The sequence below is a fragment of the Pseudomonas sp. LW8 genome, from assembly GCF_041956865.1.
Lineage (GTDB): Bacteria > Pseudomonadota > Gammaproteobacteria > Pseudomonadales > Pseudomonadaceae > Aquipseudomonas > Aquipseudomonas siliginis.
On sequence record NZ_CP168138.1, the window covers coordinates 3,816,994 to 3,932,336 of the forward strand.

General features: G+C 59.9%; 91 protein-coding genes, 2 tRNA genes, 3 rRNA genes and 3 pseudogenes (2 of these 99 only partly in view). 52 read left to right on the top strand and 47 right to left on the bottom strand.

What is annotated here, in order from left to right:
• Window positions 1-259: the 3' portion of an SOS-induced cell division inhibitor SulA gene (sulA, locus tag AB9L16_RS17220; protein ID WP_041477346.1), read on the top strand. 215 nt of this gene lie to the left of the window's left edge; only the last 259 of its 474 coding nucleotides appear in the window; its start codon lies beyond the left edge, outside the window; it ends in the stop codon at window positions 257-259.
• A gap of 97 nt (window positions 260-356) precedes the next feature.
• Here sulA and AB9L16_RS17225 read toward each other — a convergent pair whose 3' ends face one another.
• The 7 genes from AB9L16_RS17225 to AB9L16_RS17255 all read right to left on the bottom strand — a co-directional run bounded on the left by AB9L16_RS17225 (window position 357) and on the right by AB9L16_RS17255 (window position 8,760).
• The gene (locus tag AB9L16_RS17225; protein WP_003226592.1) at window positions 357-590 is read right to left on the bottom strand and encodes a hypothetical protein; all 234 of its coding nucleotides are present in this window, start codon (window positions 588-590) and stop codon (window positions 357-359) included.
• A gap of 106 nt (window positions 591-696) precedes the next feature.
• The gene (locus AB9L16_RS17230; protein ID WP_041477347.1) at window positions 697-1,221 is read right to left on the bottom strand and encodes a DUF6586 family protein; all 525 of its coding nucleotides are present in this window, start codon (window positions 1,219-1,221) and stop codon (window positions 697-699) included.
• Window positions 1,222-1,365: 144 nt separating this feature from the next.
• The gene (gene topA / locus AB9L16_RS17235) at window positions 1,366-3,999 is read right to left on the bottom strand and encodes a type I DNA topoisomerase (RefSeq protein ID WP_041477349.1); all 2,634 of its coding nucleotides are present in this window, start codon (window positions 3,997-3,999) and stop codon (window positions 1,366-1,368) included.
• Window positions 4,000-4,113: 114 nt separating this feature from the next.
• Entirely contained in the window at window positions 4,114-4,350 is a 237-nt protein-coding gene (locus AB9L16_RS17240; protein ID WP_133340511.1) for a DUF1653 domain-containing protein, read from the bottom strand.
• Between the two features lie 93 nt (window positions 4,351-4,443).
• The gene (gene fadA, locus AB9L16_RS17245) at window positions 4,444-5,619 is read right to left on the bottom strand and encodes an acetyl-CoA C-acyltransferase FadA (protein ID WP_016775495.1); all 1,176 of its coding nucleotides are present in this window, start codon (window positions 5,617-5,619) and stop codon (window positions 4,444-4,446) included.
• A gap of 29 nt (window positions 5,620-5,648) precedes the next feature.
• Window positions 5,649-7,796 carry a fatty acid oxidation complex subunit alpha FadB gene (gene fadB, locus AB9L16_RS17250; RefSeq protein ID WP_024013640.1) on the bottom strand — a complete coding sequence of 716 codons (2,148 nt, stop codon included), beginning with the start codon at window positions 7,794-7,796 and terminating at the stop codon, window positions 5,649-5,651.
• Between the two features lie 526 nt (window positions 7,797-8,322).
• Window positions 8,323-8,760 (bottom strand): hypothetical protein, encoded by a 438-nt coding sequence (locus tag AB9L16_RS17255; protein ID WP_041477352.1) that lies wholly within the window; start codon window positions 8,758-8,760, stop codon window positions 8,323-8,325.
• 103 nt (window positions 8,761-8,863) lie between these two features.
• On the opposite strand from AB9L16_RS17255, the gene AB9L16_RS17260 reads away from it, so the two are divergent.
• Window positions 8,864-9,301 carry a universal stress protein gene (locus tag AB9L16_RS17260; RefSeq protein ID WP_016775498.1) on the top strand — a complete coding sequence of 146 codons (438 nt, stop codon included), beginning with the start codon at window positions 8,864-8,866 and terminating at the stop codon, window positions 9,299-9,301.
• A gap of 192 nt (window positions 9,302-9,493) precedes the next feature.
• On the opposite strand, the gene AB9L16_RS17265 is transcribed toward AB9L16_RS17260, so the two are convergent.
• Window positions 9,494-11,416 carry an ATP-binding cassette domain-containing protein gene (locus tag AB9L16_RS17265; protein ID WP_375122452.1) on the bottom strand — a complete coding sequence of 641 codons (1,923 nt, stop codon included), beginning with the start codon at window positions 11,414-11,416 and terminating at the stop codon, window positions 9,494-9,496.
• Between the two features lie 214 nt (window positions 11,417-11,630).
• Here AB9L16_RS17265 and AB9L16_RS17270 point away from each other — a divergent pair, with 214 nt between their 5' ends.
• Window positions 11,631-13,559, top strand: coding sequence for a transglycosylase SLT domain-containing protein (locus AB9L16_RS17270; protein WP_095182358.1), 1,929 nt, complete (start codon window positions 11,631-11,633; stop codon window positions 13,557-13,559).
• Between the two features lie 82 nt (window positions 13,560-13,641).
• Here the strand turns inward: AB9L16_RS17270 and AB9L16_RS17275 are convergent, their stop codons facing one another.
• Window positions 13,642-15,423: an ABC transporter transmembrane domain-containing protein gene (locus AB9L16_RS17275; protein ID WP_252876660.1), complete on the bottom strand. Its 1,782-nt coding sequence runs from the start codon at window positions 15,421-15,423 to the stop codon at window positions 13,642-13,644.
• 258 nt (window positions 15,424-15,681) lie between these two features.
• On the opposite strand from AB9L16_RS17275, the gene AB9L16_RS17280 reads away from it, so the two are divergent.
• Window positions 15,682-15,861 carry a PA1571 family protein gene (locus AB9L16_RS17280; RefSeq protein WP_024013646.1) on the top strand — a complete coding sequence of 60 codons (180 nt, stop codon included), beginning with the start codon at window positions 15,682-15,684 and terminating at the stop codon, window positions 15,859-15,861.
• Window positions 15,862-16,015: 154 nt separating this feature from the next.
• Here the strand turns inward: AB9L16_RS17280 and pdxB are convergent, their stop codons facing one another.
• Complete coding sequence (pdxB, locus tag AB9L16_RS17285) at window positions 16,016-17,161, bottom strand: 4-phosphoerythronate dehydrogenase PdxB (RefSeq protein WP_375122453.1); 1,146 nt, start codon at window positions 17,159-17,161, stop codon at window positions 16,016-16,018.
• A 160-nt stretch (window positions 17,162-17,321) separates the two neighbouring features.
• On the opposite strand from pdxB, the gene AB9L16_RS17290 reads away from it, so the two are divergent.
• A complete protein-coding gene (locus AB9L16_RS17290; protein WP_375122454.1) occupies window positions 17,322-18,731 on the top strand; it encodes an MATE family efflux transporter in 1,410 nt (469 codons plus the stop codon).
• 48 nt (window positions 18,732-18,779) lie between these two features.
• On the opposite strand, the gene tusA is transcribed toward AB9L16_RS17290, so the two are convergent.
• Together tusA and rlmM are read right to left on the bottom strand one after the other, a co-directional pair.
• Window positions 18,780-19,028 carry a sulfurtransferase TusA gene (gene tusA, locus AB9L16_RS17295; protein ID WP_016775503.1) on the bottom strand — a complete coding sequence of 83 codons (249 nt, stop codon included), beginning with the start codon at window positions 19,026-19,028 and terminating at the stop codon, window positions 18,780-18,782.
• A 162-nt stretch (window positions 19,029-19,190) separates the two neighbouring features.
• On the bottom strand, window positions 19,191-20,264 hold the full coding sequence (gene rlmM, locus AB9L16_RS17300) for a 23S rRNA (cytidine(2498)-2'-O)-methyltransferase RlmM (protein ID WP_041477361.1): 1,074 nt from the start codon (window positions 20,262-20,264) through the stop codon (window positions 19,191-19,193).
• Between the two features lie 222 nt (window positions 20,265-20,486).
• On the opposite strand from rlmM, the gene acnA reads away from it, so the two are divergent.
• A complete protein-coding gene (acnA, locus tag AB9L16_RS17305) occupies window positions 20,487-23,228 on the top strand; it encodes an aconitate hydratase AcnA (RefSeq protein WP_375122455.1) in 2,742 nt (913 codons plus the stop codon).
• A gap of 314 nt (window positions 23,229-23,542) precedes the next feature.
• On the opposite strand, the gene AB9L16_RS17310 is transcribed toward acnA, so the two are convergent.
• Window positions 23,543-24,031: an SRPBCC family protein gene (locus AB9L16_RS17310; RefSeq protein ID WP_016775506.1), complete on the bottom strand. Its 489-nt coding sequence runs from the start codon at window positions 24,029-24,031 to the stop codon at window positions 23,543-23,545.
• Window positions 24,032-24,207: 176 nt separating this feature from the next.
• On the opposite strand from AB9L16_RS17310, the gene AB9L16_RS17315 reads away from it, so the two are divergent.
• Window positions 24,208-25,122, top strand: a complete 915-nt coding sequence (locus AB9L16_RS17315) for an ADP-ribosylglycohydrolase family protein (RefSeq protein ID WP_252876662.1) — start codon at window positions 24,208-24,210, stop codon at window positions 25,120-25,122.
• A 40-nt stretch (window positions 25,123-25,162) separates the two neighbouring features.
• Window positions 25,163-25,567: a lysozyme inhibitor LprI family protein gene (locus AB9L16_RS17320; protein ID WP_252876663.1), complete on the top strand. Its 405-nt coding sequence runs from the start codon at window positions 25,163-25,165 to the stop codon at window positions 25,565-25,567.
• 44 nt (window positions 25,568-25,611) lie between these two features.
• On the opposite strand, the gene mrdA is transcribed toward AB9L16_RS17320, so the two are convergent.
• From mrdA to AB9L16_RS17350, 6 genes are all read right to left on the bottom strand, one after another.
• Complete coding sequence (gene mrdA, locus AB9L16_RS17325) at window positions 25,612-27,504, bottom strand: penicillin-binding protein 2 (RefSeq protein WP_041477368.1); 1,893 nt, start codon at window positions 27,502-27,504, stop codon at window positions 25,612-25,614.
• A gap of 191 nt (window positions 27,505-27,695) precedes the next feature.
• A 5S ribosomal RNA gene (gene rrf / locus AB9L16_RS17330) occupies window positions 27,696-27,811 on the bottom strand.
• 154 nt (window positions 27,812-27,965) lie between these two features.
• Window positions 27,966-30,859, bottom strand: a 23S ribosomal RNA gene (locus AB9L16_RS17335).
• 238 nt (window positions 30,860-31,097) lie between these two features.
• Window positions 31,098-31,173: transfer RNA gene (locus AB9L16_RS17340), tRNA-Ala, on the bottom strand.
• A 10-nt stretch (window positions 31,174-31,183) separates the two neighbouring features.
• Window positions 31,184-31,260, bottom strand: a tRNA-Ile gene (locus AB9L16_RS17345).
• A gap of 123 nt (window positions 31,261-31,383) precedes the next feature.
• A 16S ribosomal RNA gene (locus tag AB9L16_RS17350) occupies window positions 31,384-32,920 on the bottom strand.
• Together the 16S, 23S and 5S rRNA genes with 2 tRNA genes alongside form the textbook arrangement of a ribosomal RNA operon.
• A 666-nt stretch (window positions 32,921-33,586) precedes the next feature.
• On the opposite strand from AB9L16_RS17350, the gene rhtA reads away from it, so the two are divergent.
• Together rhtA and AB9L16_RS17360 are read left to right on the top strand one after the other, a co-directional pair.
• Window positions 33,587-34,474 carry a threonine/homoserine exporter RhtA gene (gene rhtA, locus AB9L16_RS17355; protein ID WP_375122456.1) on the top strand — a complete coding sequence of 296 codons (888 nt, stop codon included), beginning with the start codon at window positions 33,587-33,589 and terminating at the stop codon, window positions 34,472-34,474.
• 167 nt (window positions 34,475-34,641) lie between these two features.
• Window positions 34,642-34,923: a hypothetical protein gene (locus tag AB9L16_RS17360; RefSeq protein ID WP_095182157.1), complete on the top strand. Its 282-nt coding sequence runs from the start codon at window positions 34,642-34,644 to the stop codon at window positions 34,921-34,923.
• Here the strand turns inward: AB9L16_RS17360 and AB9L16_RS17365 are convergent, their stop codons facing one another.
• Window positions 34,924-35,493 carry a TetR/AcrR family transcriptional regulator gene (locus AB9L16_RS17365; protein WP_375122457.1) on the bottom strand — a complete coding sequence of 190 codons (570 nt, stop codon included), beginning with the start codon at window positions 35,491-35,493 and terminating at the stop codon, window positions 34,924-34,926.
• A gap of 91 nt (window positions 35,494-35,584) precedes the next feature.
• Here AB9L16_RS17365 and AB9L16_RS17370 point away from each other — a divergent pair, with 91 nt between their 5' ends.
• Together AB9L16_RS17370 and AB9L16_RS17375 are read left to right on the top strand one after the other, a co-directional pair.
• Complete coding sequence (locus tag AB9L16_RS17370) at window positions 35,585-36,313, top strand: SDR family oxidoreductase (RefSeq protein ID WP_252876665.1); 729 nt, start codon at window positions 35,585-35,587, stop codon at window positions 36,311-36,313.
• Window positions 36,314-36,354: 41 nt separating this feature from the next.
• Window positions 36,355-36,951, top strand: a complete 597-nt coding sequence (locus AB9L16_RS17375) for a 2-hydroxychromene-2-carboxylate isomerase (RefSeq protein ID WP_236168537.1) — start codon at window positions 36,355-36,357, stop codon at window positions 36,949-36,951.
• 44 nt (window positions 36,952-36,995) lie between these two features.
• On the opposite strand, the gene AB9L16_RS17380 is transcribed toward AB9L16_RS17375, so the two are convergent.
• The 5 genes from AB9L16_RS17380 to AB9L16_RS17400 all read right to left on the bottom strand — a co-directional run bounded on the left by AB9L16_RS17380 (window position 36,996) and on the right by AB9L16_RS17400 (window position 41,693).
• Entirely contained in the window at window positions 36,996-38,804 is a 1,809-nt protein-coding gene (locus AB9L16_RS17380) for an aminopeptidase P family protein (protein ID WP_150742476.1), read from the bottom strand.
• 68 nt (window positions 38,805-38,872) lie between these two features.
• Complete coding sequence (locus AB9L16_RS17385; RefSeq protein ID WP_375122458.1) at window positions 38,873-40,039, bottom strand: aminotransferase class V-fold PLP-dependent enzyme; 1,167 nt, start codon at window positions 40,037-40,039, stop codon at window positions 38,873-38,875.
• A 204-nt stretch (window positions 40,040-40,243) separates the two neighbouring features.
• Window positions 40,244-40,858 carry a LysE family translocator gene (locus AB9L16_RS17390; RefSeq protein WP_375122459.1) on the bottom strand — a complete coding sequence of 205 codons (615 nt, stop codon included), beginning with the start codon at window positions 40,856-40,858 and terminating at the stop codon, window positions 40,244-40,246.
• Between the two features lie 101 nt (window positions 40,859-40,959).
• On the bottom strand, window positions 40,960-41,229 hold the full coding sequence (locus AB9L16_RS17395; protein WP_375122460.1) for a hypothetical protein: 270 nt from the start codon (window positions 41,227-41,229) through the stop codon (window positions 40,960-40,962).
• A 101-nt stretch (window positions 41,230-41,330) separates the two neighbouring features.
• A complete protein-coding gene (locus AB9L16_RS17400; RefSeq protein ID WP_150638864.1) occupies window positions 41,331-41,693 on the bottom strand; it encodes an antibiotic biosynthesis monooxygenase in 363 nt (120 codons plus the stop codon).
• 93 nt (window positions 41,694-41,786) lie between these two features.
• Between AB9L16_RS17400 and soxR the strand changes: the two genes are divergently transcribed.
• The 10 genes from soxR (at window position 41,787) to AB9L16_RS17450 (ending at window position 49,289) form a co-directional block, all read left to right on the top strand.
• The gene (soxR, locus tag AB9L16_RS17405; RefSeq protein ID WP_150638863.1) at window positions 41,787-42,239 is read left to right on the top strand and encodes a redox-sensitive transcriptional activator SoxR; all 453 of its coding nucleotides are present in this window, start codon (window positions 41,787-41,789) and stop codon (window positions 42,237-42,239) included.
• Between the two features lie 112 nt (window positions 42,240-42,351).
• Entirely contained in the window at window positions 42,352-42,810 is a 459-nt protein-coding gene (locus AB9L16_RS17410) for a VOC family protein (RefSeq protein ID WP_375122461.1), read from the top strand.
• Window positions 42,811-43,025: 215 nt separating this feature from the next.
• Entirely contained in the window at window positions 43,026-44,225 is a 1,200-nt protein-coding gene (locus AB9L16_RS17415; protein WP_041478473.1) for a PepSY domain-containing protein, read from the top strand.
• Complete coding sequence (locus AB9L16_RS17420; RefSeq protein WP_064361579.1) at window positions 44,222-44,764, top strand: hypothetical protein; 543 nt, start codon at window positions 44,222-44,224, stop codon at window positions 44,762-44,764. Before AB9L16_RS17415 ends, AB9L16_RS17420 begins: the two co-directional genes overlap by 4 nt.
• Window positions 44,761-45,099, top strand: a complete 339-nt coding sequence (locus AB9L16_RS17425) for a hypothetical protein (RefSeq protein ID WP_064361226.1) — start codon at window positions 44,761-44,763, stop codon at window positions 45,097-45,099. Before AB9L16_RS17420 ends, AB9L16_RS17425 begins: the two co-directional genes overlap by 4 nt.
• Window positions 45,096-45,671 carry a DUF6162 family protein gene (locus AB9L16_RS17430; RefSeq protein WP_375122462.1) on the top strand — a complete coding sequence of 192 codons (576 nt, stop codon included), beginning with the start codon at window positions 45,096-45,098 and terminating at the stop codon, window positions 45,669-45,671. Before AB9L16_RS17425 ends, AB9L16_RS17430 begins: the two co-directional genes overlap by 4 nt.
• 35 nt (window positions 45,672-45,706) lie before the next feature.
• Complete coding sequence (locus AB9L16_RS17435; RefSeq protein ID WP_056788579.1) at window positions 45,707-46,636, top strand: metal ABC transporter substrate-binding protein; 930 nt, start codon at window positions 45,707-45,709, stop codon at window positions 46,634-46,636.
• Window positions 46,633-47,484 carry a metal ABC transporter ATP-binding protein gene (locus tag AB9L16_RS17440; protein ID WP_375122463.1) on the top strand — a complete coding sequence of 284 codons (852 nt, stop codon included), beginning with the start codon at window positions 46,633-46,635 and terminating at the stop codon, window positions 47,482-47,484. The genes AB9L16_RS17435 and AB9L16_RS17440 overlap by 4 nt, the downstream gene beginning before the upstream one ends.
• Entirely contained in the window at window positions 47,484-48,383 is a 900-nt protein-coding gene (locus tag AB9L16_RS17445) for a metal ABC transporter permease (protein WP_007917717.1), read from the top strand. Before AB9L16_RS17440 ends, AB9L16_RS17445 begins: the two co-directional genes overlap by 1 nt.
• A complete protein-coding gene (locus AB9L16_RS17450) occupies window positions 48,384-49,289 on the top strand; it encodes a metal ABC transporter substrate-binding protein (protein WP_375122464.1) in 906 nt (301 codons plus the stop codon).
• A 198-nt stretch (window positions 49,290-49,487) separates the two neighbouring features.
• On the opposite strand, the gene AB9L16_RS17455 is transcribed toward AB9L16_RS17450, so the two are convergent.
• The 3 genes from AB9L16_RS17455 to AB9L16_RS17465 form a co-directional block, all read right to left on the bottom strand.
• On the bottom strand, window positions 49,488-49,712 hold the full coding sequence (locus tag AB9L16_RS17455) for an MbtH family protein (protein ID WP_016770808.1): 225 nt from the start codon (window positions 49,710-49,712) through the stop codon (window positions 49,488-49,490).
• Between the two features lie 83 nt (window positions 49,713-49,795).
• On the bottom strand, window positions 49,796-51,208 hold the full coding sequence (locus AB9L16_RS17460) for an aspartate aminotransferase family protein (RefSeq protein ID WP_375122465.1): 1,413 nt from the start codon (window positions 51,206-51,208) through the stop codon (window positions 49,796-49,798).
• A 141-nt stretch (window positions 51,209-51,349) separates the two neighbouring features.
• On the bottom strand, window positions 51,350-51,835 hold the full coding sequence (locus tag AB9L16_RS17465; protein ID WP_375122466.1) for a GNAT family N-acetyltransferase: 486 nt from the start codon (window positions 51,833-51,835) through the stop codon (window positions 51,350-51,352).
• A gap of 110 nt (window positions 51,836-51,945) precedes the next feature.
• Between AB9L16_RS17465 and AB9L16_RS17470 the strand changes: the two are divergent.
• Window positions 51,946-52,035: pseudogene (locus AB9L16_RS17470) on the top strand (metal ABC transporter ATP-binding protein); the annotation flags it as partial.
• 16 nt (window positions 52,036-52,051) lie between these two features.
• Here AB9L16_RS17470 and AB9L16_RS17475 read toward each other — a convergent pair.
• Window positions 52,052-53,377 carry an ATP-binding protein gene (locus AB9L16_RS17475; RefSeq protein WP_095182170.1) on the bottom strand — a complete coding sequence of 442 codons (1,326 nt, stop codon included), beginning with the start codon at window positions 53,375-53,377 and terminating at the stop codon, window positions 52,052-52,054.
• Entirely contained in the window at window positions 53,374-54,054 is a 681-nt protein-coding gene (locus AB9L16_RS17480) for a response regulator (protein WP_039759813.1), read from the bottom strand. The genes AB9L16_RS17475 and AB9L16_RS17480 overlap by 4 nt, the downstream gene beginning before the upstream one ends.
• Before the next feature lie 155 nt (window positions 54,055-54,209).
• Between AB9L16_RS17480 and dsbD the strand changes: the two genes are divergently transcribed.
• The 3 genes from dsbD to dsbG are packed head-to-tail and all read left to right on the top strand — an operon-like array spanning window position 54,210 to window position 57,570.
• Complete coding sequence (dsbD, locus tag AB9L16_RS17485) at window positions 54,210-55,943, top strand: protein-disulfide reductase DsbD (RefSeq protein ID WP_375122467.1); 1,734 nt, start codon at window positions 54,210-54,212, stop codon at window positions 55,941-55,943.
• A complete protein-coding gene (locus AB9L16_RS17490) occupies window positions 55,943-56,824 on the top strand; it encodes a prolipoprotein diacylglyceryl transferase family protein (protein WP_375122468.1) in 882 nt (293 codons plus the stop codon). Before dsbD ends, AB9L16_RS17490 begins: the two co-directional genes overlap by 1 nt.
• Window positions 56,800-57,570, top strand: coding sequence for a thiol:disulfide interchange protein DsbG (gene dsbG, locus AB9L16_RS17495; RefSeq protein ID WP_110601469.1), 771 nt, complete (start codon window positions 56,800-56,802; stop codon window positions 57,568-57,570). The genes AB9L16_RS17490 and dsbG overlap by 25 nt, the downstream gene beginning before the upstream one ends.
• Window positions 57,571-57,600: 30 nt before the next feature.
• Here dsbG and AB9L16_RS17500 read toward each other — a convergent pair whose 3' ends face one another.
• The 3 genes from AB9L16_RS17500 to AB9L16_RS17510 form a co-directional block, all read right to left on the bottom strand.
• Entirely contained in the window at window positions 57,601-58,629 is a 1,029-nt protein-coding gene (locus AB9L16_RS17500) for a ParB/Srx family N-terminal domain-containing protein (protein WP_375122469.1), read from the bottom strand.
• 172 nt (window positions 58,630-58,801) lie between these two features.
• Window positions 58,802-59,614: an alpha/beta fold hydrolase gene (locus AB9L16_RS17505; protein WP_375122470.1), complete on the bottom strand. Its 813-nt coding sequence runs from the start codon at window positions 59,612-59,614 to the stop codon at window positions 58,802-58,804.
• A gap of 227 nt (window positions 59,615-59,841) precedes the next feature.
• Window positions 59,842-72,840, bottom strand: a complete 12,999-nt coding sequence (locus AB9L16_RS17510; protein ID WP_375122471.1) for a non-ribosomal peptide synthetase — start codon at window positions 72,838-72,840, stop codon at window positions 59,842-59,844.
• A 370-nt stretch (window positions 72,841-73,210) separates the two neighbouring features.
• Here AB9L16_RS17510 and AB9L16_RS17515 point away from each other — a divergent pair, with 370 nt between their 5' ends.
• The gene (locus AB9L16_RS17515; RefSeq protein WP_008088195.1) at window positions 73,211-73,765 is read left to right on the top strand and encodes an RNA polymerase factor sigma-70; all 555 of its coding nucleotides are present in this window, start codon (window positions 73,211-73,213) and stop codon (window positions 73,763-73,765) included.
• A gap of 136 nt (window positions 73,766-73,901) precedes the next feature.
• Here AB9L16_RS17515 and AB9L16_RS17520 read toward each other — a convergent pair whose 3' ends face one another.
• The 3 genes from AB9L16_RS17520 to AB9L16_RS17530 form a co-directional block, all read right to left on the bottom strand.
• Window positions 73,902-74,915, bottom strand: coding sequence for a GNAT family N-acetyltransferase (locus AB9L16_RS17520; RefSeq protein WP_258707012.1), 1,014 nt, complete (start codon window positions 74,913-74,915; stop codon window positions 73,902-73,904).
• Between the two features lie 85 nt (window positions 74,916-75,000).
• Window positions 75,001-75,798 carry an ABC transporter substrate-binding protein gene (locus AB9L16_RS17525; RefSeq protein ID WP_041478456.1) on the bottom strand — a complete coding sequence of 266 codons (798 nt, stop codon included), beginning with the start codon at window positions 75,796-75,798 and terminating at the stop codon, window positions 75,001-75,003.
• Between the two features lie 93 nt (window positions 75,799-75,891).
• Window positions 75,892-76,515, bottom strand: coding sequence for a TetR/AcrR family transcriptional regulator (locus AB9L16_RS17530; protein ID WP_375122472.1), 624 nt, complete (start codon window positions 76,513-76,515; stop codon window positions 75,892-75,894).
• A gap of 184 nt (window positions 76,516-76,699) precedes the next feature.
• Here AB9L16_RS17530 and AB9L16_RS17535 point away from each other — a divergent pair, with 184 nt between their 5' ends.
• The 9 genes and pseudogenes from AB9L16_RS17535 (at window position 76,700) to AB9L16_RS17575 (ending at window position 86,206) form a co-directional block, all read left to right on the top strand.
• On the top strand, window positions 76,700-78,484 hold the full coding sequence (locus AB9L16_RS17535; protein WP_375122473.1) for an acyclic terpene utilization AtuA family protein: 1,785 nt from the start codon (window positions 76,700-76,702) through the stop codon (window positions 78,482-78,484).
• A gap of 12 nt (window positions 78,485-78,496) precedes the next feature.
• Window positions 78,497-79,381, top strand: a complete 885-nt coding sequence (locus AB9L16_RS17540; protein WP_073472477.1) for an SDR family oxidoreductase — start codon at window positions 78,497-78,499, stop codon at window positions 79,379-79,381.
• A 3-nt stretch (window positions 79,382-79,384) separates the two neighbouring features.
• Window positions 79,385-81,001 (top strand): acyl-CoA carboxylase subunit beta, encoded by a 1,617-nt coding sequence (locus AB9L16_RS17545; protein ID WP_375122474.1) that lies wholly within the window; start codon window positions 79,385-79,387, stop codon window positions 80,999-81,001.
• A gap of 30 nt (window positions 81,002-81,031) precedes the next feature.
• Window positions 81,032-82,189, top strand: a complete 1,158-nt coding sequence (atuD, locus tag AB9L16_RS17550; protein WP_056788533.1) for a citronellyl-CoA dehydrogenase — start codon at window positions 81,032-81,034, stop codon at window positions 82,187-82,189.
• Complete coding sequence (locus AB9L16_RS17555; protein ID WP_375122475.1) at window positions 82,186-82,983, top strand: enoyl-CoA hydratase/isomerase family protein; 798 nt, start codon at window positions 82,186-82,188, stop codon at window positions 82,981-82,983. The genes atuD and AB9L16_RS17555 overlap by 4 nt, the downstream gene beginning before the upstream one ends.
• 292 nt (window positions 82,984-83,275) lie before the next feature.
• Window positions 83,276-84,791: pseudogene (locus tag AB9L16_RS17560) on the top strand (acetyl/propionyl/methylcrotonyl-CoA carboxylase subunit alpha); the annotation flags it as partial.
• A gap of 95 nt (window positions 84,792-84,886) precedes the next feature.
• Window positions 84,887-85,237: pseudogene (locus AB9L16_RS17565) on the top strand (acetyl-CoA carboxylase biotin carboxyl carrier protein subunit); the annotation flags it as partial.
• Window positions 85,238-85,307: 70 nt separating this feature from the next.
• On the top strand, window positions 85,308-85,850 hold the full coding sequence (locus tag AB9L16_RS17570; RefSeq protein WP_076563704.1) for an exonuclease domain-containing protein: 543 nt from the start codon (window positions 85,308-85,310) through the stop codon (window positions 85,848-85,850).
• A 71-nt stretch (window positions 85,851-85,921) separates the two neighbouring features.
• A complete protein-coding gene (locus AB9L16_RS17575; protein WP_122700117.1) occupies window positions 85,922-86,206 on the top strand; it encodes a pyrimidine/purine nucleoside phosphorylase in 285 nt (94 codons plus the stop codon).
• A 72-nt stretch (window positions 86,207-86,278) separates the two neighbouring features.
• Here the strand turns inward: AB9L16_RS17575 and AB9L16_RS17580 are convergent, their stop codons facing one another.
• On the bottom strand, window positions 86,279-87,085 hold the full coding sequence (locus AB9L16_RS17580) for an MOSC domain-containing protein (RefSeq protein ID WP_095182186.1): 807 nt from the start codon (window positions 87,083-87,085) through the stop codon (window positions 86,279-86,281).
• A 191-nt stretch (window positions 87,086-87,276) separates the two neighbouring features.
• Window positions 87,277-88,212: a chemotaxis protein CheV gene (locus AB9L16_RS17585; RefSeq protein WP_016770829.1), complete on the bottom strand. Its 936-nt coding sequence runs from the start codon at window positions 88,210-88,212 to the stop codon at window positions 87,277-87,279.
• A 454-nt stretch (window positions 88,213-88,666) separates the two neighbouring features.
• On the opposite strand from AB9L16_RS17585, the gene AB9L16_RS17590 reads away from it, so the two are divergent.
• The 3 genes from AB9L16_RS17590 to AB9L16_RS17600 all read left to right on the top strand — a co-directional run bounded on the left by AB9L16_RS17590 (window position 88,667) and on the right by AB9L16_RS17600 (window position 91,150).
• Window positions 88,667-89,137 carry a hypothetical protein gene (locus AB9L16_RS17590; protein ID WP_056788632.1) on the top strand — a complete coding sequence of 157 codons (471 nt, stop codon included), beginning with the start codon at window positions 88,667-88,669 and terminating at the stop codon, window positions 89,135-89,137.
• A gap of 463 nt (window positions 89,138-89,600) precedes the next feature.
• The gene (locus AB9L16_RS17595) at window positions 89,601-90,494 is read left to right on the top strand and encodes a sensor histidine kinase (RefSeq protein ID WP_024013690.1); all 894 of its coding nucleotides are present in this window, start codon (window positions 89,601-89,603) and stop codon (window positions 90,492-90,494) included.
• The gene (locus AB9L16_RS17600) at window positions 90,491-91,150 is read left to right on the top strand and encodes a response regulator transcription factor (RefSeq protein ID WP_056788523.1); all 660 of its coding nucleotides are present in this window, start codon (window positions 90,491-90,493) and stop codon (window positions 91,148-91,150) included. Before AB9L16_RS17595 ends, AB9L16_RS17600 begins: the two co-directional genes overlap by 4 nt.
• Here AB9L16_RS17600 and yegS read toward each other — a convergent pair.
• Window positions 91,134-92,051, bottom strand: coding sequence for a lipid kinase YegS (gene yegS / locus AB9L16_RS17605; protein ID WP_217851645.1), 918 nt, complete (start codon window positions 92,049-92,051; stop codon window positions 91,134-91,136). The genes AB9L16_RS17600 and yegS overlap by 17 nt on opposite strands.
• Window positions 92,052-92,366: 315 nt before the next feature.
• Here yegS and AB9L16_RS17610 point away from each other — a divergent pair, with 315 nt between their 5' ends.
• The gene (locus AB9L16_RS17610; protein WP_172834003.1) at window positions 92,367-92,675 is read left to right on the top strand and encodes a hypothetical protein; all 309 of its coding nucleotides are present in this window, start codon (window positions 92,367-92,369) and stop codon (window positions 92,673-92,675) included.
• A gap of 59 nt (window positions 92,676-92,734) precedes the next feature.
• On the opposite strand, the gene glp is transcribed toward AB9L16_RS17610, so the two are convergent.
• Entirely contained in the window at window positions 92,735-93,961 is a 1,227-nt protein-coding gene (glp, locus tag AB9L16_RS17615) for a gephyrin-like molybdotransferase Glp (RefSeq protein ID WP_375122476.1), read from the bottom strand.
• The gene (gene moaB, locus AB9L16_RS17620) at window positions 93,945-94,484 is read right to left on the bottom strand and encodes a molybdenum cofactor biosynthesis protein B (RefSeq protein WP_016770598.1); all 540 of its coding nucleotides are present in this window, start codon (window positions 94,482-94,484) and stop codon (window positions 93,945-93,947) included. Before moaB ends, glp begins: the two co-directional genes overlap by 17 nt.
• A gap of 81 nt (window positions 94,485-94,565) precedes the next feature.
• On the opposite strand from moaB, the gene mobA reads away from it, so the two are divergent.
• Both mobA and AB9L16_RS17630 read left to right on the top strand, forming a co-directional pair.
• Entirely contained in the window at window positions 94,566-95,168 is a 603-nt protein-coding gene (mobA, locus tag AB9L16_RS17625; protein WP_056788518.1) for a molybdenum cofactor guanylyltransferase MobA, read from the top strand.
• A 78-nt stretch (window positions 95,169-95,246) separates the two neighbouring features.
• Entirely contained in the window at window positions 95,247-95,468 is a 222-nt protein-coding gene (locus AB9L16_RS17630; protein ID WP_016770600.1) for a YgdI/YgdR family lipoprotein, read from the top strand.
• Window positions 95,469-95,550: 82 nt separating this feature from the next.
• On the opposite strand, the gene AB9L16_RS17635 is transcribed toward AB9L16_RS17630, so the two are convergent.
• The 3 genes from AB9L16_RS17635 to AB9L16_RS17645 all read right to left on the bottom strand — a co-directional run bounded on the left by AB9L16_RS17635 (window position 95,551) and on the right by AB9L16_RS17645 (window position 97,179).
• Entirely contained in the window at window positions 95,551-96,441 is an 891-nt protein-coding gene (locus AB9L16_RS17635; RefSeq protein ID WP_256809694.1) for a pseudouridine synthase, read from the bottom strand.
• A gap of 70 nt (window positions 96,442-96,511) precedes the next feature.
• On the bottom strand, window positions 96,512-96,829 hold the full coding sequence (locus AB9L16_RS17640) for a hypothetical protein (RefSeq protein ID WP_016770837.1): 318 nt from the start codon (window positions 96,827-96,829) through the stop codon (window positions 96,512-96,514).
• Between the two features lie 113 nt (window positions 96,830-96,942).
• Window positions 96,943-97,179: a glutaredoxin family protein gene (locus AB9L16_RS17645; protein WP_016770838.1), complete on the bottom strand. Its 237-nt coding sequence runs from the start codon at window positions 97,177-97,179 to the stop codon at window positions 96,943-96,945.
• Between the two features lie 198 nt (window positions 97,180-97,377).
• Between AB9L16_RS17645 and AB9L16_RS17650 the strand changes: the two genes are divergently transcribed.
• Window positions 97,378-99,090 carry a monovalent cation:proton antiporter-2 (CPA2) family protein gene (locus AB9L16_RS17650; RefSeq protein WP_095182190.1) on the top strand — a complete coding sequence of 571 codons (1,713 nt, stop codon included), beginning with the start codon at window positions 97,378-97,380 and terminating at the stop codon, window positions 99,088-99,090.
• Here AB9L16_RS17650 and AB9L16_RS17655 read toward each other — a convergent pair.
• Window positions 99,087-100,295: an ammonium transporter gene (locus AB9L16_RS17655; protein ID WP_041478438.1), complete on the bottom strand. Its 1,209-nt coding sequence runs from the start codon at window positions 100,293-100,295 to the stop codon at window positions 99,087-99,089. The two genes, AB9L16_RS17650 and AB9L16_RS17655, sit on opposite strands and share 4 nt — an antisense overlap.
• 300 nt (window positions 100,296-100,595) lie before the next feature.
• On the opposite strand from AB9L16_RS17655, the gene AB9L16_RS17660 reads away from it, so the two are divergent.
• The 8 genes from AB9L16_RS17660 (at window position 100,596) to AB9L16_RS17695 (ending at window position 111,971) form a co-directional block, all read left to right on the top strand.
• On the top strand, window positions 100,596-100,910 hold the full coding sequence (locus tag AB9L16_RS17660) for a YqjD family protein (protein ID WP_016770842.1): 315 nt from the start codon (window positions 100,596-100,598) through the stop codon (window positions 100,908-100,910).
• Window positions 100,911-100,912: 2 nt separating this feature from the next.
• Complete coding sequence (locus AB9L16_RS17665) at window positions 100,913-101,299, top strand: phage holin family protein (protein ID WP_008079909.1); 387 nt, start codon at window positions 100,913-100,915, stop codon at window positions 101,297-101,299.
• Window positions 101,296-101,634: a hypothetical protein gene (locus tag AB9L16_RS17670; RefSeq protein ID WP_016770844.1), complete on the top strand. Its 339-nt coding sequence runs from the start codon at window positions 101,296-101,298 to the stop codon at window positions 101,632-101,634. The genes AB9L16_RS17665 and AB9L16_RS17670 overlap by 4 nt, the downstream gene beginning before the upstream one ends.
• A 120-nt stretch (window positions 101,635-101,754) precedes the next feature.
• Complete coding sequence (locus AB9L16_RS17675; RefSeq protein ID WP_095182192.1) at window positions 101,755-102,918, top strand: EAL domain-containing protein; 1,164 nt, start codon at window positions 101,755-101,757, stop codon at window positions 102,916-102,918.
• A gap of 69 nt (window positions 102,919-102,987) precedes the next feature.
• The gene (locus tag AB9L16_RS17680; RefSeq protein WP_252868034.1) at window positions 102,988-104,316 is read left to right on the top strand and encodes a deoxyguanosinetriphosphate triphosphohydrolase; all 1,329 of its coding nucleotides are present in this window, start codon (window positions 102,988-102,990) and stop codon (window positions 104,314-104,316) included.
• A gap of 380 nt (window positions 104,317-104,696) precedes the next feature.
• Window positions 104,697-105,323 carry a response regulator transcription factor gene (locus AB9L16_RS17685; protein ID WP_041478434.1) on the top strand — a complete coding sequence of 209 codons (627 nt, stop codon included), beginning with the start codon at window positions 104,697-104,699 and terminating at the stop codon, window positions 105,321-105,323.
• A gap of 8 nt (window positions 105,324-105,331) precedes the next feature.
• Window positions 105,332-108,976 (top strand): transporter substrate-binding domain-containing protein, encoded by a 3,645-nt coding sequence (locus AB9L16_RS17690; protein ID WP_375122478.1) that lies wholly within the window; start codon window positions 105,332-105,334, stop codon window positions 108,974-108,976.
• Between the two features lie 49 nt (window positions 108,977-109,025).
• Window positions 109,026-111,971: an HD domain-containing phosphohydrolase gene (locus AB9L16_RS17695; protein ID WP_375122479.1), complete on the top strand. Its 2,946-nt coding sequence runs from the start codon at window positions 109,026-109,028 to the stop codon at window positions 111,969-111,971.
• On the opposite strand, the gene AB9L16_RS17700 is transcribed toward AB9L16_RS17695, so the two are convergent.
• Both AB9L16_RS17700 and AB9L16_RS17705 read right to left on the bottom strand, forming a co-directional pair.
• The gene (locus tag AB9L16_RS17700) at window positions 111,972-112,454 is read right to left on the bottom strand and encodes a GAF domain-containing protein (protein ID WP_016770850.1); all 483 of its coding nucleotides are present in this window, start codon (window positions 112,452-112,454) and stop codon (window positions 111,972-111,974) included.
• Entirely contained in the window at window positions 112,451-113,341 is an 891-nt protein-coding gene (locus AB9L16_RS17705) for an ATP-binding protein (protein ID WP_041478431.1), read from the bottom strand. Before AB9L16_RS17705 ends, AB9L16_RS17700 begins: the two co-directional genes overlap by 4 nt.
• Window positions 113,342-113,506: 165 nt before the next feature.
• On the opposite strand from AB9L16_RS17705, the gene AB9L16_RS17710 reads away from it, so the two are divergent.
• Window positions 113,507-115,343 carry the 5' portion of a response regulator gene (locus AB9L16_RS17710; protein ID WP_375122480.1) on the top strand. 485 nt of this gene lie beyond the right edge of the window, so 1,837 of the gene's 2,322 nt are visible here — the first part of the coding sequence; its start codon is at window positions 113,507-113,509; its stop codon lies beyond the right edge, outside the window.

Genomic DNA, 115,343 nt, shown 5'->3' on the forward strand with positions numbered 1-115,343 from the left:
CTGGCTGACGCTGATCGCCCCACCCGCCAGCCTGACGCAAACCTGGCTGCGCGATGCCGGCCTGAACCGCGAACGCATCCTGCTGCTGCAACCGCGTGGCACGCAGAGTGCTCAGCAACTGGCGTGCGAAGCGTTGCGACTGGGTCGCAGCCACACCGTGGTGACCTGGCTAAACCCGTTGAATGCCAATTCACGGCAACAACTGATCAGCGCCGCGCGCACGGGCGAAGCTCAGAGCCTGAACATTCGTTTGGGTTGATTGTTGAGTAATGCGCGCTGTGTGAAGCGCAGGGCTTCTCCAAGGACAGAGAAGCCGATCTGAAGCGCAAGCGACCGAGAAAAGGCCAAAGCGTGGATCAATGAAGAACCCGCGGCCCCTCTTCCTTATCAAACTCGCCTTCAACCATACGACCTGCCATCTGCACGCCGACGCTCAACATCGCTTTGGCAATTTCAACGTGCTGGCCTTGCAGGAACGCCTTGGCATCCTCGGAGAAATCCAGCGTCACCAGAGAACCTTCGTCCTCGGCCCTGCGCAGTTCGATTCGGCCGTCTGGTAACTCGACAATTTCTAGAAAGGACGTTGGCATATAAGTCTGTTCTCCACGAAAGGCAGCGATTATATAGACATCATTCGAGCTTCGCTCGGGATCTTGACCAGCAGCATGTTTCAGATTGCCACTGCGCCAAACTACCTCAGCACTCGTTCAAGCCTTCACGGAAACGCAGGGCCAGACCTTTAAGGTTCTGCCGCCAGCTCTCCAGCTCGTCTCGACTGAGCTCTTCTGGCGCCTCTTCTTCATCAAGATTAATCGCTTGGATCAGCGGCTGCGTCACGTCGCCTTTCGGCTTGCGTGGCGCCCTCGGTGGCTGAAACAGTGCTGCGTGCGCCGCCAGCAGTTTCGCCAGCCAGGTTTCCGGATTACCGGCCAGCTCGACCATTTCGGCCAACTCCGGAATGGCGATCGACTCCAGCACTTCGCGCTTCAACAACTCCTCTGCCCTCGGCGAATTGGCCTGCGGCAGACGATAAAAACCGGCGATCTCATGACACAAGCCCAGCAGTGCGCCGTAGAGGTGGAACAACGCCGACTCACGCCCGGCCTGGATCAGCGCCAGAGAATTCATCGCCCGCCCTTCTTCAGCACGAGCCAGAGCTTCGAGTGACAGGCCGGCGAAATAGATCTTCTGGTTGGTGCGGGTATAGAGTTCGTGGGCCATGACGGCAGCCTCCACAACGAAATAATTGCTTCACACAGGCCCGGCAGTGTCATGGATCAGCCGATGCCAGCGCAAGCAAAAAACAAAAAGGCCGCATGAAAACCCGAAGGGTTCATGCGGCCTTTTTGCTGTTCAGACTAGCGCTTACTCAGCCTTGGCCTTTGCGCTGCGCTTGTCTTCAACAGTCCACTTGCCACCGTCGTAATACGCTTTCCAGCCTGTCGGCTTGCCGTCGACTTCGGTCTGTACGTATTGCTCCTTGGTCTTGCGGCTGTAGCGGATGACCGCTGGCAGACCGTCAGGATCCTTTTGCGGAGCCTCGCACAGGAAGTGGTACTTCGGATCGATCTCGTCCTTGTGCGGCAGAATCTCGATCACCAGCGGAGCGCGAGTCTCGCGGTTTTTCGGGAACTGACTGGCGGCCAGGAACAGACCGGACGCACCATCGCGCAAGATGTAGGTGTCGTTGACCTTTTCGCATTTCAGCTCAGGCATCTTCACCGGATCCATCTTCGGCGGCGCCGCGTCACCGCTCTTCAGCAACTTGCGGGTGTTCTTGCACTCAGGGTTGGTGCAACCGAAGAACTTGCCGAAACGGCCGGTCTTGAGCTGCATTTCGCTGCCGCACTTGTCGCATTCCAGGCTCGGACCTTCGTAGCCCTTGATGCGATAGCTGCCCTCTTCAATTTCGTAACCAGCGCAATCCGGGTTGTTGCCGCAGATGTGCAACTTGCGCTTTTCGTCCAGCAGGTAGGCGTCCATCGCCGTGCTGCAGATCGGGCAGCGATGCTTGCCACGCAGTACCAGCGATTCCGATTCGCCCTCGTCGTCCGCTGCGATTTCATCGCCCGGCACCAGGTTGACGGTGGCCTTGCAGCGCTCTTTCGGCGGCAGGCTGTAGCCCGAACAGCCGAGGAACACGCCAGTCGATGCGGTACGAATCTGCATCGGACGACCGCAGGTGGTGCACGGAATGTCAGTCATGACCGGCTGGTTGGCGCGCATGCCGCTGTCCGGGTTTTCCGCTACTTCAAGTTTCTTCTTGAAGTCGCCGTAGAACTCGTCCAGCACGTTTTTCCAGTCGCGCTCGCCCTGCGCCACGTCATCGAGGTTCTCTTCCATGCCGGCGGTGAAGCCGTAGTCCATGAGATTGGAGAAGCTCTCGGACAGACGCTCGGTGACGATGTCGCCCATCTTTTCCGAGTAGAAACGACGGTTGTGCAGGGTCACATAACCGCGATCCTGAATGGTCGAAATGATCGCAGCGTAAGTCGAAGGACGACCGATGCCGCGTTTTTCCATCTCCTTGACCAGACTGGCTTCGGAATAACGCGCCGGTGGCTTGGTGAAATGCTGCGACGGGTCAAGCTTGATCAGCTTCATCACATCGCCCTGGGCCATGTCAGGCAGCACGTCGTCATCGCCAGGCTTGGCAATCTGCGGCATCACCCGGGTGTAACCGTCGAACTTGAGGATACGGCCCTTGGCACGCAGCTCGAAGTCGCCAGCGCCGACGCTGACGGTGGTCGACAGGTATTGCGCCGGCAGCATCTGGCAGGCTAGGAACTGGCGCCAGATCAGCTCGTACAGACGCTCGGCATCGCGCTCCATACCCGCCAGCTTGCTCGGCGTGGTATTGGCGTCGGACGGACGAATCGCTTCGTGAGCCTCTTGCGCGCCTTCCTTGCTGCTGTAGACGTTCGGCGTTTCCGGCAGGTATTTCTTGCCGAATTCGTCTTCGATGTAGGTGCGCGCCATCGCCACGGCGTCGGCCGAGAGATTGGTCGAGTCGGTACGCATGTAAGTGATGTAGCCGGCTTCGTAAAGACGCTGGGCCATCATCATGGTTTTCTTCACGCCGAAACCAAGGCGGTTGCTCGCAGCCTGCTGCAAGGTCGACGTGATGAACGGCGCCGACGGCTTGCTGCTGGTCGGTTTGTCTTCGCGCTTGACGATGCTGTAGCTGGAAGACTTGAGCTTCTCCAGCGCAGCCATGGCCTGGGCTTCGTTCAGCGGCTTGAAGGCTTCGCCTTTTTCGCGAGCCACTTCGAAACGCACGGTCGAGCCTTTGGTGGTGCCGAGATCAGCGTGCACTTCCCAGTATTCTTCGGGATTGAACGCACGGATTTCACGCTCACGCTCGACTACCAGCTTCACCGCAACCGATTGCACGCGACCGGCGGACAGACCACGGGCGATCTTGGCCCACAGCAGCGGCGAGACCATGTAGCCGACGACGCGGTCGAGGAAGCGACGCGCCTGCTGGGCGTTGACACGATCAATGTCCAGCTCGCCCGGCTCGGAGAAGGCTTCCTGGATCGCCTTCTTGGTGATTTCGTTGAACACCACGCGCTTGTAACGGCTGTCGTCACCACCGATGGCTTCGCGCAGGTGCCAGGCAATGGCTTCCCCCTCGCGATCCAAGTCGGTTGCGAGATAGATGGTGTCAGCATCCTTGGCGAGCCGGCGCAGCTCTTCGATGACCTTTTCTTTGCCCGGGAGGATCTCGTACTGGGCTTTCCAGCCGTGTTCGGGATCGACGCCCATGCGCGAGACCAGCTGCTTGCGCGCTTTCTCTTTCGGCGAGAGCACCGGACCTTCGCCCGCAGCAGCCTTGCCGCGCTTGGCGGCTGGCTCTTTGCTGGCGCTAGCCGAACCGCTGGTGGGCAGGTCTCGGATATGGCCGATACTCGACTTCACCACGTATTGGTTACCCAGATACTTGTTGATGGTCTTGGCCTTAGCCGGGGATTCCACAATGACCAGCGATTTGCCCATGGATCAGAAAATTCCTGAATTCTAGAAGTGAAAGGCGGTTGGCGCCTGACGCGGCACCGCTATATATAGTTGATACAAGGTGAGGTCAAGCGCAGGGTTGTCTGCGCAGTCGCCTCATGCCTTGTCAAAAAGGCTCGGTTCGGCTTGCACCAAAGCAAAGCGCGGCACCTGCTCGCCGTCAACCTCGACTGACTCGACGAACATGCTCAGCGGGCGCACCCAATAGCCGTAATCGCCATACAGGGCTTGGTAAAAGACCACTTCTTCTTCGGTTTCGGAATGCCGCGCAACACTGAATACACGGTATTGCGGACCTTTGTAATGTTGGTAGAGCCCAGGTTGTATCGGCATGCTTCGGCCCTCACTGAAATCTTTTCAAAAATAAATAAAAAACCCAAAAACAAAAACCGGGGCACTGGGCCCCGGCTTCCATCGACGAGACGCTTAAACGCGTTCGAAGACGGTGGAGATGCCTTGGCCGAGACCAATGCACATAGTGGCCACCCCGAAGGTGCCGCTATTCTGCTTCATCACGTTCAACAGGGTGCCGGAAATACGCGCACCGGAGCAACCGAACGGGTGACCCAGGGCGATCGCGCCGCCGTGCAGGTTAACCTTCTCGTTCATCTTGTCGAGCACTTTCAGATCTTTCAGCACTGGCAGAGCCTGTGCGGCGAAAGCTTCGTTGAGCTCGAAGAAGTCGATATCGTTGATGCCAAGGCCTGCGCGCTTCAGGGCTTTTTGTGTTGCCGGCACTGGACCATAGCCCATGATTGCCGGATCCACACCTGCCACTGCCATCGAACGGATCACCGCCATAGGCTGGATACCCAGGTCCTGTGCACGCTGCGCCGACATCACGATCATGCACGAAGCACCGTCAGTGATCTGCGACGAAGTACCAGCAGTCACGGTGCCGCCCTTCGGATTGAATGCCGGCTTGAGCGCCGCCAGACTTTCCAGGGTGGTTTCCGGACGAATGGTTTCGTCGTAGTCGTACAGTTTCAGGAAACCGTTCTCGTCGTAACCCTGCATCGGGATGATTTCGTCCTTGAACTTGCCTTCCACGGTTGCCTTGTGGGCCAACTGGTGGGAACGCACGCCAAAGGCATCCTGCTGCTCACGGGTGATGCCGTGCATCTTGCCGAGCATTTCCGCGGTCAGGCCCATCATGCCCGAGGCTTTCGCCGCATACAGCGACATGTGCGGGTTCGGATCGACACCGTGCATCATGCTCACGTGGCCCATGTGCTCGACGCCGCCGACCACGAACACGTCACCGTTGCCGGTCATGATCGCTTGCGCAGCAGTGTGCAGCGCGCTCATCGACGAACCGCACAGACGGCTGACGGTCTGGCCGGCCGAAGTGTGCGGAATCTGGGTCATCAGCGACGCCATGCGCGCGATGTTCCAGCCCTGCTCCAGGGTCTGGTTGACGCAGCCCCAGATCACGTCCTCGACTTCCGCCGGGTCGACCTTGCTGTTGCGTTCCAGCAGTTTGCTGATCAGGTGCGCCGACATGTCTTCAGCGCGGGTGTTGCGGTGCATGCCGCCCTTGGAGCGGCCCATCGGAGTACGACCGAAGTCGACAATCACGACGTCTCTAGGATTCAAGCTCATAAGTTCACTCTCACTCTAGTTGGGGGCGCTTAACCGAAGAAGCTCTGGCCGTTCTTGGCCATTTCGCGCAGCTTCGCGGTCGGGTGGTACAGCGCGCCCAAATCAGCGTACTGGTCAGCCAGGGCAACGAACTCGGCAACACCGATCGAATCGATGTAGCGCAGCGCACCGCCACGGAATGGAGGGAAACCGATACCGTAAACCAGACCCATGTCGGCTTCGGCGGCGGTTTCAACGATGCCGTCTTCCAGGCAGCGCACGGTTTCCAGGCACAGCGGGATCATCATCCAGTTGATGATGTCTTCGTCAGTGACTTCGCGCTGCTCGTAAACGATCGGCTTGAGCACTTCGAGTACCGACGGATCGGCGACTTTCTTCTGCTTGCCTTTCTTGTCGGCCTCGTAGGCGTAGAAGCCCTTGCCGTTCTTCTGGCCCAGGCGCTTGGCTTCGTACAGCACGTCGATGGCCGAACGACGGTCATCCTTCATGCGGTCCGGGAAACCTTCAGCCATGACGTCGCGACCGTGGTGACCGGTGTCGATGCCGACCACGTCCATCAGGTAAGCCGGGCCCATTGGCCAGCCGAATTTTTCCATCACTTTGTCGATGCGAACGAAGTCGACACCGGCGCTGACCAGCTTGGCGAAACCGCCGAAGTACGGGAACAGCACGCGGTTGACCAAAAAGCCCGGGCAGTCATTGACGACAATCGGGTTCTTGCCCATTTTCTTCGCGTAGGCAACGGTGGTGGCGATCGCCAGTTCACTGGACTTCTCGCCACGGATCACTTCCACCAGCGGCATCATGTGCACCGGGTTGAAGAAGTGCATGCCGACGAAGTTTTCCGGACGCTTGAGGGCCTTGGCCAGCAGGCTGATGGAAATGGTCGAGGTGTTGGACGCGAGGATGGTGTCCTCTTTGACCTTGTCTTCGACTTCAGCCAGTACCGCTTGCTTGACCTTCGGGTTTTCGACCACAGCTTCGACGACCAGATCGACGTGACCGAAGTCGCCGTAGGACAGGGTCGGACGAATGCCGTTGAGCACTTCAGCCATCTTCGCCGCGGTCATGCGACCCTTGTCAACGCGGCCGACCAGCAGCTTGGCGGCTTCGGCCAGACCCTGCTCGATACCGTGCTCGTTGATGTCCTTCATCAGGATCGGCGTGCCTTTGGAGGCCGACTGATAAGCGATACCGCCACCCATGATGCCGGCGCCGAGTACGGCAGCCTGCTTCACGTCCTTGGCGATTTCGTCATAGGCCTTGGCCTTTTTCTTCAATTCCTGATCGTTCAGGAACAGGCCGATCAGGCTCTGCGCAGCAGAGGTCTTGGCCAGCTTGACGAAGCCTGCAGCTTCCACTTCCAGTGCCTTGTCGCGACCGAAGTTCGCGGCTTTCTGGATGGTCTTGATCGCTTCAACCGGCGCCGGGTAGTTCGGGCCGGCCTGGCCAGCCACGAAACCTTTGGCGGTTTCGAAAGCCATCATTTGCTCAATGGCGTTCAACTTGAGTTTTTCAAGTTTCGGCTGACGCTTGGCTTTGTAATCGAACTCACCGGAGATGGCGCGCTTGATCAGTTCAAGGGCAGCTTCCTGCAGCTTCTCTGGAGCAACCACGGCGTCGACGGCGCTGACTTTCAGGGCGTCTTCAGGACGGTTTTCCTTGCCGGCGGCAATCCACTCGATGGCGTTGTCGACACCGATCAGGCGTGGCAGACGCACAGTACCGCCGAAGCCTGGGTAGATGCCCAGTTTGACTTCCGGCAGACCGATCTTTGCCTTGGTGGACATGACGCGATAGTCGGCCGCCAGGCACATTTCCAGACCGCCACCGAGGGCGATGCCGTTGATGGCCGCGACGGTCGGCACGTTGAGGTCTTCGAAATCGCTGAAGATCTTGTTGGCTTCGAGATTGCCTGCAACCAGCTCGGCATCCGGCAGCTTGAAGTTGTCGACAAATTCGGTGATGTCGGCGCCGACGATGAACACGTCCTTGCCGCTGCTGACGATCACGCCCTTGATCGAAGCATCTGCCTTGATGGTGTCTACGGCCTGACGCAGTTCGTTCAGGGTTAGACGGTTGAACTTGTTGACGGACTCACCCTTGAGGTCGAATTTCAATTCGACGATGCCACTTTCAAGAGCTTTAACCGTGATGGCTTTACCTTCGTAAATCATCAACTGATCTCCACGATATGGAAGCTGAACAGTACACGTCGGACGCAGGCTTATGGCTCAGAAGGACGCTTTGTTCGTCGATGCTGACACCTGTCCGCCTGGCACACCCGCCAACGCGATAGTCGGGATTCTGTAGGAGCAGTCTGTAAGACAAACGCTCAATTCATACGCCCGTTTGATTCGGGTACGTCACCTTCACGGAATTTCAGACAATTGTCAATCGCCCTAAATTCGGGCTGAAATGCGACTTTGCGGTCATTTCTGCACCATGATGAGCAGCAACACCCGTCTCGATGTTGAGCCATTCATAGAATCAATAGTTAGAAAAGTCGCCCTAATTTCCGCCGAGCCCTGTTCAGAAGGCTACGCTGGGTGGACTGCGAGGAAATTTGCCGAGGCGATCAAAGCGCCTGCCGCAAAAAAAGTTACCGGCCTGCCTGGCCAATCCGCCCGACGAATCATGTCGGGCTTTTTATTGCGCGTCTGCCGGACGTTTCACACCGTTGCAGTGAGAAAAGTCCGCGCATCACGCCAGTGCTTTCAGGGTCGCGTCGATATCCTGCAGAACCGTCGCCTCGCCCTTCTCGCCCCAGTACAAGGCGATCATCTGCTTGTCCGCTTCGATCTTGAAAACATTGCCCGGCAATTTTTCGAAATAATCGAGCAGGATCCGGTCATCGCAGACTTCTTGCCATTGATTGACCCACACGCCCGGGGTTTTCTGCCAATAGGTCCAGCACGCCGGTTGACTGCCACGCCGGGGTCGGTGGTACTGGGCGCAGGGATTCGGCGGCTCCGGCAGCAGCCAGTGCGGCCACTCCTGCGGCGCCAGCTGCATGGCCAGGCCGATGCGTCGCGCCTCCATGCGCAGGGCCATGCGCCCGCTCTGCGTTCGCGATGGGCGCAACCATGCCAGCGGACTTAAAACTACCAGCAGGATTGACACCACCAGCCAGACCGTCATATCTGTACTCCCGATTTTTGATGAGCCCATTGTGTCACTTGCGAACCAATGCGCTTGAAACCAGCCATACTTACCAATATCGAACCCTCAGGAGGAGCACCTCATGCCCTACCACCACATACTGGTCGCCGTAGATTTGACCGAAGAGTGCGACCCTGTGATCCACCGCGCCCGCGAGCTGTCGGTGAGCAACGCTGCCAAGTTGTCGCTGGTGCATATCGTTGAACCGATGGCCATGGCCTTCGGTGGCGACGTGCCAATGGACCTGTCACAACTGCAACAACAGCAGTTCGATCAGGCCAAGGAGCGTCTTGAAAAACTCAAATCGAAATACCCCGAGCTCGAAGGCGCCAATTGCCATCTGACCTACGGCCAGCCACGCCAGGAAATCCATCATTTCGCCAAGGAACAAGCGTGCGATCTGATCGTGGTCGGAAGCCATGGCCGTCATGGCTTGGCACTGCTGCTCGGCTCGACCGCGAATGACGTGCTGCACGGTGCGCCATGCGATGTGCTGGCGGTACACCTGGTCAAACGCTGATCTGTCTTGCTCTTTGTGGGAGCGAGCCTGCTCGCGAATACGTCGGCACATTCAATATGAGTGCCGCCTGACACACGGCTTTCGCGAGCAGGCTCGTTCCCACAGTTGACCTGCTCCAGCCTGTAGATCGCGTTACATATGAAAAGCCCGGCGCTCATCACTGAGCGCCGGGCTTTTTCACATCAGGAGCAATCAGGCATCCAGCTCGGCCCAACGCTCCACCAACGCATCCAGCTCGGCCTGCAATTGCTCCAGCGAAGCAATCACCTTGGCCGTTTCCGCCGGCGGACGCTTATAGAAACCGGCTTCAGCCATTTCCGCTTCAACCGCGGCGATTTGCTGCTCCTTGGCGTCGATGTCGCCCGGCAAGGCTTCCAGCTCACGCTGCAGCTTGTAGCTGAGTTTCTTCTTGGCAACCGGAGCGGCAGCCGCAGGCGCAGCCACCGGAGCCGGCTCAGCGCTAACCACCGCCGAGTTCAGGTCAGCCTTGCCCGACTTGCTTTCAGTCACGCCCAACAGACGCGGCGAACCGCCCTGACGGATCCAGTCCTGATAGCCGCCGACGTATTCACGAACCTTGCCTTCACCTTCGAAGACCAGGGTGCTGGTCACCACGTTATCGAGGAATGCCCGGTCGTGGCTGACCATCAGCACGGTGCCGTTGAAAGTCAGCAGCACTTCTTCGAGCAGCTCGAGAGTTTCCACATCGAGGTCGTTGGTCGGTTCGTCGAGCACCAGCAGGTTCGCCGGTTTGCTGAACAGCTTCGCCAGCAACAGACGCGCACGTTCACCACCCGACAACGCCTTGACCGGCGTGCGTGCACGCTGCGGGCTGAACAGGAAGTCGCCGAGATAGCTCAGCACGTGACGGCTCTGCCCGTCGATGTCGATGAAGTCGCGACCTTCGGCGACGTTGTCGATCACGGTTTTTTCCAGATCCAGCTGATGGCGCAACTGGTCGAAGTACGCCACGTCGATCCGGGTGCCCTCTTCCACTTTACCGCTGGTCGGTTGCAGACCGCTGAGCATCAGTTTCAACAGGGTGGTCTTGCCGGTACCGTTGGCGCCGAGCAGACCGATACGGTCGCCGCGCTGCAGGACCATGGAGAAATCCTTGATCAGGAACGGCCCGCCCGGATGCGCGAAGCTCACGTTCTCGAGGACCATCACCTGCTTGCCGGATTTGTCCGCGGTTTCCAGCTGGATGTTGGCCTTGCCGGTACGCTCGCGACGCTCACTGCGCTCAACGCGCAGGGCTTTCAGAGCGCGCACACGACCTTCGTTACGAGTGCGGCGGGCCTTGATGCCCTGACGGATCCACACCTCTTCCTGAGCCAGACGCTTGTCGAACAGCGCGTTGGCGGTTTCTTCAGCGGCCAGCGCAGCTTCTTTGTGCACGAGGAAACTGGCGTAGTCGCCGTTCCAGTCGATCAGCCCACCGCGATCCAGTTCGAGGATGCGCGTGGCGAGGTTTTGCAGGAAGGAACGGTCGTGCGTGATGAACAGCACGGCGCCCTGGAAATCTTTCAGCGCCTCTTCGAGCCAGGCAATCGCACCGATGTCCAGGTGGTTGGTCGGTTCGTCGAGCAGCAGCAGATCCGGTTCGGACACCAGCGCCTGCGCCAGCAGCACGCGACGACGCCAGCCGCCGGAGAGTTCGGCGAGAGTCTTGTCGGCCGGCAGTTGCAGACGGCTCAGGGTGCTGTCGACCAGCGTTTGAAGGCGCCAGCCATCACGGGCTTCGAGGTCGTGCTGAACGTGCATCAGCTTGTCCAGATCGGCGTCGGTGACGATGTTCTGGCTCAGGTGATGATATTCGGCGAGCAAGGCGCCAACACCATCGAGGCCTTCAGCCACCACGTCGAATACCGTCCGGTCGTCGGCAACTGGCAATTCTTGCGGCAATTCGCCGATTTTCAGACCGGGGGCACGCCACACCGAGCCGTCATCGGGCTTCTGGTCGCCCTTGACCAGTTTCATCATGCTGGACTTGCCAGTGCCATTGCGGCCGATGATGCACACCCGCTCACCACGGGCGATCTGCCAGGACACCTTGTCCAACAACGGCATAGCGCCGAACGCAAGGGACACATCGCTGAATTTGAGCAGGGTCATGAGCTTCTCCAAAAACCGGGCGCGCATTCTACCTGACTTGAGGCTTCAGCAGGCCGGCAATTTGTCTGTCGAAGCACTCTGCACGACTTTTGTTGCGAACTTGTGCAGCGAGGCTCGCAAAGCTTTCGCCGCTTGCTGGCAAAAGGCTAAGCTACAGTCAATTCAGTGCGGATTCCGATCGGCACTTGTCATGATTTCTCTGCCCGGATGTCTCATGCGCAGTCGCCTTTTCAGTGTTTTGTCCTGCTTGTTTCTTACCGCCGCTGCCGCTCAATCCGTCCAGGCGGTGGACTTGTCCACCCAACGCCAGTATTACGATGAAGCCAAGCGCGCCTTGGCCAAGGGTGATACCGGCCCGTATTTCCGTTACAGCCAGGCGCTGGCCGATTATCCGCTGGAACCGTACTTGGCCTACGACGAATTGACCGCGCGTCTGAAGACCGCGAGCAACGCAGAGATCGAGAAATTTCTCGCCGAGCACGGTGATCTGCCCCAGGCCAACTGGATGAAGCTGCGCTGGTTGCGCTGGCTCGCCGACCGTGGCGACTGGGCGACCTTCGTCAAATATTACGATCCGAAGCTGAATTTCACTGAGCTCGACTGCCTCAACGCGCAATACCAAATCAGCCACGACAAGAAGGCTGAAGGCTATGCGAACGCAGAAAAACTCTGGCTGACCGGCAAATCGCAACCCGCCGCCTGTGACGCGCTGTTCGGCATCTGGGCTGCCGACGGCCAGCTTACCGAGCAGAAACGTTGGGAGCGCACCAAACTTGCTGCGCAGGCACGCAACTATCCGCTGGCCAACAGCCTGATCAACGGCCTGACCACCCTCGCCCCGCGCGGTCGTTTGCTGGTCGACGTGGCGCAGAAACCCGAATTGCTCAATCAGCCGTCGCGCTTCACCCCGGCCGACGAGCCGATGTCAGACGTCGTCAGCCTCGGCTTGCGCCGCCTCGCTCGGCAGGATCCGGACAAGGCCATGGCTTTGCTCGACGGTTACGCCAGCAGCATGCATTTCTCTCGCGATGAGAAGGTCGCGATCGCTCGCGAGATCGGCCTGACCCTCGCGCGCCGCTTCGACAGCCGCGCGCTGGACGTGATGACCAAATACGATCCGGAGCTGCGCGACAACACCGTCTCGGAATGGCGCCTGCGCCTGCTGCTGCGTCTGGCACGCTGGAACGATGCCTACGAATTGACCAAACGTCTGCCGCAAGACCTGGCCACCACCAACCGTTGGCGCTATTGGCAGGCGCGCAGTCTGGAACTGGCCGAGCCACAAAACCCGCAAGCGCTGACCCTGTACAAGAATCTGGCGCGGGAACGAGACTTCTACGGCTTCCTCGCCGCAGACCGTTCACAGTCGCCTTACTCGCTGAACAACAAGCCGCTGGTGCTCAGCCAGGCGTTGATCAACAAGGTTCGTAACACCCCCGGCGTGCGGCGCGCGCTGGAGTTTCATGCACGCGGGCAGATCGTCGACGGGCGTCGCGAGTGGTATCACGTCAGCCGTCATTTCAACCGCGATGAAATGGTCGCCCAGGCCAAACTGGCCTACGACCTGAAATGGTACTTCCCGGCGATTCGCACCATCAGTCAGGCGCAGTACTGGGACGATCTGGACATCCGCTTCCCGATGGCTCACCGCGATACCCTCGTGCGTGAAGCCAAGGTTCGCGGCCTGCATTCGAGCTGGGTGTTCGCCATCACCCGACAGGAAAGCGCGTTCATGGACGACGCGCGCTCCGGCGTCGGCGCCAGCGGTCTGATGCAACTGATGCCAGCCACCGCCAAGGAAACCGCGCGCAAATTCAGCATCCCCCTGGCTTCGCCGCAGCAGGTGCTCAATCCAGACAAGAACATTCAGCTCGGCGCCGCTTACCTCAGCCAGGTGCACAGCCAGTTCAACGGCAACCGCGTGCTCGCCTCCGCCGCTTATAACGCCGGGCCAGGCCGCGTGCGTCAGTGGCTGCGCGGCGCTGATCACCTGAGTTTCGACGTCTGGGTGGAAAGCATCCCGTTCGACGAAACCCGTCAATACGTGCAGAACGTGTTGTCCTACTCGGTGATCTACGGGCAAAAACTCAACTCGCCGCAACCGCTGGTGGATTGGCATGAGCGGTATTTTGACGATCAGTAATCACCAGGCTGACGCCGAATCATGAAAAATGCCCGTATCGTGAGATGCGGGCATTTTTTTGGTCGGTTACTCGGTCGATTGCTCAGTCTGCTGTGACAGATCGACCATCATTGAACTGCAACGCCGCCAGCCGTGCGTACAGCGGATTGCTGGCGATCAACTCCTGATGTGTCCCCACCGCTACCAGCTTGCCTTGATCCATCACCGCAATCCGGTCAGCGTTCTTCACCGTGGCCAGCCTGTGAGCGATCACCAGCGTGGTGCGGTTTTCCATCAGCGTTGGCAGGGCCTGCTGGATCAGATGTTCGCTCTGTGCGTCGAGGGCGCTGGTGGCTTCGTCAAGGAGCAGGATCGGCGCGTCCACTAGCAAGGCGCGGGCAATGGCCAGACGTTGGCGCTGACCGCCGGACAACCCGAGGCCGCCATCTCCCAGATGAGTTTGATAGCCGTCCGGCATTTGTTCGATAAAGTCGTGGGCGTGGGCAATTCGCGCAGCTTCCTTGACCTGTTCAAGCGTGGCCGTCGGGCAGCCGTAGCGAATGTTGTCCTCCACGCTGCCGAAAAACAACGCGGGGGTTTGCGAGACCAGGGCGAAACAGCGGCGCAGATCCAGCGGGTCAAGGCTGGTCAGCGGCACGCCATCGAGGAAAATCTGCCCCTCGCGTGGATCGTAGAAGCGCAGCAACAAGTCGTAAACCGTGGACTTGCCCGCGCCCGACGGCCCCACCAATGCCAAGGTCTCACCCGCCCTCACCGTCAGATTCAAGCCATCGACGGCGTAGCTTTCCGGACGCGAGGGGTAGGAAAAGCGCACGTCGCGCAGCTCAAGTTCACCTTTGACTCGCGCTGGCAGAGTGACCAGTCCGGTCAACGGTGGCTGGATGATGTTTTCCGAACGCAGCAATTCTGCGATCCGCTCCGCTGCGCCAGCAGCGCGCTGCAGCTCGCCGATCACTTCGCTCAGCGTGCCGAACGCACTGCCGACAATCAGGCTGTAGAAAACGAACGCCGCCAGTTCCCCAGCCGAAATCCGCCCCGCCATCACATCCATGCCGCCGACCCACAACATCACCGCCACCGCGCCAAGCACCAGCACGATCACCAGAGTGATCAGCCACGCACGCTGGAAGATCCTCTTACGCGCGGTTTCGAACGCCTGCTCGACGGTAGAAGCGAAACGCTGCTCGTCCTGCACTTGATGGTTGTAGGCCTGCACGGTTTTGATCTGACCAAGGGTTTCCGACACATAGCTGCCAATGTCGGCGATGCGGTCCTGGCTCTGGCGCGACAGATTGCGCACGCGGCGGCCGAAAATCAGGATCGGCGCGATCACCAGCGGCAGTGCAATCACGACAATGCTGGTCAACTTCGGATTGGTGATGAACAGCAACACCACACCACCGATGACCATCAGCAGATTGCGCAGGAACAGCGAAAGCGACGAGCCGATCACCGATTGCAGCAGCGTGGTATCAGCGGTCAGACGCGACTGGATTTCCGAGCTGCGGTTGTCCTCATAAAAGCCTGGATGCAGATACACCAGGTGATTGAACACTTGGCGGCGAATGTCGGCGACCACGCGCTCGCCTATCCACGACACCAGATAGAAACGGGCAAAGGTGCCCAGCGCCAGTCCGAGCACCAGCAACATGAAAATCCCGATCGACTGATTCAGCAGATGCGGCGAACGGGTCATGAAACCCTGGTCTACCAACAACTTGATGCCCTGCCCCATCGACAAGGTGATGCCGGCGGTGACGATCAGCGCGAGCAGTGCGCCGAAGGCATGCCAGCGGTACGGCAGGAGAAAATGACTGGTCAGGCGCAGGGCGCGCCGGTGTCGGGAAGAAAACATGGAGATCATGGCGTTCACGTCTGCGCAGATGGATCGGGCCAGCCTACAGACTCAGATGGGGTGGAACTCTGTAAATCACAATGAGTCAGGTTAAATATGCCCGGGATGTCCGGATGCTAGAAACGATTGGTCTAAGGTTGCGGTTGAGACGAGCGGTCATTTCTGTTTGAGTAGAGATGCCGCCCGCCGACAGACCGCAGGGAGTTGTCACAGCCTGGTCACGTGGCGGTTTTAACTTAGGCACACAACCTGATGAGGAGACAGGCCATGTCCTTGCAACACAGCAGCGAAGACAAGATTGAAGTGATCCGCACCAAACCCGACCAGTCTCTGGGTTGCTCGATTATCGATGAGCAGGGCCGCGAAGTACCGATCACTGAAGACATGATCCAGGACGCATGCCGCGAACTGGAGAAGCGATTGGTCAAGCCTGCCGAACAAGAGTGATGTAGCCACCGTCTTCCTGACCCGGCCCTGATTGGCCGGGTTTTTTATGTCTGTAATTTAGCTGCGAATCGTGTAGGAGCTGCCGAAGGCTGCGATCTTTTGATCTTCAAAAAGCAAGATCGAGAGATCGCAGCCTCGTTTCACTCGACAGCTCCTACAGGACACGGGTCGCCCCCAGCGCCTCCACAATCTGCCGCAACAACGGCGACTCCCCTTCAATCCGCACCTTCAGCCCTTCGATCTCGCGTCGCACCGGATATTGCTTGCGCAACGCGTCAAACGCCGCGCGCTGCTCAGCGACATTTCCCACCAGGCTGCGGCGGAAATCCGCATCATCGCGGCGCGGGTCATACACGCCCCGGCACAACATCGCCAGCGCCCACGCCGGATCGCTGTCACCGTGCAGGGAAACTTCCGACAACCAGGTTGCTGGCAGCAGATCGCTGAGCTGGATAGCTGCAGGTTGGCCGCTGAAAGCGCAGTAGGCCTGATAAATCTGCGCGGTCCCGCGTTGCTTGCCATCGAGGCTGTAACCGGCAATATGTGGCGTGGCCAATACGCAGAGTTCGGCCAACGCAGGGTCGACTTCCGGCTCTTTTTCCCAGACGTCGAGCACCGCTTGCAGGTCCTCGCGCTCCAGCAGCACCTCACGCAGCGCTGCATTGTCCACTACAGGGCCACGCGCCGCGTTGATCAGCCATGCACCCTGCTTGAGTTGCTGCAAACGCTGTTGATCGAACAGGTGCCAGGTTGCAGAGTCGCCGCTGCGGGTCAATGGCGTATGCAGACTGATTACGTCGCACTGCTCGATGATCTGCTCAAGGCTGACATAATCGCCGCCCTCGGCAGCCTGACGCGGCGGATCGCAAACCTTGACGTTCCAGCCCAAGCCCTTGAGAACCTTGATCAAGCGCCCCCCCACTTCACCGGCGCCGACGACGCCGTAAGTACGCTGCGTCAGATCAACCCCTTCGATTTCGGCCAGTGTCATCAGACTGCCCAGCACGTAGTCGACAACACCACGAGCATTGCAACCCGGCGCGCTCGACCAGCAGATCCCGGCCTCGTTGAAGTAATCGAGATCCAGATGATCGGTGCCGATGGTGCAGGTGCCGACAAAGCGCACTTTGCTGCCTTCAAGCAGCGCGCGATTGACGTTGGTCACCGAACGCACCAGCAACACATCGGCCTGCTCAACCGTCGCGCGGTCAATGGAGCGGCCCGGCACTCGGCGGATGTCGCCGAAACCGGCAAAAAAAGCATCGAGCAGCGGGATATTTTCGTCGGCAACAATCAGCATGGCGGGCTCCTTGGGCGGATCGGCAGTTTAGGTGCTGACGCGTCGATCAGCCAGCAGGGTTTGCGCTTACAAATACGCAACAGAGGATATTTCCTGACCGAGGCGTCAGCGGCGTAGAATGCGCCGCTCTGCGCATCAATACTTTCTGGACGCTTTGCCTGTGAACCCTGTAACTGACCAACCTGTCGCCGTCTCGCTGAGCCGCCCTGCGCGGATTCGCCTGGAGTTGAAAAACCTGCTCGCCCTGGCCCTGCCGATCATCATCGCGCAACTGGCGACCACGGCCATGGGCTTCGTCGATGCGGTGATGGCCGGGCGCGTCGGCCCCAAGGACCTGGCGGCAGTGGCGCTGGGCAACTCGATCTGGGTTCCGGTGTTTCTATTGATGACCGGCACCCTGCTGGCCACCACACCAAAAGTCGCCCAGCGTTTCGGCGCCGGCAAGCACAGCGAAATTGGCCCGATTGTGCGTCAGGCGTTGTGGCTGGCATTGGTAGTCGGATTGATCGCCACCTCGATGCTGATCGCTGCCGAGCCGGTGCTGCACCTGATGAAGGTCGATCCCGAGCTGATCGGCCCGTGCATGCAATATCTGCACGGCATCGCCAGCGGCTTGCCGGCGGTGGCCTTCTATCACGTGCTGCGCTGCACCAGCGATGGCATCGGCCGCACCCGCCCGGCCATGGTGCTGGGCCTCTGCGGTCTGGCGCTGAACATCCCGCTGAACTACATCTTCATCTACGGCCACTTCGGCGTGCCGGCCATGGGCGGCGTCGGCTGCGGCTGGGCCACGGCAATCGTGATGTGGGTAATGGCGCTAGGCCTGGCCGGGTACGAACGCTGGGCACCGGCCTATCGCTCAAGCGAATTGTTCAGCCGCTTCGACTGGCCGCAGTGGGCGGTGATCAAACGTCTGCTGTCGATTGGTTTGCCGATCGGCATCGCGGTGTTTGCCGAGTCGAGTATTTTTGCCGTAATCGCCCTGCTGATCGGCAGCCTCGGCGCGACGGTGGTGGCCGGGCATCAGATCGCGCTGAACGTCAGCTCGCTGGTATTCATGATTCCCTATTCGCTGGGCATGGCGGTCACCGTGCGTGTCGGTCAGGCGCTTGGGCGCGAAGAACCGCGTGAAGCGCGCTTTGCCGCCGGAGTCGGCATGGGCACGGCGCTGGCCTACGCCTGCCTGTCGGCGAGCCTGATGCTGGCGCTGCGCGAGCCGATTGCGGCGATCTATACCGCTGATACAACGGTGATTCATATTGCGGCGATGCTGATTGTTTATTCGGCGCTGTTCCAGTTTTCAGATGCAATCCAGGTGACTGCGGCCGGTGCACTGCGTGGCTATCAGGACACTCGGGTGACGATGATCCTGACTCTCTTCGCCTACTGGGGCATCGGTCTGCCGGTCGGTTATGCGCTGGGCCTGACCGATTGGCTCGGCGAGCCACGCGGTCCGAGCGGTTTGTGGCAGGGTTTGATCGTAGGCTTAAGCTGCGCAGCGTTGATGCTGTCGATTCGTCTGACACGCAGTGCGCGCAAGCGGATTCGAATCAGTCGTTCGGCGGGTTGATCACCCATAAAAAAAGACCTGCATTTGCAGGTCTTTTTTTGCCCTGAGTCAGGACTTCTTGCGAATCCAGTACAGATAGGTGCCGGCCTCTTCGTGCTGGCTGACCAGCTCATGGTCAAGAAACACGCAGAACTTGGGGATATCGCGCTTGGTCGAGGGATCGGTGGCGATCACCTTGAGCAGGCCGCCGGGTACCAGATCGCGAATGTGCTGGTGCAACATCATCACCGGCTCCGGGCAATTGAGGCCGGTGGCGTCGAGGGTGCCGTCGACCGGGGTATCGATCATTTCACTCATGGTTCACTCCAGAAACTGGCCGGCATTGTCGCGCATCGCCGGGATTATCGTCCAACCCATGTGGGAGCGAGCCTGCTCGCGAAGGCAATCCGTCAGTCAGCACATCGTTGGCTGCCCCACCGCTTTCGCGAGCAGGCTCGCTCCCACAGGTTCAGTGTTGTGTCAGCGCGATTTGGTTTTCCTGGTGTCGTGCCGGCGCAGATGGCAAGTCACTTCCTCGCGGTCGTGATATAGCTGCTTGCAGCCGATATCAACCTTGATCCCACGAGCCTTGAAACCATCGGCAATGCGCTCGAGCAGACGTTTCACTTCGGCATAACGCTGCTTCATCGGCAGCTTCAGGTTGACCACCGCCTCGCGGCAATGCCCCTCGCCGATCCACTCTTCGAGCATCGCCGCGTTGCGCGCCGGTTTCTCGACGATGTCGCAAACCATCCAGTCCACCGGCTGCTTCGGTTTGAAGGTAAAACCGTCCGCCATCAGATGCTGGACCAATCCGGTTTCCATCAGGCTTTCAGCCATCGGGCCGTTGTCGATAGCCGTCACCAGCATGCCACGGTTGACCAGTTGCCAGGTCCAGCCGCCCGGTGCGGCGCCGAGGTCAACGCCGGTCATGTCGCTGTGCAGGCGATCTTCCCACTGATCACGTGGAATGAAGTGGTGCCACGCCTCCTCCAGCTTTAAGGTCGAACGGCTGGGCGCCTCGCGAGGAAACTTCAGGCGTGGAATGCCCATCGGCCACATTGCCGAATTGCCGGCATCAGCCATGCCGAGGAACACTTCGCGTCCGCTTTTGAAGGTCAGCAACAATCGCGGCTTGCTGGCGTCTTCCACCAGTTTGCCAGCGGCGGTCAGCGCCTTGCGCAGCGGGCCTTCGAATTTTTTGCAGAAATTCGACAGTTCCTTGCCGTCATTGGTATCGACCACTTCCAGCCACAGACTGCCAAACACCGGGAAATCGGCCATGTGCGCGAGGATCACGCTGATGCGATCGTTTTCCGGCAGATCAATGAAAAAGCCCCGCGCCCACTGCCGAGGGAAAATCAATTCGGCGAAACGCTGACCGCGCATCAGGCGTTCGGCGCCGTCGGCTTCAGTGCAGACAAACTCGGCGCAGGCCGTGGCGGTTTTGGCTTTGGCGTAACCGGCGACATTGAGACGGGCGGCGAGATCGGAAATCTCCGAACAGACTTCGCCTTCGAAGCCGGGCCGGCAATGCATGAATAGGGTGTTCATTCTTACTCCTGGGCAACGGTCGATCATTCGACCGTTGCGCGATGCTCAAGCCTTGCGTTGCCGCAATGCCTGTCACGAAAACCGGCGCATGATAGCTGAAGTCGGAACCATGGTTGCGCCGATAGAGTCCAGTTATTAGCCAGCTACTCAAAACAGGGCTAGGTTTAATGCTCTGCCCGTCCCCTCAGTCCGTAGCCGTGCGGACTCAAAGGAGTGATCGTAATGCCGTCCCTCGATAGTCTGAAGTCACTGAAAACCCTACAAATCGATGCCACGACCTACCATTATTTCAGCCTGCCGGAAGCCGCCATAAGCCTGGGCGACCTCGACAAGCTGCCGATGTCGTTGAAGGTACTGCTGGAAAATCTGCTGCGCTGGGAGGACGAAAAAACTGTCACCGGCGCTGACCTCAAAGCCATCGCCGCCTGGCTCAAGGAGCGCCGCTCCGATCGCGAAATCCAGTACCGCCCTGCCCGTGTATTGATGCAGGATTTTACTGGTGTCCCCGCCGTCGTCGATCTCGCCGCAATGCGCGCGGCAATGGCCAAGGCTGGTGGCGATCCGCAGCGGATCAATCCGTTGTCGCCGGTGGACCTGGTGATCGACCACTCGGTGATGGTCGACAAGTTTGGTAGCGCCAGTGCGTTTGAACAGAACGTCGACATCGAAATGCAACGCAACGGCGAGCGCTATGCCTTTCTGCGCTGGGGCCAGAGTGCGTTCGATAACTTCAGCGTGGTCCCGCCGGGTACCGGCATCTGCCACCAGGTCAACCTCGAATATCTCGGCCGCACCGTTTGGACCAAAGACGAGGATGGCCGCACCTACGCGTTCCCCGACACGCTGGTCGGCACCGACTCCCACACCACCATGATCAACGGCCTCGGCGTACTCGGCTGGGGCGTGGGCGGGATCGAAGCGGAAGCGGCGATGCTTGGGCAACCGGTATCGATGCTGATTCCGGAAGTGATCGGCTTCAAACTCACCGGCAAACTCAAGGAAGGCATCACCGCCACCGATCTGGTGCTGACCGTAACGCAGATGCTGCGCAAGAAAGGCGTAGTCGGCAAATTCGTCGAGTTCTATGGCGATGGTCTCGCCGATCTGCCACTGGCCGACCGCGCAACCATCGCCAACATGGCCCCGGAATACGGTGCGACGTGCGGCTTCTTCCCGGTCGACGATGTCACGCTGGAATACCTGCGCCTGTCTGGCCGGCCGCCGGAAGTGGTGAAACTGGTCGAGGCCTACACCAAGGCTCAAGGCCTGTGGCGTCTGCCGGGTCAGGAGCCGGTGTTCACCGACAGCCTGGCTTTGGACATGGGCAGCGTCGAGGCCAGCCTGGCCGGACCGAAACGTCCGCAGGATCGCGTCTCGCTGCCGAACGTCGCGCAGGCCTTCAGTGATTTCATCGACCTGCAATTCAAACCCACCAGCAAGGAAGAAGGACGCCTGGAAAGCGAGGGCGGCGGCGGCGTAGCAGTGGGCAACGCCGATCTGGTGGGCGAAGCGGACTACGAATACGAGGGCAAGACCTATCGCCTGAAAAACGGTGCAGTGGTCATCGCCGCGATTACCTCCTGCACCAACACCTCCAACCCGAGCGTGATGATGGCTGCTGGACTGCTGGCGAAAAAAGCTGTCGAGAAAGGTCTGACGCGCAAGCCTTGGGTCAAAAGCTCACTGGCCCCCGGTTCGAAAGTCGTCACCGACTATTACAAGGCTGCCGGGCTGACTCAATACCTTGATCAGCTCGGGTTTTCGTTAGTTGGCTACGGTTGCACCACCTGCATTGGCAACTCCGGGCCACTGCCGGAGCCGATCGAGAAAGCCATTCAGAAAGCCGATCTGACCGTCGCGTCGGTCTTGTCCGGCAACCGCAACTTCGAAGGTCGCGTACACCCGCTGGTGAAAACCAACTGGCTGGCCTCGCCTCCGCTGGTCGTCGCCTACGCACTGGCTGGCAGCGTTCGCACCGACATCAGCAGCGAACCGCTGGGTGAGGATCAGCAGGGCAATCCGGTGTACCTGCGCGATATCTGGCCGAGCAGCCGGGAAATCGCCGAAGCGGTGAATCAGGTCAACACGGCGATGTTCCACAAGGAATACGCCGAAGTGTTTGCCGGTGATGAGCAATGGCAGGCCATCAAGGTGCCGCAAGCGGCGACTTACGTGTGGCAGGACGATTCGACCTACATTCAGCATCCACCTTTCTTCGACGACATTTCCGGCCCTCTGCCGGAAGTCAAAGACGTCAAAGGCGCGCGGGTCTTGGCCTTGCTCGGCGATTCAGTGACCACCGACCACATCTCCCCCGCCGGCAACATCAAGATCGACAGCCCGGCCGGGCGATACCTGCAGGAAAAAGGCGTGGAGCCGCGCGACTTCAACTCCTACGGTTCCCGTCGCGGCAATCATGAAGTGATGATGCGCGGTACTTTTGCCAACATCCGTATTCGCAACGAGATGCTGGGTGGCGAGGAAGGTGGCAACACCCTTTACATTCCCACCGGGGAAAAAATGGCGATCTATGACGCAGCGATGAAATATCAGGCTTCGGGTACGCCGTTGGTGGTGATTGCCGGTCAGGAGTACGGCACCGGGTCGAGCCGTGACTGGGCGGCGAAAGGCACCAATCTGCTGGGCGTCAAAGCGGTGATTGCGGAGAGCTTCGAACGTATTCACCGCTCTAATCTGGTCGGCATGGGTGTGCTGCCGTTGCAGTTCAAGCTTGATCAGAATCGCAAGAGTCTCAATCTGACCGGCAAAGAGACGTTCGAGATTCTGGGATTGACCGGCGTCGAGCTGAGGCCGCGGATGAACCTGCCGCTGGTTATCACTCGGGAGGATGGTCGTCAGGAGAGAATCGAAGTCTTGTGCCGCATTGATACGCTGAATGAGGTCGAGTACTTCAAATCCGGGGGGATCCTGCATTATGTGTTGCGGCAGTTGATTGCTTCGTGACGGGATGACATTCGCCCAGGCTGTGATCTTTTTGACTTGGCTTTTAAAAGCAGAATCAAAAGATCGCAGCCTTCGGCGGCTCCTACATTCAGGCGAAAAAAAACCCGCCGAAGCGGGTTTTTCCCAAGACCATTATCGACTCCCTGTCGGCAGCGATCCTTGCGATGGTCGATCGTCCATGATCCTGAAACACTCCCTGTGTCTCAGTTGATGTGTGTAGATTACCCAGTGGATCCAATCAGCAATAGTCGTAAAAGCTACCAATGCGTGTAAGACATTCGCCATACAAACACTTCCGAAAACCCCTAGGTCCGTCAGGCACCGCCGCTTTCACGAGCCCTGGCGCTTTCGGCGAGAAACTGTTCAAGCCTGCTCAACTGCTCCTCCCAGCCGCGACTGTCCATGTAATACGCTTCTTTCTGACGGATATCAGGGATGTGCGCGAAGCCGGACTCCGAGACCTTGAGTAGAGTGCCGTCCTCGAAGTCCTGCAATTCGAACTTGACCAGCGTGGTCGGCTCTTGCGAGTAGTCGATCTTCGGGTTGACCGCATACGGGTGCCAGCGGAAAGAAAACAACTGCTGCGGCTCGACCCGCTCGATCAGCACATTCCACAATACGTGTTCATAACCGGGGTACGTGACCTGGCCCTGCGTCCACTCACCGGCAATGAAGCGCCGGCCCTCAAGTGCCACGCCAAACCACTGGCCGAACGCCTCTGCATCGACCAATGCGCGCCAGACATGGGAACGCGACGCCTTGAGCGTGATCTTGCGTTCGAAACTGTTAGGTACTGGTTTCATACGTCACCTCCTGTTCTGAACACTAGGCTTGTATGACCACATGTCCAATGCGAAGTTGTATCCAGGCGCTGCAGGCATCGATTCGAGCAGACACATCCTGCGGTAGTTTGCGCTCTGTGATCGGCGCCGCTTGACCTGTTATCTTTCCAGCGAATCCGCAGAAACAAGGACGAATCATGCAGCCCTCTCTTGCCGATCGGTATCGCGGCGCCCTCCTCGGCCTGGCTTGCGGCGATGCGGTCGGCACAACAGTTGAGTTCCAGCCGCGAGGATCATTCCAGCCGCTGAGCGACATGGTCGGCGGTGGCCCGTTCCAGCTCAAGCCAGGGCAATGGACCGATGACACCTCAATGGCACTCTGCCTGGCCGAGAGCCTGCTGCGCAAAAACGGTTTCGACGCGGCTGATCAGATGGGCCGCTATCTCAATTGGTGGAAATGGGGATATCTGAGCTCCACCGGGGAATGTTTCGACATCGGCATGACCGTGAGCCAGGCGCTGGAACAGTTTCAGCGAACCGGGAAGCCTTTCGCGGGGTCGACTGATCCATTGACTGCTGGCAACGGGTCGCTGATGCGATTGGCTCCTGTCGTACTGTTTTATTTTCCCGACGCTAGACAGATCCAGATCCACGCTGCCGACAGTTCGCGCACAACCCATGCGGCGCCGGAGGCAATCGAGTGCTGCCAATTGCTGGCTGATCTGATCGCACGAGCGCTTGAGGGAGCCGACAAAACGCAACTGCGCCAATCGCTACTTGCAGAGTATTCGCAACCCAAGGTGGTTGCGATCGCGCGGGGTGAGTATCTCGGCAAAAAAGAAAACGAAATCAAGGGCAGCGGCTATAGCGTGCAATCATTGGAAGCCGCTTTGTGGTGCTTCCATCACACGCAAACGTACGCTGACGCGATACTGAAAGCAGCCAATCTCGGTGATGATGCGGATACCACAGCTGCTATCGTGGGTCAGTTGGCCGGTACTTACTACGGCGCTCGGGCGATTCCCGAGCACTGGCTGGAGCAGTTGCATGAAGGCGAGGAAATCACCGCCACTGCGGATCGCTTGCTTGAGGCCTCCCGGCTACGTACATAACACTCGATACACTCTTTCCACTCGATACAGCGAGAATCTTATGTCAGTGCGTCTGCTTCTGGCCTCTGCGCCCTTTTTGTTTGCCCCTTTCGCCCATGCCGCCGTTGATTGCGCCAACGCCAGCGATCAGTCGACGATGAATCAATGCGCGGGGCAAGCCTTCAAAGCGGCAGACAAGGAACTGAATACGCTCTATCAGCAGATCACCGGACGCCTGAAGGACAACCCGGACGGAAAGAAGCTGCTGGTCAACGCGCAGCGGGCGTGGGTCAGCTTTCGGGATGCCGAGTGCAAGTTTTCGGCTTCTGGGGTGGCAGGCGGGAGTGTGTATCCATTGGTTTACAGTAGTTGTCTTACAGACGTAACCAAGGCCAGAGTAGAAACCCTCAAGCAGTATTTGAAATGTGAGGAAGGTGATATGAGCTGCCCGGTACCCGGTGCGTAATCACAGGCTCCGCTTACGGAGCCTGTGCTGTGAACCGTTACGCCTCAGACGTGAGGATCGCCCGGCGCTTTGCTCGGCGCAGCGTATTGAGGTTTAAGGTGACCATCCTGATCGAGTAACCAGGCGTCCATGATCTGCCGCACTACTGGACCGGCAACACGACCACCCGCCTCGCCGTTCTCGATCATTACCGAGATGGCGATCTTCGGATGCTCGGCCGGTGCGAATCCTACAAACAGGGCGTTGTCACGGTGGCGCTCAAGGGTTTTCTCGCGGTTGTAACGCTCACCCTGCTTGATCGCCACCACCTGCGCCGTACCACTCTTGCCGGCGATGCGATATTGCGCCCCCGCAGCGGCCGCACGGGCAATGCCTCGAGCATCGTGCATGACCATCTGCATACCGTGGTTGACCTGCTCCCAATCCCGCGGATCTTTAAGCAGGATATTTGGCATTGGATGCTCATCAACCGGAGCTACACCGTCGACCGACTTGGCCAAATGCGGCCGATTCCATATCCCCTTATTGGCGATCAGGGCAGTGGCCTGGGCCAATTGCAGCGGTGTGACCTGCATGTATCCCTGGCCGATGCCGAGAATAACCGTCTCGCCGGGATACCAGGCCTGTCGCCGTGTAGCGCGTTTCCACGCTTGCGACGGCATCAGACCGGGGGACTCTTCAAACATGTCCAGCGAGACTTTTTCACCAAGGCCGAACATCGCCATGTAGTCGTGCAGACGATCGATGCCAAGCTTGTGCGCCAGATCATAGAAGTAGGTGTCGTTGGAACGCATGATCGCCGCGTCCATGTCCACCCAGCCATCACCGCTGTGGTTCCAGTTGCGATACTTGTGATCGAAGTCCGGTAATTGGTAATAGCCGGGATCGTATACGCGGGTCTGCGGGGTCACGACGCCGGCGTCCAGACCAGCGATAGCGACTTCCGGCTTGATCGTCGAGCCCGGGGCGTACAGACCACGCAACACGCGGTTGAACAATGGCCGATCAATGGAATCCCGCAGTGCTGAATATTCCTTCGAACTGATCCCGGTGACGAACAGATTCGGATCGAAACTCGGATTGCTGACCATCGCCAGCACTTCTCCGGTGGACGGGTCGAGAGCTACCACTGAACCACGACGGTCGCCCAAAGCGGCTTCGGCAGCTTCCTGCAGCTTTACATCGAGGCTCAGGACGATGTTTTTGCCTGGCACCGGATCGGTGTGCTTGAGTACCCGTAGCACGCGGCCTTGAGCATTGGTCTCGACTTCTTCGTAACCGACATGGCCGTGTAACTGCGCCTCATAGAAACGCTCGATACCGGTTTTACCAATGGACTGCGTACCTCGGTATTCCACGGAGTCGAGGGTTTTAGCTTCCTTTTCATTGATCCGACCGACATAACCGATCGAATGAGCGAAATGTGCGCCGAGAGGATAGTGCCGGACAAACTGCGGTTCGACATCAATCCCCGGCAAGCGAAATTCGTTCACCGCCAGGACGGCGATCTGCTCTTCCGTCAGCTCATAAAACAGTGTGACCGGTGTGAATGGATGCCGGGATTGCTTCATCGCCTTGTCGAATACCGTGCGGTCTTCAGCAGGCAAGTGCAGCAAGTTGATGACTTCGTCCAGCTCCTGATTGACGTCGGTTGCACGCTCCCGAGTGATGGTCAGGTTGTAGCTGGGACGGTTGTCGGCGAGCAATACACCGTTGCGGTCGTAGATCAATCCCCGCGTCGGCGGTATCGGCAGGACATGGACTCGGTTGTTTTCGGAGATGGTCGAGTGGTAATCGAATTCCACGACCTGGAGAATGTACAGGCGCACCACCAAAGCGCAGCTGATGGCGAACACGAACAGAGCACAGGCAATCAAGCGTTTGTTGACCAGCCTCGTCTCTTTTTCATGATCCTTGATCGGGATTGGTTCAGGCATTTCTACAGCAACTCTTAGACGTAAATGAGTGCCGATCCGTGGGCAGGACATCAGTCCGTTAAAAAACGAGCTGCACCATACCAAAACTCGCCATCCACTTCAGGATGAATTTCCCCGGTGGCAGGCTAAAAACTTTCTCGCAGGCAAAACAAAACCCCAACTGCTTTCGCAATTGGGGTTTCGGAATTTAATCTTGACGATGACCTACTCTCACATGGGGAAACCCCACACTACCATCGGCGATGCATCGTTTCACTGCTGAGTTCGGGATGGGATCAGGTGGTTCCAACGCTCTATGGTCGTCAAGAAATTCGGGTACTGACTCGGGACCAGATGGCCTCGCTTCAGCAAATTGGGTATGTGACAGCTAGGTGTTTGTGAGTTTCGAACTTTCGGTTCGTTTCGTCTTCACACACCGCAATCTGGTGCCTTTTCAGGTCAGCAAATTGCTTGGGTGTTATATGGTCAAGCCTCACGGGCAATTAGTATTGGTTAGCTCAACGCCTCACAGCGCTTACACACCCAACCTATCAACGTCGTAGTCTTCGACGGCCCTTCAGGGAACTCAAGGTTCCAGTGAGATCTCATCTTGAGGCAAGTTTCCCGCTTAGATGCTTTCAGCGGTTATCTTTCCCGAACATAGCTACCCGGCAATGCCACTGGCGTGACAACCGGAACACCAGAGGTTCGTCCACTCCGGTCCTCTCGTACTAGGAGCAGCCCCTCTCAAATCTCAAACGTCCACGGCAGATAGGGACCGAACTGTCTCACGACGTTCTAAACCCAGCTCGCGTACCACTTTAAATGGCGAACAGCCATACCCTTGGGACCGGCTTCAGCCCCAGGATGTGATGAGCCGACATCGAGGTGCCAAACACCGCCGTCGATATGAACTCTTGGGCGGTATCAGCCTGTTATCCCCGGAGTACCTTTTATCCGTTGAGCGATGGCCCTTCCATACAGAACCACCGGATCACTAAGACCTACTTTCGTACCTGCTCGACGTGTCTGTCTCGCAGTCAAGCGCGCTTTTGCCTTTATACTCTACGACCGATTTCCGACCGGTCTGAGCGCACCTTCGTACTCCTCCGTTACTCTTTAGGAGGAGACCGCCCCAGTCAAACTACCCACCATACACTGTCCTCGATCCGGATAACGGACCTGAGTTAGAACCTCAAAGTTGCCAGGGTGGTATTTCAAGGATGGCTCCACGCGAACTGGCGTCCACGCTTCAAAGCCTCCCACCTATCCTACACAAGCAAATTCAAAGTCCAGTGCAAAGCTATAGTAAAGGTTCACGGGGTCTTTCCGTCTAGCCGCGGATACACTGCATCTTCACAGCGATTTCAATTTCACTGAGTCTCGGGTGGAGACAGCGCCGCCATCGTTACGCCATTCGTGCAGGTCGGAACTTACCCGACAAGGAATTTCGCTACCTTAGGACCGTTATAGTTACGGCCGCCGTTTACCGGGGCTTCGATCAAGAGCTTCGCGTTAGCTAACCCCATCAATTAACCTTCCGGCACCGGGCAGGCGTCACACCCTATACGTCCACTTTCGTGTTTGCAGAGTGCTGTGTTTTTAATAAACAGTCGCAGCGGCCTGGTATCTTCGACCGGCATGAGCTTACGGAGCAAGTCCTTCACCCTCACCGGCGCACCTTCTCCCGAAGTTACGGTGCCATTTTGCCTAGTTCCTTCACCCGAGTTCTCTCAAGCGCCTTGGTATTCTCTACCCAACCACCTGTGTCGGTTTGGGGTACGGTTCCTGGTTACCTGAAGCTTAGAAGCTTTTCTTGGAAGCATGGCATCAACCACTTCGTGTTCTAAAAGAACACTCGTCATCAGCTCTCGGCCTTAAGATCCCGGATTTACCTAAGATCTCAGCCTACCACCTTAAACTTGGACAACCAACGCCAAGCTGGCCTAGCCTTCTCCGTCCCTCCATCGCAATAACCAGAAGTACAGGAATATTAACCTGTTTTCCATCGACTACGCTTTTCAGCCTCGCCTTAGGGACCGACTAACCCTGCGTCGATTAACGTTGCGCAGGAAACCTTGGTCTTTCGGCGTGGGTGTTTTTCACACCCATTGTCGTTACTCATGTCAGCATTCGCACTTCTGATACCTCCAGCAAGCTTCTCAACTCACCTTCACAGGCTTACAGAACGCTCCTCTACCGCATCACCCGAAGGTGATACCCGTAGCTTCGGTGTATGGTTTGAGCCCCGTTACATCTTCCGCGCAGGCCGACTCGACTAGTGAGCTATTACGCTTTCTTTAAAGGGTGGCTGCTTCTAAGCCAACCTCCTAGCTGTCTAAGCCTTCCCACATCGTTTCCCACTTAACCATAACTTTGGGACCTTAGCTGACGGTCTGGGTTGTTTCCCTTTTCACGACGGACGTTAGCACCCGCCGTGTGTCTCCCATGCTCGGCACTTGTAGGTATTCGGAGTTTGCATCGGTTTGGTAAGTCGGGATGACCCCCTAGCCGAAACAGTGCTCTACCCCCTACAGTGATACATGAGGCGCTACCTAAATAGCTTTCGAGGAGAACCAGCTATCTCCGAGCTTGATTAGCCTTTCACTCCGATCCACAGGTCATCCGCTAACTTTTCAACGGTAGTCGGTTCGGTCCTCCAGTCAGTGTTACCTAACCTTCAACCTGCCCATGGATAGATCGCCCGGTTTCGGGTCTATTCCCAGCGACTAGACGCCCTATTAAGACTCGCTTTCGCTACGCCTCCCCTATTCGGTTAAGCTCGCCACTGAAAATAAGTCGCTGACCCATTATACAAAAGGTACGCAGTCACAGAACAAAGTCTGCTCCCACTGCTTGTACGCATACGGTTTCAGGATCTATTTCACTCCCCTCTCCGGGGTTCTTTTCGCCTTTCCCTCACGGTACTAGTTCACTATCGGTCAGTCAGTAGTATTTAGCCTTGGAGGATGGTCCCCCCATATTCAGACAAAGTTTCTCGTGCTCCGTCCTACTCGATTTCATGACTAAGAGATTTTCGCGTACAGGGCTATCACCCACTATGGCCGCACTTTCCAGAGCGTTCCGCTAATCTCAAAGCCACTTAAGGGCTAGTCCCCGTTCGCTCGCCACTACTAAGGGAATCTCGGTTGATTTCTTTTCCTCAGGGTACTTAGATGTTTCAGTTCCCCTGGTTCGCCTCTTGCACCTATGTATTCAGTACAAGATAACCATCTTATGATGGCTGGGTTCCCCCATTCAGACATCTCCGGATCAAAGTCTGTTTGCCGACTCCCCGAAGCTTTTCGCAGGCTACCACGTCTTTCATCGCCTCTGACTGCCAAGGCATCCACCGTATGCGCTTCTTCACTTGACCATATAACCCCAAGCAATCTGGTTATACTGTGAAGACGACATTCGCCGAAAATTCGAATTTCTCAATTAAGAGAACTCACAAATTTTACCTTAGCCTGATCCGTTACCAGTGAAAGTAACGTTCAGTCTATCTTTCTATCACATACCCAAATTTTTAAAGAACGATCTAATCAAAAGACTAGAAATCAATATTCAGCTCGAATATTCATTTCTAAACTCTCAAACTTCGAAGCAGTTTATGGTGGAGCCAAGCGGGATCGAACCGCTGACCTCCTGCGTGCAAGGCAGGCGCTCTCCCAGCTGAGCTATGGCCCCATAACAAAATTGGTGGGTCTGGGCAGATTCGAACTGCCGACCTCACCCTTATCAGGGGTGCGCTCTAACCAACTGAGCTACAGACCCAATTTCGAGCTTGTAACTGTTAGCTCAGAGCTATCAGCTTGGAGCTTAAAGCTGCTTCTATCGTCTTCTTCAATGAATCAAGCAATTCGTGTGGGAGCTCATGCAGCAGCTGATGTCGTCGATTAAGGAGGTGATCCAGCCGCAGGTTCCCCTACGGCTACCTTGTTACGACTTCACCCCAGTCATGAATCACACCGTGGTAACCGTCCTCCCGAAGGTTAGACTAGCTACTTCTGGTGCAACCCACTCCCATGGTGTGACGGGCGGTGTGTACAAGGCCCGGGAACGTATTCACCGCGACATTCTGATTCGCGATTACTAGCGATTCCGACTTCACGCAGTCGAGTTGCAGACTGCGATCCGGACTACGATCGGTTTTATGGGATTAGCTCCACCTCGCGGCTTGGCAACCCTTTGTACCGACCATTGTAGCACGTGTGTAGCCCAGGCCGTAAGGGCCATGATGACTTGACGTCATCCCCACCTTCCTCCGGTTTGTCACCGGCAGTCTCCTTAGAGTGCCCACCATTACGTGCTGGTAACTAAGGACAAGGGTTGCGCTCGTTACGGGACTTAACCCAACATCTCACGACACGAGCTGACGACAGCCATGCAGCACCTGTCTCAATGTTCCCGAAGGCACCAATCCATCTCTGGAAAGTTCATTGGATGTCAAGGCCTGGTAAGGTTCTTCGCGTTGCTTCGAATTAAACCACATGCTCCACCGCTTGTGCGGGCCCCCGTCAATTCATTTGAGTTTTAACCTTGCGGCCGTACTCCCCAGGCGGTCAACTTAATGCGTTAGCTGCGCCACTAAGAGCTCAAGGCTCCCAACGGCTAGTTGACATCGTTTACGGCGTGGACTACCAGGGTATCTAATCCTGTTTGCTCCCCACGCTTTCGCACCTCAGTGTCAGTATCAGTCCAGGTGGTCGCCTTCGCCACTGGTGTTCCTTCCTATATCTACGCATTTCACCGCTACACAGGAAATTCCACCACCCTCTACCATACTCTAGCTTGCCAGTTTTGGATGCAGTTCCCAGGTTGAGCCCGGGGATTTCACATCCAACTTAACAAACCACCTACGCGCGCTTTACGCCCAGTAATTCCGATTAACGCTTGCACCCTCTGTATTACCGCGGCTGCTGGCACAGAGTTAGCCGGTGCTTATTCTGTCGGTAACGTCAAAATTGCAGAGTATTAATCTACAACCCTTCCTCCCAACTTAAAGTGCTTTACAATCCGAAGACCTTCTTCACACACGCGGCATGGCTGGATCAGGCTTTCGCCCATTGTCCAATATTCCCCACTGCTGCCTCCCGTAGGAGTCTGGACCGTGTCTCAGTTCCAGTGTGACTGATCATCCTCTCAGACCAGTTACGGATCGTCGCCTTGGTGAGCCATTACCTCACCAACTAGCTAATCCGACCTAGGCTCATCTGATAGCGCAAGGCCCGAAGGTCCCCTGCTTTCTCCCGTAGGACGTATGCGGTATTAGCGTTCCTTTCGAAACGTTGTCCCCCACTACCAGGCAGATTCCTAGGCATTACTCACCCGTCCGCCGCTGAATCCAGGAGCAAGCTCCTTTCATCCGCTCGACTTGCATGTGTTAGGCCTGCCGCCAGCGTTCAATCTGAGCCATGATCAAACTCTTCAGTTCAAACATCTTTGGGTTTTTAAGAAACCCTAAACTTGGCTCAGCAATCGTTGGTTACATCTTTGATTTCTCGCGGAGTAACTTGTGATGCTGATAATCTTGTTGACTATCAGTCTGACTGCACAAGCACCCACACGAATTGCTTGATTCAGTTGTTAAAGAGCGGTTGGTTAAGATCTTTCGTCTCAACCGAGGCGCGCATTCTACAGCAGCCTCATTTGCTGTCAAGTGATTATTTTCAGAAGTTTTCGAAGAATTCTTCAACAACTTCAACCACTTGCGCTTCCGATCTCTCGTTAGCGGGAGGCGAATTCTACAGCGTTAATCGCTGCTGTCAACACCTCTTTTTCTCCGCTTTCGACCGAGAAGATCGAACCGTTAAAAGAGCTACACATCACTGCTCTTTCAACTCCTTCCAGGCTTCGATGATCTGAAGCAACCCGCTGTCGAAACCGCATAACTCTTTGAATCTCAAGGAGTTTTCCGTTTCGACTGCGCCGGAAGTGGGGCGAATTATAGACCTCTGGAATCTGCCGTCAACCGTTAATTTCGCTTTTCTTTCAAATCAGCAAAAACGCTTTCTATATATAGACGCGCCCCCATCCAATGCGCAGTATATTGCCCACTACCACAACAATACTGTGTTTTTGCCTTGGATGCTGCCGCGCAATGAATGATCAACCTCGCTCCCTTGCTTCCACATTGTTTCCGGTTTGCCTGCTCATGATAGCCATGGCGTCCATCCAGTCGGGCGCTTCTCTGGCCAAAAGCATGTTCCCCATTATCGGCGCACAAGGAACAACCACTCTTCGCCTGATCTTTGCCAGCGTGATCATGCTGCTGATACTGCGCCCATGGCGTGCAAAGCTGACCGCCAAGTCTCTTCGTACCGTGATCGTCTACGGAATGGCATTGGGTGGAATGAACTTCCTCTTCTATATGTCGCTGCGCACAGTGCCGCTGGGCATCGCCGTTGCGTTGGAATTCACCGGCCCATTGGCTGTAGCTATATATGCCTCCCGCCGCGCCATCGATTTTGTCTGGATCGCGCTCGCTGCAGCCGGTTTGCTTCTATTGATACCCACCGGCGCTACCACTGCCGGCATTGATCTGGTCGGAGCGGGCTATGCGCTCGGCGCCGGGGTTTGCTGGGCGCTGTACATTTTGTTCGGGCAAAAGGCCGGCGCCGGCAACGGGGTGACGACGGCAGCCCTCGGCGTAATGATCGCCGCGCTGTTCGTGGCGCCGATCGGAATCGTTCATGCCGGTGCTGCGCTGCTTACACCATCGTTGATTCCAGTCGCTATCGGCGTTGCCATTCTGTCGACCGCCCTGCCCTATACCCTGGAGATGGTCGCGCTGACGCGTATGCCCGCGCGCACCTTCGGCACGCTCATGAGTATCGAGCCGGCCTTCGGCGCGCTGTCAGGCCTGCTTTTTCTCCAGGAATACCTTTCATTGTCACAATGGCTGGCCATCCTGTGCATTATTCTGGCTTCAGTGGGCGCAACCATGACCATGGGTAGCGGAGCAAAGCCTGCTGTCGCGGCTGACTGAAGCGTAGCGAAAGTGGCTCTGGTAATTGGCGCTCATTTAGGCCATGTTTAGCTGCGTAACCCATCGCCAGGCATGGATTTTTTCGCAAAGGACGGCACCACGCTGCAAACGCGAGCGAATACAGGCAGACCCGAGCACCAGACTCGCGGCCGCTATTAAGGATGGTAATGAAACGAATTTTGCTAATGATCGCCCTGCTGGCGATCGCGAGTTGCGCGGCGACTTCGGAAACCCAGGTCAAACGCGGCAAGAAGGGACTGCACATCAACTGTTCCGGTCTTTCATCCTCATGGGACAAGTGCTACACCAGCGCAGCCAACTCCTGCGCCCCCAAGGGTTACAAGGTGATCGCCAAATCCGGGGATGTCGTCGAGGAACCTGGCGATTATCCGTTCGGCCTGAACCCCGCCGGTTATACCAGCCGCAGCATGATCGTCATCTGCAAATAACTACTCGGCTCGCGGCAAAGCGAGCTGACGTGTAATTTCCTCGTGACTCGAGCGCAACACCGTACGCTGCACGTCCGGTGCTGCCAGCATCCGCGCAACCACCAATGCGCCCACGCATTGCGACAGCACCGACCAGGCCAGACTCTCGCTTTCCAGTATCTCGGCCCAGCCCTGCTGAAGGCGGCAGATCCATTCTTCAGCCTGCTCACGCACCTGTAAATCGGCACGGGCAATCTCCGCGCCCAATGTCGGCAGCGCGCAACCGGACTCTGGTTGCTCGACGTGGGCCATGCTCAGGTACTGCTTCAGACAACGCTCCAGCCGCTGCCGATCTGCACCGCCCTGGCCACCAAGGCGCTCAAGACTTTCACTCAACTCTCGCTCGACGATGGCAGCGAACAACGCATCCTTGGATGCAAAGTGGCTGTAGAACGCGGCGCCACTCAAACCGATGGCTTTCATCAGGCCATCCACGCCCACCGTGGAAAACCCCGATTTCTTTGCCGACAGCGCGCTGCTTTGCAGCAATCGTTCGCGGGTTTCCGATTTGTGTCCGGCCGAATAACGCATGTCATCTCCTGAAGTAGATCGCCTTGACGCTGCCCAAATCCTAGCATAACGTTCGTTAACTAAACGATCGTTAACCCAAAGGGATTCACCCATGAATAACAAGAAGGTCGTGTTGGTTGTCGGTGCCGGTGATGCCACCGGCGGGTCGATTGCCAAGCGCTTTGCCAGTGAGGGGTTTATAGCCTGCGTGACCCGGCGCAGCGCCGACAAATTGCAGCCTCTGGTTGACGCAATCATCGCTGAGGGCGGTGAGGCCCATGGTTTTGCCTGCGATGCGCGCAAGGAAGAAGACGTCATCGCCTTGATCGAAGACATCGAAACCCGCGTCGGCCCGATCGAAGCCTTTGTTTTCAACATCGGCGCCAACGTGCCCTGCAGCATTCTCGAAGAAACCGCGCGCAAATATTTCAAGATCTGGGAGATGGCCTGCTTCTCCGGTTTTCTCAATGCCCGTGAAGTGGCCAAGCGCATGGTCACTCGGCAGCGCGGTACGATTCTGTTCACTGGTGCCACGGCCGGGTTGCGCGGCGCCTCTGGATTTGCCGCTTTCGCTGGAGCCAAACATGGCATCCGCGCACTGGCGCAAAGCATGGCGAGAGAGTTGGGGCCGATGAACATTCATGTCGCCCACGTCGTAGTTGATGGTGCGATCGATACCGACTTCATCCGCAACAGCTTTCCCGAGAAATACGCGACCAAGGATCAGGACGGCATTCTCAATCCCGAGCACATCGCTGAAAACTATTGGTATCTGCACAGTCAGCCACGGGATGCCTGGACTTTTGAGCTGGACCTTCGGCCTTGGAACGAACGCTGGTAAGCCCTCCTCCCTCATTACAACAATAAGAGCGCAATTTGATCATGACGAAATCCGTGGAATTCTATTTCGACCTCGGCAGCCCCACCACCTATCTGGCGCACACCCAGCTAGCGAAAATCTGCGCCGATACCCATAGCGAACTGATCTACATCCCGATGCTGTTGGGTGGCGTGTTCAAAGCCACCGGCAACGCTTCGCCGGCAATGATTCCGGCCAAGGGCCGCTACATGTTTCAGGACCTCGATCGCTTCGCCAAACGCTACGGCGTACAGCTCAGATTCAATCCGCACTTTCCAATCAACACACTGATATTGATGCGTGCCGTCACTGGCATGCAGATGCGCCAGCCGCAGCGTTTCGCCGAATTCGTCGATTGCCTGTTCAGGGCGCTTTGGGTAGAAGGTCGTAACCTCAACGATCCGCAAACCATTGCTGCCGTGCTGACTGAAAACGGCTTCGACCCCCAAGAGATAATCGCGCTGACCAACGACGAATCAGTAAAAGCCGCACTCAAGGAAAACACCGAAGCCGCCATCAAGCGCGGCGTTTTCGGTGCCCCCAGCATGTTTATCGGCGATCAGTTGTTCTTCGGTCAGGATCGACTCGACTTCGTGGAAGAGGCATTGCGCCAGGATTGAAGCCGAGCCCCAAGGCACCGCGAGCGGCGCCTTGGGTAAATCGATCAAATGGCCACAGTGCGCTCGTTCAACCAGCTCAACGCCGCGCCATCCAGCAATGGACTCAGTCGCTCACGCACTTCGCGGTGGTAGTCGTTCAGCCACTGCTTTTCTTCGTGGGTCAGCAGGTCAGCAATCAGGCAGCGGGTATCGATCGGGCACAGCGTCAGGGTTTCGAACTTGAGGAAGTCGCCGAATTCGCTGCTGCCGGCCTCACGGTTCATCGCCAGGTTTTCGATGCGCACACCCCAGCGGCCCGGGCGATAAGTGCCGGGTTCGATCGAGGTGATCATCCCCGGCTGCATTGCCGTTTGTGGCGCCGGTGCCGCCTGATAAGCGATCACTTGCGGACCTTCGTGAACGTTGAGGAAATAGCCCACGCCATGACCGGTGCCGTGACCGTAGTCGACGTTGTCAGCCCAGATCGGCGCACGAGCGATGGCGTCGAGCAGCGGCGACAGAATGCCTTTCGGGAAACGTGCCCGCGACAAAGCAATCACGCCTTTCAGCACGCGCGTGCAATCCTGTTTCTGCTCTTGCGTCGGCGTGCCCACCGGGACCATCCGCGTGATGTCAGTGGTACCGCCGAGGTATTGGCCACCGGAATCGATGAGCAACAGACCGTCACCCTCGATCAGCGCATGCTCCTCTTCGGTAGCGTGATAGTGCGGCATCGCGCCATTGGCGTTGAACGCGGCAATCGTGTTGAAGCTCAGCGAAACGTAATCGGGACGACGTTCACGGGCAGCGGTAAGTTTCTCGTCGATGGTCAGTTCGGTGATGCGCTCGCGTCCCCACGCCGATTCCAGCCAGGCAAAGAATTCGCACAACGCCGCGCCATCCTGCTCCATCGCTTTGCGGATGTGCTGAGCGTCGGCTTCGCTTTTCTGCGATTTGGCCAACGTAGTCGGGTTGAGGCCCTCGACCAGTTTCACGCCACTTTCGAGGTTATCCAGCAACCCCGTGGTCACTCGCGCCGGATCGACCAGCAGGCTCGCGCCACTCGGCACAGACCGCAATGCATCGGCCACTTCGCTGTAATCACGTAGCGTTACGCCATCCTGTTCGAGCACGGCACGCAGATCGGCATCGACCTTGCTCAGCGCCACAAACAGCGTGGCCTGTTGCTGATTGATCAAGGCGAACGAAACAAACACCGGATTGAACGAAACATCACCGCCACGCAGGTTGAACAGCCAGGCGATGTCATCCAGGGTGGCGATGAAGTGCCAGTCGGCACCACGTTCTTGCAAGGTTTCGCGCAATTTCGCCAGTTTCTCGCCACGACTGATAGTCGCTTGCGGCGGCAGATGCTGATAGATCGGCGCGTTCGGCAGGCTCGGGCGATCACGCCAGACTTCCTGCAACAGGTCGATATCGGTGCGCAGGCGAGCGCCGCGTGCCTCGAGCTTGCTGCTCAGTGTGCGCGCCGAAGCCACTGCCATTACCGCGCCGTCGACCGCAACCACGCCGCCCTCGGGTGTCTGCTCCGCCAGCCAGTCCAGCGGGCTCGGTTGCCCCGGTTGCAGCTTGACCAGTTCGATGCCGCTGCCGTTGAGCTCTTTCGTCGCCTGTTCCCAGTAACGACTGTCGGCCCACACACCGGCGAAATCCGCAGTGACGATCAGCGTACCGACCGAACCGTGGAAACCCGACAGCCATTGCCGGCCTTGCCAGTAACCCGGCAGGTATTCCGAAAGATGCGGGTCGGCGGACGGCACCAGCAGCGCATGGATGCCTTCGCGGCGCATAAGTTCACGGGTATGCGCCAGGCGCTGAGGCACCGATCCTTCGGTCAAGGTGTGGGAACTCATCATGTCTCCTGCTAATCGCGTCATCGTTATTGTTCGTAGCCTTCTCGGCCATGGAAAGCGTCGGCTGTTTAAAGCCCTGTCGCCCAGAATGCCGGGGCACTGGCGCAGGCGGTAGTGATCAGTTCGACGGCCTTGTCGACATCCTCGACGGTGGTAAACCGCCCGAGGCTCAAGCGAATGGTGCGCCCCGCCAGCCGCGCATCATGCCCGAGCGCGAGCAGCACGTGGGACGGCGCATTACTTGCGGAATTACACGCCGACGTCGCGGAAAACGCGATCGAATGGCTCAAGGCGGCGCTGTTGAACTCGCCCTCGCTGAAGGTCAGGCTCAGGGTGTGCGGAATACGTTGCGAGGCACTGCCATTGAGGCGCACGCCAGGTAGAGTCATCAAACGTTCGAGCAAGCGTTCGCGCAAAGCGATGATGGACTTTTTCTCTTCATCGAATGCGTCGGCGGCCAAAGCGAATGCAGCGCCCATCCCGGCAATCTGATGAGTCGCCAGGGTTCCGGAGCGTAGGCCACCCTCATGACCACCACCGTGAATCTGCGCCTGCAAACGTTGCTGCGCCTGCGGGCCGACATATAAGGCGCCGATGCCCTTGGGGCCGTAGAGTTTATGTGCGGAAAACGACATCAGATCCACCGGCCAGCGGCTCAGATCGATCGCGACTTTGCCGGCGCCTTGCGCAGCATCGACATGAAACAGGGCCTGCCGACTGCGCACCACCTCGCCAATCGCCTCGACATCGTTGACCGTGCCCAATTCGTTGTTGACCAGCATCAGCGAGACCAGAAAGGTGTCATCACGCATCGCTTCGCTGACCGCTTGCGGCGTGATCAAGCCTTGGTCGTCCGGTACCAGATAGGTCACGGCAATGCCTGAGTCCTGCAATTGCCGCGCGGTGTCGAGAATGGCCTTGTGTTCGATCTGACTGGTAATGATGTGCCCGCCGGAAATGCCACGGGCCTGGGAGACGCCTTTGAGGGCGAGGTTGTTGGACTCGGTGGCACCGGAGGTCCAGACAATCTGCTCAGGCTGCGCGCCGACCAGATCGGCGACTTGCCGACGTGCCTGCTCGACCGTCTGCCGGGCCTGCTGGCCGAAAGCGTGGGAGCTGGACGCCGGGTTACCGAAGTTACCGTAAAAACCCAGACATTCGATCATCACCTGGATGACCCGCTCGTCCACCGGGGTGGTGGCGGCGTAATCGAAATACAACGGACGTGTGTTCATAAAGGACTCGCAGAGCGTGTTCCGGGATCAGGAGGCTCGTATCTGCAAACGACAATGCACAGCCTTGTGAGCTGTGCATGGGTTCGAGAGCGTCATCAATACCTGATCGGATGCCGTTAAAGAAGTAGGCTTCATTTAAAAGTGCGTAGGAACGCTCCTGAAACCGAGCTTAACAGGCATCGGGCCGGCGATTGAAGCAATGCGTCAGTGAAAGCTTTCCAGAAGTAACGGATACAACGAGATCACCAACAGCGCTGCCATGCCCCAATTGAACACGCGCAACCAGCGCGGATCTTTCAGCACATTGCGCAACAGCGTGCCGCACGCCGCCCACAGGCCGACACTGGGCAGATTGATGATGGCGAACACCGCCGCGATGATCACGACGTTATAGAAATAACCCTGCATCGGCGTGTACGTGCTGATGGCACCGATTGCCATGATCCACGCTTTGGGATTGACCCACTGGAACGCTGCGGCGCCCAGATAGCTGATCGGTTTCGCCTCGCCGTGGGCACTGTCGCCGACCGGGCCGGAGTGGGCGATCTTCCACGCCAGATACAACAAATACGCCGCGCCGGCATAACGCAGCACCGTATACAGAATCGGGTAGGCCTGAAACACCGCACCAAGGCCGAAGCCCACCGCTACCACCAACAGGAAGAAGCCGCAGCTGATGCCGAGCATGTGCGGAATGGTGCGGTTGAAACCGAAATTCACTCCGGACGCCAGCAACATGGTGTTGTTCGGCCCCGGTGTGATCGAGGTGACAAGGGCAAACAGGGCAAAGGCCAACAGCAGATCAAGCGAGAGGTTCATCGAGGCAGTCCATCCAGGGTCATTCAGCTGTTGACCCTATCCCACACGGCCCGGCAAACCCACGGACAGTTAGGGAAAACTTCAAGCAGTACAGTTTGCTTTCAGCTTGGACGACCGTGCAGCTGTATGGCACGTTCGGCGCTCATCTCACCCTGTTGATCGAAGCCGAAAGTTTTCTGCGGCTGGCCGAGCAATTGGGCTTTTTTGGCGTGGTATTCGTCGAACGACAAACCGCTGCGGTTCAGCGCTTCCAGCGCCAGCTCGCGGGATTCTTCAGCGGTATAGGGACGCAGCTCTGGCGAAACATGGCCAGCACAGCCGGCGAGTACGGAAACAGCGAGCATCAGCGAAGCAGTCAGTAAACGGTTCATGGGAGCGTCCTGGCGAGCAATGTGGGGTCGATGGAGAAAGGCTACGCCCGGGCACGCTCGCGCAGAAATCAACGCTCTCAATAGTGGCTATCAGGTTGGCACTAATACTGGCTGACCGGCAGACGGCAGTGCAGCGCATCGTCGTGACTGCGGGCAATGCTGCTGTGCACCTGGAACGAGTTGAAGGTCACGGTTTTCGCCCGATGAGTGCGGATCAATTGCCAGAAATCCTGCTCGCCGCTTTCGAAACTGCGAAATGCCGCCTCCCCCGCTTCGCGACTTTGCCACTGCAAAAAACTCAGCACGCGGCGGCCGTCGTCGCTGGCTTGCACGCTGGCGCTGAGAAACCCGTCGTAACGCTGGGCCAGCCCCTCGGTCTGCGTCGCCAGTGCCGAGACCAGCGCCGCTTGCTGGCGGGGTTCGATTTCGAATTCGATCAATTGGGTAAAGCTGCGATTGCTCATGGAAAGCCCCCACTCATCTTGAAGCGAGCCTTGCGACCCGAAGAGCTGCAGGGTAAAACCTCTAGTTAAGTCAAGGTCAAGGGTATTTTCAGCATGATCAGCAAAGACCAGGTGCACAAGCCTCTCACCGTTGGGGAGGTCTCGGCGCGCAGTGGCGTCGCGGTCACGGCGCTGCACTTTTATGAAGCCAAAGGTTTGATCAAGAGTGAGCGCAATGCCGGCAATCAGCGCCGCTATCCGCGCGCCGTCCTGCGCCGGGTGGCGTTGATCAAAGTCGCGCAACGGCTGGGAATACCGCTGGCGGAAATCGGCGAAGCGCTGAAGATCCTGCCGCAGGATCGCGCGCCATCGGCGGCGGACTGGAAAATGCTGTCTGAACAATGGCAGCGCGAGCTCGACGAACGAATCAGGCAATTGACGCTGATGCGCGATCAGCTCACCGGGTGCATCGGCTGCGGCTGTCTATCCATGGAAGCGTGTCCGTTACGCAATAAAGGCGACATGCTCGGTGACCGAGGCCCAGGCCCGCACTTTCGCGATGAATGATGATTGCTGCTCGTCGGCGGAAAATCTGTGCAGTAAGGACGGTTCTATAGTGATTGCTCCGGGTAAGTCCGGTGTAACCACATCTGTTGAAAACAGAAACAGGGAGAACGTCATGAGCGTCAAACCCATTCCCGAGGGGTATCACAGCATTACCCCGTATCTCGGCATCCAACAGGCTGCCCAGGCCATCGAGTTCTACAAAAAAGCCTTCAACGCCACCGAAGTCATGCGCCTGACCATGCCCGACGGCACCATCGGCCATGCCGAGCTGCGCATCGGCGACAGCGCGATCATGCTTGGCACGCCTTGCGACCAAGGGCCGTTGAGCAATCCGCAGCAGGCGGTGTCGATCGGCTTGCACCTGTATGTCACCGATGTTGACCAATCCTTTCAACAAGCGCTGGATGCCGGGGCGCAAAGCGTCTCCGAGGTCAAAGACCAGTTTTATGGTGATCGCAGCGGCACGCTGAGAGATCCGTTCGGCCATCTGTGGTTTCTCGCCACGCACAAAGAGGATCTGAGCGAAGAGCAGATTCGCCAGCGGGCGATGGAGATGTTTAACCAAGGTTGAGGGTTTTTTACCTCGGATCAACCGGCAAAAATACACTGCCGATGTAATTGCGAAACATTTACTTTCATATCCGCTTTCGGGATTTTCTTCGCTCATCCGTCTTATAGGAATGCAGGCCGTTCGCGTAGGCAAAAGCCACGAACGGTCTCCCGGGGGAGTTCCGTGCTGCGAAGCCCGTAGCCCGGCCCCTTCCACCGCAATCAAGACGCGCAATCATGTCGAAGAAATCCCGTTCCAAACTGTGGTTCCTGGTGCATAGCTGGCTGGCGTTGCCGATCTGGTTCTTTGTGCTGATCGTCTGTGTCACCGGCACGCTGGCGGTGGTCAGCCAGGAGATTGTCTGGCTGGCCAACCCGCAAATGCGCGCCAGTCAGCCGTCGGACGACGCGCCGCGACTGAGCTACGACCAGATCCTCGCCGCGATCAAACAGGCCGAGCCGCAAACCCTGGTGCAGAGCATCAATCGTCCGGACGAGTCGCACTTTGCCCTCGACGTCGAAGTCAGCTACCCCGACGGGCGCTCGTTGACGGTCTATGTCAATCCGTACACGGGGGTCATTCAGGGCACCGCGCCGGCCTTCGATTTCAAGGCGTTCACCCGCGCCCTGCACGGCTGGTGGCTGGTGCCGTTCACCAACGGCTACAGCTGGGGCTGGTATCTGGTGTCATTGCTCGGCGTGCCGATGCTGGTGTCGCTGATTACCGGGCTGGTGGTCTACAAGCGCTTCTGGAAAGGTTTTTTGCGCCCGACCCTGCGTGTACGCCATGGTGCGCGGATCTTCTGGGGCGACTTCCATCGCCTGTGCGGCATCTGGTCGATCTGGTTCATCGCGGTGATTTCCATCACCGGCATCTGGTTCCTGATCAAAGCGATCCTGTTCGATAACCAGATTTCCATTTCCAGCGAGCCGATCATTCCGGCGATGTCCCGCGAAAGTGTGCCGATCTCGGCAGCCGGCACCCCGCCGCCGCGCATCAGCCTGGATCGCGCAATAGAAATCGCCCAGCAGAAGATTCCGGGGCTGGAGGCCAGTTACGTCAACCTGCCGGGCAATGCCTACTCGCACATGAGCGTCAGCGGCCGTGGCTGGTATCCGCTGATGTATCAGACCGCGACTCTCAACCCGTACAACGGCGAAATGGCTTCCTCACGGTTGCTGTCCGATCGGTCCTCGCTGGAATTCGTCACCGAATCCATGCGCCCGCTGCACACCGGTGACTTCGGTGGAATCTGGATCAAGTTGATCTGGTTCTTCTTCGGTCTGTTGCTGAGCATGATGATCCTCAGCGGTCTGCTGATCTGGACCAAGCGCACCGCGTTGGCCACCGCCAATGCGCTGAAACGCGAGGACAAGAAAAACCGCGTCACCGCCCAACCGGCGCTGCGCCGTGAAACTTCGGAGGCGAGCCTGTGAACAAAGCCATCTCGGTCACACCGCCGTCGCGCCTGTCGCGTTTCTGGCACAAGTGGCGCTTCCATATCAATGTTCTGCTGTTGCTGATCCCGCTGGGCTTCATGCCGAAATACTTTGCCGATGCTTCGCTGTTTCGCGGCGACAGCGGCCTGGGCCAGCGTGAAATAGGCACGGTTCAGGTCGGCCCGTGGAGCCTGCGTCTGGCCGAGTTACGCGAAGAGGCGCCGCACCTGAGCGGCCCGGCCGGCTATATGAAGGATTTCACTGCCGCCGTTTGTGATACCTGCGTCGAACAGGTCAAGGCCACTTACCTGCGCATCGGCAAGCCGCGCAGCCTGCGTGCCGCCGGCACGATCTTCTTCGGCACCCCTTACCGCATGGGCACGCAGATGCCGATCCCGGCAAAGACCAAACCTGACGCCGAGCTGTGGATCACCATGGAAGGCTGGGACGGCAGCATGCACCAAGCCGCGATTCCCCTGAGCCAAGCCTCCCCCGCCACGGTTGCGTGGCTGAACAAACAAGGAGCCAAACCATGACTCGCTCACCCCTTCATACCCGTTTGCTCGCCAGCGCCGCGCTGCTGCTGAGCGCCGGTTTCAGCGCCAGCGCCCTGGCGCACAACCCGATGTGCGAATGCAAAGCCATCGATGCCGAACAGATCAAATGCACCGGCGGTTTCTCCGACGGCAGCGGCGCGCCGGGGGTGACCCTTGATGTGATCGGCTACGACGAAACCATTCTGGTGCCGGGCAAACTGGGAGAAGACTCGACCCTGACGTTCAAGAAGCCCGGCAGCGAGTTCTATGTGCTGTTCGACGCTGGCCCCGGCCACGTTGTGGAAATCGACCAGGCGGATATCGAAGCCCCATGAGCACCCCGACGACGCAAGTGGTACGTCCGGCCGGTGCCGGTCATGAAACCCTCAATGTGCTGCTGTTGTGCCTGCTGATCCTCGCGGTCGCCGGCTCGGTGGTGGCGTGGCGCGGGGTTTCCCATGAACCGGAGCCGGTCGCCAGCAACCAGTACGACGCCCGCCGCGATCTCAGCGCCGCTGAGCAAGGCATCTATGCCGACCTGCGCGTGACCCTCGACGAAATCCGTCTACTGCGCGAAGAGCAACAAGCCCTGCCGACGCCACAGGTGCTGGCCGAAGAAGGTTTCGCGCCGTTCGCGCAGGATGCCAGTTCGGTCAGCCGTGGCGGTCACGCATGGCAGATATTCGCCGATCGTGCCTATTTCGGTCGGAGTGCGACGCCTGATGTCGCCGGTTCGTTTCTGATGCGTGTCGGCACTGACGCCAACGCGGCGCCGGACATCTGGCTGAACCGCAGCGCCGACCTCGCGCCTGCGGAGGATCTGTCCGACGCGGCGCTGTCCGCCGCTGGCTGGAAACAGATCGTCGCGCAATTCGATGCCGGGGTTACCCGCGAACATCGCCATTGATTCCTCGCCTTTATCCGAGAGAAGACTGCTTGCCCATGTCCATTTCATCTCCTCGCCGTCCATTGTTACGCCTGTTTCTGCTTGGCCTGTGCGCATGCCTGTTGAGCCCACTGGCCAGCGCCGAGCAAGGCAAACGCCTGCGCATAGGCATCACTCTGCATCCGTATTACAGCTACGTCGCCAACATCGTCGGCGACAAGGCCGAAGTGGTGCCGCTGATTCCTGCGGGCTTCAATCCGCACGCCTACGAGCCTCGAGCTGAAGACATCAAGCGCATCAGCGGGCTGGACGTGATCGTGCTCAATGGCGTCGGCCATGACGACTTCGCCGACCGGATGATCGCCGCCAGCGAAACGCCCAATGTCAAAACCATCGAAGCCAACGAGAATGTGCCGTTGCTGGCGGCCACCGGTGTCGCTGCGCGCGGCGCTGGCAAAGTGGTCAATCCGCACACGTTCCTGTCGATAAGCGCCTCCATCGCCCAGGTCAACAACATCGCCCGCGAGCTGGGCAAGATCGATCCGGACAACGCCAAGACCTACACCCAGAACGCGCGTGCCTATGGCAAACGCCTGCGGCAGATGCGCGCCGACGCTTTGGCCAAACTGACCCAGGCACCGAACGCAGAACTGCGCGTGGCCACGGTGCATGCGGCTTACGACTATCTGTTGCGTGAATTCGGTCTGGAAGTGACGGCCGTGGTCGAGCCCGCCCACGGCATCGAGCCAAGCCCAAGTCAGCTGAAAAAAACCATCGACCAGCTGCGCGAGCTTGACGTGAAAGTGATTTTCTCGGAAATGGATTTCCCGTCCAGCTACGTCGACACCATCCAGCGCGAATCCGGGGTGAAGCTGTACCCGCTGTCGCACATTTCCTACGGCGAATACACCGCCGACAAGTACGAAAAGGAAATGACCGGCAACCTCAACACCGTAGTTCGGGCGATTCAGGAGTCGGGGGCATGACGTCGAAAGAAACCCTGATCCCTGACAACACCAATAACCCGGTGGGAGCGAGCCTGCTCGCGAAGGCGCCGGATCAGGCAACATCTTCGTTGAATGACACACCGCATTCGCGAGCAGGCTCGCTCCCACAGGGGATAACCGGGCCGGCGCTGGAGTTTGCGGATATCAGCCTGACCTTGGGGCGCACGACGATTCTCGACAAGGTCAGCTTCCAAGTGCAGCCCGGCAGCGTGCATGCGCTGGTCGGCCCCAACGGCGGTGGTAAAAGTTCGCTGATCAAGACCCTGCTCGGGCAGATGCCGCATCAGGGCCAGCTCAGCCTGCACTGGCCCGGCGAGCCCGGCATCATTGGTTACGTCCCGCAGGCGCTGGAGTTCGATCGCGGCTTGCCGATGACCGTCGACGATTTCATGGCCGCCATGTGTCAGCGCCGTCCGGCCTTTCTCGGTTTGAGCAAACACTACGCCGGCGCCATCGGCGAGGCGCTGGAGCGCGTCGGCATGCAGGACAAGCGCAAGCGGCGCATGGGCGCGCTGTCCGGTGGTGAGCGGCAGCGGGTACTGCTCGCGCAGGGCTTGATCCCGGCGCCGCAATTGCTGGTGCTCGACGAGCCGATGTCGGCCCTCGATGAGGCCGGGATTCAGGTGTTCGAACGTCTGCTGACTGACTGGCGCGCGGCGGGTATCACCGTGCTGTGGATCGAGCATGACCTGGAAGCGGTGGGTCGGCTGGCCGATCGGGTCACCGGTCTCAACCGCCGCGTGCTGTTCGATGCCACACCGCAACAGGCACTGACTCCGGAGCGTCTGCTGACGCTGTTTTCCACCCATCCACGGAGCGCGGTCTGATGAGTTACGAAGCCTTTCGTTTGATGGTCCAAGGCTGGGCGTCTTCCGGTTATCTGCCGGAAGCGCTGGCCTACGGTTTTGTCGTCAACGCCCTGCTCGCCGGCCTGCTGATCGGCCCGGTGCTGGGCGGGCTCGGCACGCTGGTGGTGGTCAAGCGCTTTGCATTCTTTTCCGAAGCAGTCGGCCATGCCGCGTTGACCGGTGTCGCCATCGGCATTCTGCTCGGCGAACCCTACACCGGCCCGTACGGCAGCCTGTTCGGCTACTGCCTGCTGTTCGGCATCCTGCTCAATTACCTGCGCAACCGCACCGGGCTGGCGCCGGATACGCTGATCGGCGTGTTTCTCTCGGTGTCGCTGGCACTGGGCGCGAGCCTGCTGCTGATTCTCGCCGGCAAGATCAACGTGCACATTCTGGAAAACGTGTTGTTCGGTTCGGTATTGACCGTCAACGGCAATGATCTGGCGGTGCTGGCGATCGTCGGTTCGCTGGTCATGGCCCTCGCCCTGCCGCTGTACAACCGCATCATGCTCGCCAGTTTCAATCCGCAACTGGCGGCGGTGCGTGGCGTAGCGGTCAAGACCCTGGATTACCTGTTCGTGATTCTGGTGACCCTGATCACCGTCGCCGCCGTGAAGGTGATTGGCGCGATTCTGGTCGGTGCCTTGCTGGTGATTCCGGCGGCAGCGGCGCGCTTGCTTAGCCAGTCGCTCAAAGGTTTTTTCTGGTGTTCGGTGCTGATCGCTACCGTCAGTACGCTGTGCGGGATTCTCGCGCCGATCGTCTTCGACCTGCCGATCCCGTCCGGCGCCGCGATCATTCTGGTCGCCGGCATCGCTTTTGCCCTCGCCGCCATCGCGCGCGGCGTCGTCCCCAGCCTGAAAGGGAATCTTGGATAAATGGCTTTTTCACTGCGTAACCTGACTCTGGCCATGGCCCTGTGTGGCGTGGTCTGCACCCCGCTGCTGGCGGCTGAAAGCGCGAAACCCTTGCGCGTCCTGGCCTCGTTACCGATCACCTATGGATTGGGCGAAGCATTGCTCAAGGGTACCGACGTCAAACTCGAACGCGCGGCGCCGGCCAACCTTCCGGGTAGCCGTCAGACTGCGTATTTCACCGGCCGTGGCGCTCCGACGCTGAGCAAACTGGCCACTGACGCGGACGCGGTGATTGGTCTGCGCTCACTGTGGGCCGATGATCCGCTGTACCCGATCGCGCGCCGTAGCAACATTCGTATCGTCGAAGTCGATGCCGCCCGTCCGGTCGACGGCGCCCTGCCCGGCATCGCCGTGCAGCCGGGCCTGCAGGTTGATGGCCTGAACAGTCAGCCATGGCTGGCGAGCAACAACATGGGGCGCATGGCCGATGTGATGGCGGCGGACCTGGTGCGCCTAGCACCGAGCGCCAAGCCTGCGATCGAAGCCAACCTGGCGGCGTTGAAACAGCGCCTGCTGAAACTCAGCGCAGACACCGAAGCGCGCCTGGCCGAGGCGGACAACCTGAGTGTGATGAGCTTGAGCGATCACTTCGGCTATCTGATTGGCAGCCTCAACCTTGAACTGGCTGGACAGGACGCGCGGCCTGATGCCGAGTGGACGCCAGATGAATTAAAGAAGCTGACAGCGACGCTCAAGGACAATGACGTGGCGGTGGTGCTGCACCATCGCCAGCCAGCGGAGCCGGTGAAAGCGGCGATTGCCGAATCCGGTAGCCGCCTGGTGGTGTTGAGTACCGATGCGGCGGATCCGCTGGCGGAGCTGGAGGGGAATGTGGATTTGTTGCTCAAGGGGTTGAGCGGAGCGTAGTCAGGCTGATACCGAGTCATCGTTCATCGCTGGCAAGCCAGCTCCCACAGAGTTTTTGGCGAACACACATTTGTGATCAACCACAATACCTGTGGGAGCTGGCTTGCCAGCGATGAGACTGTGCAGACAATACAAATTCAAGACATGAAAAAACCCGCTGACCCTCACTGGTCCAGCGGGTTTTTTATGCCCGGTCGCTTATTGCGCCGCGACTTGCGCATCCATCTTCTGACGCAGGCTCAACGGACGCATGTCGGTCCAGACTTCTTCGATGTAGGCCAGGCATTCCTTTTTCAGGCCGCTCTTGCCCACGGTGCGCCAGCCTTGCGGCACAGCTTTGTAATCGGGCCAGATCGAGTATTGCTCTTCGTGGTTGACCACGACCTGAAAGAGGATGTCCTCGCGGTCGAATACTGACGTCATGCTGGTTCTCCATCGCTGTAAGGTCGGCTGCACAAAGGATGCAGCCAGGGTATGTAGAAAGAACGTTCGCCGCGCGGAAAAATTTACAGCGTGGCGGCGGCAGCGGCCAATGCGCGTCCGAAGATCTCGGCCACCCGATCGATTTCCGCTGCGCTGATCACCAGCGGCGGCAGGAAGCGCACGACCGCGCCATGGCGGCCGCCCAGTTCCAGAATCAGGCCACGCTTGAGGCATTCACGCTGGACCAGCGGCGCCAGACGCGCGAATGCCGGCGGATGACCGAGCGCATCGGGCGCGCCGTTCGGGTCGACCAGTTCAACGCCGAGCATCAGGCCGCGACCACGAATATCGCCCAGCTGCGGGAAGTCGCGTTGCAGGATGTGCAGATGCTCGCTGAGTCGATCACCCATGGCAGCGGCGTGTTCACAGACCTTGTGCTCCACCAGATAACGCATCACCGCTGAACCGGCGGCCATGCCCATCTGATTGCCACGGAACGTGCCGGCGTGGGCGCCCGGTTGCCAGGTGTCGAGCCAGTCGCGGTAAACCACCACCGCCAACGGCAGGCTGCCGCCGATGGCTTTGGACAGTACAACCACATCCGGAACGATGCCCGCATGTTCAAAGGCAAACATCTTGCCGGTGCGGGCGAACCCGCTCTGGATCTCATCAACGATCAGCGCCACCCCGGCCCTTTCGGTAATTCGGCGCAAGCCACGCAACCACTCGATATCGGCCGGAATCACGCCGCCCTCGCCCTGCACCGCTTCGACGATCACCGCCGCCGGCAATTGCACGCCAGCCTCGGGATCGTTGAGCAGGTTTTCCAGGTAGCTCAGATTGGCGTTGACGCCCGCCGCGCCGCCGAGGCCGAACGGGCAACGGTAGTCGTAGGGGAACGGCATGAACTGCACGCCATTGCTGAGCAAGGCACCCAGTGGTTTTTTCGGCCCCAGGCTGCCCATCAGGCTCAACGCACCCTGACTCATGCCGTGATAACCGCCGGAAAATGACAGCACGGTGCTGCGGCCAGTGGCCGTGCGCACCAGTTTCAATGCTGCTTCCACGGCGTCGGTGCCGGTCGGGCCGCAGAACTGGATTTTCGCCTGTGCCGCCAACTCCGTGGGCAGCAGTCCGAACAGGTCCTGGACGAATTGATCCTTGACCGGCGTAGTCAGGTCGAGGGTGTGCAGCGGCAACTCATCGGCCAGCACCTGCTGGATCGCCTCAATCACTACCGGGTGGTTGTGCCCCAGCGCCAGCGTGCCGGCCCCAGCCAGGCAGTCGATGAATGTACGCCCTTCGACATCCTCGACATACAGGCCCTTGGCACGCTTGAGCGCCAGCGGGATGCGGCGTGGATAGCTGCGCGCATTGGATTCCTGGCGACTCTGGCGCGCCAGTAACGGTGATTCGTGGAATTCGTATAACGTTTCTGCCGGCGCCGAGGCGACCCGGGCCGACGACGCTTCGATAAGACTGGTGGCGACTGACATCTTTCGACCCCTCAATTCGTATGGATAGTGACCAAAGCAGCACACCAACAGGTGCGCGTTCCGGTCGCGGGGCGCACTTGCAGGTTTTCCTGTTCTGGAAACGCTTCAGAGCGGTACGGATTTACACCCTTGATCGAGTTGTCAGGCCGGTGAGGACAAAGGTTTGTGCAGCGGCACGGTCTGCACGCCGGTGGAGAGGCCGGGTGGCGCTGCCTGTTGGTAACCCAAGTGCCGATAGAACGCCTCGGCGGTGCGGGTGCTGTTGAGGTAAACATGCTGCACACCGCGAATGCGCAACCAACCTTCGAGATTGTGCATCAGCGCCCTGCCGACGCCCCGGCGAAAGGATTCAGGCTGGACGTAACACAGCGGGATTTCGCCACTGACCCGGGCCATGCCGACACCGACGGGTTTGTCTTCGAACGAAGCGATACAGAGATAGAAGTGTGGGTCGGCGAGCCGGCTACTGATGAAATCGGCGGAGGAGCGGTTGAGCCAGTCGCTGACCAGAAGTGGATGGTTGCGGTGATCGAGTGCACATCCGATACGGATCGAGCGCTCGACAATACGGTTGATGATGCCGGTGTCGGCCAGAGTGGCCGAACGAACGCAGACGGGTGCTTCCATGGCGCAGTTCCCTCAATCCTTTGAGTCAAAGCTGCGTTGACCTTAGCCCCGCCCCTGGCGAATAGCGAACGCCGAGAAGTTACATTTGATGTGGAAGAACGTGATCATTTGTGGGAGCGAGCCTGCTCGCGAGAGCGTCAGGCCAGTCAACGTCGATGTTGAATGACTTACCGCATTCGCGAGCAGGCTCGCTCCCACAGGGGATCTGAGGTGAGATCAGAGGGCTTGCAACGGCATGGTCAGTTCGACCCGCAGGCCATCCGGGCGGCTGTCGAAATGCAGGGCACAATCACAGCGCTGAACGATCGCCTGGACAATCGCCAGCCCCAGCCCGCAGCCGGTGCTCTGCCCGTTGCGCCAGAAGCGCTGGGTCAGATGTTGCAAGTCATCCGGCGCAATGCCCGGGCCATGGTCGCGCACGACAAAACGCACACGATTGCCGATGCTCTCCAGGCTAACCTCGACCGCACAATCTTCTGACGTGTGGCGCAGGGCGTTGTCGAGCAGGTTGCGCAATGCAGCAATCGCCAGCACGGCAGGCATTTGCAGAGGCGCGGCGGACAGATCGTCAGGCACGTGCAGTTTGATCCGCAGCCGTTCACCGCCAGTGGCGTCCTGGATCGCCAGTCTGGCCACTTGTTCGGCGCTGCATTGCGAGCCGTCATCAAACGACAGACTGCCTTCGACCCGCGCCAGCAACAGCAATTGCTCAAGGGTGCGATGCAAGCGATCGGCGCCCTCCTCGGCGCGCGCGAGCGACTGATCGCGGGCGCTGCCGTCGGTCATGCGCGCCACTTGCAGGTGGGTCTTGATCGCCGTCAGCGGACTGCGCAGTTCATGCGCGGCGTCGCCGGTCAGACGACGTTCACGTTCGATGGTCTTGCCGATGCGTTGAAACAACTGATTCTGAGTTTCCAGCAACGGCTTCAATTCGCTGGGAAACGCCTGCAACTGCAATGGCTCAAGAGAGTCGGCATTGCGCCGCATCAGCGCCTCGCGCAGACGATTGAGCGGCGCCAGGCCCTGACCGATGCCCAGCCACAGCAGGCACAGGCAACCCAGCAAGGCCACACCGACCGGCACCGAAGCAGCGAGCAGAATCGACATGTTCAAGGCTTCGCGCTCGATCTGCCGATCCGCCGTAGTGATGCGCACATCGCCGCGGGCCAGGGTGAAACTGCGCCACGGGGCGCCGTCGATCATCTGATCGTGGAAGCCCATTTTCTCGGCTTCCAGCGCTTGCTCGGGGTTGTTGTGGCTTCGCGCGAGAATCTCGCCGCGCAATGAGCTGACCTGACAAGCCATGCCACCGGGAATATTCAGCTGTTCTGCGCTGAAATGGGTGCCCTCGCCCTTGCTCGGCAGCGTCGGCAATTGCTCGAGCAAACCGGCGACCATGCGCGCCGAGGCCACCAGACGCTGGTCGAGGGAAAACATCATCTGATTGCGCAGGTCGCTGAGCATCCACGCCGCCGCCAGCGCCCAGATCAGCGCGAACGCCGCGCCAAGCGTCAGGCTCAGGCGCAGTCGCAGACTCATCATTTGCCTTGCTCTGCGCCATCGGCAGGCCCGAGGCGATAGCCCAGACCGCGCACGGTTTCAACGATGCCTTTGCCAAGCTTGCTGCGCAGATGATGGATATGCACGTTCAGCGCGTTGCTTTCCAGTTCGTCGTTAAAGCCGTAGACGCTGTCCTTCAGTTGCTCGGTGGACAGCACCCGGCCGCGATTGTGCAACAGCGCCTGCAACAGCGACTGCTCACGGCGCGACAGGTCCACCGGTTGCCCCGCGAGTCGGGTTTCGCGGCTGCTCGGGTCGTAGGTCAGCGCGCCGTGCTCAATCAGATTGACACTGCGCCCGGCCACCCGGCGCAACAGGGTTTGCAGGCGAGCGAACAGTTCGCGCAGGTCGAAAGGCTTGAGCAGGTAGTCGTCAGCGCCGGCCTGCAGACCGTCGACACGATCGGTCACCGAGTCACGGGCAGTGAGGATGAGAACCGGGATTTCCAGGCCGCTCTGCCGCAATTGCTGGAGCAACTTGAGGCCATCTTCGTCCGGCAGGCCGAGATCGAGCACCATCACATCGAATTCGGCGACCTTGAGCATCGCCCGCGCCTTGGACGCGGTGTTGACGTGCTCGACGGTCAGGCCCTGGGCGGTGAGGCCGGCAACGATGCCGCTGGCAATCAGCTCGTCGTCTTCGCAAACCAGTACGTGCATGGTGAATCCCACAGGAAAAAAGCGGATTAGGCAGTTGGCCGATTAAGCTGACATTATGGCGCCCAACGTCACTGCGACAAGGGCATGGCGGTTAATCATCGGTTAATCGCCGCTGCCCATTGTGCACCTCACTTGCACAGGGACAAGGCTTCTCCATGCGTCATTTTTTTGTTTTGTTTGCGTTACTGATCTCGGGCCTGGCCCAGGCTGGAAACAATCCTTTCGATACGAAACCGGACTTCTTGCCGGTCGACCAAGCGTTCGTGTTGACTTCCGAGCGTCTGGATTCAGGCGAAACCCAGCTGTTCTGGCAGATCACTGACGGCTACTACCTGTATCAGAAACGCCTGAAATTCGATGGACTGGCCGCCGATCAGCAGCCGGTGTTGCCTGAAGGCGAATCCCACAGCGATGAGTTCTTCGGCGAGCAGCCGGTGTACCGCCAAGGGCTGGAAGTAAAAATCCCGGCGGCGGCCAGCGGTCAGATCAAAGTCAGCTATCAAGGTTGCGCCGATGCCGGTCTGTGTTATCCACCGCAAACCAGGGTGATCGATCTGGGTGGCAAAGCCGCAGCAACAACAGGCGCTGAAGCCCCGGATCAGGCTTTGGCCAGCAGTCTGCAACAACGGGCGCTGGGCTGGAGTCTGCTGGTGTTTTTCGGACTTGGCCTGCTGTTGGCGTTTACCCCGTGTTCGCTGCCGATGCTGCCGATTCTCGCCGGGATGATCGTCGGCAGTGGCGCCACACCACGGCGCGGGTTTGCCTTGGCCAGCAGCTACGTGATCTGCATGGCACTGGTGTATGCGGCGATGGGCGTGATTGCTGCGCTGCTCGGTGCGAACTTGCAGGCGTGGTTACAGAATCCGTGGTTGCTCGGTGCGTTTGCGGCGATTTTCGTGATACTGGCGTTACCGATGTTCGGCTTCTTCGAGCTGCAACTGCCGGTGGCCCTGCGTGATCGCCTTGAACATGCGTCGCGCAGCCGCAGCGGCGGCAGCCTGATCGGCGCCGGGGTGCTGGGCGCATTGTCCGGTCTGTTGGTCGGGCCATGCATGACCGCGCCACTGGCCGGCGCGCTGCTGTACATCGCGCAGAGCGGTAACGCGTTGCACGGCGGTCTGATTCTGTTTGCACTGGGCATCGGCATTGGTGTGCCGCTGTTGCTGCTGGTCACTGTGGGCAACCGTTTCCTGCCGAAACCCGGCGCTTGGATGAATCTGCTCAAGGGCATATTCGGCTTCCTCTTTCTTGCCACTGCATTGTTGATGCTGCGCCCGGTGCTGGATCCGTCGTTGTGGCTGGGGCTGTGTGGCGCTCTGCTGTTGATCGCCGCTTACAGCGCCTGGAAACAATCCGCAGGGTTTGGCCGCGTCGCGCAGATGTTTGGCGCCCTGTCCTTGTTGCTCGGTTTGTGGGGCAGCTTGTTGGTGATCGGTGCGGCGGGCGGCAGCGATGATCCGTATCAGCCATTGCAGGTCTACAGCGCCAGCGGTGCAGCCAGTGCAGCGCCAAGTGGCCACGATGCCTTCATCACCATCAAGGAACCGGCGGCACTGCAACGCGAACTCGACGCGGCCAAGGCCCAGGGTCAGTGGGTGCTGCTCGATTACTACGCCGACTGGTGCGTGTCGTGCAAGGTCATGGAGAAGAAGGTGTTCGGTGAAGCCAAGGTCGTGCAGGCCCTGAGCGATGTGCGCCTGCTGCGCCTGGATGTGACCGCCGATAACGCCGCCAGCCGCGAGCTGCTCAGCCGTTATAAAGTGCCGGGGCCGCCGACGTTCATCTGGATCGGCGCCGACGGTGAAGAACGCCGCAGCCAGCGCATCACCGGCGAGGTCGATGCCGAGACCTTCCTGCAACGCTGGTCCGCCACCCGAGATGCCAACTGATGCTGACGTTCACCCTCGGCACCTTCGCCATCGCGCTCAACCACCTGCTGCTGATCAGTGCTCTGGCGCTGGCGACATTTGTCGGCTGGCGAGTGGCCAAGCGCGGCGGCGAGAACCCCGAGTCGGCGCTGTTCAGCCTGTTCTTGCTGGGCATGCTTGCGGCGCGCATTGCGTTTGTCGCGCTGTACTGGTCGCACTATCGCAATGACCCGTGGCAGATCATCGATCTGCGCGACGGCGGTTTCCTCGCCTGGCCCGGAGTGCTCGTGCTGCTGCTGGCGGCGTTGTATCGCGGCTGGCGCCGGCCTGCTTTGCGCCGTCCGCTGGGCTTCGGCGTGGTCAGTGGCGTGGCGTTCTGGCTGCTTGCCACCCTGTCGCTGAATATCTACGAACAGGGCTCCCGGCTGCCGGATATTGCCCTGCGCAACGCCGCCGGGGAAAAGATCAAGCTCAGCGACTATCAGGGCGGCCCGCTGGTGATCAACCTGTGGGCGACCTGGTGCCCGCCGTGCCGGCGAGAAATGCCAGTACTGGAGAATGCCCAGCAACAGCGCCCTGATCTGACGTTCTTGTTCGTCAATCAGGCCGAAAGCATGCAAAGCGTGGCGACGTTCCTGGAAACCCAGGGCCTGAGCCTGAACAACGTGCTGTTCGACCGCGGCGGCCGTCTCGGTCAGGCCGTGGGTTCCATGGCGTTACCGACTACGCTGTTCTATAGCCCGGACGGTCGCTTGCTGACCAGTCACCTCGGTGAACTGTCGAACGCCAGCCTGGCCCGCGCTCTGGAAACCTTCGACACTTCGCCCTCAAGCCCGAATCAGGCCGTTGCCCCGGCCAACTCTGCAAGGAAACTGCCATGCCCCGCCTCCGCCACCTGCTGACGCTGACCCTGGGCACTGCCCTACTGCACTTGCCGTCGGTGCAGGCCGCTGAAGAACTACCCGCAGCGATCAAAAAAATCGAAGCCAAGGGCGCGAAAATCGTCGGCCAGTTCGACGCCCCCGATGGCCTGCGCGGGTACGCCGCGCAATACCAGAATCGCGGCATGGCGCTGTACCTGACCCCGGACGGCAAACACGTCGTGGTGGGTAATCTGTACGACGCCGACGGCAAGGACCTGAGCAGCGAGCCTTTGCAGAAACTGGTCTACGCGCCGATGTCCAAGGAAGTCTGGGCCAAGTTCGAGGCGAGCAACTGGATTCAGGACGGCAACAAGGATGCACCGCGCACGGTGTACCTGTTCAGCGATCCGAACTGCCCGTACTGCAACATGTTCTGGGAACAGGCGCGACCATGGGTCAAGGCCGGCAAAGTGCAACTGCGCCACATCATGGTCGGCATCATTCGCGAAGACAGCCCGGGCAAATCAGCCGCGCTGCTGGCGGCGAAAGACCCGGCCAAAGCCCTGCAAGATCATGAGAGCGCCGGTAAGGGCAGCGCCCTCAAGGCCTTGAAAGACATTCCGGTCGCCGTGCAGAGCAAACTCGCGGCGAACATGCAGTTGATGGAAGACCTCGAACTGCAAGCCACCCCGGCGATTTTCTATATGGACGACAAAGGCGAGTTGCAACAACAGCAAGGCGCGCCATCGCCGGACAAGCTGGTGAAGATTCTCGGGCCGAAATAGTCTTCACAACCACTGACCGGTGCGGGTCTATCAGTACTCACACCGCTCGATAATGTCCTGCAAGTGCTCGGTGTTTCCCTGTTCCGTGAGAAAGCTTGTCACCTCAGCGCACCACGCTTGGTCTGAAGGAATACCGGCCCAAGCGTGCGTCCCTGCCCAATGCCAGGGACGGTCGTCAAACGTATTGATCAGCGCCTGATTGAATGTGTGAACGTTGAACTTGGGATGTCTCGCGTTCTGCAACATCAACGAACCGAACACGCGCTGTTGCGTTGCTTCGCATGGTTTGACTTGCTGGGCTTTGGTCGAGCTCAGGACAATGAAATCAGGTTTGACACCTTCATCGAGCGCGGCCTGCAGTCTGTAATGTCCATCGATGATCACGTAAGAACACAGTCCGCCCACATACCAGAGCAGGATCGGCGGCAAGCTGCCCTCCCTGGCTTTTTTGCGCCACCATTTGAGGCGACCTGCAAAAGGGTCCACCGTGTGCAGACCGATCAAGTGTCCCAAATCCCAATCAAGCCAATGCACGGTGTGCGGTTGCACATTGTCGAGAATGCCCTCGCCGCGCGCGTACCAGTTGGGCAGATGGCTGGACGCCTCGGCCGGGGTGGAAAAATACCAGCCATCCGGACCGGCAACGGGTTTGTATCGGCTAACTGCTGGCAATAAAGGGCGCGCCACCCAGTGGCCGGGATAGAGAAAGTCCGCCTGATTGTTCATCAACTGGTTGATGAAATAGCGACACCAGCGCGGGAAGCGCTCTTGGACGGGTAATTCAAAGTGCTCCTGAACGTCAGCCGAAACGATGGGGGGCACGGATGGCGATTCCAGTTGAACGGGCCGCGGATTGCGAACCAGCCAAGCACCGTAATATGAGGTGGCAATGGTCGCCCAGAAGAGTGGGCTTTCATTGAGCATCAACTTCATCCGCCCGTTGTTGCCACTTTGCAGATGAAGCGGCGGTTGGCTTGATTTCGGTCGGTTGACCTCAATACTCAACCCAACCCACTTGTCCTCAAGATCCTTGAGGTCACGCCACCAGAACTGTTGCACGTCATTCCCTTATCAAATGCTTTTATAGATGAGTTTCACACTCGTGATTGCATGGTGACCTGAGAGGCCCCTTCGCGAGCAGGCTCGCTCCCACAGTTGACTGCATTCCCTCAGCAAGAATGCGATTAACTGTGGGAGCGAGCCTGCTCGCGAATGAAGCTCACTCGGTGTGTCAGTTGCGCTCGCGGAGAAACGCCAGCAGCGCCTCGGTGACAAACCCGGGATTCTCCAGATTGGAGATATGCCCCGCCTCCGGCACCAGCACACACGGGCAACCAATCAACTCAGCCATTTCCCGGGCTTCCGAGGGTGGCCGGGGTTTGTCCTGGTCACCGCACAGTACCAGCGTCGTCGCCGGGTTCAGCTCGCCCAGCCGTGGCAACAGGTCGTTGCGGCCAAACGTGATGCGCCCCATCGGCACGATGCTTTCGCGCAGACGCTCGGGCGAGTAGCTCTGCAGTTTTGCGCGGAAGCCCTGATACAGCGCCGATTGCGGGTCGATGCCCGGGCGGAAGAAGATCGGCACGACGATGTCGAGCAATTGGTCGGAGATGGTGCCGCTGTCTTCGATCTGCTTGAACAACGAGAAGTAATACTGCCGGGTCGGTTCCGGCTCGACACCGACGTAGGTGTCCATCAGCACCAGACCGTTGAGACGTTGCGGTGCGGACAGTGCCAGGCGCGTGCCCCACATGCCGCCGACCGACAGCCCGACGAGGGTGACGCGGTCGATGTCCAGATGATCGAGCAAGGCCTGCGACTGTCGGGCAATGTCGTCCAGCGATGTGGTGCCTTCGGGTAACTTGCCGGACTCGCCATGCCCCCACAAATCCAGGGCAATGACGCGATAATGCGGGGTCAGCGCGGCGATCTGCGGCGCCCACATCGCTTGATCCCAGAGATAACTGCCAGCCAGCAACACGGCCGGGCCGGTGCCTTGATCAATGTAGTGCAGTGCTTGTCCGTCAACCGTGAAAAAGGGCATCGACCACCTCCGCGAGAAAAAACAGAACCGGCAGACTGAGCTGCCGGTTAATGATCGTCAAGGATGGAAATGTACAGTCATGTACTGGTGATTTGTGTTGAATTCACCGACGCCATCGCTGGCAAGCCAGCTCCCACAGGGTTCAACGTCGTTCACAAGATTTGTGCTCACCGCAAAAACTGTGGGAGCTGGCTTGCCAGCGAGGGGCCGGCCCAGGCGCCGGAGAACTACAACCCCTCCAACTCCGCCATCAGATCATTCAACCGGTCAACCTTCTCCTCTGTAATGTCGCTGGCCGCCAGCCCATCGATGTATTCGGCCAGTTCCTCCACCGTGCTGCACTCGAACATCGCGCGCAGCGGCACGTTGCGTTGCAGGGCTTTTTGTACCCGCGAAGCGATCTGCGTAGCCAGCAACGAATGCCCGCCCAGTTCGAAGAAGTTGTCGCGCACGCCGACCTTTTCCACTTTCAGCACCTCAGCCCAGATATCAGCCAGGGTCTGCTCCAGCTCGTTGCGCGGGGCCAGATAATCCTCGCTCTGCAACTGACCGATCTCCAAGGCCGGCAAGGCTTTGCGGTCGAGTTTGCCGTTGGCATTGAGCGGCATCTGCTCCAGCCATAGCCAGTGCAGCGGCACCATGTATTCGGGGAGTTCGGCGCGCAGGCGCTGCTTGATCCGCTCCAGGCGTTCACCCGGATTGAGCGCTGCGTCGGCCGCGACCAGATAACCGACCAGATGCTTGCCGTTGACGCCCTCCTGCACACCAACCGCCGCGTCACGCACTTCCGGTTGTTCATGCAGGCGCGCTTCGATTTCACCGAGTTCGATGCGGTAACCGCGAATCTTCACCTGATGATCGACGCGGCCGACGTATTCCAGCACGCCGTCCGCGCGGCGCCGCGCCAGGTCACCGGTGCGGTACAAGCGCTCGCCCGGCGCGCCGAACGGATTCGGCACAAACACCGGCGCGGTGCGCAGCGGATCGCTGACGTAGCCGCGACCGACACCAGTGCCGGCAACACATAACTCACCCACCGCGCCCAAAGGCACCAGATCCAGCGCGCCATCGACCAGGTACAGCAAGTTATTGTCGGTCGGCGTGCCGATCGGCAAGTAACTGCCGCGCGTCGAGGCCATGTCGACACGGAAGAACGCCACGTCATCCGAGCATTCCGCTGGGCCGTAAGCATTGACCAGACCAATATCCGGGTAACGCAGCAGCCATTGATGGGCCAGTTCCGGCGGCATCGCTTCACCGGTCGGCAGCATCCAGCGCAAGCCGTCGAGGCTCAGACGCTCGGAGCCGAGCATGCCCTGAATCAGCGACGGCACACTCTCCAGCACGGTGATGCCCTGCGCCTGCACATGCGCCAGCAGACCTTGCGGATCGTGGGCAATCGCGTTCGGCACGATGTCGACCCGCGCGCCGAACAACGGCGCGGCGAGGAACTGCCAGACGGAAATGTCGAAGCTTTGCGAGGCGGTCTGCGCAATCACATCGGCCTCGATCAAGTCGAGGTACGGACGTTTGCTCAACTGGCTGTTGAGCATGCCGCGTTGCTCGACCATCACGCCTTTTGGCAGCCCGGTCGAACCCGAGGTGTAGATCACATAGGCAAGATTGTCCGGGCCACTGTGGATGCCGAGATTGTGCGTCGCTGCCACCGATGCCTGCACCTCTTCCCACACCAGCAGGCGCGGACGATTCGAACAGCCAAACTCTTCGAGCAAGGTCTGCGCCTGCTCAAGGCAAGCGGCGCTGCACACCAGCAACGGCGTGCGGCTCAGCTCGATGATGCGGCTCAGACGCTGGCTCGGCAGGCCCGGATCCAGCGGCAGATAACCAGCGCCGGCCTTGAAGCTGCCGATGATCATGCCGAGCAGGTCGAGATTACGCTCGGCCAGCAGCGCCACCGGTTGGTCCATGCGCACACCGGCAGCGACCAGGGCATGGCCGAGGCGGTTGGCGTTGTGGTTCAGCTCGGCGTAGCTCAATTGCTCGTCGAGGCAACTGGCGGCGATGCGCTGCGGATGCGCCGCGACCTGCGCTTCGAACAGCGCCACATAGCTTTGCTCCAGCGGATAGTCGTGGCCGCTCTGGTTGCAACCGTGCAGCAGGAAATCGCGTTCTTCGTCGCCCAGCTGCGGCAAATCGGCCATGTCGCCATGGAAGCCGTCGACCAGTGCCAGCAGCAAGCGCTTGAACTCACTGAGCATGCGCTCGACCGTCGCCTCGTCGAAGTAACGCTGGTCATAGGACAGGTGCAAGCCAAGGTCATCGCCCGGGTAGCACACCGCGGTCAGCGGGAAATTGGTGTGGGTGCGGCCGGAATCCGAGGTCGCATTCAGGCTCTGGGCACGATCAAGCACCGAGACCTCCACCGGGGCGTTTTCGAAAACGAAGAGGCTGTCGAACAGCGGCTGGCCTTTGGGCAATTCGCTCTGTTCCTGGATGTTCACCAGCGGCAGGTATTCGTACTCGCGCAGTTGCATGTTGCTGTCGAGCAAAGCGCTGAGCCACTGGCGCACGCTGCTGCGCTGATCGTCCGCAGGCATCTTCACGCGCAGGGCAACGCTGTTGATGAACAGGCCGACGGTGCGCTGCATTTCCGGCATCTCCACCGGACGCCCGGCCACGGTGACGCCGAAGAGCACGTCGCGATCGCCGCTCAGACGCCGCAAAACCAGAGCCCATGCAGCCTGGGCGAAGGTGTTGACGGTCAGTTGATGTGCCTGCGCCAGTTCCCGCAGCCGTGCACCGTCCTCGACATTGAGGCGGGTGTAGCGGTCGCCGACGATCATGCCGCCGCTTTCACCAGCGTGTTCGCGCAGGAACGGGCGGTCGCTCGGGATCGGCGTGGTGCGCTCGAACCCTTGCAGGTTCTGCTGCCACCACTGCCGCGCCTCGGCCAGGCTCTGGCGTTGCAGCCAGCCGATGTAATCGCGATAACGCGGCGGCACGCTCAACTGCGCTTCGCGTCCTTCACCGAGGGCGCTGTAGATTTCGAAGAAATCGTTCATCAGCAGCGAACGGCACCAGGCGTCGATGAGAATGTGGTGGTTGCTCATCATGAACCAGTAACGCGCCGCGCCGACCTTGATCAGGCGCAGGTGAAACGGCGCCTGATTGAGCAGATCGAACCCGGCTTCGCGCTCGCTTTTCAGCAGCGCTTGCAGCTTCGGTTCCTGCTCGGATTCGGCGACGGCGCTCCAGTCCAGATACTCGATCGGCGTGCGACCCGGGGTGTGAATCACTTGCAGCATGTCTTCGCCGACGTTCCAGCAGAACGACGCGCGCAGTGCTTCATGACGGGCGATCACCGCTTGCCAGGCCTGGGCGAAACGCTCGGGATCGAGCTCGCTGTTGATGCGGTAACGATCCTGCATGTAGTACAGGCCGGTACCCGGCTCGAGCAGGGTGTGCAGCAACATGCCTTCCTGCATCGGCGTCAGCGGGTAGACATCTTCGATGTGCGCGGCCGGCACCGGCAAGGCATCGAGTTGTGCCTGAGTCAGTTTCGCCAGCGGGAAGTCCGACGGTGTCAGGCCGCCGGCCTCGTCTTGCAGACAGTGGGCGATCAGGCTTTGCAACTCACCGAGGTAGGCGGCGGCCAGATCGTTAATGGTTTGCGCCTCGTAACGCTCATCACTGAAGGTCCAGCGCAGCAGCAATTCACCACCGTAAATCTGACTGTCGACACTCACCTCGTTGGGCAACGGCGCCTGCGGATCGTGGGCGGCACCGACCGCTTCATCCAGCGGACGGAACAGCGCATCGGCGCCGAAGCTCTGGTCGAACTGGCCGAGGTAGTTAAAGGTGATCGGCGCCTGTGGCAGCGCGGCCATGCTCTGGCGGCAGCCGTCATCGGCCAGATAACGCAACACGCCATAACCGAGACCTTTATGCGGAACGGCGCGCAGTTGTTCCTTGATCGCCTTGATCGAAGCGCCCTGCCCGGCGGCCTCTTCGATGTTGTGCGGGGTCAGGCGCAGCGGATAAGCGCTGGTGAACCAACCGACGGTGCGGGTCAGATCGATCTCGTCGAACAAGGTTTCGCGACCGTGTCCTTCCAGTTGAATCAGTGCCGAGGGCTGGCCGCTCCAGCGGCACAGCACACGGGCCAGCGCGGTCAGCAGCAGGTCGTTGACCTGAGTGCGATAAGCGCTCGGTGCCTGTTGCAGCAACTGCCGGGTGCGCTCGGCATCGAGGCGTACGCTGACGGTTTGCGCATGGCGATTCTGCCTGCCGCCCTGCGGGTTTTCGCAAGGCAGATCAGCGCTTGGCCCGGCCAGTTGCGCTTGCCACCAACCGAGTTCTTCACGCAGGGATTCGCTGCCCGCGTAAGCCTGCAAACGCGCGGCCCAGTCCTTGAAGGCGCTGGTTTTCGCCGGCAGTTTTAGCGGCTGCGCAGCGTCGAGCTGGCGATAGGCGGTTTGCAGATCATCCAGCAACACGCGCCAGGAAACGCCGTCGACGACCAAGTGGTGGATGGCGATGAACAGGCGTTGCTGAACATCCGCAACATCGACCAGCACTGCGCGCAGTAACGGGCCGTTGCGCAGATGCAGACTGCGTTGCGCGTCGGCGAACAGAGATTCGCACCGATCCAGCGAATCGACGCTGACTTGCCAGAGCACATCCTCATTCGTCAGCGCTTGATGCGTCGCTTGCCATGCATCATCGGTTTCAGTGAAACGCAGACGCAGCGCATCGTGCTGCTCGATCACTGCCAGCAGAGCTTGCTGCAATCGTTGCGCTTCGAAGCGCACAGTCGGCTCCAGCAACAGCGCCTGATTCCAGTGCTGACGCTGGGGAATGTCCGTATCAAAGAACCAGTGCTGAATCGGTGTCAGGCGCGAGTCGCCGACCACCAGTCCTTGCTCGGCCGTCACCTGCTCGGTGCGACTGGCAACGGCGGCGAGCGTCTGCACAGTCTGATGCTGGAACAGGTCGCGCGGACTGAAATGAATGCCCTGCTGACGCGCGCGGCTGACCACTTGAATCGACAGAATCGAGTCGCCGCCGAGTTCGAAGAAGTTGTCGTTGAGGCCGACCTGCCTGACGTTAAGCACATCGCACCAGATCTGCGCCAGGGTCTGTTCCAGCTCGTTGCTTGGCGCGACATAGTCCTGACGATTGAGCTCCAGATCCGGCGCCGGCAAGGCGCGGCGGTCGAGTTTGCCGTTGGCGGTCAGCGGCATGCTTGCCAGCAGCATCAGGTGGGTCGGCACCATGTAGTCCGGCAGTTGCGCCTTGAGGTGCGACTTGAGCGCTTCGCGTAGCTCAGCCTGTTGCGCTTCGCCTTGCCCGGCGACCTCTGTAACGAGGTAACCCACCAACTGCTTGCCACTCGGCGCATCCAGCGCCAGCACCACGGCTTCGCGGATCGAAGAATGATCGAGCAGGCGCGTTTCGATTTCGCCCAGTTCGATGCGGAAGCCCCGGATTTTCACTTGATGGTCGATCCGCCCCAGATACTCGACCAGACCATCGGCACGCTGGCGCACCAGGTCGCCGGTGCGGTACATGCGTCCGCCATCAGCGGCAAACGGGTCAGCGACGAAACGCTCGGCGCTGATGCCCGGACGGTCGTGATAGGCCTGGGCCAGACCGGCGCCACCGACGAACAGTTCACCGGTCGCGCCTTGCGGCACCACGGCCAGATCGGCGTCGAGAATGTAGGCGACCCGCGACCCGATCACGCTACCGATCGGCACACTGCCCGCGCCCTCTTCCAGCACCTGCGGCGCCAGACTGGCCAGCGGCATGACCACGGTTTCGGTCGGGCCGTAAGCATTGAAAAACTGCGCCGGTTGGAATGCCGCGCGAATGCGCTGCAGATGCTCGCCGGTCAGCGCTTCACCGCCGGTGATGATCATGCGCACCGGCAGGACTTCATTTTGGGTCGCGAGGAACTGCGCCAACTGGCTGCCGTAGCTCGGCGTGAAACCGAGGACGTTGATTCGATGCGTGCGAATCAAGCCGCAGATTTCTTCCGCGTCCCACTGCCCTTGCGCCCGCAGTACCACCTGCGCACCGCTGAGCAGCGGCACAAGTAGACGTTCGGTGGCAGCGTCGAAGTTGATCGAATAGAAATGCAGTTCACAGTCGTCCGGGCGCATGCCGAAGCGTTCGATCACGGCCTGGCAGTGCATGGCGATTTCGCCGTGGGAGACCACCACGCCTTTCGGTTTGCCGGTCGAGCCGGAGGTGTAAATCAGATAAGCCTGATGTTGCGGCAGGCTGATAAACGGCAACTCGCTGGCCGGGTAGTCGGCCAACCCGGCGCTGTCATCTTCCAGACACCAGCGCGCCACGTCTGACGGCAAGTCACCCAGGGCCTGAAACATCGCCCGATCGCTGAGCAGCAGGCCGATGCGACTGTCTTCGATCATGTAATGCAGGCGGTCGAGCGGGTATTCCGGATCCAGCGGCACATAGGCGCCGCCCGCCTTGAGAATCGCCAGCAGGCCGATGACCATTTCCAGCGAACGCTCCAGCGCCAGACCCACCCGCACTTGCGGGCCGACCCCGCGTTCACGCAGCGCCCAGGCCAGACGATTGGCCCGGGCATCGAGTTCGGCGTAGCTCAGGGTCTGCCCAGCGAAAGTCAGTGCTGGTGCGTCTTTGCGCGCCAGTGCCTGTTCGGCGAACAGATGATGGATGCACTGATCGAGACGATGCTCGCCCGGCTCGATGCCGAGGCTGTCGAGCAGCTGCTGTTGCTCGGTGTTGTCGAGCAGCGGCAGTTCACTGAGCCGTTGCTGCGGATCAGCGATCAACGCTTCAAGCAGGTTGCGCCAATGCCTGGCCATGCGCGCGATGGTCGGTTGGTCGAACAGATCGCTGCTGTAAGTCAGGCAGCAGCCGAGGCGATGGTCGAGGTCGGTGACTTCCAGATTGAGATCGAACTTGGTCGCCCGCGCATCGTTGGCCAGGTACTCGACAGTCATCCCAGCGAGCGTGCGGCTCTGCTGGAATTCCCAGCGCTGCACGTTGCACATCACCTGGAACAGCGGGTTGTAAGCCGCGCTGCGTGGCGGCTGCAAGGCTTCGACCAGATGATCGAACGGCAGATCCTGATGGGACTGGCCTTCGATCACGGTGTGGCGCACCTGCTCGAACAGTTCGCCGACCGACATCTGCCCGTCGAGCCGGCAACGCAGCACCTGGGTGTTGAGAAACGCCCCGATCAGCCCTTCGCTTTCCGGGCGAATGCGGTTGGCCACCGGCGCGCCGATGCGCAGGTCGGTCTGGCCGCTGTAGCGGTAGAGCAACGTGGCGAGCGCGGCGGTCATGGTCATGAACAACGTCAGACCGTTTTGTGCATTGAATGCCCGCACCCGCGCGGCGAGATCGTCACTCAGATCGAAACGGAACAGCTCGCCCTGATGGCTCTGTACTGGTGGACGGGGACGGTCGCCGGGCAGTTCGAGGAGCGGATGTTCGCGACCGAGTTGCGCGGTCCAGTATTCGAGCTGGCGCTGGCGCTCGCCGGACTCCAGCCACTGGCGCTGCCAGACGCTGTAGTCGAGGTATTGCACCGGCAGCGGCTCGAGCGGTGATTCGCGCTCATCGACGAACGCTTCATACAGCGCGCTGAGTTCACGGGCAAAGATGTCCATCGCCCAGCCTTCGGTGACGATGTGGTGCAGGGTCAGGACGAAGTAATGCTCGTGCTCGGCGGTCTTGACCAGACAGGCACGCAGCAGCGGACCGGTTTCCAGATCGAACGGCTGGTGCGCTTCTGCATCGGCCAGTTGCTGAACTTGTAGCTCCCGGACTTCTGCCGGCAGGCTGGAGAAATCTTTCCAGCCCATGCGCACGCCGGTCTCGAAATGCACCTGTTGGCGGGCGACACCGTCGACACTTGGGAACGTTGTGCGCAGGGTTTCGTGACGCAGGATCAGCGCCTGCAACGCCGCCTCGAAATGCTCGACGTGCAGCACGCCACGCATGCGCGCCATGCCACCGACGTTGTACGCCGGGCTGTCCGGCTCCATCTGCCAGAGGAACCACATGCGCTGCTGCGAATAGGACAGCGGCACCGCTTGGCTGCGGTCGACTGTGCCGATTGGCAGCTGTGGGTTGGTGCGGCCGCTGACCTGGATCAGGCGAATCTGTTCGGCGTAATCGCCCAGTTCGCTGTGCTCGAACAATGTGCGCAGCGGCAGTTCGACGTCACAGGCCTGACGTGTGCGCGAAATGATTTGCGTGGCCAGTAGCGAGTGACCGCCGAGGGCGAAGAAATCATCACGCAGGCCAACCCGCTTCAGACCCAGCACTTCGCGCCAGATCCCGGCGATTTGTTGCTCCAGTTCGCTGACCGGTTCGACGTGTTCACGCACCTGCCATTGCGGCTCGGGCAAGGCGCGGCGGTCGAGTTTGCCGCTGGGACTCAGCGGCATCGTATCAAGGCGCAGCAATTGTGCGGGCACCATGTATTCCGGCAGCTCGGCAGCGAGGGCAGCTTTCAGCCGAATGATTTGCTCATCGGCATTCTCATGCGCATCGGTCGCCGTGAAGTAGCCGATCAGTTGCGCACCGGCAGCGGTTTCCCGCACCAGGACCACGGCCTGGGCGACGCCATTTTGCGCCAGCAGTCGCGCCTGGATTTCTTCCGGCTCAACGCGAAAGCCGCGCAGCTTGACCTGCTGATCGAGACGGCCGAGGTATTCGATCACGCCGGCGGACGTCCAGCGCGCACGGTCGCCGGTGCGGTACAAACGGGCGCCCTGCTCGCCCAGTGGATCGACGACAAAACGCTCGGCGGTCAACGCCGGACGACCCAGGTAACCGCGAGCCAGACCAATACCGCTGATGCACAGCTCACCCGCCACACCCGCCGGCACTGGATTGAGATCGGCATCAAGGATGCGGCAGACCACATTGCCCAGTGGCCGGCCAATCGGCGAGCGCTCGCCATCGACAGTTGTGCAGTGCCAATGGGTGACGTTGATCGCGGTTTCAGTCGGCCCGTAACGGTTGTGCAATTGCACCGCCGGCAATTGCGCCAGTACCCGATTGCGCAGCTCGGCGGGCAAGGCTTCACCGCCGGAAAACACCCGGCGCAGGCTGGTGCATTCGGCACTCAGCGGCTCATCGATGAACAGCGCCAGCAGCGGCGGGACGAAGTGCAGCGTGGTCACGCCGTATTGCTGGACCCGTTGCGCGATGCGATACGGGTCACGGTGCTCACCGGGCGCGGCAAGCAGCAGCCGCGCGCCGCTGATCAGCGGCCAGAAGCATTCCCACACCGAGACGTCGAAACTGATCGGCGCTTTTTGCATCAGCACGTCGGTTTCGTCGAGGCGGTACGTGTCCTGCATCCATTGCAGGCGCTCGGCCAGCGCGGCGTGGGTGTTGCCGACGCCTTTCGGTTGCCCGGTGGAACCCGAGGTGTAAATCACGTAGGCGAGGTTGTCGCCGTGCAGTCGCAGGCCCGGTGCCTGGCTCGGCCATTTATCCAGGTGCAGCGCATCCATGGCGATCACGCTGACGCCATCGCTGGCCGGCAAACGCTCGAGCAATTGCGTCTGGGTCAGGAGCAGTTCGACGCCACTGTCGCGGAGCATGTACGCGAGACGTTCGGCCGGATAATCCGGATCAAGCGGCACATAGGCGCCGCCAGCCTTGATGATCGCCAGCAGACCGATCAGCAGTTGCGGCGAACGCTCGGCGGCAATGGCCACGCACACGTCAGGGCCGACGCCCTTGTCGCGCAGGTAATGGGCGAGCCGGTTGGACTGCGCGTGCAGCTCGGCAAAATCCAGACTACCGCCGTCCCACACCAGCGCGGTGCGTTGCGGGCTTTTGCGCACTTGTTGCTCGAGCAGGTCCGGCAGCCATTGTTGCGCCGGGCTGCACGGGGCCACGCTCCAGTCTTTCTGCTGATTCTGCTCGCTGGCGGTCAGCAAGCGCAGATCGCCAATGGCCTGCTGAGGCCGTTCGCAGACCTCGCTGAGCAGATTGTGGAAATGCTCGGCCAGGCGCTCGATGGTCACGGCGTCGAACAGTTCGCTGGCGTAGTCGAACGCCAAGCTCAGACGACCGTTGCGATCCTCTTCGCTGTGCAATTGCAGATCGAACTTGGCCTCGCGGCTGTGCCACGGCAGTTCTTCGGCGAGCAGACCGGGCAGGCGCTTGAGTGCACTGAGGTCGCGCTGCTGATGGTTGAACATGACCTGGAACAGTCCCTGTTCGCGGGCCTGCGGGAACGCTTCGAGCAGTTGTTCGAAGGGCAGATCCTGATGGGCCTGGGCGCCGAGTGCGGCCTGGCGCGTCTGGTTCAGCAACTCGGCAAATGTCAGGCGTGAATCGATCTGCGCACGCAACACCTGGGTATTGATGAAAAAGCCGATCAGGCTTTGGGTGTCCAGGCGCGGACGGTTGGCGTTGGGCACGCCGATGCGAATGTCGCGCTGACCACTGTAGCGGTGCAGCAAACTTTGCAAGGCAGCGAGCAGAAGCATGAACGGCGTGGCCTGGTGGGCCTGCGCAGTCTGGCGGATCGCCTCGCTGAGTTCGGTACTCAAGCGCACGCTGTGGCGCGCGGCGCTGTGGTTGTGTCTGGCCGAGCGCGGGTGATCGGTGGCCAGTTCCAGTGGCGGATGTTCCTCGCCCAGTTGCGCTTGCCAGTACGCCAGTTGCCGCTCGCCCTCGCCTTGCGCCAGCCATTGCCGCTGCCAGTTGCCGTAATCGGCGTATTGCGTGGGCAGCGCTGCCAGTGTCGCCGGCGTCCCTTGGGTTGCCGCCGCGTAGAGACGCGAGAATTCGTCGAGCAGGATATTCAGCGACCAGCCGTCAGCGATGATGTGGTGCAGGGTCACCAGCAGTTGATGTTCTTCGGCATCGAGACGCACCAGTGTCACCGCCAGCAACGGGCCTTTTTCCAGATCGAACCGAGTGCGCGCCTCGTATTCGCGAATCTGCTCGGCGCGGGCTTCACGCTCGGCCATTGGCAGGTCGCTGATGTCGATCAGTTGCAGATTGAATTCGGCAGCGGCAAGCACTTGCTGCAATGCCACGCCGTCGCGCTCGAAGAAACGTGTGCGCAAAGATTCATGGCGTTCGAGCAGTTGCTGGAAGCTTTTGCGCACGGCGTCTTCGTCGAGTTCGCCACGCAAGCGCAGGCCGCCGGGAATGTTGTAGGCGCTGCTCTGTGGATCGAGTTGCCAGGTGATCCACAGACGGTTTTGTGCCAGCGACTGCGGCATCGGCTCGCTGCGCGACAAGGTGCTGATCGGACCTTGAGCGCTGCCGCCGTCCTCTTTTAGCTGCGCCACAGCGGCAGCGAAGGTGGACAGGGTTGGCGCTTCGAACAGCAGGCGCAGGCTCAGCTCCACATCGAACGCTTCGCGAACCCGCGCAACCACTTGCGTGGCGGCGATCGAGTTGCCGCCGAGCAGGAAGAAATGGTCGTCGCCACTGACCTGCTTGACGTTGAGTTGCTCGGCCCAGATTTGCCCGATCAACGCTTCAAGATCCGAAGTGCTGCTGGTCGCGTTTTCCGTTGCCGCTGTAATCGAAGGGAACTGCGCGTAACTGTCGAGGCTGCCATCAGCCAGACGATTGCGGCACGCCGAGCGCTGCAGTTTGCCACTGGAAGTTTTCGGCAACGCGCCCGGATTGAGCAGCACCACCACGCTTGGCGCCTCCTGATACGCCTCGGCCACGGCTTGGCGAATGGCTTTGATCAGCGCATCTGGCGCAAGGATTTTCTGCACGCTGCGGCTGATTTCCGCAGCGACGCCGATGCCCTCTTCGCCGTTGTGAGTGACCGCGAACGCCGCCACACGCCCCTTGCGCACCACTTCGACTTCGCGCTCGACAGTCTGCTCGATGTCCTGCGGATAAAGGTTATGGCCACGGACGATGAGCATGTCTTTCAGGCGCCCGGTCACGAACAGTTCGCCGTCACGGATAAAACCCAGGTCGCCGGTGCGCAACCAGGTGCGCCCGACGTGCTGGACAAAAGTCTTGGCGCTGGCTTCGGGGTTGCGCCAGTAACCGTGGGCGATGCTCGGGCCGGCGGCCCAGACTTCACCGACGGCATTGTCGGTCAGTTCCTCGAGCGTGTTGGGATCGACAATCAGCACCGCGTGCTCAGGCTGACTGATGCCGCAGCTCATGATCGCGCTGCCGTCGCCCGGCTCGGCGCGGTTTTGCGCCAGCGCCTGATCGTCCACGCGCAGTGCCGGGATGCCGGTGCCGCGCGGCGTGCCGGCGACAAACAGGGTCGCCTCGGCCAGACCGTACGAAGCCATGAAGCTGTTGTCGCTGAAACCGCAAGCAGCGAATTTTTCTGCGAAGCGTTCAAGGGTGTCGAGGCGAATCGGCTCGGAGCCAGAATAGGCCACGCGCCATCGACTGAGATCGAGGCGCTCAAGGGCCGACTCGCTGACCCGCTCACTGCACAAACGGTAGGCGAAATCCGGGCCGCCGCTGATGGTGCCGCCGTATTCGGCAATCGCTTCCAGCCAGCGCAACGGCCGGCCGAGGAAGTACGCCGGCGACATCAGAATGCACGGTACGCCGCTGAAAATCGGTTGCAGCAGACCGCCGATCAGACCCATGTCGTGATACAGCGGCAACCAACTGACGATGACGTCGTCCGGGTTGATGTCGATGCCGAAACCGTGACGGATCAGCAGTTCATTGGCGACCAGATTGCCATGGCTGACTTGCACGCCCTTGGGCAGCGCGGTGGAGCCGGAGGTGTATTGCAGGAAGGCGATGTGCTCGGGCGGCAGGGGCGGCTCAACCCACTGTTCGGCCAGTGCGCTGTCCAGAGTGTCGACGCACAACAGCGGCGGCGCGCCGTCGATTTGCTGCAAGGCATCGCGCAGATCGGCGCTGGTCAGCAACAGCCTGGGCTCGGCGTCGGCGATGATCGACAGCAATCGCTCCTGATGATGACGACGCGCGGATTCCGGCGGATAGGCCGGCACCGCAATTACACCGGCATACAAACAACCGAAAAACGCCGCGACATAGTCCGCGCCGCTGGGAAACAGCAGTACCGCACGCTCACCGAATCCAGCCTGAGCCTGCAACGCAGCGGCGATGGTGCGCGCGCGTTGATCCAGTTCGCGATAGCTGAGCACCACGGTCTGCTCCGGGTTTTCGGCGAGAAAACGCAAGGCCAGTCGGTCCGGCGTCAGGGCTGCGCGACGCTTGAGGGCTTGGACCAGGGTGCTGGGGAGTTCGAACGCGTCGGTCATGAGGTTTCCTGCCTGAATTCGGCTTGCAAGTGGAATCGGGTGGCTGCGTCACACCTGTCGAGAGGCGTGCGGGGCGCGGTCTGTGCCGACCGCGCAAGGCATCGGAATGCGCTGAGGCCGGGGATCTGCACCCGGGCCATTCACCAATGAGAACGGATGGAGTGGGGAAATAATTAGTCGGCAGGCACGACGTCCAGCGGGGCCAGGGTGCGGCGGCGTGTCGCAGTTGGCAAAACACATCGACTTACAGCACTACTTCTCTTTCTCATTTGACAATCATTATCATTCAACATAATTTGTCGCTCGATGTGTAGGACGGCGCCGTCCCCCGAGGCCCTCCCACTAACCTATTGGCAGCAAGGTGATTTCCATGACGGAACAAGTATCCACAAGCAGGTGCGATTCACCGCTACTTCAGGCATTCGTCGACAATCGACTGATTCTGGTCAAGATTGCAGCCCGCATTACCGGTTGCAGGTCTCGTGCCGAAGACGTGGTTCAGGATGCGTTTTTCCGACTGCAATCGGCGCCGCCGATCACGTCGTCGATCAAGGCTCAGCTGAGCTACCTGTTCCAGATCGTGCGCAACCTCGCCATCGATCACTACCGCAAGCAGGCGCTCGAACAGAAATACTCAGGCCCGGAAGAGGAAGGCTTGAACGTGGTGATTCAGGGCGCTTCGCCGGAAACTTCGCACATCAACTTCTCGACTCTGGAACACATCGCCGATGCGCTGACCGAACTGCCCAGCCGCACCCGCTATGCCTTCGAGATGTACCGTCTGCACGGCGTGCCGCAGAAAGACATCGCCAAGGAACTGGGCGTATCGCCCACCCTGGTCAACTTCATGATTCGTGATGCTTTGGTGCACTGCCGCAAGGTCTCGGGCAGTCGGCGGGATGCGGTGATTGCGGGTCGTCGTTAGGATCCGGATTCTGCGTCAAGCCATTCGCGAGCAGGCTCGCTCCCACAGGGTTTGATCAACGACACAAACCCAGTGTGGGAGCGAGCCTGCTCGCGAAAGCGGCCTCAGACCCAACGAAATTCCGAGGCCGAACACATCAGGCCAACCGGCACCGATCAAAAAACCGCTCCCGCCCCAGAATCATCAGCGCCGCGCGCTTGTGCGGAAAATCGAATTCCTTCTCGCAGTGAAAGCATTGGTTGTGCATATGCCCGATCATCTTCGCGTTGTCGGCACGCGGCTCGGCGACCACGCGCTGGGTGCGTGGATCATCGAGAAACAGGTAATGCACCAGCGCCGATAACCAGCTCGCCACTTTATGCGGGCCGCGATGACTTTCCTCGCCGACCAGCATGTGAATGCCACGGTCGTAATCGCCGGCATCGTAGAACGGCGCGATGCGATCTTCCTTGGCCCAGTAGGCTTCGAAGTAAGCGAAAGGCTGGTCATCGAAACAGCCAATCAGCGTCAGCGTGTGCGGATCGGCCTCGAGCTTGCCGAGGTATTCGCGATGCTGCTCAAGGCTGCCCTCCTCCTGCCAGAAACTCGCCACGCGCGGGCTGTTCTGCCAGCGATTGAAGCGCGACAGATCTTCTTCGATTTCCAGCGTACGCAAGGAAATCCACGCGCCGAGCCGCGCATCGAAACGCCGATAGACTTCACCGCGCGGTTTCACCGGTCGCAGCGGATGGCGCCTGCCGTGGCTGATGACCATTTGCTGCGGATAGCTGCCGGTCAGTGAAGTGCCCAGCCACGGCTGCGGCAATTGCCAGAACAGCGTGCGCTCGCAGCGATATTCGCCGGCGACTTCGGTGTTGATCAGCAAACCACTGCGCAAGGCTTCGGTCGGTGGCTGATCGAGTTGCCAGATCAACTGCTGACACGCCGGGTCACGGGCGAACAGCCAATAACAGGCTGCCCACAAGGCGTGGCCGGGCGGCAGAGCGAAACGCTCGTCGAGCTGGATCGGGCCATTGGCCTCGCGGTCCAGGCGCAGCCGAATCAGCGGTTGCCCGTCCAGGCTCAGGCTCAGCCGGCTCTCGGTAGCATCAGCGATCAATCGACTGCCCGAGGGCAACGCCAGGGCAGTCAGGTCATTCAGATTGGACATGGGTCGGGCTCACGTAATCGTCGACAGTTCAACGAAGTGACGTGAGCCGGGAGGGGAAATTTAAGCGCGAGAGGCAATTAGCGCTTCAGTGATGAGGCGCCGGCATCACGGCAATCCTGTAGGGCTCGAAAATCCTCAGCAATTCGCCGTTGTCGCGCAAACGCTGCAACAGGTTGCCGAAGGCTTCGCCGGTGATAGGAGCGCTTGGTCGCAGAATCGCGTAATGGTGATAGATCTGATCGGTACGCTGCGACGCCAACAGCTCATCGCGGACCTTCTCGTTGCGCAGCAGGTAATCGAACAGATAGGAACGGGTGACCAGGGCAATGTCGGCGCGCCCGCGCAGGACCATCAGCAGGTTGCTGTCGTGGGAATAGGTCAGCGTCGCGTTGTAGTTTTTCGCGAGATATTTCGGGTCTGCGTTGAAGTCGGCGAATTCGTAGTGATAACCGCTGAACAGCGCCAGACGTTTGCCCGACAGGCTCGAGAAGTAGTTTTGCTGGCGGCCGTCTTCGCGTTGCGCGACAAAAATCTCGGCGTCTTCCAGGCCCATGTCGACGTCGTCGTGGGGAATGTCCTTCCAGCCCCACTCGGGGTTCTCGAAGATCGCCATATCGATGCGGCCTTGCTTGAAATCACCGAAGCGGCGCGGGATCGACGTCGGCACCAGGACAAATTGATAGTCGCTCTGCGAGCGGTTCAGCGCCTCGACCAATTGCGGCAACAGGCCGGTGTCGGCGCCGTTTTCCGGGCGAATCGTATAAGGCGGGAAATGCGCGGCGCCGACCCGGACCAATTGCGCTGACTGAGCGGGCAATACCCATAACGCAGCCAGCGCAGCGAGCAGCAGCCCGGCGGCTGTCCGAATTGGCGAAGACTTCAAAACACCCCACTCCCCGAAAAAAATAGCGATCAATGCATTCAAGCTAGGCGGTTTCGCCGACTTAGCCAGTTTCCCGGCCGGTCCGACAACCGTTCAACGCGCTTCGAGGACCAGAATCAACGCTTCATCGGCGAGTTGATCGAGGCTCAAACTGCCGCCAGCACGGAACCAGGTGGTGGTCCAGGACAGTGCGCCGGTAAGGAAACGTCGGGTAATAAAAACGTCGCCGCGAATAAAGCCGGCGTCCTTGGCCTCGCCCAGAACCTGCAGCCAGAGGTCTTCATAAACATCACGCAAAGCGAGGACTTTAGCCTGGCCGTCTTCGGACAATGAGCGCCATTCGTATACCAGCACGGCCATCGCTTCGCCACTGCCGCCCATGATCGACTGCAACTCGCAACGAATCAGTGCCAGCACCCTTTCGCGCACATCGCTCGTCTCGGCCAAGGCTGCGCGCATCAACGCGGTGTTGTAGCGGATGGTTTCCTCCATCACCGCGCGGAGAATTTCATCCTTGCTTTTGAAGTGATGAAAAATGCTTCCCGACTGAATGCCCACAGCACTGGCCAGATCACGCACTGTGGTGCGCTCATAGCCTTTGTTGCGAAACAGGTGAGCCGCCACTTGCAGCAATTTGCCACGGGCGCTGTCCGGGTCGGTCAACTGGCCTTGGTCGACCAGTTCGCGCATGACCCGCAGGGCTTTTTGCTCGTCCACCCGTTCTCTCCTACAGTCGATCAGTGTGTTGCCCCCTGTAACCGCAGGGTTGCGCGCAATTTAAGCCGCGCGCGGGCACCAAGCAAGCGCTTGGGCAGAAGAATGTTTCGCCTGTTTACAAACCAAGCGCTTGCTTGGTAGCCTCCAGACACTTCTGTCGCAGGTCCCTGAGTCGGAGATAAAAATGCCAACCACCGTGCGTATCGGCTGCGCCAGTGCCTTTTGGGGCGACACCTCCACCGCTGCCGCCCAGTTGGTGACGGGCGGAAACGTGGATTATCTGGTGTTCGATTATCTGGCCGAGATCACCATGTCGCTTATGGCCGGTGCGCGTCTTAAAGATCCCCAGGCCGGATTCGCCGGGGACTTCATTGAAGTGCTGGCGCCGCTGCTGACGCAGCTGTCCGAACAGAACATCCGCGTGATCAGCAATGCCGGCGGGGTCAATCCGCAGGCTTGCGCGGCGGCCCTGCAAGCGGCCTGCGACCAGGCTGGGGTCCAGCTGAAGATTGCCGTGTTGCTCGGCGATGACCTGCAAGGACAGCTCAAAAACCCTGCCGACATCAGCGAAATGTTCAGCGGCGCGCCGCTTCCGCGGATGTGCGTGTCGACCAACGCCTACCTCGGCGCGCCGGGGATTGTCGAAGCTTTGCGCCTGGGCGCCGACATCGTCATTACCGGCCGGGTGGTCGACAGCGCCGTTGTCAGTGCGGCGCTGGTTCACGAATTCGGCTGGTCGTGGCATGACTACGACAAACTCGCCCAGGCCGCGCTGGCCGGGCACATCATCGAGTGCGGCGCACAGTGCACCGGCGGTAATTTCACCGACTGGCGCGAGGTGCCGGATTACGAGCACATCGGTTTTCCGATCGTCGAGGTCAGCGCCGATGGCCAGTTCCTCGTCAGCAAACCCGAAGGCTCCGGCGGACTGGTCACGCCATTGACGGTCGGCGAGCAGATGCTCTACGAAATCGGCGATCCGCAGGCCTATCTATTACCCGACGTGATCTGCGATTTCAGCCAGGTCAAACTCCAGCAACAAGGCAAAAACGTCGTGCACGTGCACGGTGCCAAAGGCCTGCCGCCTACCGATAAATACAAGGTCAGCGCCACGTACCCGGACGGTTTTCGCTGCACCGCCAGTTGCCTGATGGCCGGCATCGACGCAGTGGACAAGGCACGGCGAGTCAGTCAGGCAATCATCGACAAGACCGCCGAGATGTTCAGCCTGCGCGGCTGGGCGCCGTACAGCGAAACCCATGTCGAACTGCTCGGCAGCGAAGCCACCTACGGCCCCCACGGCCAGCGCCGCGACAGCCGTGAAGTGGTGATCAAAATCGCCGTGCGCCATCCTGACAAACGCGCGCTGGTGCTGTTTTCCAGAGAGATCGCCCAGGCCGCGACCGGCATGGCGCCGGGTTTGACCGGCATCGTCGGCGGTCGTCCGACCGTATACCCCCTCATCCGTCTGTTCTCTTTCCTCATCGATAAAAGCGCCTGCACCCTGCAAGTCGACATCGCAGGCGAACGTCATCCGTGCGCCCTACCCGACCCAGTGGCCCTCGACAGCGCAGATTTGCCGCTCGCCCAGCAACCACCGAAACCCCAGGGCCGCGCCGATGCCAGTGTGCCGTTGGTGAAACTGGCGGTGGCGCGCTCCGGCGACAAGGGCAACCACAGCAATATCGGCGTGATGCCGCGCCATCCCGATTACCTGCCGTGGATCGCCGAAGCGCTGACCACCTCGGTGGTGGTCGACTGGATGCGGCACGTCCTCGATCCGCTTCTCGGGCGTGTCGAACGCTGGTATCTGCCCGGCACCCACAGCCTCAACTTTCTTTTGGAAAACGCCCTCGGCGGTGGCGGTGTCGCCAGTCTGCGCATCGACCCGCAAGGCAAAGCCTTCGCCCAGCAACTATTGGAAATCCAGATCCCGGTGCCGCAGAGCATCGCCGAACAGCTCGACTAGAGGATGGTGTGCATGGCTTACGCGTCGATTTTCCGCGCCGATCTGTTCAGCGGCCAGAACCTGATTGTCACCGGTGGCGGCAGCGGCATCGGTCGCTGCACCGCCCATGAACTGGCGGCGCTCGGCGCCAATGTGCTGCTGGTCGGGCGCAAGCCGGAAAAGCTGGAAAAAGTCGCCGCCGAAATCACCGAGGACGGCGGCCGCGCGCACTGGAAGGCCTGCGATATCCGCGATGAAGAAGCGGTCAAGCAACTGGTCAAAGAGCTGATCGCCGAACACGGGCCGATCCACGGCCTGGTCAACAACGCCGGCGGCCAATACCCGTCGCCCTTGGCCTCGATCAATCAGAAGGGCTTCGAAACCGTGCTGCGGACCAATCTGGTCGGCGGCTTTCTGATGGCCCGCGAAGTGTTCAACCAGTCGATGAGCAAACATGGCGGCAGCATCGTCAACATGCTCGCTGACATGTGGGGCGGCATGCCCGGCATGGGCCACTCTGGCGCGGCGCGTTCGGGCATGGACAACTTCACCAAGACTGCCGCGTTCGAGTGGGGTTACGCCGGGGTCCGGGTCAACGCGGTGGCGCCGGGCTGGATTGCGTCCAGCGGCATGGACACTTACGAAGGCGCATTCAAAGCGGTGATTCCGACCCTGCGCGAGCATGTGCCGCTCAAGCGTATCGGCACCGAATCGGAAGTCAGTGCGGCGATCGTGTTTCTGCTCAGCCCGGCGGCGGCATTCATCAGTGGCACCACAGTGAAAATCGACGGCGCCGCCAGCCTCGGCAGTCGTGCCTGGCCGCTGCACAAGGCCAGCCACAGCGAATCGTTCAATGGTTTCCACCGCGCGTACTTACCAGAAGTGTTGCGTCCCGACGTGCTCAAGGACAAGGAATAAGCCATGGCGCAGATTCAGTCGCAACTCGATCCGCACAGCGAAGCGTTCGCGCGCAACCGCGCGGCCATGCTCGCCGCCATCGAGCAGGTGCAGCAGCTCGAACAGAACCTGCTGAACAAGGCCGCCGAAGCCAAAGAAAAATTCAGCAAACGCGGGCAACTGTTGCCCCGCGAGCGCTTGAACCTTTTGCTCGACCCCGGCGCGCCGTTCCTCGAACTGGCCAGCCTCGCCGGCTACAAGTTGCACGACGACAAGGACGGCAGTTCGGCCGGTGGCGGGCTGATTGCCGGCATCGGTTATGTCTGCGGCATCCGCGCGATGGTGGTCGCCAACAACAGCGCGATCAAGGGTGGCACGATCTCGCCGAGCGGCCTGAAAAAATCCCTGCGCCTGCAACAGATCGCTCGGGAAAACAAACTGCCGATGATCACCCTCGCCGAAAGCGGCGGTGCCAATCTCAACTACGCGGCGGAGATTTTTGTCGAAGGCGCGCGCAGTTTCGCCAACCAGGCGCGCATGTCCGCGATGGGTTTGCCACAGATCACCGTGGTGCACGGCTCGGCCACCGCAGGCGGCGCCTATCAACCGGGGTTGTCGGATTACGTGGTGGTTGTGCGCGGCAAGGCCAAGCTGTTTCTCGCCGGCCCGCCATTGCTCAAAGCGGCGACCGGCGAAGTGGCCACCGATGAAGAACTCGGAGGCGCCGAAATGCACGCGCAAGTCGCCGGCACTGCCGAATATCTCGCTGAAAACGACGCTGACGGCATACGCCAGGTCCGCGACATCATGCGCATGCTGCCATGGAACGAGCAGTTGCCGTGGCTGCCGGAGCCGCAATTCAAAGAACCGCTCTACCCCATCGACGAACTGCTCGGGCTGATCCCGGACGATGCAAAAAAGCCCTACGACGTGCGCGAAATCATCGCGCGGATTGCTGACGAGTCGGACTTCCTCGAATTCAAAGGCGAGTTCGATCAGCAAACCCTTTGCGGCCAGTTGAAAATCCAGGGCCGCGCCTGCGGCTTCATCGGCAACAACGGCCCGATCACCCCGCAAGGTGCGAGCAAGGCGGCGCAGTTCATCCAGTTGTGCGACCAGAGCCAGACGCCGCTACTGTTTTTCCACAACACCACGGGTTTCATGGTCGGCACCGAATCGGAACAGCAAGGGGTGATCAAGCACGGCTCGAAACTGATTCAAGCGGTGGCCAACGCACGGGTGGCTAAACTGACCATTGTCGTCGGCGGTTCCTACGGCGCCGGCAACTACGCCATGTGCGGGCGCGGGCTCGATCCGCGCTTCATCTTCGCCTGGCCCAACAGCCGCACGGCAGTGATGGGCGGCGCACAGGCCGGCAAGGTCTTGCGCATCGTTACCGAAGCCAAACAGCTCAAGGACGGCATCGAGCCCGATCCGAAAATGCTCGACATGCTCGAACAGATGACCGCGCAGAAACTCGACAGCCAATCCACCGCCCTGTATGGCAGCGCCAACCTGTGGGACGACGGCCTGATCGATCCGCGCGACACCCGCACCCTGCTCGGTTACTTGCTGGATATCTGCCACGAAGCCGACACGCGCACGCTGCAACCCAACAGCTTCGGCGTCAGCCGCTTCTGACCGCCACGGATCCTACGGAGAACAACAACAATGATCTTCACCCCGGAACACGAAGCCCTGCGCCGCACCGTCCGCCAGTTCGTCACGCACGAGATCAACCCGCACGTCGAAGAATGGGAAAAGGCCGGGCGCTTTCCGATCCATGAGATATTCCGCAAGGCCGGTGAGCTGGGCCTGCTGGGCATTTCCAAGCCGGAAAAATTCGGCGGCATGGGCCTCGACTACAGCTATTCGATCGTCGCCGCTGAAGAGTTCGGCACCATTCATTGCGGCGGGATTCCGATGTCGATTGGCGTGCAGACCGACATGTGTACACCCGCCCTCGCCCGCTTCGGCTCCGATGAATTGCGCGAAGAATTCCTGCGCCCGGCGATCACGGGCGAACAGGTCGGCTGCATCGGCGTTTCCGAAGTCGGCGCCGGCTCCGATGTCGCCGGGCTGAAAACCACGGCACGCAAGGACGGCGATGACTACGTGATCAACGGCAGCAAAATGTGGATCACCAACTCGCCGAGCGCCGATTTCATCTGCCTGCTGGCCAACACTTCGGACGACAAGCCGCACATCAACAAGTCGCTGATCATGGTGCCGATGAACACCCCGGGGATCAGCCTCAGTTCGCACCTGGACAAGCTCGGCATGCGCAGCTCGGAAACCGCGCAGGTGTTCTTCGACAACGTGCGCGTGCCGCAGCGCAACCGCATCGGCCATGAAGGCGCCGGGTTCATGATGCAGATGCTGCAGTTCCAGGAAGAACGCCTGTTCGGCGCGGCGAACATGATCAAGGGCCTGGAATATTGCATCGACAGCACCATCGAGTACTGCAAGGAGCGCAAGACCTTCGGCAACGCGCTGATCGACAACCAGGTGATCCACTTCCGCCTCGCCGAATTGCAGACCGAAATCGAATGCCTGCGCGCACTGGTCTATCAGGCCACCGAGCAGTACATCAAAGGCCAGGACGTCACCCGACTGGCATCGATGGCCAAGCTCAAGGCCGGGCGTCTCGGCCGGGAAGTCAGCGACAGCTGCCTGCAATATTGGGGCGGCATGGGCTTCATGTGGGACAACCCGGTGGCCCGCGCCTATCGCGATGTGCGCCTGGTATCGATTGGCGGCGGCGCCGATGAAATCATGCTGGGGATCATCTGCAAACTGATGGGCATCCTGCCGGGGAAAAAGAAATGAGCCGCCTGCCCGATTGCCAGACGCTGTTGCTGGAACTGCATGGCGGCGTGCTGCACATCACCCTCAACCGCCCGGACAGCCGCAACGCGATGAGCCTGCAAATGGTCGCCGAACTGCGCGCGGTGCTGGCGGCGGTGCGTGATGACCGCACAGTGCGGGCCTTGGTGCTCAGCGGTGCCGGCGGGCATTTCTGCGCCGGTGGCGACATCAAGGACATGGCCAATGCCCGGGCTCAGGGCGCGGAAGCTTACCGCGAGTTGAACCGGGCGTTTGGTGCGTTGCTGGAACAAGCCCAGCACACGCCGCAAGTGCTGATCACTGTACTGCAAGGCGCCGTACTTGGCGGCGGCTTCGGCCTGGCTTGCGTCAGCGATGTTGCGATTAGCGATCACAAGGCGCAGTTCGGCTTGCCGGAAACCAGCCTTGGCCTGATCCCGGCGCAAATCGCGCCGTTTGTGGTGCAACGGATAGGCCTGACCGAAACCCGCCGACTCGCGCTGACGGCGGCGCGTTTCGATGGCCCTGAGGCGCAGCGATTGGGGCTGGTGCATTTCGTTGAACAGGATGCGCAAGCGTTGGCCGAGCGACTGGATGAGGTGTTGCAACAGGTGCTGCGCTGCGCGCCGGAAGCGAATGCGATGACGAAAAAATTGTTGCTGGCGAGTGCCGGACAGCCGTCGAGTGCATTGCTCGATGAGGCGGCGCAGTGGTTCAGCGCGGCGGTGACTGGAGACGAGGGAATCGAGGGGACCATGGCATTTATGCAGAAACGTAACCCTCGGTGGGTCAGCTAAAAGCTTCGCGAGCAGGCTCGCTCCCACAGGTCGAAATGCATTCCAAATGTGGGAGCGAGCCTGCTCGCGAAGAGGCCCGCACCTTCGCCGCCCAAAACTCAGGAGCCCCCGAGTTCGCAGTTGAAATGCGCTCCAAATGTGGGAGCGAGCCTGCTCGCGAAGAGGCCCGCACCTTCGCCGCCCAAAACTCAGGAGCGCCCGAATTCGCGGTTGAAATGCGTTCCAAATGTGGGAGCGAGCCTGCTCGCGAAGAGGCCATCCCATTCACCGCTATCATTTCAGGAACCCCACCATGCCTACCCTCCACAAAATCCTGATCGCCAACCGCGGTGAAATCGCCTGCCGCATCCAGCGCACGGCCCAGGCGCTGGGCTATCGCACAGTCGCCGTGTTCAGCGACGCCGACGCCGATGCGCTACACGTGCAAATGGCCGACCAAGCCGTGCATATCGGCCCGGCGCCGGTGCAGCAGTCGTACCTCAACATTGCGGCGATCCTCGACGCCGCCCGCCGCAGCGGCGCCGACGCGATTCACCCGGGCTACGGCTTTCTCTCGGAAAACGCCGATTTCGCCCGCGCCTGCGCCGAAGCCGGGCTGATTTTCATCGGTCCCAGCGTCAAAGCTATCGAACTGATGGGCAGCAAACGCCTGTCGAAAATTGCCATGCTCGACGCGGGCGTGCCATGCATTGCCGGCTATCAAGGCGCAGCGCAGGACGACGCGACCCTATTGGCCGAAGCCGCGCGGATCGGTTATCCGCTGATGATCAAGGCCAGTGCCGGTGGTGGTGGACGCGGCATGCGCCTGGTCCACGAGACCAGCGAACTGGCGGCGCAACTGCGTACCGCGCGCTCCGAAGCAATGAACGGTTTCGGCAGTGACGAGTTGATTCTCGAGCAAGCGTTGGTCGAGCCACGCCATGTCGAAGTACAGCTGTTCGGCGACCAGCACGGGCATCTGGTCTATCTCGGCGAACGTGATTGCTCGATCCAGCGCCGCCATCAGAAAGTCATCGAAGAAGCGCCGTGCCCGGTGATGACCGCCGAGCTGCGCCAGGCCATGGGCGAAGCGGCGCTTAAGGCCGGGCGCGCGGTGGATTACGTCGGCGCTGGCACCGTGGAGTTCCTGCTCGACGCGCGCGGGCAGTTCTACTTTCTGGAGATGAACACCCGTCTGCAGGTCGAGCATCCGGTGACGGAATTGATCACCGGGCTGGATCTGGTCGCGTGGCAGTTGCTGGTCGCCGAAGGTCAGCCGCTACCGCTGACGCAGGAGCAGGTCCGCCTCGACGGTCACGCCATGGAAGTGCGCCTCTACGCTGAAGATCCCGCTGCGGATTTTCTCCCGCAAACCGGCCGAATTGCCGCATGGCAGCCGGCTTCTGATCACGGCGCACGGATCGATCACGGTCTGCTTGAAGGTCAGTCGGTCAGCCCGTTCTACGACCCGATGCTGGGCAAACTGATCGCCCACGGTGCCACCCGCGAAGAGGCGCGGCGCAAGCTGTTGCGTGCGGTGCAGGACACGGTGCTGCTTGGCGTGCAAAGCAATCAACGCTTGCTCGAAGGCCTGTTGCAACATCCGCAGTTCATCTGTGGCGATTTCAGCACCGCCTTCATCCAGCAACATTTTTCCAGCCATGCCTGCCTCAATACTTATGTGCCGACGGCGAAGCAACTGGCGATTGCTGTGGTGTTGTTCTATCAGGCCAGCGCCCTGCCCCATCGCGCCCCGCTGAACGGCTGGCGCAACAACGCGAGCGTGCCGTTGCACTATCGACTCGGCAGTGACGAGCAGGACTGGACGCTGTCGGTGCTGGCGCGCAAATCGGGCGAGTTGGTCGTGCAGGCTGGCGAAAGCACTGTGGCGGTGAAAATCATTGAGCACACCGCGCAATCGGTAACCATGGAAATCCACGGCCTGCGCCAGCGTCATGCCTACCGTCTGCACGATGGGCAGCTATGGCTGTTCACCCATCCAGGCAGCCTGCGCTTGGAGGATCGAACTCATGCGCCGATCGACAGTCAGACCAGCGTCGCCTCCGGCACCCTCAAAGCGCCGATGGACGGTGCCATTGTCGATGTGTTGGTCAGCGAAGGCAGTACGGTCAGCAAGGGTCAATTGCTGGTGGTGCTGGAGGCAATGAAAATGGAGCATCCGTTGAAGGCCGGCATCGATGGCGTGCTCAAACGGGTGCAAGTGAAGGTCGGCGATCAGGTAAAAAATCGTCAGGTTCTGTTGCAGGTCGAGTAGTCGCCCGGGCACAAGCGCGGGGTTTGACTACGCTCTGATAAATCAGAACGCGGAAATCAGGAACCCTGCGATGCCCCATTGGCTGGTCATAGATCTGGAAGCCACCACAGACGAGGGTGGCTGGCCGGTCACGGAAATGGAAATTATCGAGATCGGTGCGACCCTGGTCGACCGCGCCGGGCGCGAGCAGGATCACTTCCAGCGCTTCGTCAAACCGACCCGCCGGCCATTGCTGACGTCGTTCTGTCGGGAGCTGACGCATATCACCCAGGCAAACATCGATTCGGCGCAGCCGCTGAGCGACGTCTGGCCAGCCTTTGAGCGCTGGCTTGCGCAGCATCAGGCTCGCCTTGAAGGCTGGGCCAGTTGGGGCGGTTACGATCGCCAGCAATTGCTGCAGGAGTGGCAGCGCCTGCACATCGACAGCGGCCTGAGCAAAGTCCCGCACATGAACCTCAAACAGCGCTTCGCCAAGGCCCGCCGCCTGGAACGACCGCTGGGGCTCAACGCCGCGTTGCAACTGGCGGGCATGCAGTTCAACGGCCAACAACATCGCGCGCTGGAAGATGCCCGCAATACTGCACGGTTATTGCCGCTGGTCCTGCCGCTTTAGACGCGTGACGGCGCGAAAAGCCTTGTGCATACTGGCCGCCCCCTTTTAAGCCCTTTTCGAGGAATCCGCCCATGTTTAAAGTCAACGAGTACTTCGACGGCACCGTCAAGTCGATCGCCTTTGGCACCGCTGAAGGTCCGGCGACCATTGGCGTCATGGCCCCGGGCGAATACGAATTCGGCACCAGCCAGCGCGAGATCATGCACGTGGTGTCCGGCGCGCTGAACGTAAAACTGCCAGACAGCAGCGACTGGGAAAACTTCGCCGCCGGCAGCCAGTTCAACGTTCCGGCCAACAGCAAGTTCCAGCTGAAAGTCGAAGTGGATACCGCTTACCTGTGCGAATACCGCGGCTGATCCCGCCGGTTTCACAGCGCAAAAAAATGCCCGTGTCCAAAAGACCCGGGCATTTTTCGTTTCAGCGGCAACCTATTCGAGGATTTCCACCGGCATGCCGACTTCCAGGCGGCCGTTGCCGTCGTTGACCAGATTCTGCCCGAACATCGCGCCATCAGCGGTGCTGCGGTGCTTCTGCAACGTCGCGAACGGCTCGCGATCGGCGCTACGCTCACCGGTTTGCGGGTCGACAGTGGTCATGATGCAACGCGCGCACGGCTTGACCACGCGGAATTCGATGTCGCCAATGCGAATACGCTTCCAGTTGTCCTCGGCGTAAGGCGCGCTGCCTTCGATGACCAGATTCGGACGGAAGCGCAGCATCTCCAGCTCTCGCCCTACCGTTTCCGAGAGTGCCAGCCGCGAGGCTTCGCCGATCAGCAGCAATGGATAACCGTCGGCGAACGCCACTTGATCGTCGTCCTTGCCGAAACCCGACTGCGTGGTGCGCGCCCGCTCAAGTGGCATTTGCACCAGACGTGTCGGCTTGCCGAGGAAGTCACTGACAAAACGCGCGGCTTGATCACCAGCGTCCGGCACCCGCAGGGTGTCACGCCAGATCGTCACACCGCGCAGCTCGGCGTCGGCAGCGGGCAGCGCGACTTCGATAGCACCCTGCTCGGGAGCGCTGAGGGTCAGACCGCCGCCGGCATTCCATAACGCCGACAGCTGACTCATCTTCGCTTCGGCACGCTGGGTCAGAAAGCGCCCGCTGGCCTCGTCCACCAGCATCCAGCGTCGGTCGCCCGCCAGCCCGAGCTTGTCCAGCTCAATGCTTTGCAGGATTTCGCCCTTGCCGGATTTCAACGGGTAACGATAAAGCGCGCTCAGACGCAGCATGGCCAGCTTCCTTGGAGGAAAAACGCCACCCTATACGAGCTTCAATAGCGAATCAAAGCCGTCATTAATGTAAATACACTTCTGTGGGAGCGAGCCTGCTCGCGAAGAGGCCGGCACATTCACCATCAATGTGTCCGACCCTGCGCTTTCGCGAGCAGGCTCGCTCCCACAGGAAGCAAGATGTGCGTGTTTCAGGCCGGCACGGCGTCGAGCATCAGACGCTGGCGCACCACATCAACCAATTTGTCCGGCTGGAATTTGGAGAGGAAGTTGTCGCAACCGACCTTCTTCACCATCGAGTCGTTGAAACTGCCGGACAGCGAGGTGTGCAACACGACGTACAAGCCACGCAGGCGAGGGTCGTTGCGAATTTCCGTGGTCAGGCGATAGCCGTCCATTTCCGGCATTTCCGCATCGGTGAAGATCATCAGCAGTTTATCGGTCATGTGCACGCCGGTATCGGCCCAGGCCTTGAGCATGTTCAAGGCTTTCAAACCGTCGCTGGCGATGTGCATTTTCACCCCGAGCTGGCCGAGGGTGTCGCGCAATTGCGAAAGCGCTACGTTGGAATCATCCACCAGCAACACTTCGCGGCCACGGGCGCGCTCGAGTACCGGATCGTCGAGTTTCTCGCGCGAGACCTTGGCGTTGTACGGGACGATTTCAGCGAGGACTTTCTCGACGTCGATGATCTCCACCAGTTGATCGTCGACCTTGCTGATCGCGGTCAGATAATGCTGGCGGCCGGCACTGGTCGGCGGCGGCAGAATGGCTTCCCAGTTCATGTTGACGATGCGGTCGACACCGCCGACGAGGAAGGCCTGCACCGAACGGTTGTATTCGGTGACGATGATCGTGCTGTTCGGGCCCGGCACCAGTGGGCGCATACCGATTGCCTGCGACAGGTCGATCACCGGCAATGTCTGCCCGCGCAGATTGACCACGCCGCAGACGAAGGGATGACGCTGCGGCATCAGGGTCAGCTTGGGCAGTTGCAGCACTTCCTGAACCTTGAACACGTTGATCGCGAACAGCTGGCGTCCGGCCAGGCGAAACATGAGGATTTCCAGGCGATTCTCACCCACCAGTTGCGTGCGTTGGTCTACCGTGTCGAGAATGCCGGCCATCAATGACTCCTGGGCTTGTTCTGATGAATTCACTATGGGGGTTTATCGGCTGCATTCAGCTAATCTTGATTGCTGTAAAGCGCGCCGCTAAAAATGCCATAAATGGCCATTGATGTCACACTGACATCATGCTTTACTGGCAATCGTGATTTCATCTGCTAGATTCATTGCGGCGCGACCTCGGTTTGCACGTTAGGTTCCCGCGCCTAAGGGATTCCCCTAGGATCAATCAGGCCCAACCTGATATTCGCCATTTCCAATAGCCATTACTGTGACGCCATTCTCATTGCATGAACGGAGTCAGGCTATTGTGTGCGATCGCAATTCAGTGGCAACCCACCCTCTGGAACCCTTCGGTCCGTGCACCTGCACCGCCGGGCGCGATCTGCCGACGATTCACGATCGTCGCCACACACGGCCATCCGTCAACCAACACGACGTGGTGGAGATGAACATGCCAATCGACCGTAAAGACTGGGCGCAACGCTTCCCCGAATTTCTGGTCGAGGCCGAAACGCTTCTCGCCAAGTCCGAAGAATGCCTGAGCCATCTGCAACTGATCAGCAATGACAAGGATGCCATCGACTGCATGCTCGGCACTCTGCTGAAGCTGGCCGGCCGGGCCGAAGCACTGGCGCTGGAAGCGATCTCCGAGTTTTCCCTGCACATCTACAGCCTGCTCAATTTGCAGCAGGATCACGTAGATCTGCACGAGCAGGCCCTCGATGCGTTACGTGACTGCCTGACCTTGATGGCGTGGCAGCTCGAGCTGGTCGATCCCAGGACCGGGCAGCTGACCCTGGATAAAAGCGAACAGACTGATCTGCTCGAAGCCTTCGCGGCACAAATGGGCCAAACCTCGTTCGAGCCCAAGATGGTGAGCAAACGTTTGCTCTCTTCATCCTTTACCGCGCGCCAGGCTTGAGCCGGTAAGTCGCGATATTGTCGTAAATGAATACTTCGTGCCTGAAAGCGACAATCCGGGGCAAATAATCAGCCCGACCAACGGTTAATTTTCAGGTGCCGCCATCAGGGTTTTCCCTGTGCCCACCGAGCGACACTTCCAGGCAAATCGAAGTGGCCCAAATACAACAACTCCAGCTTTTTCCAATATGGAACTTGCGTCCACGATCCGATATTTCCTGACTGAATAGACATATATAGCAACCGCGACCAACGGTATGTTAAGTGGTATTATGCCGCCGGTTAGTTGCCTGCCGGTTAATGGCATACTGACTTCAGTGTTACCTTTTCGATGTTATTGCCGGTCAATGATCGCTTAATGAATGCGGTTTGAATCAATAACATAAATGACAGTATTTCCACACAGAGATCCGCCAGTCACCGGTCGGTCTGCCCGCAGCGAACATCCATTGGCTCCATCCGTTATGTACGCCAGTCTCAAGTCACTCATTACATGGCCACCTTCTCGGGAAAACGCCCGGCGCTTCACACTTGTTCTGTGTGTTCTGGCGACCTTGGGCAGTCTGCTGGCGTATGTTGTTTCCGCACGCCTTCCTTTGGGATTGCTGGCGCTCGACATCGCCGCCACCGCGTGCGTCTGGGTGCAATATCGCTTGTCGCGCAAATCGATCAAGTTTCAACCACAAGAGCTGGCTGATCGACTGTTGCAAGTTCAGGAAAACGAGCGCCATCGCCTCAGCCGGGAATTGCACGACGATATCGGCCAGTTGCTCACTGCCGCCAAGCTGCAAAGTGACTGGCTCAAACGCCGCCTGCCGGAGGATCTGCAGGAACAATGCAAGGTGCTCTGCGACACACTGGATGAAACCCTGACCAAGGTGCGTGACGTCTCGGCGATTCTCAATCCACGTCAATTGACCAGTCTGGGCCTCGAAGCCAGCCTGCGTGCGCACTTGCTCAAGACACTGGCCAACACGCCGGTTAACTGGAGTCTCGATTGCCAGCAACGGCTCAACGGCATCCCCGAAGAAATGGCCGTCGCGGCGTTTCGCATTGCCCAGGAAGCCGTGACCAACATCCTGCGCCACGCACAGGCAAAAAACCTGTTGATTCGGGTACAGCGATTGCCGCAAGGTCTGACGCTGTTGATCAGTGATGACGGCCTGGGTTTTGCCCCGGCGGCCGACCCGGCCAGAGAAGGTCAACGCGGCATGGCCGGAATGGCCGAGCGTATCGAACAGTTGGGCGGCACATTGAGCGTTATCAGCGAGCCGGGCAAAGGCACTCGAATCGAAGCACTATTCCCGTGGGCGCCTCGGGCACTCGAACGGGCCAGTACGAATAAGGTTATGCGTTGACTTGTAACTTACTTCTGGTGGATGACCACTCGCTGATCAGAGCCGGCGTGCGTGCTCTGGTTCTGGATATTCCCGGTTACGCGGTAGTCGGCGAAGCCAGTGATGGTTCGCAATTGCTCGAAATGGTCGAGCAACTGAGCCCCGACATCGTATTGCTGGACATCTCGATGCGGGAAACCGGTGGCCTGGAAGCGCTGCAACGCCTCAAGCGTGTGCGGCCGCAGAGCAAAGTGCTGATTCTGTCGATGCACACCGACCCGGCGCTGATCATGCAAGCGCTGGAGTCCGGTGCCCATGGCTACCTGCTCAAGGACACCACGGCCACCGAGCTCGAGCACGCGCTGGAAGCCCTGCGCAACAACGAACGCTATCTCAGCCCGGCCATCGCTCACACCGTGATCAATCAGGCACTGACCCGCAACCAGAAAAGCCAGCCGGACATCGCCGATTCGCACAATCTGACCGCGCGCCAGCTGGAAATCCTTCGCCTGATCGTGCGCGGCAAATCGACCCGGGAAATCGCCAACGGCCTGGGCTTGAGCGTCAAGACCGTGGAAACCCACCGCGCACAGATCATGAAGCGCCTGCAGATCTATGACGTGGCGGGCCTGGTGCTGTTCGCCGTGCGCGAGCAGATCATCAGCCTTGATGACTGATTGACGGTTGTTGGCCCAATAACGGCGAGTCTTTCGGCAAGTGCACCTGCAACGCTGCGGGTTTCGCAACAAAACGCAGACTGTCGCCTTCCAGCGGCTCGCCGTCGAGATTGATGCTCAGCCCTTCGGCGACCTTGATCTCGACCCACGGCAATCGCGCCCGCACGAACATGTTGTCGAGGCCGAAGCCCTCGCTCAGCAGATTCTTCAGCGTGCCGACCAGTTCTTGCGGTGCCGGCAGGATACTGATGTCCAGCAAACCATCATCGACCTGTGCCTCGGGGCACAGCACATGGCCGCCACCCGCCTGCCGACCGTTACCGATACCCAGCGCCAGCAGCTCACCCTGCCAATGGAAATCCGGGCCTTGCAACTCGCCGTAAGCGGCATGCAGTTCGCTGAACCGGGTCAGGCCGGTAAACAGATACGCGGCGCCGCCCAAGACCTTCTTCAGATCTTCCGAAGTATTGGCGGTCACCTGGCTGCCGAATCCGCCGGTAGCCATGTTGAGGAAAATCTGCCCGCCCACTTCGCCCAGATCGATATCCGAGGGCTGAACATCCAGTAGCTCAAGGGCTTCGGCAGGCTCCAGGGAAATACCGGCGGCGCGGGAGAAATCGTTGGCGGTTCCCAGCGGCAGCAACACAAGACTGGCTTTTTGCGGATGCTGAGCCAGCGCCTCGGCAATATCGCGCAACGTGCCATCACCGCCACCGGCGATGATTTTGCTGTAGCCGGCCGCCAACGCTTCCTCGACCAGACGCTGGGCGTCGCCGGCCTCCCAGGTCACTCGCACAGCCAGTTCCCAGCCTTGCTCACGCTTGGCTTCGACGGCAGCGCGGACATCCTCGTTGAGTGCCTGTTTGCCATGCAAGATCAGCAGTGCCCGGCGTTCACTCATAACGTCACTCCAAGAATTGAAATCGATTGAAACATCTTGACCACTGTGCGCCTTAAAAAAGCCACCGAGCTGGCAATTAATTCTTCGTCCAACTGCTGGCGTCCTACACAGCGGTATTTTTTCTTACGAAACAAGAGGAATCGGCTTAATTGACCCCGTCCGACCATTGGGTCACCGTGTGCCAGCAGCATCAACCTTCAACCCATTAACACAAGGATGTGCCGGTAATGAACGGATACCCCCCGATTTATTTCCATGAATCGAGCAATGGCAAAACCAGCAAGCGTGCAGTTGATACGATCGGCGAGAACTTCCATGCACAACCATGAAACCAAGGCACCGGTGAGCCCGGTCGCCGCTCTCGCCGAAAGTCGTGCCAGCAAGAAACCAGACTTCTGTAACAGCGCCAAGACCCCTGGAGAGTTTGATATGGAACCCCGAGTCAGCGAGCTGGAGACTCACTTCAAATACATGCGCCGCGATATGGACGAAGTGCTCAATGATGTCCGGACGATCAAACACCGCCTGGCGTATTCGGCGGGTGCCACCGCTGTCATCCTCGGACTGCTGGGCTGGGTGGCCAACAGCCGATTCGACCAGTTGGTGACATTGATCAGCAACTGACCGAATCATTCGTTGCACGCGCCGTGCGTATCAGCCGACGCGTGCATGGGCGAGATGCTCTACCCCAGAAGGTCACTGAGGGGAATGAAGCTCACTGCATCACCCTCGCTCAGCGTGCGGCCTTCTCGGACTTCCACCAATCCGTCGGCCCACGCCGCACTACGCAGCACACCCGAACTCTGGTTGCGGTAAATGATCGCCCGCCCCTGTTCCAAGCGCCCGCGCAGATATTCACGACGGTTGCCGGCCACCGGCCAGACAAAGCCTGCTGGCACTGCAAACTTGAGCGGCTCGACATCTTGCACACCCAGGCGTCGCAATAAATAGGGCCGCGTCAGCAAGGCGAACGTCACCAGCGTAGAGGCGGGATTGCCGGGCAGGCCAATCACCGGCACGTTGCGGAAATGACCGAACGTCAATGGTTTTCCAGGCTTGATGGCCAGCTTCCACAAGGCCAGTTCGCCTTCCTCTCGCAAGGCAATGCCGAGAAAATCCGCTTCACCGACCGAGACACCGCCAGTAGATAGAATCAGATCGACATTGTGCAGCTCGCCCAGCCGCGTCCGCGTCGTGGGTAGATCGTCCGGAAGAATTCCGCCATCGATCACTTCGCAGCCCAGACGCTGCAACCAGCTGCACAGAAGTACGCGATTGCTGTTGTAGATCTGGCCCGGACCCAATGCCTGACCGGGTTCAACCAGCTCGTCCCCAGTGGACAGAACCGCCACCCGCGGCTTGCGCACGACGTTAACCCCGGCACAGCCAAGCGAAGCAGCCAGGCCCTGCTCAATCGGTCCGAGCCGGGTGCCAGCTTGCAGCACCAATTCACCGACCGTGGTTTCCTGGCCCTGCGGACGAATGTTCTGCCCGGCCTTCAAAGGCTCAAGAAAGCGCACTCGGCCGTCGGCCTGAACTTCGGCGTTTTCCTGCATCTCGACACAGTCAGCGCCCGCCGGTAACGGCGCCCCGGTAAAGATGCGTGCGCAGGTACCTGGTTCCAACGACTGCGGAGATTGCCCGGCAAACACCTTTTGACTGACCGGCAGCGGCTCGCCCTGCCAATCAGCCAGGTTCAAGGCGTAGCCGTCCATGGCGCTGTTCGGCCACGGCGGCAGATCCAGCGTCGAGATCAGATCTTCAGCCAGCACCCGCCCTTCGACTTGAGACAGCGGCAAGTATTCGCGCTCGACAATGCGCGACGCATCGGCCATGGCCAGCAAACGCTCGAGCGCCGTTTCGACAGGCAGCAGACTGCCGGTCTTGCCCGGCTTACCCACGGGATTCACACGGCGCCGCCTGCTTCAGGTGGGTGACAAAGTTGCACGGACGATGACGGGCGTCCAGTTGCTCAGCGAGAATGCCGTCCCAGCCGGTGCGCACTGCATTGGTCGAACCCGGCAGGCAGCACACCAGCGTGCCGTTGGCCAGACCAGCCAAGGCCCGGGACTGCACGGTCGAAGTGCCGATATCGGCCACGGAGATCTGGCGGAACAGTTCGCCGAATCCGTCGACCTGTTTGTCGAGCAGGCATGCCACCGCTTCCGGTGTGCTGTCACGCCCGGTGAAGCCAGTGCCGCCGGTGATCAGCACAACCTGGACCACATCGTCGGCAATCCAGTTGGCGACTTGCGCGCGAATTTTGTAGAGATCATCTTTAAGCAGAACCCGCTCGGCGAGCGCATGGCCGGCCGCGATCAAGCGATCGACGAAGACCTGGCCGGAGGTATCGGTTTCCAGGGTCCGGGTGTCGCTGACAGTCAGCACCGCAATATTGAGCGGCACGAAAGGTACATCAGCCTTGGCTTTCATAGGCTCTTCCAGTTGTAGGGGAAACAGCCCGGTGTTATATCACAGCGGCTCATTTTTCCGCCGCCCCTCTGGAGAGTCGTCATGCCCTCGAACAAGCCGTTGCCACCCTGCTCCGTCCTGCTTCTGGCCGGTGGACGCGGTCAACGCATGGGCGGTCAGGACAAGGGCCTCATCGAGTGGCTGGGCGAGCCGTTGATCGCGCATCTGCAGCGCAAGGTGCGGCCGCTGACCGACGATCTGATCATCTCGTGCAACCGCAATCGCGAGCGTTATGCCGGGTTTGCCGATCAGTTGGTAATGGATGATGAAGGCGATTTCCCCGGGCCGCTGGCCGGTATTCGTGCTGGACTGAAAGCGGCGCGCCATGCGCATTTGCTGGTGTTGCCATGCGATGTGCCGCGAATCGACACGGCGTTGCTGGAAGCCATGCTGACCACTGCCGATCTGCAACGTGAAAAACCTTTAATGCTGCGCCACGGCGAGCACTGGGAACCGCTGTTGTGCGTGATTCCGGTGGCGCTGTTGCCAGCGTTCGAAGCAGCCTGGAATGCAGGCGAGCGCAGCCCGGGCAGGGTGATGCGCAGTCTCGGCGCCGTCGCATTGCAATGCCCTGACAACGACCCGCGACTGGCCAACCTCAACACCCCCGAATTGTTACATCTGCACAACACTGTGTCAGACTGACACTATCCAAGGAACTCTCACGCCTTGTTTACGTCTCAAGCTCAGTAACCAGAAGATTTCCCATTCGGAGACACACTCATGACTCAACGGACCCTCGCCACTTTCATGCTCGCACTGGGCCTGGCAACCCTCGCCGGTTGCTCCTCGCCGACAGTGATCACCTTGAATGACGGTCGCGAAATCCAGGCCGTCGACACCCCGAAATACGATGATGATTCGGGCTTCTACGAGTTCCAGCAGCTGGACGGCAAAGAGACCCGCATCAACAAGGATCAGGTTCGTACCGTTAAAGAGCTGTAAGGCTCCGCGTCGTTACCGGATACAGAAAAGCCCGCATTGTCATGCGGGCTTTTTCATGGGCGCTCGGAAAGCAGTTTCAGCATTACCACTGCAAGGTGATTCGACTCTCGAACTCCCGCAATTCCCCGGTCACCGGGTCAATGAAGCGCAGGCCCTGCGCAAGCAGCTTCAACGGATTGGCGTAGTCGTCCTCGACATCTTTCAACACAGTCGGATAAAACGGATCGTTGCAAATACTCGCTCCCAGCGACGTCATGTGCACCCGCAACTGATGCTTCTTGCCCGTCACGGGATACAGGCCATAGCGCCACAGATCACCATTTTTCTCACGCACCTCGACCGCCGTTTCGGTATTGCTGGCGCCAGGCCCTTCTTGCATGCGGAAAAACGGCTCGCCATCGACCAACCGGCTCTTGTGCACCAAAGGGAAATTCAGCTCGGGCAGCGCCGGGGCGATCGCTTCATAGCGCTTGTCGATCTGCCGCGTCGGGAACAACGACTGATAGGCCGAGCGGGTTTGCGGGTTGGCCGAGAAGATCACCAAACCTGCCGTGTGCCGGTCGATGCGGTGCAGCGGCACCAGATGCGGATTGTCCAGCCGACGGATCAGCCGGCGCAGCAGGGTTTGTTCGACATATTCCCCGGCCGGGGTGACTGGCAGAAAATGAGGTTTGTCGGCCACTACCAGATGTTCGTCAGCGTAGAGAATCGACTCGAGCACCGGGATCGGCTTCTCGTCCGGCACTTCGCGAAAGTAGTGAATGCGCAGACCTTCCTTGTACGGCAAGTCCAGCGCAATCGGCTGGCCCTGCGCATCCAGCACCCGCCCGCGAGCAATCCGGTCAAGCCATTGCTCGCGGCCGATGGCACTGAAGTGCTCGCACAGGCAATCGAGCACTGTCAGCCAGGGACCGGGCGGCAAATACAAGGTGCTGGCCTGATTGTGCGCAGCGGAAAATACGGGGCTGGTCATACGAAACAGAAATCCTCAATGCAGGCCGGCATTATCCAACAGTGAGGCAAAGCCACCTAGCGCAGTTTCATCAGGCCGGAATCGACTTGAGGGCCGCCGCTTCGGTGAACTCCTTCAGCCAGCGCAAGACATCGACCGCCTCCCAGCGACCCGGATCGTACAAGGCATACAGCAGGCCCTGATAACCGACCACATCCAGTTGCTTGTGATACCCGGCGCGTTGAAACAGGGCTTCGATTTCGGCAAAGCAGGTGTTGAAATGCAGCTTGTTGAACGGCGTCTTGCCTTCCGTGACCAGCCCGTCCAGGCGCAATTCGAGGACGGCCTCGCGCACCACGTCGACCGACATCCGGTTAACGCTGCTCTTCAACTGTTCGACATTGACCACGGTTCATCCCTCTGACTCGATTGCTGTATGGACATACAGTAACCGAAGAAGTCAGCGAGCGCCAACGCAAGGATGTATCGCTGCGACCAGCGGAAGAACGGTAGTAAACCCCATCATCGTAAAAACGCTGCGATTTCATCGCCACTGAACGGCCAATCCAGCTCCGCGCCAGTGTCAACGCGCCGCAGTACCGGGATGCGCAAGCTGTATTTTTCGAACCACGATTCGTCTTCGGCGATGTCCACCAATTCAACCAGCAGACCATGCTCGACGAAGGGCATCAGCTCGGCTTCGGCAACTTCACACAGATGACACCCGAGGGTGCCGAACAGCTGACATTCTGGAGGCATGACGGCATTACCGGAAAACAAGTGAGCCCATTCTAGGACGCCACTAAACCCTCGTCGACCCGGCGCCGCTCAAAGGACCCAGCGCTCCCGGCGCAAAATCCTGACGCAAATCATTCAGCGCAAATTGCAAATGCGTCATCCTCGCGGACTTTTTGCCTCTACGCTTCAGAGGCCAACGCCCTGACAGCGGAGTGTCCCGTGTTTGCAAATCTGTTGATCATCCTCGCCTCATCCCTGGTGGTGATTGCCCTGTTCCGGCGCCTGCGACTGCCGCCGGTGCTGGGTTACCTGTGCGTGGGATTACTGGTCGGGCCGAACGCATTCGACTGGGTCAACGAGAGCGAACATCTGCCGGATGTCGCCGAGCTGGGCGTGGTGTTTCTGCTGTTTTCGCTAGGCCTGGAGTTCTCCCTGTCGAAGATGATTGCGCTGCGTCAGGTGGTGTTTCGCCTCGGCAGTCAGCAAGTGCTGATCAGCGCAGCGCTGCTCGGCACCCTGTTGATGGGCCTGGGTATGCCGCTGATGCCGGCGCTGTTGCTCGGTGCCGGATTATCGCTGTCATCCACGGCGATCGTGACCAAGGAGCTGGGCAGTCTTGGTGAAGTGTTCAGCAGCCACGGCCAGAACGCGGTCGGCGTGTTGCTGTTTCAGGACGTTGTCGCGGTATTGCTGCTGACACTGGTTCCGGTCTTCGCCGGCACCAGCGAGCAGGCCTGGTATTGGGCCTTGCCGTTGACCCTGGGCAAAACCTTGGTGCTGTTCTTCGGCCTGCTGCTCGCCAGTCGCTGGTTATTGCCACGGCTGTTTCATGAAGTGGCGGCCTCGCGTTCGGCGGAGCTGTTCGTCCTGCTGGCGCTGGTGATCGTGCTGCTGACTGCCTGGCTCACGCACTTGCTGGGGCTGTCGCCTGCACTCGGCGCTTTCCTTGCCGGCATGTTGCTCGGGGAAAGCCATTACCGGCACCAGATCGAAGCTGACATCCGGCCCTTTCGCGACATTCTGCTCGGCGTGTTCTTCGTCAGCATCGGCATGCTCATCGACCTGCAACTGTTCGTCAGTCACAGCCTGTTGATCATCGGCCTGACGCTTGGCCTGATGCTGATCAAGGGCACCGTGGTCGCGCTGCTGGTGAAGTGGCGCGGCAGTGACAGCGAAACCGCGTGGCGCAGCGGTCTGGCCCTGGCCCAGGGCGGGGAGTTCTGTTTTGCCTTGATGGCGCAGATGCAGCAGAACAGTCTGTTGCCGGCCGAGCCGGGGGCGCTGCTGCTCGCGGCGACGTTCTGTTCGATGCTGCTCACGCCACTGCTGTTGCGTGCGGCGCCGCGCATTGCGGCCGTGCTGCACCGCAAGCCCAATCAGGAAGCGCAGATCGAACAGATCAGCGCGCTCAACGCCGACCTCGACCAGCACGTGGTGATCTGCGGCTACGGTCGCGTCGGCCAATCCATCGGCCGCTTCATGGGCAATGCGGGGCAAGCCTATGTTGCGCTGGACAACGATCCGGTGCGGGTGCAGGAAGCCGCATCCGCGGAAAGCGACGTGCATTACGGCGACTCGTCGCGTGGCGATCTGCTTACTGCGGTTGGCCTGTTGCGCGCCAGGCTGCTGGTGATTGCCGTGGATCAAAGTGACGTGGCGTTGCGCATTCTGCGTGAAGCCCGCCGCCTCAACCGACAGGTGCCGATTCTGGTACGCACCCGTGACGACAGCCAATCGGCGGAACTCAGAGCCGCCGGCGCCACCGAGGTGGTGCCGGAGCTTCTGGAGTCAAGCCTGATGCTCGCTTCACACGCGCTGATCATGCTTGGCCTGCCCGCGCACAAAGTGCAGGAGAAGGTCGATCAAGTGCGTATCGATCGCTATCGCCTGCTCCACGGTTTCTATCCCGGAGCCAATGATGAGGAAATCTAGTCCTGACTCACCGCGCCGATCTTGTGCAGCGACAGGTCGGCGCCGTAATACTCTTGTTCCTGACTCAGGCGCAGCCCATGCAATGCCTTGATCGCGCCGTAGACGACGAAGCCGCCGACCAGCGCCACTGCCACGCCAAGCGCAGTGCCGATCAACTGGCTGATCAGGCTGACGCCGCCCAGGCCACCCAGCGCAGACTGACCGAAGATGCCGCAGGCAATCCCGCCCCACACGCCACACAAACCATGCAACGGCCAGACACCCAAGACATCATCGATGCGCCATTTGACTTGCGCAGCGGTAAAGCACCAGACAAACAAGGCTCCGGCGATCGCGCCGGTCACCAGTGCTCCGACAGGATGCATCAGGTCGGAGCCGGCGCAAATCGCCACCAGCCCGGCCAGCGGGCCGTTGTGCAGAAAGCCCGGGTCATTGCGCCCAACGATCAACGCCGCGACGGTACCGCCGACCATGGCCATCAGCGAGTTGACCGCGACCAGGCCACTGACGCCTTGCAGCGTCTGCGCGCTCATCACGTTGAAGCCGAACCAGCCGACAATCAGGATCCACGAGCCCAGTGCGAGAAACGGAATGCTCGACGGCGCGAACGCGACCAGGCGTCCATCGCGGTAGCGACCATTGCGCGGGCCGAGCAGCAGAACAGCCGCCAACGCCAGCCAACCGCCCACGGCATGCACCACCACCGAGCCGGCGAAATCATGGAATGCCGCGCCAAACTGCGCCGCCAGCCAGCCTTGCAAACCGAAGTTGCCGTTCCAGATCAGCCCTTCGAAGAACGGATAGATAAACGCCACGATCAGCGCCGTCGCGCACAACTGCGGGACAAACCGCGCGCGTTCGGCAATGCCGCCGGAAATGATCGCCGGGATCGCGGCAGCGAAGGTCAGCAGAAAGAAAAACTTCACCAGTCCATAGCCATGGTCAGCCGTGAGCACCGCCGCCGGTTGCATGAAGGTGACGCCATAGGAGATCCAATAGCCTATAAAGAAATAGGCCAGGGTCGACACGGCGAAGTCGCTGAGGATTTTCGCCAGCGCGTTGACCTGGTTCTTCTGCCGGACCGTGCCGACCTCCAGAAAGGCGAAACCGGCGTGCATCGCCAGTACCATCACCGCACCGATCAGAATGAACAACGTGTTGGAGCTGTGAACCAGCGTGTCCACAGCGCTTTGCAGATTTTCCATGAGGAGGCAGACCCAAGGCTAAAAGGCACCAAAGCGGTTCATGTGTGCATTTCATGCACCAAATTACGACTCATCAAATATCCAACGGCAGGGTTGATGAACTGATTTGGCGCATATATCGATGTCTGATCACGAACCGCGAGCAAATGAATTAGAGTTTTCTGCTCGGACGCCCGGCAACAGCGCACATACGCCGAGCGGCGCACCACGACACAGCAAAAGTTGTACCAGGCATTTGCACTGAACCTTCGCGCAAGGCTCATACTCGAACGCTTCAAAGCCACCTACGGAGATCCACCCATGGCCAGCATCAAGGCAAAGACTGCTCAAGAAATCCTGATGAACGACTTCCAGACTCTGGTCGCCGACACCGAACGCTTGCTCGAACACACCAAGACCCTCGCGGGTGATCAGGCCGATGAGCTGCGTGCCCAGATTCATGACAGCCTGCTGCGTGCCCGGGAAACCCTGAAGGTGACCGAAGACACCCTGCGTGAGCGCGGTCAGGCGGCCGTAACCGCTACTGAAGACTATGTGTCGGCCAACCCATGGCAGTCGGTGGGCATCGCTGCCGGCGTCGGTTTTCTGATCGGCCTGCTGGCAACTCGGCGCTGATCATGTCGATCGGTGAATCCGGCCCGACTGCGGGCACCGCCTCCTCCACGCGTCGCCTCGGCGCTGCCGTTCTGGGCCTGCTGCACAGTCATGTCGAACTGTTCGGCATCGAACTGCAGGAGCAGAAATCACGCACTGTCAGCCTGCTGCTGTTCGCCGGCCTGGCGCTGGTTTTTGCCCTGCTGTTGCTGGTAGGTCTGTCGACGCTGGTGATGATCATCTTCTGGGACACCTACCGCCTGGCGGCGATCATCGGCCTGTGCGTGTTTTACACGCTGGCGTCGATCTTCTGCGGTCTGCGCCTCAAAGCGGCGATTTTCGATGAGTCCTCGCCTTTCCACGGCACGCTCGAAGAGCTGGCCAATGACCGGGAGCGCCTGCTGCCATGAGCCTGCCTGAACTTCCGCACAACAGCTCGCGCCGGGAAATGCGCAAGGCGCTGATCCGCCTGCGCATGGAAATGCACCGTCAGGAAATCCGCCACGAAACCGCGCAAGTGCTGCAACCGTTGCAGCGCATGCGTGGCATGAAGCAGAACGTGCAGGACGGTTTCGGCATCAAGCATGCGCCGTTGTGGGGCGTGGCGGCGGTGACGCTTCTGGGTTTCCTCACCGGCAAAGGCTCGAAACGCAGCAGTGGTGGCGGTTTGACGCGACTGCTGCGTCTGGGCACGACGCTTGGGCCGCTGATCAGACTGGTCATGCACAGCTCGGGCAAACGCTGAAGCGCCCATCTGGCTACATTCTTGCAATAGCGCCGGGATGAATCTCCTTATCGGGAGATTCCATCCCGCGTGCCTATCCGGCAAGCGCGGCCAAACCAAAAACAAGATTAAGGACTTGCCGTGATCGACGGGCAACCGCTCGCCTGTTTTCAGCCTTTCATCGATACCGCCACCGGCCGCATTGCAGGCGTCGAAGCATTGGGTCGCCTGCGTCAGAGCGATGGTCAACTGACCTCGGTAGGACCGTTGTTCGCCGATCCGCGCACGCCGGCCACTGCCTTGCGCCGTCTCGATCGGCAGATCCGTGACCACGCCCTCAGCCGCCTGCATGAAGCGCCGGCCGAGTGGTTTCTCAGTCTGAACATGTCGCCACGCTGGATCAGCCGGCTACGCGCCGATCAAGCGCTGCCAAGTCTCAAACAACTGGCGCGACACGAGGTTGATCCGCAGCGCATCGTATTTGAAATCACCGAACTGGGTGGTAACAGCGAACGCCTGGCCCACGTGGTCGAGCGCTACCGTGACGCAGGGGCGAGAATCGCCATTGATGATTTCGGCGCAGGCTATTCGCAGCTGGATCGGGTCCTGGCCCTGCAACCGGACATTCTCAAGCTCGATATGCGCCTGTTTCAGGCTGCGGCCCTCGGCGGACCGAGCAGCGATGTGGTCAAGGCTCTCGCCCAGATGGCCGAGAAAACCGGCTGCTGGATCATCGCCGAAGGCGTCGAAACCGAAGCGCAGCTGAATTTCGCGCTGGAGTGCGGCTCGCGCTATGTGCAGGGATTTCTCTTCGCCCGAGCACAAGAAGAATTCTTCGCTACCGATGCCTTCGTCGCGCATTTCGCGCAATTGCGGCAACGCTACGTGAAGCAGAAACTCAGCGAGCGCGGGCGGCTGATGCAGATGCGTCAGCAGCTCAGCGAACTGATGGCGATTCTGCAGCAATGGGCGCAGGCCCGCGCCCCGCTCAGTGCGTTGCCGCAATTGCAGGCGTTTCCCTGGCTGCTGCGCTTTTATCAGTGCGACCGCCACGGCACGCAACTGACTCCCAACCTCGAATGGCGGCATGACGGCTGGTTTGCCGATGACCGCTATCTGGGGCACAACTGGTCGTGGCGACCGTATTTCTATCATCTGCTGGCCGAAGGCTGGGAAGAACGCCGCCTGACCCTGTCGAACACCTATCGCGATGCCACCAGCAACCAGTATTGCCTGACTGCGGGGCAGTTTTTCGATAACGGTGAACGCTTGCTGTTGATCGATATCGACGCAGCAGGCCTGTAGTTCCGCTTGCAGGCGCGCAGCCGAACCGGGAAGCTAGGGCGATCAGTCACCAGACGGAGAGATTCAGCCTTGGATTGGCCAACCCTGCTCAACCGCGAACGCCTCGGCAAGCCGCTGCACAGCCCCCAAGAACTCGGCCGCAGCCCTTTTCACAAAGACCATGACCGCATCATTTTCTCCGGGGCCTTCCGCCGCCTCGGGCGCAAGACCCAAGTGCATCCGGTCACCAGCAACGATCACATTCACACGCGCCTGACCCATTCGCTGGAAGTCAGTTGTGTCGGCCGTTCGCTGGGCATGCGTGTCGGTGAAACCTTGCGCAGCGCGCTGCCAGACTGGTGCGACCCGGCCGACCTCGGCATGGTCGTGCAGTCGGCCTGCCTGGCCCATGACATCGGCAATCCGCCATTCGGCCATTCCGGCGAAGACGCGATTCGCCACTGGTTTCAACAAGCCGCCGGACGTGGCTGGCTGGACGGCATGAGCGAGGCCGAGCGTGGTGATTTCCTCAATTTCGAAGGCAATGCTCAAGGCTTTCGCGTGCTGACGCAGCTGGAATATCACCAGTTCGATGGCGGCACGCGCCTGACTTACGCGACGCTGGGCACCTATCTGAAGTACCCGTGGACCGCGCGCCACGCCGACTCCCTCGGCTACAAGAAACACAAATTCGGCTGCTACCAAAGCGAACTGCCGCTGCTCGAACAGATCGCGCACAAACTCGGTCTCCCGCAAATCGAAGACCAGCGCTGGGCACGCCATCCATTGGTGTACTTGATGGAGGCTGCCGATGACATCTGCTATGCGCTGATCGATCTCGAAGACGGTCTGGAAATGGAGCTGCTCGAATACGCCGAAGTCGAGTCACTGCTGCTCGGTCTGGTCGGCGACGATTTGCCGGAAACCTATCGCCAGCTCGGCCCGCAGGATTCCCGGCGGCGCAAACTGGCGATCCTGCGCGGCAAGGCCATCGAGCACCTGACCAACGCGGCAGCGCGAGCATTTGTCGAACAGCAGGATGCCCTGCTCGCCGGCACACTGCACGGCGATCTGGTCGAACACATGCACGGGCCGGCAAAGCGCTGCGTGTTGAACGCCAAGGACATCGCGCGCAAGAAGATCTTCCAGGACAAGCGCAAGACGCTGCATGAGATCGGCGCGTATACCACGCTGGAGATTCTGCTCAATTCGTTCTGCGGTGCCGCGCTGGAGCAGCACAACGGCCGCACGCCGTCGTTCAAGAGCCGGCGTATTCTCGATTTGCTCGGCAACAATGCGCCGGACCCTCAAGGTTCGCTGCACCGTTCGTTTCTGCGCATGATCGATTTCATCGCCGGCATGACCGACAGTTACGCCAGTGACATGGCACTGGAAATGACCGGCCGCTCAAGTCATTGATCGTCCCGCATCAGCCGGCCATTGGTCTGGCCGGCTGATGCCCGGTGAGTTTTCGCCACGAACGTTATACGCGTTCTTTAAACTGGTCAGACTGGATCGCGCTGACCCAGGCAACCAAACAAAACGAACCGCACTTGTTAAACACAACTTTAAACACCAGTAAATAATTGGAGATCAATATTGGCTCTCGGATAATTTCCATCTTCGGCGAATTGAACGCTCGTGCTTCCTTACGCCAATCCTAATTTCAACGTAGTCCATTTCTTCATTACGCGTAGGATTAATCCGATAACGTAGTCGCGACACTACCAGTCCATGCGAGTGCTCATGCATCTGAGCTAAGGTGCGCGCTTTATTCATGCTTGCATGGGACTCTATTTATGAACTCCGTTTTTATTGTGGACGATCATCCGGTCATCCGCCTCGCCGTGCGAATGCTCCTGGAACATGAAGGCTACAAGGTCGTCGGTGAGACCGATAACGGTGTCGATGCCATGCAGATGGTCCGTGAATGCATGCCCGACCTGGTCATTCTCGATATCAGCATTCCCAAGCTGGACGGCCTCGAAGTACTGGCCCGCTTCAACACCATGGGTTCCAATTTCAAGATTCTGATTCTGACGGCGCAGTGTCCTACGCTGTTCGGTATCCGCTGCATGCAATCCGGTGCATCGGGATATGTCTGCAAGCAGGAAGACTTGAGCGAATTGGTCAGCGCAATCAAAGCGGTACTTTCCGGTTACAACTACTTCCCCAGTCAGGCACTTAATCCGGTGCGCAGCGATGACACTCGATATGCAGAACTTGAACTATTCAAATCCGTTAATGATCGCGAGCTGATGGTATTGCAGTTATTTGCACAAGGACGCACCAACAAGGAAATTGCCAAGGGCATGTTTCTGAGCAACAAGACCGTCAGCACTTATAAAAAGCGTCTGATGCAAAAACTCAAAGCCAGATCCCTTGTAGAACTTATCGAGATGGCCAAACGCAACGCACTCGTGTGAGACCCCACATGCCCAGCCGTCTGAAGGACTACCTGATCACCTTGAGCGCCGTTCTGTATCTGAGCGCCAATGCCTTCGCCTCGCCAAGCCCCTCACCCGACTATGCGTTGCTCAGCCGCTCGGCAACCGAGGCTGTCGGGATTGTCCTGCAATCGTCACAACGGCAATGGCTACAGACTCGCAGCGAACTGAAACTGGGTACCTCCGCACCTGATTACCCGCCATTCGACATGACCGTCAGTGGCCAGGACTACGAGGGACTGACCGCCGATTACGCAGGGATTCTCGGTCAAGCCACCGGTTTGCCGATTCGCGTGCAACGCTTTCCCTCGCGCGAGGCTGCCATTCGCGCCTTGATCGATGGCCAGATCGACCTGCTTGGCACAGCCAACGGCTACGAAGCAGGCAATGCCAACCTCGCGCTCTCCACACCTTACGCGGTCGATCAGCCGGTACTGGTGACCCGCGAAGATGAAACCCGCTCGCTAACCGAAGGCCTCGCCGGCCTGCGCCTGAGCATGGTGTATCACTATTTGCCGCTGCCGGAGATCAAGGCGCTGTATCCCAAAGCGCTGATCACCTGCTATCCGTCCTATCAGAACGCAATCAACGCGGTGGCCTTCGACCAGGCCGATGTGTTTCTCGGCGACACCCTCTCCACCCATTACATGATCAACAAGGGCTATCTCAATAACGTCCGCATGGCCAACTTCGGCAAGCAGGAAGCCCATGGCTTCAGCTTCGCCGTGCGGCGCAGCAATCCGCAGTTGCTGGGCATCATCGACACAGTGCTCGCAGCGATCCCGCGCAGCCAGCGCGATGACATCGCCAAACGCTGGAGCGCCGGCAGCGACCTGCTGCTCACCGACAGTAAACTCCAGCTGACGGATCGTGAGGAGAACTGGCTCAAGCAGCATCCCGTCGTCAGCGTAGTGGTCAATGAAGCGTACGCACCGTTGACCTTCTTCGACAGCGCCGGCAATTTCCGCGGCATCAGTGCCGACCTGCTCGAACTGATTCGCTTGCGTACCGGCCTGCGTTTCGAGATTCAGCGCAGCCGTAACGATGCGGAAATGATCAGGCAGATCGACAATCACAAGGCCGATCTGATTGCCGCCCTGCTGCCCAGCGCCGAACGTGAAAAAAACCTGAATTTCAGTCGCCCCTACCTGGAAAACTCCTACGTGCTGCTGACCCGCAAAAGCGCCGACAGCCCGACCAACCTGGCCCAACTCAAAGGCAAGCGGCTGGCGATCGCCCAGGGCAACCCGCTGGTCGCCTACTTGCATGAGAATTTTCCGGGTATCGAACTGATCGAAACGCCCGACACGTTCAGCGCCGTATCGATGCTGGCCGACAATCACGTCGACGGCGCGGTGAACTCGCTGGTGATCGCCAACTATTTCATCTCCTCGCGCATCTTTGACCGGCCACTGCAAATCACCACCACCATCGGCACCAGTCAGGCCGCCTTCTCGCTGGCGACCGCCCGTGACAACACCGAACTGGCCTCGATCATCAACAAGGCGCTGCTGAGCATCGCTCCCGAGGAGCTCGGCGTGATCAACGGCCGCTGGCGCGGTTACTCCACGGCATCACAGAACATCTGGCAAAACTACCAGCGCCTGTTCTACCAAGTAGTCGCAGCCGCCGGCCTGATCCTGCTGCTGTTGTTGACGTGGAACGCCTACATGCGCCACCAGATCAAGCAACGTCAGGCTGCCGAACGCGCGCTGAACGATCAACTGGAGTTCATGCGCTCGCTGGTTAACGACACACCACACCCGATTTACGTGCGAGATCGCCAGGGTCTGCTGCAAAGTTGCAACGACAGTTATCTCGAAGCGTTCAACGCCAGACGCGAGGACATCATCGGCAAAGGCGTCGTGCAAGGCACCCTGAGCAACGCGTTCGAGGCCGAGGCGTTCCAGGCCGATTACCAGAGAGTCATTGCCGAAGGCATTCCCTTGATACTCGACCGGCCTCTGCACATCGGCAGCCGCCGCCTGACGATTTACCACTGGATACTTCCCTACCGCGACTCCAGCGGTGCCGTTCAGGGCATCATTGGCGGCTGGATCGATATCAGTGAACGCCGCCAATTGTTTGAAAAACTGCGTGCGGCCAAAGAACAGGCAGACGAGGCGAACCGGGCCAAAAGTACCTTCCTGGCAACTATGAGCCACGAGATCCGTACACCGATGAACGCCGTGATCGGCATGCTCGAACTGACCCTGCGACGCATCGATCCGCAACACCCCGATCGCGCTTCGATCGACACGGCCTACCATTCGGCCAAGGATCTGCTCGGGCTGATCGGCGATATTCTCGACATTGCCCGTATCGAATCCGGGCGCCTGAGCCTGTCCCCGGAGTGGATCAATCTGGTCGACACGGTGACCTCCGTTGCGCGCATCTTCGACGGCCTAGCGCGGCAGAAAAACCTTGCCTTGCAAGTCGTCTTCAACCCGCCGAACCCGGCTGTGGATGTGCACCTGGATCCGCTGCGCTTCAAGCAAGTGCTGTCCAACCTGGTCAGCAATGCCATCAAGTTCACCGAAAGCGGCCACGTGCGGATCACCCTCGACCTGATCCCGGCAGACGCTGCTGGGCGAACATTGATGCAGCTGACCGTGCAGGACAGCGGCTCAGGCATCAGCGCCGAAGATCAACAGCGCTTGTTCGAACCTTTCTCGCAGGCGGATAACGGCAGTAGGCAGGCAAAAAACGGCGCCGGACTCGGGCTGGTCATCAGTCGCAACCTGTGCGAAATGATGGGCGGACAACTGCAGTTGAGCAGCCAGCCCGGCATCGGCACTCAGGTTTGCATATCGCTGCCGCTGGACAGCCTGCCGGCAAAGGCGAATCCGCCGAAAAGCGAACCGTTGATCAAGCCTGCGACAACGCCGTTACATGTCCTGGTTGTCGACGACCATCCGGCCAACCGTTTGCTCATGTGTCAGCAACTGGAGTTTCTCGGTCATCGCTTCAGCATTGCCGAAGATGGCTGCAGCGGCCTCGAGCGGTGGAAGGCCGATCATTTCGATCTGGTGATCGTCGACTGCAACATGCCCTTGATGAACGGCTATGACATGACCCGTGGGATTCGCCAGCTTGAACTGCAAAACCACCGCCCGCCGTGCACCGTGCTGGGTTTCACCGCCAATGCCCAGCCCGAAGAAGTCCAGCGCTGCAAGCTCGCCGGCATGGACGACTGCCTGTTCAAACCGTTGAGTCTGACCTTGCTCGGACAATGGATCGACGGCATCACGCCGGCATCACCGGCCTCGGTCTTCGACCTGCAAAGTCTGAGCCTGCTGACCGGCAACAACCCCGGGCAAACCCGGCGCATGCTGGTGGAACTGCTCAAGAGCAGCCGTCTCGACCGCGAAGAACTGCTGAGGCTGTCGCCCGAGGATGATCGCGAAGCGCTGGCAGTGGTTGCGCACAAGATCAAGGGCGCAGCACGCATCGCGCAGGCCTCGCGGTTGATCGAATGTTGCGATGAGCTCGAGGACGCCTGCCAGCAAGCGCTCGCGTCACAGGAGATTGCCCGTCGCTGGGCGGCAACCAGCCAAGCGATGCTCGAACTGGCGCAGGCCCTGCAACAGCAATTGACCCTGGCCGATCAAGGCACAGTGAGCGAGTCTTAACTATGCTTGGACGCTGAGCAGTGAGTTAAACATTCATGGAGAGCCTGCAATGCACAGCCCACTGCGCCCCGAGCAACGCCGGTTGCCGCTGCACGTGCACATCAGCGTCATGTTCACCTTTCTTTTATTGCTCACGGGCGTGGTGCTGGGCCTGTTCAATTACCACCAGACCACGCAGATCATCCTGTCGAGCAGCGAAAAGCTGTTTGACCGCATCGAGCAGGATGTACGCCTCGATCTGCAGGCAACCTATCAGCCGATCCGCAACCTGTTGAGCCTGCTGGCGGATACCACGGCAGCCCAGGCTAGTGATCTGGAACAACGCCTGCCCTTGCTCAAACCCTTCAGCCAGTCGCTCACCGACAACCCGGCGCTGGCGTCGCTGTATCTGGGTTACGCCAATGGCGATTTCTTCATGGTGCGCGCGCTGCGTACTCCGGCTCTGAAGGCACAGCTTCAGGCGCCGGAAGCGGCGGCCTATCAAGTCTGGAGCATCGAGCATGCTCCACAAGGCGCCATACGCTCGCAATCATTGTTCTTTGATCAGGCCCTGACACCGATCAACCGCCGCGAGCATCCCCAAGAGCCGTACGATCCGCGCAGCCGGACCTGGTTCAGCGACGCCCTGCAACAGGCCGGGCAAATCACCACCGAGCCCTATGTATTTTTCTCGACCCACAATGTCGGCACCACGCTGGCCCGGCGCAGCGGCGAGAACGCGGTGATCGGCGCCGACCTGACCCTCGCTTCGCTGTCGACCGCCCTGGGCAAGCACCAGGTCACGCCTTCGACAGAGATCGCGCTGTACGACACCGACGGCAACGCCGTGGCTTACCCCGACAGCCATCGCCTGATCGTCGATGACCGCACTGCGCGGCTGGCCAGAGCGGCCGATCTCAGCCCTGAGCTGAACGCGCTGCTCAGCTCCGACAATATCGGCAAGCGTCTGCAAGTAAACGACCGGCAATGGATCGTCGCACGCACCGGCATCGAGGAAGGCGGGCCGAAAGGTCTGCAACTGGCGCTGCTGGTGCCGGAAGACGAATTACTGGTGGATGCGTTCCGGATGCGCTGGCAAGGCGCGCTGATCACCCTGGCCATCCTGTTGCTGTGCCTGCCATTGGGCTGGGTGATTTCGCGGATTCTGGTCAAGCCGCTGCATGCCCTGGTCAAGGAAGCCGACGCGATCCGCAGCTTCGACTTCAGTTCTCCGCTGGCGCGCCGCTCTCCTGTACTGGAAGTCGATCAATTGAGCCTGTCGATGGCGCGGATGAAAGAAACCCTGGGCAGTTTCTTCCGCATCACCGACAGCCTGTGCGCCGAAACCCGGTTTGCCCCGCTGCTCGAACGTGTGCTGTTCGAAACCGTACAGATCGCTCAGGCGCAGGCCGGTCTGATCTACCTGCGCGAAGCCGACGGCGCGCGCATGGAGCCTTATGGATTGGTCATCGATGGCGTGCCGCAGAAGCTGGAGGCGTTCGACATTGAGGGACGCGAGCTGCATAAGAACACCGGCCCGGCGTGGTTCGAGCAACTGGCCAGCGCCAACAATACCGTCAGCCATCTGGGCTTCGATCAGGCCGGCGACTTGCAGAAAATCCTCCTCGCCATGGAATCACCGCGCATTCACCTGATCGGCATCCGCCTGCACAACCAGCACGATGAAACCATCGGCCTGCTGATTCTGCTGGTCAATGACAGTGGTGAGCCGAGTGATCTGGAAAAGCTGCGGCCTGACCGAATTGCCTTCTTGCAGGCGGTGTCCGGCGCGGCGGCGGTGAGCATCGAAAGTCAGCGTCTGCAAGCGCGGCAGAAACAACTGCTCGACGCCTTCATCCAACTGCTGGCCAGCGCGATCGACGCCAAGAGCCCCTACACCGGCGGCCATTGCCAGCGGGTGCCGGAACTGACGTTGATGCTCGCCCAGGCTGCTGCGGCAAGCCAGGACCCGGCGTTCACCGGCTACCAGCCGAGCGAGGATGAATGGGAGGCGTTGCACATCGCTGCGTGGCTGCACGATTGCGGCAAGGTCACGACGCCGGAATACGTGGTCGACAAAGCCACCAAGCTCGAGACCATCAACGACCGCATCCACGAAATCCGCACCCGCTTCGAAGTGCTCAAGCGTGACGTGTGGATCAACTACTGGCAGACGCTGGCAAGCGGTGCAGACGAAGCGGCGCTGGCCCGCGACCGTGATAGTGAGTTGCTGATGCTCGACGACGACTTCGCCTTTGTCGCCCGCTGCAATCTCGGTGGCGAGGCCATGGCCGAGGCTGATCTGCAACGCCTTGACCAAGTGGCGCAACGCACCTGGCTGCGCACTCTCGATGATCGGCTCGGTGTGTCATGGGAAGAGAACCGCCGCCAGGCAAAAAAACCTGCACCAACGCTGCCCGTCAGTGAAACCCTGCTGGCCGACAAACCCGAGCATCTGATCGAACGCGACAAGAGCGAACTGATCCCCGAGGACAATCCCTGGGGCTTCAAACTCGATGTGCCCGCGTACAAGTACAACCGCGGCGAGTTGTACAACCTGAAGATCGGCCGCGGCACGCTGACCCGCGAAGAGCGCTACATCATCAACCATCACATGGTGCAGACGATCATGATGCTCAGCCACCTGCCCTTCCCCGGTCACCTGGACAGCATTGCCGAGATCGCCGGCGGCCATCATGAAAAAATGGACGGCACCGGGTATCCGAAACGGCTGAAACGCGAGGAGATGAGCCTGCCGGCGAGGATGATGGCGATTGCCGATATTTTCGAAGCGCTGACTGCCGCCGATCGCCCTTACAAGAAGGCCAAGTCGCTGAGTGAAGCGCTGGGGATCATGGCGACCATGTGCCGTGAAGCGCACATCGATGCGCCGTTGTTCGGCCTGTTCATCAACGAAGGGGTGTACATGCAGTACGCGACGCGGTTTCTCGATCCCGCGCAAATCGACAGCGTGGATACGGCCAGCCTGTTGCACAAGGCTGGCCTCGGCGGTTGATCAGCAGTCGGTCAGGCGCAGGAAAATCGCCGCCAGTTGCTCGATGCCGGCCTGATCTTCGGCGCCGAAACGCGCCAGCTTCGGGCTGTCGAGGTCGAGCACGCCGATCAGGCGACCGTCCTTGACCAAGGGCACTACCAGTTCGCTGTTGGAAGCGCTGTCGCAGGCAATGTGGCCCGGGAAGGCATGTACATCCTCGACGCGCTGGGTTTGCAGACTGGCAGCAGCGGCGCCGCAAACACCGCGCCCGAACGGGATGCGCACGCAAGCGATCTGGCCCTGAAACGGGCCGAGCACCAGCTCTTCGTTACGATTGAGGTAGAAACCGGCCCAGTTCAAATCATCGAGCTGGTTGAACAGAAATGCGGAAAACTGCGCGGCATTGGCGATGAAATCGCGCTCGTCCGCCAGTAGCGATTCCAGTTGCGCGGCCAACATACCGTAGCCTTCGAGGCCCTGGCCGCTTTGTTGCAAATCAATCATGCCTTGTGCTCCAGCAATTTCAGTCCCACCCAGTAGCGGGCGAATTGATACGCGCAACGTCCGTTGCGATTACCGCGGCCGGTGGCCCAGCGCACGGCGAGGATGTCGAGTGCTTCGTCGCGCTGCCAGCTCAGGCCGGCCTTGGCGGCCAACTGGCCGATCCAGTGCTCGACGACGTTGAGAAAATGTTCCTGGGTAAACGGGTAGAACGACAGCCACAGGCCGAAACGGTCGGACAGGGCGATCTTGTCTTCCACCGCTTCGCTCGGGTGCAGTTCGCCGTCGACGCGCTTCCAGTTTTCGTTGTCGCTTTCCTTTTCCGGCACCAGGTGGCGGCGGTTGGAAGTGGCGTACAACAAGACATTGTCGGGGGCCTGCTCGAGCGAACCGTCGAGCACGCTTTTCAGCACGCGGTAGTCGCCTTCGCCGGATTCGAACGACAGGTCATCGCAGAACAGCACGAATCGTTGCGGCAATTTGGCGACTTGCTCGACCACGCGTGGCAGGTCAGCCAAGTGATCGCGTTCGATCTCGATCAGACGCAGGCCGGCACCGGCGTGCTCGGCCAGCAACGCACGCACCAGCGAAGACTTGCCGGTACCGCGTGAACCCCAGAGCAAGGCGTGGTTGGCCGGCATGCCATCAAGAAATTGTTGTGTGTTGCGCCCCAACTGCTCCAACTGCCGGTCGACGCCGATCAGGTCGGACAGACGCATGTCGAGGCTGACTTCCAGCGGCAACAGGTAGCCGCTGCGACCGTCACGCTGCCAGCGCGCTGCCAGGCATGTGTTCCAGTCAATGACGGGGCGCGGTGCCGGCAACAGTGGTTCGATTCGCGCCAGAACCGACTCGGCGCGTTCAAGAAAAGCATTCAATCGGGAATCCACGTCTTCTCCTCGGGCACTTTCACAGTGATGATGACGATCCAGCGACGACACACAGATAAAATCGCCTCAGCAAGCCTTGTTACAAGGCGATTCGGGAACCTCGGTATCCCTGCATGATCGACTATGCTTGAGCAGCGAAGGGAAACGGAAGTGGTTCAACAACCCATGGATATCAAATTCACCCACCGGCTGTCTTACAAGCAAGCCAGGCTTACCGTGCTGGTCGGGTTCATTCTGGGCACCCTGCTCAGTCTGCTGCAGATCGGCATCGATTATGCCAGCGAAGACGCTTCCATCAACCGTGAAATCCTCGCGCTGCTGGAAATCAGCCACAATCCGGCCTCGCGCATCGCCTATAACATCGACGCCGAGCTCGCGCAGGAGCTCACCCTGGGCCTGCTGCGCTCGCCCGCGATCATCGCCGCGCAACTGATCGACAACAACGAGACCGTGCTGGCCAGCGTCAAACGCCCGGAACTGCAGAGCAGCTATCGGCTGATCAGCGACTTCCTGTTCGGCGCCAAGCGTCATTTCGAAGATCGTCTGTACCTCGACCACTTGCCCAACGAATCCCTCGGCGTTCTCAAGCTTGAAGTCGACACTTATGCCTTCGGCAGCCGCTTCCTGCGCCGCGCGGAAGTCACCCTGCTCAACGGTTTTGCCCGCAGCCTGCTGCTGACCGGGATCCTCCTGGCGCTGTTCTACGTGATGCTGACCAAGCCGTTGGTGCGGGTCATCCGTGAGCTCAGCGGTCGCGACCCGCGCAGCGCCGAGCCGACCACGCTCGAGTGCCCGGCCGGCCACGGCAACGATGAAATCGGCGTGCTGGTCAAGGTCGCCAATCAGCAGTTCGAGAACATCGCCACCGAAATCCAGCAACGGCGCACCGCGGAAAACCGCCTGACCGAATACCTCGCGCAACTGGAAGACATCGTCTCTGCGCGCACCGCCGAACTCAAGGCAATCAACGCCCGCCTCAGTCAATCCAACGAAGAGCTGGAAGTGGCCCGCCGCACTGCGCTGGACATGGCCGAAGCGCGTTCGGCGTTTCTGGCCAATATGAGCCATGAGATCCGCACGCCACTCAACGGTTTGCTGGGGATGATCGCGCTGTCGCTGGATGGCCCGCTCAACGCCGAGCAGCAGCAACAACTGTCAATCGCCCACGACTCGGGCAAGGTGCTGGTGGAACTGCTCAACGATATTCTCGACCTGTCGAAATTCGACGCCGGGCAACTGGAGCTGGAAAACATCCCCTTCGACCTCGGTTCGCTGATCGAAGACACCGCCAACCTGCTCTCGCAGAACGCCGCGCCAAGCGTCGAGCTGACCTGTCTGATCGAGCCGCACTTCCCGGCGCTGGTGCTGGGCGACCCGACCCGGGTGCGGCAGATCGTCAGCAACCTGCTGTCCAACGCGCTGAAATTCACCCGCTTCGGTCGGGTCGATGTGCGTCTGTCGGCGTACAAGGGTGGCGTGCGCATCGAAGTCTGCGACACCGGCATAGGCATCGCCCAGGAAGCGCAGGTGAAAATCTTCCAGCCGTTCACCCAGGCCGGCGCCGGTATCACCCGTCAGTACGGCGGCACCGGGCTGGGGCTCGCGCTGACGTACAACCTGTGCGAGGCGATGCAGGGTCGGCTGACCATCAGCTCCGAAAGCGGCTTCGGCAGCCAGTTCTGCGCCGAACTGCCACTGCCCTCTCACACCCGCGCGCTGCCGCCGATACCGTTACGCGGCAAGGTTCTCGCCATCACCGCTGCCAGCAGTGGCCTGGCGGAATTGCTGAAAAGCCTGTTGCCGGTGTGGGGCCTGGAATACACGCAGCGCACTATTGATGATTCGCTGCTGGGCCTGAGTCCGGATGTGCTGATCACCGATTGCCCGGAATGCCTGTTCGGTCTGCGCCCTAGCATCACCGCGCCGATTCTGCTGGTGACTGCTTACGGCAGTTTTCTGCCCAGCGAAGAAGCCGCCGCCCTCGCCCCCTTGCAGCAGCAAG

What these genes read in the sequence shown, in the direction of transcription:
- AB9L16_RS17515 (WP_008088195.1), top strand. Translation starts at nt 73,211, where the DNA reads ATGACGGAACAAGTATCCACAAGCAGGTGCGATTCACCGCTACTTCAG.
- AB9L16_RS17260 (WP_016775498.1), top strand. Translation starts at nt 8,864, where the DNA reads ATGCCCTACCACCACATACTGGTCGCCGTAGATTTGACCGAAGAGTGC.
- AB9L16_RS17510 (WP_375122471.1), bottom strand. Translation starts at nt 72,840, where the DNA reads ATGACCGACGCGTTCGAACTCCCCAGCACCCTGGTCCAAGCCCTCAAG.
- AB9L16_RS17425 (WP_064361226.1), top strand. Translation starts at nt 44,761, where the DNA reads ATGACTCGCTCACCCCTTCATACCCGTTTGCTCGCCAGCGCCGCGCTG.
- fadB (WP_024013640.1), bottom strand. Translation starts at nt 7,796, where the DNA reads ATGATTTACGAAGGTAAAGCCATCACGGTTAAAGCTCTTGAAAGTGGC.
- pdxB (WP_375122453.1), bottom strand. Translation starts at nt 17,161, where the DNA reads ATGCTGATTGTTGCCGACGAAAATATCCCGCTGCTCGATGCTTTTTTT.
- AB9L16_RS17575 (WP_122700117.1), top strand. Translation starts at nt 85,922, where the DNA reads ATGTTTAAAGTCAACGAGTACTTCGACGGCACCGTCAAGTCGATCGCC.
- AB9L16_RS17315 (WP_252876662.1), top strand. Translation starts at nt 24,208, where the DNA reads ATGCAGCCCTCTCTTGCCGATCGGTATCGCGGCGCCCTCCTCGGCCTG.
- AB9L16_RS17460 (WP_375122465.1), bottom strand. Translation starts at nt 51,208, where the DNA reads ATGTCAGTCGCCACCAGTCTTATCGAAGCGTCGTCGGCCCGGGTCGCC.
- AB9L16_RS17435 (WP_056788579.1), top strand. Translation starts at nt 45,707, where the DNA reads ATGTCCATTTCATCTCCTCGCCGTCCATTGTTACGCCTGTTTCTGCTT.
- AB9L16_RS17450 (WP_375122464.1), top strand. Translation starts at nt 48,384, where the DNA reads ATGGCTTTTTCACTGCGTAACCTGACTCTGGCCATGGCCCTGTGTGGC.
- AB9L16_RS17375 (WP_236168537.1), top strand. Translation starts at nt 36,355, where the DNA reads ATGACGAAATCCGTGGAATTCTATTTCGACCTCGGCAGCCCCACCACC.
- dsbD (WP_375122467.1), top strand. Translation starts at nt 54,210, where the DNA reads ATGCGTCATTTTTTTGTTTTGTTTGCGTTACTGATCTCGGGCCTGGCC.
- AB9L16_RS17545 (WP_375122474.1), top strand. Translation starts at nt 79,385, where the DNA reads ATGGCGCAGATTCAGTCGCAACTCGATCCGCACAGCGAAGCGTTCGCG.
- AB9L16_RS17700 (WP_016770850.1), bottom strand. Translation starts at nt 112,454, where the DNA reads ATGATTGATTTGCAACAAAGCGGCCAGGGCCTCGAAGGCTACGGTATG.
- AB9L16_RS17490 (WP_375122468.1), top strand. Translation starts at nt 55,943, where the DNA reads ATGCTGACGTTCACCCTCGGCACCTTCGCCATCGCGCTCAACCACCTG.
- AB9L16_RS17385 (WP_375122458.1), bottom strand. Translation starts at nt 40,039, where the DNA reads ATGAACACACGTCCGTTGTATTTCGATTACGCCGCCACCACCCCGGTG.
- AB9L16_RS17555 (WP_375122475.1), top strand. Translation starts at nt 82,186, where the DNA reads ATGAGCCGCCTGCCCGATTGCCAGACGCTGTTGCTGGAACTGCATGGC.
- AB9L16_RS17390 (WP_375122459.1), bottom strand. Translation starts at nt 40,858, where the DNA reads ATGAACCTCTCGCTTGATCTGCTGTTGGCCTTTGCCCTGTTTGCCCTT.
- AB9L16_RS17430 (WP_375122462.1), top strand. Translation starts at nt 45,096, where the DNA reads ATGAGCACCCCGACGACGCAAGTGGTACGTCCGGCCGGTGCCGGTCAT.
- AB9L16_RS17370 (WP_252876665.1), top strand. Translation starts at nt 35,585, where the DNA reads ATGAATAACAAGAAGGTCGTGTTGGTTGTCGGTGCCGGTGATGCCACC.
- AB9L16_RS17540 (WP_073472477.1), top strand. Translation starts at nt 78,497, where the DNA reads ATGGCTTACGCGTCGATTTTCCGCGCCGATCTGTTCAGCGGCCAGAAC.
- AB9L16_RS17410 (WP_375122461.1), top strand. Translation starts at nt 42,352, where the DNA reads ATGAGCGTCAAACCCATTCCCGAGGGGTATCACAGCATTACCCCGTAT.
- AB9L16_RS17535 (WP_375122473.1), top strand. Translation starts at nt 76,700, where the DNA reads ATGCCAACCACCGTGCGTATCGGCTGCGCCAGTGCCTTTTGGGGCGAC.
- AB9L16_RS17415 (WP_041478473.1), top strand. Translation starts at nt 43,026, where the DNA reads ATGTCGAAGAAATCCCGTTCCAAACTGTGGTTCCTGGTGCATAGCTGG.
- AB9L16_RS17270 (WP_095182358.1), top strand. Translation starts at nt 11,631, where the DNA reads ATGCGCAGTCGCCTTTTCAGTGTTTTGTCCTGCTTGTTTCTTACCGCC.
- AB9L16_RS17440 (WP_375122463.1), top strand. Translation starts at nt 46,633, where the DNA reads ATGACGTCGAAAGAAACCCTGATCCCTGACAACACCAATAACCCGGTG.
- AB9L16_RS17695 (WP_375122479.1), top strand. Translation starts at nt 109,026, where the DNA reads ATGCACAGCCCACTGCGCCCCGAGCAACGCCGGTTGCCGCTGCACGTG.
- soxR (WP_150638863.1), top strand. Translation starts at nt 41,787, where the DNA reads ATGATCAGCAAAGACCAGGTGCACAAGCCTCTCACCGTTGGGGAGGTC.
- topA (WP_041477349.1), bottom strand. Translation starts at nt 3,999, where the DNA reads ATGGGCAAATCGCTGGTCATTGTGGAATCCCCGGCTAAGGCCAAGACC.
- AB9L16_RS17225 (WP_003226592.1), bottom strand. Translation starts at nt 590, where the DNA reads ATGCCAACGTCCTTTCTAGAAATTGTCGAGTTACCAGACGGCCGAATC.
- AB9L16_RS17670 (WP_016770844.1), top strand. Translation starts at nt 101,296, where the DNA reads ATGAGCCTGCCTGAACTTCCGCACAACAGCTCGCGCCGGGAAATGCGC.
- AB9L16_RS17570 (WP_076563704.1), top strand. Translation starts at nt 85,308, where the DNA reads ATGCCCCATTGGCTGGTCATAGATCTGGAAGCCACCACAGACGAGGGT.
- AB9L16_RS17520 (WP_258707012.1), bottom strand. Translation starts at nt 74,915, where the DNA reads ATGTCCAATCTGAATGACCTGACTGCCCTGGCGTTGCCCTCGGGCAGT.
- AB9L16_RS17455 (WP_016770808.1), bottom strand. Translation starts at nt 49,712, where the DNA reads ATGACGTCAGTATTCGACCGCGAGGACATCCTCTTTCAGGTCGTGGTC.
- AB9L16_RS17365 (WP_375122457.1), bottom strand. Translation starts at nt 35,493, where the DNA reads ATGCGTTATTCGGCCGGACACAAATCGGAAACCCGCGAACGATTGCTG.
- dsbG (WP_110601469.1), top strand. Translation starts at nt 56,800, where the DNA reads ATGCCCCGCCTCCGCCACCTGCTGACGCTGACCCTGGGCACTGCCCTA.
- AB9L16_RS17230 (WP_041477347.1), bottom strand. Translation starts at nt 1,221, where the DNA reads ATGGCCCACGAACTCTATACCCGCACCAACCAGAAGATCTATTTCGCC.
- AB9L16_RS17400 (WP_150638864.1), bottom strand. Translation starts at nt 41,693, where the DNA reads ATGAGCAATCGCAGCTTTACCCAATTGATCGAATTCGAAATCGAACCC.
- AB9L16_RS17465 (WP_375122466.1), bottom strand. Translation starts at nt 51,835, where the DNA reads ATGGAAGCACCCGTCTGCGTTCGTTCGGCCACTCTGGCCGACACCGGC.
- AB9L16_RS17480 (WP_039759813.1), bottom strand. Translation starts at nt 54,054, where the DNA reads ATGCACGTACTGGTTTGCGAAGACGACGAGCTGATTGCCAGCGGCATC.
- AB9L16_RS17610 (WP_172834003.1), top strand. Translation starts at nt 92,367, where the DNA reads ATGCACAACCATGAAACCAAGGCACCGGTGAGCCCGGTCGCCGCTCTC.
- AB9L16_RS17265 (WP_375122452.1), bottom strand. Translation starts at nt 11,416, where the DNA reads ATGACCCTGCTCAAATTCAGCGATGTGTCCCTTGCGTTCGGCGCTATG.
- moaB (WP_016770598.1), bottom strand. Translation starts at nt 94,484, where the DNA reads ATGAAAGCCAAGGCTGATGTACCTTTCGTGCCGCTCAATATTGCGGTG.
- acnA (WP_375122455.1), top strand. Translation starts at nt 20,487, where the DNA reads ATGCCGTCCCTCGATAGTCTGAAGTCACTGAAAACCCTACAAATCGAT.
- AB9L16_RS17635 (WP_256809694.1), bottom strand. Translation starts at nt 96,441, where the DNA reads ATGACCAGCCCCGTATTTTCCGCTGCGCACAATCAGGCCAGCACCTTG.
- mobA (WP_056788518.1), top strand. Translation starts at nt 94,566, where the DNA reads ATGCCCTCGAACAAGCCGTTGCCACCCTGCTCCGTCCTGCTTCTGGCC.
- AB9L16_RS17505 (WP_375122470.1), bottom strand. Translation starts at nt 59,614, where the DNA reads ATGCCCTTTTTCACGGTTGACGGACAAGCACTGCACTACATTGATCAA.
- AB9L16_RS17665 (WP_008079909.1), top strand. Translation starts at nt 100,913, where the DNA reads ATGTCGATCGGTGAATCCGGCCCGACTGCGGGCACCGCCTCCTCCACG.
- rlmM (WP_041477361.1), bottom strand. Translation starts at nt 20,264, where the DNA reads ATGAACACCCTATTCATGCATTGCCGGCCCGGCTTCGAAGGCGAAGTC.
- rhtA (WP_375122456.1), top strand. Translation starts at nt 33,587, where the DNA reads ATGAATGATCAACCTCGCTCCCTTGCTTCCACATTGTTTCCGGTTTGC.
- AB9L16_RS17655 (WP_041478438.1), bottom strand. Translation starts at nt 100,295, where the DNA reads ATGGAAAATCTGCAAAGCGCTGTGGACACGCTGGTTCACAGCTCCAAC.
- AB9L16_RS17645 (WP_016770838.1), bottom strand. Translation starts at nt 97,179, where the DNA reads ATGCCTCCAGAATGTCAGCTGTTCGGCACCCTCGGGTGTCATCTGTGT.
- AB9L16_RS17580 (WP_095182186.1), bottom strand. Translation starts at nt 87,085, where the DNA reads ATGCTGCGTCTGAGCGCGCTTTATCGTTACCCGTTGAAATCCGGCAAG.
- atuD (WP_056788533.1), top strand. Translation starts at nt 81,032, where the DNA reads ATGATCTTCACCCCGGAACACGAAGCCCTGCGCCGCACCGTCCGCCAG.
- AB9L16_RS17660 (WP_016770842.1), top strand. Translation starts at nt 100,596, where the DNA reads ATGGCCAGCATCAAGGCAAAGACTGCTCAAGAAATCCTGATGAACGAC.
- AB9L16_RS17585 (WP_016770829.1), bottom strand. Translation starts at nt 88,212, where the DNA reads ATGGCCGGCATTCTCGACACGGTAGACCAACGCACGCAACTGGTGGGT.
- AB9L16_RS17630 (WP_016770600.1), top strand. Translation starts at nt 95,247, where the DNA reads ATGACTCAACGGACCCTCGCCACTTTCATGCTCGCACTGGGCCTGGCA.
- AB9L16_RS17380 (WP_150742476.1), bottom strand. Translation starts at nt 38,804, where the DNA reads ATGAGTTCCCACACCTTGACCGAAGGATCGGTGCCTCAGCGCCTGGCG.
- AB9L16_RS17475 (WP_095182170.1), bottom strand. Translation starts at nt 53,377, where the DNA reads ATGATGAGTCTGCGACTGCGCCTGAGCCTGACGCTTGGCGCGGCGTTC.
- AB9L16_RS17275 (WP_252876660.1), bottom strand. Translation starts at nt 15,423, where the DNA reads ATGATCTCCATGTTTTCTTCCCGACACCGGCGCGCCCTGCGCCTGACC.
- AB9L16_RS17690 (WP_375122478.1), top strand. Translation starts at nt 105,332, where the DNA reads ATGCCCAGCCGTCTGAAGGACTACCTGATCACCTTGAGCGCCGTTCTG.
- AB9L16_RS17360 (WP_095182157.1), top strand. Translation starts at nt 34,642, where the DNA reads ATGAAACGAATTTTGCTAATGATCGCCCTGCTGGCGATCGCGAGTTGC.
- AB9L16_RS17280 (WP_024013646.1), top strand. Translation starts at nt 15,682, where the DNA reads ATGTCCTTGCAACACAGCAGCGAAGACAAGATTGAAGTGATCCGCACC.
- fadA (WP_016775495.1), bottom strand. Translation starts at nt 5,619, where the DNA reads ATGAGCTTGAATCCTAGAGACGTCGTGATTGTCGACTTCGGTCGTACT.
- AB9L16_RS17445 (WP_007917717.1), top strand. Translation starts at nt 47,484, where the DNA reads ATGAGTTACGAAGCCTTTCGTTTGATGGTCCAAGGCTGGGCGTCTTCC.
- AB9L16_RS17320 (WP_252876663.1), top strand. Translation starts at nt 25,163, where the DNA reads ATGTCAGTGCGTCTGCTTCTGGCCTCTGCGCCCTTTTTGTTTGCCCCT.
- yegS (WP_217851645.1), bottom strand. Translation starts at nt 92,051, where the DNA reads ATGAGTGAACGCCGGGCACTGCTGATCTTGCATGGCAAACAGGCACTC.
- AB9L16_RS17310 (WP_016775506.1), bottom strand. Translation starts at nt 24,031, where the DNA reads ATGAAACCAGTACCTAACAGTTTCGAACGCAAGATCACGCTCAAGGCG.
- AB9L16_RS17240 (WP_133340511.1), bottom strand. Translation starts at nt 4,350, where the DNA reads ATGCCGATACAACCTGGGCTCTACCAACATTACAAAGGTCCGCAATAC.
- AB9L16_RS17590 (WP_056788632.1), top strand. Translation starts at nt 88,667, where the DNA reads ATGCCAATCGACCGTAAAGACTGGGCGCAACGCTTCCCCGAATTTCTG.
- AB9L16_RS17595 (WP_024013690.1), top strand. Translation starts at nt 89,601, where the DNA reads ATGTACGCCAGTCTCAAGTCACTCATTACATGGCCACCTTCTCGGGAA.
- AB9L16_RS17685 (WP_041478434.1), top strand. Translation starts at nt 104,697, where the DNA reads ATGAACTCCGTTTTTATTGTGGACGATCATCCGGTCATCCGCCTCGCC.
- tusA (WP_016775503.1), bottom strand. Translation starts at nt 19,028, where the DNA reads ATGAGTGAAATGATCGATACCCCGGTCGACGGCACCCTCGACGCCACC.
- AB9L16_RS17395 (WP_375122460.1), bottom strand. Translation starts at nt 41,229, where the DNA reads ATGAACCGTTTACTGACTGCTTCGCTGATGCTCGCTGTTTCCGTACTC.
- AB9L16_RS17255 (WP_041477352.1), bottom strand. Translation starts at nt 8,760, where the DNA reads ATGACGGTCTGGCTGGTGGTGTCAATCCTGCTGGTAGTTTTAAGTCCG.
- mrdA (WP_041477368.1), bottom strand. Translation starts at nt 27,504, where the DNA reads ATGCCTGAACCAATCCCGATCAAGGATCATGAAAAAGAGACGAGGCTG.